The organism is Saccharopolyspora spinosa NRRL 18395, assembly GCF_000194155.1.
GTDB lineage: Bacteria > Actinomycetota > Actinomycetes > Mycobacteriales > Pseudonocardiaceae > Saccharopolyspora > Saccharopolyspora spinosa.
This window is the reverse complement of record NZ_GL877879.1, coordinates 446,634-559,586: the sequence shown is the minus strand read 5'-3', so window position 1 is coordinate 559,586 and position 112,953 is coordinate 446,634. Positions and strand designations below refer to the sequence as shown.

Annotated in this window: 104 protein-coding genes, 7 pseudogenes and 2 riboswitches (1 of these 113 cut by a window edge); of the genes and pseudogenes, 49 read left to right on the top strand and 62 right to left on the bottom strand. The window is 69.6% G+C overall.

Annotated elements, in window-relative coordinates:
• The 3 genes from SSPN_RS61730 to SSPN_RS0121740 all read right to left on the bottom strand — a co-directional run.
• Window positions 1–6 carry the start of an ATP-binding cassette domain-containing protein gene (locus SSPN_RS61730; RefSeq protein WP_010308749.1) on the bottom strand. Its footprint begins 111 nt before the window's first position, so only the first 6 of its 117 coding nucleotides appear in the window; its start codon is at window positions 4–6; its stop codon lies beyond the left edge, outside the window.
• 100 nt (window positions 7–106) lie between these two features.
• Window positions 107–454, bottom strand: coding sequence for an iron chelate uptake ABC transporter family permease subunit (locus tag SSPN_RS0121745; RefSeq protein ID WP_010308747.1), 348 nt, complete (start codon window positions 452–454; stop codon window positions 107–109).
• A gap of 89 nt (window positions 455–543) precedes the next feature.
• Window positions 544–840, bottom strand: a complete 297-nt coding sequence (locus SSPN_RS0121740) for a hypothetical protein (protein WP_143539463.1) — start codon at window positions 838–840, stop codon at window positions 544–546.
• 251 nt (window positions 841–1,091) lie between these two features.
• On the opposite strand from SSPN_RS0121740, the gene SSPN_RS0121735 reads away from it, so the two are divergent.
• Complete coding sequence (locus tag SSPN_RS0121735; protein WP_010308738.1) at window positions 1,092–1,721, top strand: superoxide dismutase; 630 nt, start codon at window positions 1,092–1,094, stop codon at window positions 1,719–1,721.
• A 271-nt stretch (window positions 1,722–1,992) separates the two neighbouring features.
• Here SSPN_RS0121735 and SSPN_RS0121730 read toward each other — a convergent pair whose 3' ends face one another.
• The 3 genes and pseudogenes from SSPN_RS0121730 to SSPN_RS51490 all read right to left on the bottom strand — a co-directional run.
• Window positions 1,993–3,240, bottom strand: coding sequence for an MFS transporter (locus tag SSPN_RS0121730; RefSeq protein WP_170121534.1), 1,248 nt, complete (start codon window positions 3,238–3,240; stop codon window positions 1,993–1,995).
• A 146-nt stretch (window positions 3,241–3,386) separates the two neighbouring features.
• On the bottom strand, window positions 3,387–3,821 hold the full coding sequence (locus SSPN_RS0121725) for a MarR family winged helix-turn-helix transcriptional regulator (RefSeq protein WP_010308729.1): 435 nt from the start codon (window positions 3,819–3,821) through the stop codon (window positions 3,387–3,389).
• A 276-nt stretch (window positions 3,822–4,097) separates the two neighbouring features.
• Window positions 4,098–5,250 (bottom strand): annotated as a pseudogene (locus SSPN_RS51490) (NCS2 family permease); the annotation flags it as partial.
• Window positions 5,251–5,316: 66 nt separating this feature from the next.
• On the opposite strand from SSPN_RS51490, the gene SSPN_RS0121715 reads away from it, so the two are divergent.
• The 5 genes from SSPN_RS0121715 to SSPN_RS49135 all read left to right on the top strand — a co-directional run bounded on the left by SSPN_RS0121715 (window position 5,317) and on the right by SSPN_RS49135 (window position 8,957).
• The gene (locus tag SSPN_RS0121715; RefSeq protein WP_010308726.1) at window positions 5,317–5,610 is read left to right on the top strand and encodes a DUF2530 domain-containing protein; all 294 of its coding nucleotides are present in this window, start codon (window positions 5,317–5,319) and stop codon (window positions 5,608–5,610) included.
• A gap of 103 nt (window positions 5,611–5,713) precedes the next feature.
• Window positions 5,714–6,508 carry an ESX secretion-associated protein EspG gene (locus tag SSPN_RS0121710; RefSeq protein ID WP_010308724.1) on the top strand — a complete coding sequence of 265 codons (795 nt, stop codon included), beginning with the start codon at window positions 5,714–5,716 and terminating at the stop codon, window positions 6,506–6,508.
• Window positions 6,509–6,661: 153 nt separating this feature from the next.
• The gene (locus tag SSPN_RS0121705; RefSeq protein WP_010308720.1) at window positions 6,662–7,075 is read left to right on the top strand and encodes a PE domain-containing protein; all 414 of its coding nucleotides are present in this window, start codon (window positions 6,662–6,664) and stop codon (window positions 7,073–7,075) included.
• A 12-nt stretch (window positions 7,076–7,087) separates the two neighbouring features.
• The gene (locus tag SSPN_RS0121700) at window positions 7,088–7,666 is read left to right on the top strand and encodes a DUF3558 domain-containing protein (protein WP_010308715.1); all 579 of its coding nucleotides are present in this window, start codon (window positions 7,088–7,090) and stop codon (window positions 7,664–7,666) included.
• Between the two features lie 46 nt (window positions 7,667–7,712).
• On the top strand, window positions 7,713–8,957 hold the full coding sequence (locus SSPN_RS49135; protein WP_143539462.1) for a hypothetical protein: 1,245 nt from the start codon (window positions 7,713–7,715) through the stop codon (window positions 8,955–8,957).
• Window positions 8,958–9,029: 72 nt separating this feature from the next.
• Here the strand turns inward: SSPN_RS49135 and SSPN_RS0121690 are convergent, their stop codons facing one another.
• The 4 genes from SSPN_RS0121690 to SSPN_RS0121675 all read right to left on the bottom strand — a co-directional run bounded on the left by SSPN_RS0121690 (window position 9,030) and on the right by SSPN_RS0121675 (window position 11,613).
• Window positions 9,030–10,466: an outer membrane protein assembly factor BamB family protein gene (locus SSPN_RS0121690; RefSeq protein ID WP_158309610.1), complete on the bottom strand. Its 1,437-nt coding sequence runs from the start codon at window positions 10,464–10,466 to the stop codon at window positions 9,030–9,032.
• Between the two features lie 115 nt (window positions 10,467–10,581).
• Window positions 10,582–10,821, bottom strand: coding sequence for a hypothetical protein (locus tag SSPN_RS44915; RefSeq protein WP_010308705.1), 240 nt, complete (start codon window positions 10,819–10,821; stop codon window positions 10,582–10,584).
• Between the two features lie 174 nt (window positions 10,822–10,995).
• Window positions 10,996–11,295 carry a hypothetical protein gene (locus SSPN_RS0121680; RefSeq protein WP_010308702.1) on the bottom strand — a complete coding sequence of 100 codons (300 nt, stop codon included), beginning with the start codon at window positions 11,293–11,295 and terminating at the stop codon, window positions 10,996–10,998.
• Window positions 11,296–11,400: 105 nt separating this feature from the next.
• Window positions 11,401–11,613: a hypothetical protein gene (locus SSPN_RS0121675; RefSeq protein ID WP_010308699.1), complete on the bottom strand. Its 213-nt coding sequence runs from the start codon at window positions 11,611–11,613 to the stop codon at window positions 11,401–11,403.
• Window positions 11,614–11,724: 111 nt separating this feature from the next.
• Between SSPN_RS0121675 and SSPN_RS0121670 the strand changes: the two genes are divergently transcribed.
• Window positions 11,725–12,576, top strand: coding sequence for a helix-turn-helix domain-containing protein (locus tag SSPN_RS0121670; RefSeq protein WP_029535591.1), 852 nt, complete (start codon window positions 11,725–11,727; stop codon window positions 12,574–12,576).
• The gene (locus SSPN_RS0121665; protein WP_337466350.1) at window positions 12,536–12,748 is read left to right on the top strand and encodes a DUF397 domain-containing protein; all 213 of its coding nucleotides are present in this window, start codon (window positions 12,536–12,538) and stop codon (window positions 12,746–12,748) included. Before SSPN_RS0121670 ends, SSPN_RS0121665 begins: the two co-directional genes overlap by 41 nt.
• A 5-nt stretch (window positions 12,749–12,753) precedes the next feature.
• Here the strand turns inward: SSPN_RS0121665 and SSPN_RS0121660 are convergent, their stop codons facing one another.
• Together SSPN_RS0121660 and SSPN_RS0121655 are read right to left on the bottom strand one after the other, a co-directional pair.
• Window positions 12,754–15,732 (bottom strand): sacsin N-terminal ATP-binding-like domain-containing protein, encoded by a 2,979-nt coding sequence (locus tag SSPN_RS0121660; protein ID WP_010308689.1) that lies wholly within the window; start codon window positions 15,730–15,732, stop codon window positions 12,754–12,756.
• Window positions 15,729–16,742, bottom strand: a complete 1,014-nt coding sequence (locus tag SSPN_RS0121655; RefSeq protein ID WP_237710682.1) for a DUF3027 domain-containing protein — start codon at window positions 16,740–16,742, stop codon at window positions 15,729–15,731. The genes SSPN_RS0121660 and SSPN_RS0121655 overlap by 4 nt, the downstream gene beginning before the upstream one ends.
• Between SSPN_RS0121655 and SSPN_RS0121650 the strand changes: the two genes are divergently transcribed.
• From SSPN_RS0121650 to SSPN_RS0121635, 4 genes are all read left to right on the top strand, one after another.
• The gene (locus SSPN_RS0121650; RefSeq protein ID WP_010308681.1) at window positions 16,671–17,489 is read left to right on the top strand and encodes a glutaminyl-peptide cyclotransferase; all 819 of its coding nucleotides are present in this window, start codon (window positions 16,671–16,673) and stop codon (window positions 17,487–17,489) included. The two genes, SSPN_RS0121655 and SSPN_RS0121650, sit on opposite strands and share 72 nt — an antisense overlap.
• 19 nt (window positions 17,490–17,508) lie before the next feature.
• Window positions 17,509–18,258, top strand: a complete 750-nt coding sequence (locus tag SSPN_RS0121645) for a hypothetical protein (RefSeq protein ID WP_010308677.1) — start codon at window positions 17,509–17,511, stop codon at window positions 18,256–18,258.
• Window positions 18,259–18,640: 382 nt separating this feature from the next.
• A complete protein-coding gene (locus SSPN_RS0121640; protein ID WP_010308673.1) occupies window positions 18,641–20,359 on the top strand; it encodes an MFS transporter in 1,719 nt (572 codons plus the stop codon).
• Between the two features lie 9 nt (window positions 20,360–20,368).
• The gene (locus tag SSPN_RS0121635; RefSeq protein ID WP_010308669.1) at window positions 20,369–20,845 is read left to right on the top strand and encodes a DUF2771 family protein; all 477 of its coding nucleotides are present in this window, start codon (window positions 20,369–20,371) and stop codon (window positions 20,843–20,845) included.
• 112 nt (window positions 20,846–20,957) lie between these two features.
• On the opposite strand, the gene SSPN_RS60095 is transcribed toward SSPN_RS0121635, so the two are convergent.
• From SSPN_RS60095 to SSPN_RS61725, 3 genes are all read right to left on the bottom strand, one after another.
• On the bottom strand, window positions 20,958–21,110 hold the full coding sequence (locus tag SSPN_RS60095; RefSeq protein ID WP_010308665.1) for a LuxR C-terminal-related transcriptional regulator: 153 nt from the start codon (window positions 21,108–21,110) through the stop codon (window positions 20,958–20,960).
• A 248-nt stretch (window positions 21,111–21,358) separates the two neighbouring features.
• Window positions 21,359–21,640, bottom strand: a complete 282-nt coding sequence (locus SSPN_RS0121625; RefSeq protein ID WP_010308661.1) for a serine hydrolase — start codon at window positions 21,638–21,640, stop codon at window positions 21,359–21,361.
• Window positions 21,641–21,731: 91 nt separating this feature from the next.
• The gene (locus SSPN_RS61725; protein ID WP_010308657.1) at window positions 21,732–22,124 is read right to left on the bottom strand and encodes a cold-shock protein; all 393 of its coding nucleotides are present in this window, start codon (window positions 22,122–22,124) and stop codon (window positions 21,732–21,734) included.
• Between the two features lie 268 nt (window positions 22,125–22,392).
• Here SSPN_RS61725 and SSPN_RS55140 point away from each other — a divergent pair, with 268 nt between their 5' ends.
• Window positions 22,393–22,572 (top strand): hypothetical protein, encoded by a 180-nt coding sequence (locus SSPN_RS55140; protein ID WP_237710680.1) that lies wholly within the window; start codon window positions 22,393–22,395, stop codon window positions 22,570–22,572.
• A gap of 92 nt (window positions 22,573–22,664) precedes the next feature.
• Here the strand turns inward: SSPN_RS55140 and SSPN_RS0121610 are convergent, their stop codons facing one another.
• A complete protein-coding gene (locus SSPN_RS0121610) occupies window positions 22,665–23,285 on the bottom strand; it encodes an HAD family hydrolase (protein ID WP_010308653.1) in 621 nt (206 codons plus the stop codon).
• Window positions 23,286–23,406: 121 nt separating this feature from the next.
• Here SSPN_RS0121610 and SSPN_RS0121605 point away from each other — a divergent pair, with 121 nt between their 5' ends.
• Window positions 23,407–24,381, top strand: coding sequence for a R2-like ligand-binding oxidase (locus tag SSPN_RS0121605; protein ID WP_010308649.1), 975 nt, complete (start codon window positions 23,407–23,409; stop codon window positions 24,379–24,381).
• Window positions 24,382–24,415: 34 nt separating this feature from the next.
• On the opposite strand, the gene SSPN_RS55135 is transcribed toward SSPN_RS0121605, so the two are convergent.
• On the bottom strand, window positions 24,416–24,871 hold the full coding sequence (locus SSPN_RS55135) for a nitronate monooxygenase family protein (protein WP_010308647.1): 456 nt from the start codon (window positions 24,869–24,871) through the stop codon (window positions 24,416–24,418).
• An 83-nt stretch (window positions 24,872–24,954) separates the two neighbouring features.
• Here SSPN_RS55135 and SSPN_RS0121595 point away from each other — a divergent pair, with 83 nt between their 5' ends.
• Together SSPN_RS0121595 and SSPN_RS0121590 are read left to right on the top strand one after the other, a co-directional pair.
• On the top strand, window positions 24,955–25,743 hold the full coding sequence (locus SSPN_RS0121595; RefSeq protein ID WP_029535589.1) for a PhzF family phenazine biosynthesis protein: 789 nt from the start codon (window positions 24,955–24,957) through the stop codon (window positions 25,741–25,743).
• A gap of 137 nt (window positions 25,744–25,880) precedes the next feature.
• The gene (locus tag SSPN_RS0121590) at window positions 25,881–26,282 is read left to right on the top strand and encodes a YccF domain-containing protein (RefSeq protein WP_010308641.1); all 402 of its coding nucleotides are present in this window, start codon (window positions 25,881–25,883) and stop codon (window positions 26,280–26,282) included.
• 132 nt (window positions 26,283–26,414) lie between these two features.
• Here the strand turns inward: SSPN_RS0121590 and SSPN_RS0121585 are convergent, their stop codons facing one another.
• Genes SSPN_RS0121585 through SSPN_RS0121565 form a run of 5 tightly spaced genes read right to left on the bottom strand, consistent with a single transcriptional unit; the run spans window position 26,415 to window position 30,262 of the window.
• Window positions 26,415–27,179 carry an HAD-IIA family hydrolase gene (locus SSPN_RS0121585; protein ID WP_010308639.1) on the bottom strand — a complete coding sequence of 255 codons (765 nt, stop codon included), beginning with the start codon at window positions 27,177–27,179 and terminating at the stop codon, window positions 26,415–26,417.
• A gap of 26 nt (window positions 27,180–27,205) precedes the next feature.
• Window positions 27,206–28,294 (bottom strand): sulfate/molybdate ABC transporter ATP-binding protein, encoded by a 1,089-nt coding sequence (locus tag SSPN_RS0121580; RefSeq protein ID WP_010308635.1) that lies wholly within the window; start codon window positions 28,292–28,294, stop codon window positions 27,206–27,208.
• Window positions 28,291–29,061, bottom strand: a complete 771-nt coding sequence (locus tag SSPN_RS0121575) for an ABC transporter permease (protein WP_010308632.1) — start codon at window positions 29,059–29,061, stop codon at window positions 28,291–28,293. The genes SSPN_RS0121580 and SSPN_RS0121575 overlap by 4 nt, the downstream gene beginning before the upstream one ends.
• A gap of 47 nt (window positions 29,062–29,108) precedes the next feature.
• Window positions 29,109–29,864 (bottom strand): molybdate ABC transporter substrate-binding protein, encoded by a 756-nt coding sequence (modA, locus tag SSPN_RS0121570; RefSeq protein WP_010308628.1) that lies wholly within the window; start codon window positions 29,862–29,864, stop codon window positions 29,109–29,111.
• Entirely contained in the window at window positions 29,861–30,262 is a 402-nt protein-coding gene (locus tag SSPN_RS0121565) for a TOBE domain-containing protein (protein ID WP_010308623.1), read from the bottom strand. Before SSPN_RS0121565 ends, modA begins: the two co-directional genes overlap by 4 nt.
• 181 nt (window positions 30,263–30,443) lie before the next feature.
• Here SSPN_RS0121565 and moaA point away from each other — a divergent pair, with 181 nt between their 5' ends.
• From moaA to SSPN_RS44905, 4 genes are all read left to right on the top strand, one after another.
• Window positions 30,444–31,502 carry a GTP 3',8-cyclase MoaA gene (moaA, locus tag SSPN_RS0121560; RefSeq protein ID WP_010308620.1) on the top strand — a complete coding sequence of 353 codons (1,059 nt, stop codon included), beginning with the start codon at window positions 30,444–30,446 and terminating at the stop codon, window positions 31,500–31,502.
• 4 nt (window positions 31,503–31,506) lie between these two features.
• Complete coding sequence (locus SSPN_RS0121555; protein WP_010308617.1) at window positions 31,507–31,824, top strand: MoaD/ThiS family protein; 318 nt, start codon at window positions 31,507–31,509, stop codon at window positions 31,822–31,824.
• A gap of 548 nt (window positions 31,825–32,372) precedes the next feature.
• Window positions 32,373–32,518: riboswitch (cyclic di-AMP (ydaO/yuaA leader) on the top strand.
• A gap of 1 nt (window position 32,519) precedes the next feature.
• On the top strand, window positions 32,520–33,152 hold the full coding sequence (locus SSPN_RS0121550) for a LysM peptidoglycan-binding domain-containing protein (protein WP_010308614.1): 633 nt from the start codon (window positions 32,520–32,522) through the stop codon (window positions 33,150–33,152).
• Window positions 33,153–33,347: 195 nt separating this feature from the next.
• Window positions 33,348–33,743 (top strand): TetR-like C-terminal domain-containing protein, encoded by a 396-nt coding sequence (locus SSPN_RS44905; protein WP_010308612.1) that lies wholly within the window; start codon window positions 33,348–33,350, stop codon window positions 33,741–33,743.
• On the opposite strand, the gene SSPN_RS0121540 is transcribed toward SSPN_RS44905, so the two are convergent.
• The 4 genes from SSPN_RS0121540 to SSPN_RS0121525 all read right to left on the bottom strand — a co-directional run bounded on the left by SSPN_RS0121540 (window position 33,730) and on the right by SSPN_RS0121525 (window position 37,471).
• The gene (locus SSPN_RS0121540; protein WP_029535586.1) at window positions 33,730–34,644 is read right to left on the bottom strand and encodes a molybdenum cofactor biosynthesis protein MoaE; all 915 of its coding nucleotides are present in this window, start codon (window positions 34,642–34,644) and stop codon (window positions 33,730–33,732) included. The genes SSPN_RS44905 and SSPN_RS0121540 overlap by 14 nt on opposite strands.
• Before the next feature lie 344 nt (window positions 34,645–34,988).
• Entirely contained in the window at window positions 34,989–35,468 is a 480-nt protein-coding gene (gene moaC, locus SSPN_RS0121535; protein WP_010308604.1) for a cyclic pyranopterin monophosphate synthase MoaC, read from the bottom strand.
• A gap of 131 nt (window positions 35,469–35,599) precedes the next feature.
• A complete protein-coding gene (locus SSPN_RS0121530) occupies window positions 35,600–37,054 on the bottom strand; it encodes an NAD-dependent malic enzyme (RefSeq protein ID WP_010308600.1) in 1,455 nt (484 codons plus the stop codon).
• Between the two features lie 213 nt (window positions 37,055–37,267).
• Complete coding sequence (locus SSPN_RS0121525; RefSeq protein ID WP_044574725.1) at window positions 37,268–37,471, bottom strand: hypothetical protein; 204 nt, start codon at window positions 37,469–37,471, stop codon at window positions 37,268–37,270.
• A gap of 350 nt (window positions 37,472–37,821) precedes the next feature.
• On the opposite strand from SSPN_RS0121525, the pseudogene SSPN_RS44900 reads away from it, so the two are divergent.
• Window positions 37,822–39,965 (top strand): annotated as a pseudogene (locus tag SSPN_RS44900) (helicase-associated domain-containing protein).
• A 190-nt stretch (window positions 39,966–40,155) separates the two neighbouring features.
• A pseudogene (locus SSPN_RS44890) lies at window positions 40,156–40,362 on the top strand (pyridoxamine 5'-phosphate oxidase family protein); the annotation flags it as partial.
• Window positions 40,363–41,054: 692 nt separating this feature from the next.
• Here SSPN_RS44890 and SSPN_RS0121510 read toward each other — a convergent pair.
• Genes SSPN_RS0121510 through SSPN_RS0121495 form a run of 4 tightly spaced genes read right to left on the bottom strand, consistent with a single transcriptional unit; the run spans window position 41,055 to window position 46,072 of the window.
• Window positions 41,055–41,651, bottom strand: coding sequence for a GTP-binding protein (locus tag SSPN_RS0121510; protein ID WP_010308583.1), 597 nt, complete (start codon window positions 41,649–41,651; stop codon window positions 41,055–41,057).
• Window positions 41,632–42,378, bottom strand: a complete 747-nt coding sequence (locus SSPN_RS0121505; RefSeq protein ID WP_010308580.1) for a DUF742 domain-containing protein — start codon at window positions 42,376–42,378, stop codon at window positions 41,632–41,634. The genes SSPN_RS0121510 and SSPN_RS0121505 overlap by 20 nt, the downstream gene beginning before the upstream one ends.
• Window positions 42,379–42,410: 32 nt before the next feature.
• The gene (locus SSPN_RS0121500) at window positions 42,411–42,818 is read right to left on the bottom strand and encodes a roadblock/LC7 domain-containing protein (protein ID WP_063713963.1); all 408 of its coding nucleotides are present in this window, start codon (window positions 42,816–42,818) and stop codon (window positions 42,411–42,413) included.
• Between the two features lie 20 nt (window positions 42,819–42,838).
• Window positions 42,839–46,072 (bottom strand): sensor histidine kinase, encoded by a 3,234-nt coding sequence (locus tag SSPN_RS0121495; RefSeq protein ID WP_237710679.1) that lies wholly within the window; start codon window positions 46,070–46,072, stop codon window positions 42,839–42,841.
• A 612-nt stretch (window positions 46,073–46,684) separates the two neighbouring features.
• Here SSPN_RS0121495 and SSPN_RS0121490 point away from each other — a divergent pair.
• The 5 genes and pseudogenes from SSPN_RS0121490 (at window position 46,685) to SSPN_RS0121470 (ending at window position 51,676) form a co-directional block, all read left to right on the top strand.
• Window positions 46,685–47,704: an ABC transporter substrate-binding protein gene (locus SSPN_RS0121490; RefSeq protein ID WP_010308574.1), complete on the top strand. Its 1,020-nt coding sequence runs from the start codon at window positions 46,685–46,687 to the stop codon at window positions 47,702–47,704.
• A gap of 487 nt (window positions 47,705–48,191) precedes the next feature.
• Complete coding sequence (locus tag SSPN_RS0121485) at window positions 48,192–49,205, top strand: ABC transporter substrate-binding protein (RefSeq protein WP_029535585.1); 1,014 nt, start codon at window positions 48,192–48,194, stop codon at window positions 49,203–49,205.
• Window positions 49,206–49,213: 8 nt separating this feature from the next.
• Complete coding sequence (locus SSPN_RS0121480) at window positions 49,214–49,981, top strand: ABC transporter permease (protein WP_029535584.1); 768 nt, start codon at window positions 49,214–49,216, stop codon at window positions 49,979–49,981.
• Window positions 49,978–50,791 (top strand): annotated as a pseudogene (locus tag SSPN_RS44885) (ABC transporter permease). Before SSPN_RS0121480 ends, SSPN_RS44885 begins: the two are co-directional and overlap by 4 nt.
• A 6-nt stretch (window positions 50,792–50,797) precedes the next feature.
• Window positions 50,798–51,676 carry an ABC transporter ATP-binding protein gene (locus SSPN_RS0121470; protein ID WP_010308566.1) on the top strand — a complete coding sequence of 293 codons (879 nt, stop codon included), beginning with the start codon at window positions 50,798–50,800 and terminating at the stop codon, window positions 51,674–51,676.
• A gap of 487 nt (window positions 51,677–52,163) precedes the next feature.
• On the opposite strand, the gene SSPN_RS62810 is transcribed toward SSPN_RS0121470, so the two are convergent.
• The 5 genes and pseudogenes from SSPN_RS62810 to SSPN_RS44880 all read right to left on the bottom strand — a co-directional run bounded on the left by SSPN_RS62810 (window position 52,164) and on the right by SSPN_RS44880 (window position 55,927).
• Window positions 52,164–52,316 (bottom strand): Scr1 family TA system antitoxin-like transcriptional regulator, encoded by a 153-nt coding sequence (locus SSPN_RS62810; RefSeq protein ID WP_394378865.1) that lies wholly within the window; start codon window positions 52,314–52,316, stop codon window positions 52,164–52,166.
• Window positions 52,317–52,527: 211 nt separating this feature from the next.
• Window positions 52,528–52,748 (bottom strand): annotated as a pseudogene (locus SSPN_RS51485) (dynamin family protein); the annotation flags it as partial.
• A 68-nt stretch (window positions 52,749–52,816) separates the two neighbouring features.
• Window positions 52,817–54,412: a benzoylformate decarboxylase gene (gene mdlC, locus SSPN_RS0121455; RefSeq protein WP_010308555.1), complete on the bottom strand. Its 1,596-nt coding sequence runs from the start codon at window positions 54,410–54,412 to the stop codon at window positions 52,817–52,819.
• Between the two features lie 95 nt (window positions 54,413–54,507).
• Window positions 54,508–55,029, bottom strand: a complete 522-nt coding sequence (locus SSPN_RS0121450) for an LppU/SCO3897 family protein (protein WP_010308551.1) — start codon at window positions 55,027–55,029, stop codon at window positions 54,508–54,510.
• A gap of 148 nt (window positions 55,030–55,177) precedes the next feature.
• The gene (locus SSPN_RS44880; RefSeq protein WP_010308547.1) at window positions 55,178–55,927 is read right to left on the bottom strand and encodes a hypothetical protein; all 750 of its coding nucleotides are present in this window, start codon (window positions 55,925–55,927) and stop codon (window positions 55,178–55,180) included.
• 367 nt (window positions 55,928–56,294) lie between these two features.
• Here SSPN_RS44880 and SSPN_RS0121440 point away from each other — a divergent pair, with 367 nt between their 5' ends.
• From SSPN_RS0121440 to SSPN_RS0121425, 4 genes are all read left to right on the top strand, one after another.
• A complete protein-coding gene (locus tag SSPN_RS0121440) occupies window positions 56,295–56,831 on the top strand; it encodes a sensor histidine kinase (protein ID WP_010308543.1) in 537 nt (178 codons plus the stop codon).
• Between the two features lie 151 nt (window positions 56,832–56,982).
• Window positions 56,983–58,644: a DNA repair helicase XPB gene (locus SSPN_RS0121435; protein WP_010308540.1), complete on the top strand. Its 1,662-nt coding sequence runs from the start codon at window positions 56,983–56,985 to the stop codon at window positions 58,642–58,644.
• A gap of 221 nt (window positions 58,645–58,865) precedes the next feature.
• Window positions 58,866–59,459, top strand: coding sequence for a suppressor of fused domain protein (locus SSPN_RS0121430; protein WP_010308536.1), 594 nt, complete (start codon window positions 58,866–58,868; stop codon window positions 59,457–59,459).
• Window positions 59,460–59,605: 146 nt separating this feature from the next.
• Window positions 59,606–60,595 (top strand): o-succinylbenzoate synthase, encoded by a 990-nt coding sequence (locus tag SSPN_RS0121425; protein WP_010308530.1) that lies wholly within the window; start codon window positions 59,606–59,608, stop codon window positions 60,593–60,595.
• A gap of 180 nt (window positions 60,596–60,775) precedes the next feature.
• On the opposite strand, the gene SSPN_RS0121420 is transcribed toward SSPN_RS0121425, so the two are convergent.
• From SSPN_RS0121420 to SSPN_RS0121390, 7 genes are all read right to left on the bottom strand, one after another.
• Window positions 60,776–61,567 carry an SRPBCC family protein gene (locus tag SSPN_RS0121420; protein ID WP_010308526.1) on the bottom strand — a complete coding sequence of 264 codons (792 nt, stop codon included), beginning with the start codon at window positions 61,565–61,567 and terminating at the stop codon, window positions 60,776–60,778.
• 299 nt (window positions 61,568–61,866) lie between these two features.
• Window positions 61,867–62,721 carry an FAD binding domain-containing protein gene (locus SSPN_RS0121415; protein ID WP_010308523.1) on the bottom strand — a complete coding sequence of 285 codons (855 nt, stop codon included), beginning with the start codon at window positions 62,719–62,721 and terminating at the stop codon, window positions 61,867–61,869.
• Window positions 62,718–65,150, bottom strand: coding sequence for a xanthine dehydrogenase family protein molybdopterin-binding subunit (locus SSPN_RS0121410; RefSeq protein ID WP_010308520.1), 2,433 nt, complete (start codon window positions 65,148–65,150; stop codon window positions 62,718–62,720). The genes SSPN_RS0121415 and SSPN_RS0121410 overlap by 4 nt, the downstream gene beginning before the upstream one ends.
• Window positions 65,147–65,728 carry a (2Fe-2S)-binding protein gene (locus SSPN_RS0121405; protein WP_010308517.1) on the bottom strand — a complete coding sequence of 194 codons (582 nt, stop codon included), beginning with the start codon at window positions 65,726–65,728 and terminating at the stop codon, window positions 65,147–65,149. The genes SSPN_RS0121410 and SSPN_RS0121405 overlap by 4 nt, the downstream gene beginning before the upstream one ends.
• 340 nt (window positions 65,729–66,068) lie before the next feature.
• On the bottom strand, window positions 66,069–67,187 hold the full coding sequence (locus SSPN_RS0121400) for an XdhC family protein (protein WP_010308514.1): 1,119 nt from the start codon (window positions 67,185–67,187) through the stop codon (window positions 66,069–66,071).
• Between the two features lie 176 nt (window positions 67,188–67,363).
• A complete protein-coding gene (locus tag SSPN_RS0121395; RefSeq protein ID WP_010308511.1) occupies window positions 67,364–68,515 on the bottom strand; it encodes a vWA domain-containing protein in 1,152 nt (383 codons plus the stop codon).
• A 59-nt stretch (window positions 68,516–68,574) separates the two neighbouring features.
• Complete coding sequence (locus SSPN_RS0121390; RefSeq protein ID WP_010308507.1) at window positions 68,575–69,462, bottom strand: AAA family ATPase; 888 nt, start codon at window positions 69,460–69,462, stop codon at window positions 68,575–68,577.
• Between the two features lie 504 nt (window positions 69,463–69,966).
• On the opposite strand from SSPN_RS0121390, the gene SSPN_RS0121380 reads away from it, so the two are divergent.
• Window positions 69,967–70,524 (top strand): suppressor of fused domain protein, encoded by a 558-nt coding sequence (locus tag SSPN_RS0121380; RefSeq protein ID WP_010308500.1) that lies wholly within the window; start codon window positions 69,967–69,969, stop codon window positions 70,522–70,524.
• Between the two features lie 334 nt (window positions 70,525–70,858).
• Window positions 70,859–71,107 (top strand): PspC domain-containing protein, encoded by a 249-nt coding sequence (locus tag SSPN_RS0121375; protein WP_010308497.1) that lies wholly within the window; start codon window positions 70,859–70,861, stop codon window positions 71,105–71,107.
• A gap of 87 nt (window positions 71,108–71,194) precedes the next feature.
• Here the strand turns inward: SSPN_RS0121375 and SSPN_RS0121370 are convergent, their stop codons facing one another.
• A complete protein-coding gene (locus SSPN_RS0121370; RefSeq protein WP_010308490.1) occupies window positions 71,195–73,192 on the bottom strand; it encodes a glycoside hydrolase family 84 protein in 1,998 nt (665 codons plus the stop codon).
• A 146-nt stretch (window positions 73,193–73,338) separates the two neighbouring features.
• Between SSPN_RS0121370 and SSPN_RS0121365 the strand changes: the two genes are divergently transcribed.
• On the top strand, window positions 73,339–74,004 hold the full coding sequence (locus tag SSPN_RS0121365; protein WP_010308487.1) for a hypothetical protein: 666 nt from the start codon (window positions 73,339–73,341) through the stop codon (window positions 74,002–74,004).
• On the opposite strand, the gene SSPN_RS0121360 is transcribed toward SSPN_RS0121365, so the two are convergent.
• The 5 genes from SSPN_RS0121360 to SSPN_RS0121340 form a co-directional block, all read right to left on the bottom strand.
• Entirely contained in the window at window positions 73,994–74,749 is a 756-nt protein-coding gene (locus SSPN_RS0121360; RefSeq protein WP_237710678.1) for a copper homeostasis protein CutC, read from the bottom strand. The two genes, SSPN_RS0121365 and SSPN_RS0121360, sit on opposite strands and share 11 nt — an antisense overlap.
• Before the next feature lie 114 nt (window positions 74,750–74,863).
• Entirely contained in the window at window positions 74,864–76,492 is a 1,629-nt protein-coding gene (gene groL, locus SSPN_RS0121355) for a chaperonin GroEL (RefSeq protein WP_010308482.1), read from the bottom strand.
• Between the two features lie 246 nt (window positions 76,493–76,738).
• Window positions 76,739–77,986 (bottom strand): serine/threonine-protein kinase, encoded by a 1,248-nt coding sequence (locus SSPN_RS0121350; protein ID WP_010308479.1) that lies wholly within the window; start codon window positions 77,984–77,986, stop codon window positions 76,739–76,741.
• Between the two features lie 225 nt (window positions 77,987–78,211).
• Complete coding sequence (locus SSPN_RS0121345) at window positions 78,212–78,415, bottom strand: cold-shock protein (protein ID WP_010308477.1); 204 nt, start codon at window positions 78,413–78,415, stop codon at window positions 78,212–78,214.
• Between the two features lie 222 nt (window positions 78,416–78,637).
• The gene (locus tag SSPN_RS0121340) at window positions 78,638–79,321 is read right to left on the bottom strand and encodes a TIGR00266 family protein (RefSeq protein ID WP_010308472.1); all 684 of its coding nucleotides are present in this window, start codon (window positions 79,319–79,321) and stop codon (window positions 78,638–78,640) included.
• Between the two features lie 310 nt (window positions 79,322–79,631).
• Here SSPN_RS0121340 and moeA point away from each other — a divergent pair, with 310 nt between their 5' ends.
• The 5 genes from moeA (at window position 79,632) to SSPN_RS0121315 (ending at window position 87,587) form a co-directional block, all read left to right on the top strand.
• Window positions 79,632–80,876 carry a molybdopterin molybdotransferase MoeA gene (gene moeA / locus SSPN_RS0121335; RefSeq protein ID WP_010308469.1) on the top strand — a complete coding sequence of 415 codons (1,245 nt, stop codon included), beginning with the start codon at window positions 79,632–79,634 and terminating at the stop codon, window positions 80,874–80,876.
• 101 nt (window positions 80,877–80,977) lie between these two features.
• A complete protein-coding gene (locus SSPN_RS0121330; protein WP_010308467.1) occupies window positions 80,978–82,948 on the top strand; it encodes a M48 family metallopeptidase in 1,971 nt (656 codons plus the stop codon).
• Between the two features lie 527 nt (window positions 82,949–83,475).
• Window positions 83,476–84,198, top strand: coding sequence for a phosphatidylserine decarboxylase (locus SSPN_RS0121325; protein WP_010308464.1), 723 nt, complete (start codon window positions 83,476–83,478; stop codon window positions 84,196–84,198).
• The gene (gene pssA / locus SSPN_RS0121320; protein WP_010308461.1) at window positions 84,195–85,136 is read left to right on the top strand and encodes a CDP-diacylglycerol--serine O-phosphatidyltransferase; all 942 of its coding nucleotides are present in this window, start codon (window positions 84,195–84,197) and stop codon (window positions 85,134–85,136) included. Before SSPN_RS0121325 ends, pssA begins: the two co-directional genes overlap by 4 nt.
• A 249-nt stretch (window positions 85,137–85,385) precedes the next feature.
• Window positions 85,386–87,587 (top strand): AAA family ATPase, encoded by a 2,202-nt coding sequence (locus tag SSPN_RS0121315; RefSeq protein ID WP_029535580.1) that lies wholly within the window; start codon window positions 85,386–85,388, stop codon window positions 87,585–87,587.
• A 57-nt stretch (window positions 87,588–87,644) separates the two neighbouring features.
• Here SSPN_RS0121315 and SSPN_RS0121310 read toward each other — a convergent pair whose 3' ends face one another.
• Window positions 87,645–88,274, bottom strand: coding sequence for a LytR C-terminal domain-containing protein (locus SSPN_RS0121310; RefSeq protein ID WP_010308455.1), 630 nt, complete (start codon window positions 88,272–88,274; stop codon window positions 87,645–87,647).
• Window positions 88,274–88,729 (bottom strand): DUF3263 domain-containing protein, encoded by a 456-nt coding sequence (locus SSPN_RS62805; protein WP_010308451.1) that lies wholly within the window; start codon window positions 88,727–88,729, stop codon window positions 88,274–88,276. The genes SSPN_RS0121310 and SSPN_RS62805 overlap by 1 nt, the downstream gene beginning before the upstream one ends.
• A gap of 170 nt (window positions 88,730–88,899) precedes the next feature.
• On the opposite strand from SSPN_RS62805, the gene SSPN_RS0121300 reads away from it, so the two are divergent.
• The 4 genes from SSPN_RS0121300 to SSPN_RS0121285 all read left to right on the top strand — a co-directional run bounded on the left by SSPN_RS0121300 (window position 88,900) and on the right by SSPN_RS0121285 (window position 95,101).
• Window positions 88,900–89,478, top strand: coding sequence for a peptide deformylase (locus SSPN_RS0121300; protein WP_010308446.1), 579 nt, complete (start codon window positions 88,900–88,902; stop codon window positions 89,476–89,478).
• 602 nt (window positions 89,479–90,080) lie between these two features.
• Window positions 90,081–91,730 (top strand): phosphomethylpyrimidine synthase ThiC, encoded by a 1,650-nt coding sequence (gene thiC / locus SSPN_RS0121295; RefSeq protein WP_044574719.1) that lies wholly within the window; start codon window positions 90,081–90,083, stop codon window positions 91,728–91,730.
• Window positions 91,731–92,076: 346 nt separating this feature from the next.
• Window positions 92,077–92,943, top strand: coding sequence for a bifunctional hydroxymethylpyrimidine kinase/phosphomethylpyrimidine kinase (gene thiD, locus SSPN_RS0121290; RefSeq protein WP_010308438.1), 867 nt, complete (start codon window positions 92,077–92,079; stop codon window positions 92,941–92,943).
• A 172-nt stretch (window positions 92,944–93,115) separates the two neighbouring features.
• The gene (locus SSPN_RS0121285) at window positions 93,116–95,101 is read left to right on the top strand and encodes an FUSC family protein (RefSeq protein WP_029535578.1); all 1,986 of its coding nucleotides are present in this window, start codon (window positions 93,116–93,118) and stop codon (window positions 95,099–95,101) included.
• 259 nt (window positions 95,102–95,360) lie between these two features.
• Here SSPN_RS0121285 and thiG read toward each other — a convergent pair whose 3' ends face one another.
• The 3 genes and pseudogenes from thiG to thiO form a co-directional block, all read right to left on the bottom strand.
• On the bottom strand, window positions 95,361–96,125 hold the full coding sequence (gene thiG, locus SSPN_RS0121280) for a thiazole synthase (protein WP_010308431.1): 765 nt from the start codon (window positions 96,123–96,125) through the stop codon (window positions 95,361–95,363).
• A 142-nt stretch (window positions 96,126–96,267) separates the two neighbouring features.
• Entirely contained in the window at window positions 96,268–96,468 is a 201-nt protein-coding gene (gene thiS / locus SSPN_RS0121275; protein ID WP_010308428.1) for a sulfur carrier protein ThiS, read from the bottom strand.
• Window positions 96,468–97,586 (bottom strand): annotated as a pseudogene (thiO, locus tag SSPN_RS0121270) (glycine oxidase ThiO); the annotation flags it as partial. The pseudogene thiO and the gene thiS, both read right to left, overlap by 1 nt.
• Window positions 97,574–97,679, bottom strand: a riboswitch (TPP riboswitch). Its footprint overlaps the pseudogene before it by 13 nt.
• Window positions 97,680–97,802: 123 nt before the next feature.
• Here thiO and thiE point away from each other — a divergent pair.
• On the top strand, window positions 97,803–98,474 hold the full coding sequence (thiE, locus tag SSPN_RS0121265) for a thiamine phosphate synthase (protein ID WP_029535577.1): 672 nt from the start codon (window positions 97,803–97,805) through the stop codon (window positions 98,472–98,474).
• Window positions 98,475–98,606: 132 nt separating this feature from the next.
• Here thiE and SSPN_RS0121260 read toward each other — a convergent pair whose 3' ends face one another.
• From SSPN_RS0121260 to SSPN_RS0121250, 3 genes are all read right to left on the bottom strand, one after another.
• Window positions 98,607–99,749, bottom strand: a complete 1,143-nt coding sequence (locus SSPN_RS0121260; protein ID WP_010308419.1) for a S1 family peptidase — start codon at window positions 99,747–99,749, stop codon at window positions 98,607–98,609.
• A 160-nt stretch (window positions 99,750–99,909) separates the two neighbouring features.
• Complete coding sequence (locus tag SSPN_RS0121255) at window positions 99,910–100,830, bottom strand: hypothetical protein (protein ID WP_010308414.1); 921 nt, start codon at window positions 100,828–100,830, stop codon at window positions 99,910–99,912.
• Between the two features lie 193 nt (window positions 100,831–101,023).
• On the bottom strand, window positions 101,024–101,779 hold the full coding sequence (locus tag SSPN_RS0121250; protein WP_010308410.1) for a GntR family transcriptional regulator: 756 nt from the start codon (window positions 101,777–101,779) through the stop codon (window positions 101,024–101,026).
• 307 nt (window positions 101,780–102,086) lie between these two features.
• On the opposite strand from SSPN_RS0121250, the gene SSPN_RS0121245 reads away from it, so the two are divergent.
• From SSPN_RS0121245 to SSPN_RS0121230, 4 genes are read left to right on the top strand one after another with little or no spacing between them, the layout of a single operon-like run.
• Window positions 102,087–103,355: an extracellular solute-binding protein gene (locus tag SSPN_RS0121245; protein WP_010308407.1), complete on the top strand. Its 1,269-nt coding sequence runs from the start codon at window positions 102,087–102,089 to the stop codon at window positions 103,353–103,355.
• Window positions 103,356–103,357: 2 nt separating this feature from the next.
• A complete protein-coding gene (locus SSPN_RS0121240; RefSeq protein ID WP_101376379.1) occupies window positions 103,358–104,323 on the top strand; it encodes a carbohydrate ABC transporter permease in 966 nt (321 codons plus the stop codon).
• A complete protein-coding gene (locus SSPN_RS0121235) occupies window positions 104,320–105,141 on the top strand; it encodes a carbohydrate ABC transporter permease (protein ID WP_010308401.1) in 822 nt (273 codons plus the stop codon). Before SSPN_RS0121240 ends, SSPN_RS0121235 begins: the two co-directional genes overlap by 4 nt.
• A gap of 60 nt (window positions 105,142–105,201) precedes the next feature.
• A complete protein-coding gene (locus SSPN_RS0121230; RefSeq protein WP_010308397.1) occupies window positions 105,202–106,251 on the top strand; it encodes an SIS domain-containing protein in 1,050 nt (349 codons plus the stop codon).
• Between the two features lie 439 nt (window positions 106,252–106,690).
• Here SSPN_RS0121230 and SSPN_RS51480 read toward each other — a convergent pair whose 3' ends face one another.
• Together SSPN_RS51480 and SSPN_RS0121220 are read right to left on the bottom strand one after the other, a co-directional pair.
• On the bottom strand, window positions 106,691–106,894 hold the full coding sequence (locus SSPN_RS51480) for an amidohydrolase family protein (protein WP_337466348.1): 204 nt from the start codon (window positions 106,892–106,894) through the stop codon (window positions 106,691–106,693).
• A gap of 252 nt (window positions 106,895–107,146) precedes the next feature.
• On the bottom strand, window positions 107,147–107,989 hold the full coding sequence (locus SSPN_RS0121220) for an amidohydrolase family protein (RefSeq protein WP_010308390.1): 843 nt from the start codon (window positions 107,987–107,989) through the stop codon (window positions 107,147–107,149).
• Between the two features lie 233 nt (window positions 107,990–108,222).
• Between SSPN_RS0121220 and SSPN_RS0121215 the strand changes: the two genes are divergently transcribed.
• On the top strand, window positions 108,223–109,185 hold the full coding sequence (locus SSPN_RS0121215; protein WP_010308386.1) for an N-acetylglucosamine kinase: 963 nt from the start codon (window positions 108,223–108,225) through the stop codon (window positions 109,183–109,185).
• A 505-nt stretch (window positions 109,186–109,690) separates the two neighbouring features.
• On the opposite strand, the gene dapA is transcribed toward SSPN_RS0121215, so the two are convergent.
• The 4 genes and pseudogenes from dapA to SSPN_RS0121190 form a co-directional block, all read right to left on the bottom strand.
• Window positions 109,691–110,563 carry a 4-hydroxy-tetrahydrodipicolinate synthase gene (gene dapA / locus SSPN_RS0121205; protein WP_237710677.1) on the bottom strand — a complete coding sequence of 291 codons (873 nt, stop codon included), beginning with the start codon at window positions 110,561–110,563 and terminating at the stop codon, window positions 109,691–109,693.
• A complete protein-coding gene (locus SSPN_RS0121200) occupies window positions 110,560–111,165 on the bottom strand; it encodes a DUF3159 domain-containing protein (RefSeq protein WP_044575253.1) in 606 nt (201 codons plus the stop codon). The genes dapA and SSPN_RS0121200 overlap by 4 nt, the downstream gene beginning before the upstream one ends.
• 344 nt (window positions 111,166–111,509) lie before the next feature.
• Complete coding sequence (locus SSPN_RS0121195; RefSeq protein ID WP_010308374.1) at window positions 111,510–112,241, bottom strand: ESX secretion-associated protein EspG; 732 nt, start codon at window positions 112,239–112,241, stop codon at window positions 111,510–111,512.
• 192 nt (window positions 112,242–112,433) lie between these two features.
• Window positions 112,434–112,953 (bottom strand): annotated as a pseudogene (locus SSPN_RS0121190) (hypothetical protein); the annotation flags it as partial.

Genomic DNA, 112,953 nt, shown 5'->3' with positions numbered 1-112,953 from the left:
GCCCACTAATTTAGCCCGAACACCTCGCCCTACCGGACCTCGATGTCCACATCGGACAGAATCGTCCGGCCGCCCAGCTCCACGCGCGCCCCGCGTACCCGCACGCTCATGCGACCCGCCGCTGCCGCCGCTCCCGTCTCTCCCGCCGCAACATGACCAGGAACAGCGGCCCGCCCACCAGTGCCGTGAGCACCCCCACCGGCAGTTCGGACGGCGCGATGACCAGCCGCGCCACCAGATCCGCCAGAACCAGGAACACCGCGCCAAACAACGCCGACACCAACAGCATCCGCCGCGCTTCGGCACCGACCAGGAAGGTCGCCGCGTCCGGCACCAGCAGCCCGGGGTCCTGCGTTGCGGTCCCGACCGGGATGGACACGCTGCTGGCCGACATCGCGATGTTCGGCGAGGTGCTGGGCTTACCGGAGAAGGCTCGGCGGGTCGCGGCCGACATCGAAGGCCGGGTACGCGCGGTCGAGCAACGACTGGCGGGCACTGCGCTGATGGACGTCTTCGTCTACGACTCCGGCGAGCAGGCCGCATTCACCTTGGGTGGCAACGGCGTCGGCAACTGGCCTCCAGCGTTTTCGGGCCTCGGCCGGTCGTGTCGTCGAAGGCGCTGGCGTAGCCGCCGACGACCAGGTCCGGCTCGGTTTCGAGGATGCGCTCGTGGGACGGGTACTGGTCGGCGAGCAGCGGCACGCCGTTGCCGGGACCGCCGGCGGTGGTCGTCCCGTTGAAATCGAAATCGCCATTACCCACGCGTGCCGGGTGGCGATTTCGCGCGACATCGCCGCTCCCCGTGGCGTGTCCAATCTGCGCGACGAGCAATCGGCGCATCGTGCCTTCCAGGGGCGAGCCGGCCTGCGGGAAGGCCGGGACCGCACGGGAAGCCGCGAGTTCCAGACCCCGACCGCAGACCACGGCGGTCGCTGGAGTCATCCAAAATGCTCCCGCACCGCAACGTTTTCGCAGATCACAGGGGTTTCTGGCGCAACTCGCCCGGCAGTTGAGATCAACACCCCCATCCAAGACTAATTGCCATAAGATGGCAGTAGCTAGACTCTGTCGACAGCGAAGGGAGATGCTCAATGGCGCAGTACGTGTTGCCGGAGTTGGACTACGACTACGCGGCGTTGGAGCCGGCGATCGCCGGTGAGATCAACGAGTTGCACCACAGCAAGCACCACGCGGCGTACGTCAAGGGCGCCAACGACACGGTGGAAAAGATCGCCGAGGCGCGGGAGAAGGGCGACTTCTCCTCCATCGTTGGGTTGGAGACCACGCTGGCGTTCAACCTGGCGGGGCACTCGCTGCACCTGGTGTGGTGGAAGATCCTCTCGCCCAACGGCGGGGACAAGCCGACCGGCGAGCTGGCGGCGGCCATCGACGAGGACTTCGGTTCCTTCGACAAGTTCCGCGCTCAGATGGAGGCGGTGTCGACCACGATCCAGGGCAACGGCTGGGGCGTGCTGGCCTGGGACCCGGTGGGTCAGCGGTTGATCACGCAGCAGCTGCGGGACCACCACGCGAACCTGTCGATCGCCACGACCCCGCTGCTGGCGTTCGACATCTGGGAGCACGCGTACTACCTGCAGTACCGCAACGTGAAGGCCGACTACGTCAAGCATCTGTGGAACGTGGTCAACTGGGACGAGGTCGCCGCGCGCTTCGCCGACGCCCGCGCCGGTTACAACGGCCTCCGTCTCCCCAACGCCTGACGAGCAGAACCACCGCGCCGACGTTTCTCGCTGGTCAGTAGCCGTGAGTCCGTTGAGCAGCCACAACTGCCCGAAAGACGCACGGCATCCAGGACTCGGTGGTGAGTGCTCCGACAAGCCCACCGCCGACGCTTCGGGGCCTTCCTCCGGGAGGGCCCCGAAGTCGTTTCCGCCCCGCAGACGATCGGGCCCCGGTCTCCCGAAGGAGGCCGGGGCCCGATCCGTTCCCGAACTGACTACCGCTCCCACCACGAAGCGGACGAGATTTAGGTTAGCCTAACCTCCGTGATCGGGCAACCCCTCCGTCCACCGAACCGGCACCGCGCCGACGCCATGCCAGCACTGCGGCCCCGCCGACCGCGGCGGCCAACGATGCCAGACCGCCCAGCAGGATCGGCCAGCGCGGCCCGAGCACCTCGGCGATCCACCCGGAAGCCAGCCCACCCAGCGGTTTTCCACCCAGGAACAGCAGCATGTACAGGCCCATTACCCGGCCGCGCATGGTGGGCTCCACGGCCAGCTGGACGGTCGAGTTCGCGCTGGTGGTGAACGTCATGACGGCGACCCCGACCGGGATCAGCGCCACCGCGAACAGCTCGTAGGTCGGCATCAGCGACGCCGCCGCCTCCAGAATGCCGAACACAGCGGCACCCAGCAGCATCAGCCTCAGCCGCGGCACCCCACGCCCACTTCGGCGGGCCGCCAGCGCCGCCCCGGTCAACGTCCCGATCGCGAGCATGGTGATCAGCAGGCCGTAGCCGTCGGCGTCCCGCTCGAAGGTGTTGCGCGCGACCACCGCGAACGTGCTCTCGAAGTTCATGCCGAAGGTGCCGAGGCAGAACACCAGCACCATCACCACGATCAGATCCGGACGCCCGCGCACGTAGCGCAGCCCGGCGCGCAGTTGGCCGCGTTCCTTCGGCGGCGGCCTGACCCGGTGCAGCGCCGCCTGATCCATCAGCGCCAGCCCGGCGACCACGGCGACCGAGCTCAACCCGTTGGCCAGGAACACCCAGCCGGTGCCGATCGCCGTGATCAGCACCCCGGCGATGGCCGGGCCGACGATGCGGGCCAGGTTGAAGGTCATCGAGTTCAGCGCGACCGCGTTGGTGAGCTGCGCTTGCCCGACCATCTCGACGACGAACGACTGCCGCACCGGCGCGTCCACCGCCGCGAAGCACCCCAGCACGAAGCACAGCACGAAGACGTGCCAGAGCTGCACGAGGCCGGTGACGTTGAGCAGCCCGAGCACCAGCCCGCACGCGCCGAGCGCGCTCTGGGTGCCGATGAGCATGCGCCGCTTGTCGAAGCGGTCCGCGATGACTCCGGCCCACAGTGTCAGCAGCAGCGTCGGGATGAACTGCAGGGCGACCGCCAAGCCGAGCGAGGCTGGGCTGCCGCCAGAGAGTTCCAGCACCAGCCAGTCCTGCGCGGCGCGCTGCATCCACGTGCCGGTCAGCGACACGACCTGACCGGAGGCGTAGTAGCGGTAGTTTCGCTCCCGCAGCGAGCGGAACATGCCGCCACCGGAGTCGGTGGAGGCAGTGGATCCGTCCGATGTGGACGACGATGTGAGGTTGCCCGGATCCTCGCTCGGGCCTGCTCCCGTGCGCGATGTGGATCGGTCAACCACGCTCGTGCTTACCGCCTCTCACTGACGTTCTGTCATCGGCTGGCCATTCGGTCGATGATCTCGGCCGCCTGGGACAGCACCCGGCGCTCCTCTTCGGACAGGTTTACGAGCTGCTGGTCCAGCCAGCGCTCCCGGACCGAAACCTCTTCGTCTATGCGGGCCCGACCGGCCTCAGTCAGCTCCACGATGGCCTGCCGACCGTCGGTCGGGTGGGCTCGACGGGCAACCAGCCCGGCGTCTTCCAGGGCGGCGATCACCCTGGTCATCGACGGCGGCTGGACGCCTTCCTTCGCTGCCAGCTCACCCGGCGTCATCGCGCCGGTCTTGTGCAGGCAGGACAGCGCAGACAGCTGGGACAGCGTGATCTTCGAGTCGGTGCTCTGCGCGCGCAGCCGCCGATTCAGGCGAACGACCGCGAGGCGCAGACGACTCGCCAGGGTGCGCTCTCGCTCCGCAATATCGGACACGTCGTTAGTCTACCAAACTATTTCGGGGAATCGGACAAACTGATCATGCAGATCAGTGGCCGCCCACAATAGCCAGGTCGCGCCCCCGAAACCTGGATCGCACCTCAATCGACGCACTACTCCGATCGGACCATCCTGGCGCTGCCGAAGTCCGGCGGGTTCCGCCTGGTCAGGAGGCGTGAGCACGTTGTGCTGCCATAGCGCAATGCCGCTTTGCTTGAGCGGCACAAAATGATCACGGGCGAAACGACGAGCGGAGCGGGCAGATGAGAGGCCGAAGAGCGCGCTGAACAGACCGGAGCAGAAGTAGAGCACGAACGCCGCCGAGACGACCCACATCAGCGGGTGCACGGTGCGGACGCGGCCGGTGAACACCTGCAGCAGCACGCAGCTGAGGAAGCCCACGCCGGAGCCGCCGCCTCCACCGGAATGACCTGGTAGAGCGGGGTAAAGAACATCGCCGCCAGGAACAGCGGGCCGGTGATCACGTTCGCCAGCCCCGTCCGCGTCCCCCTCCGCGATGCCGGACGCGGACTCCACGAACACGGTGTTGGAGCTAACTGAGCCGAAGCCGCCCGCGACCGCGCCGACGCCCTCAACGGCCAGCGCCTTGCCGATGCGTGGCAGGTTGCCGTCCTTGTCGGCGAGCCCACCTTCCTTGCCGAGGCCGGTCATGGTGCCCACGACGTCGAAGAAGTTCGCCAGCACCAGCGTGAACACCAGCATCGCGGCGGCCAGCGCGGGCAGCCGGGTCCACGCGCCGAAGGAGATGCCGCCGACCAGCGACAGGCCCGGCAGCCCGACGACCTGCCCCGGGATCGCCGGTCGGCCACGAGGCGATCGAACCGTCGATGCCCAGCCCGACCGGCACCGTCGTGTTGGCCGCGTCCGGAAGCCGCCGCACGAACCCGGAGTCGACCAGGCCGACGAACGTGATGAACACGCCGACACAGACCGCGATCGCGGCCTTGAGCTCGGTGGCACCGCGTTGAACACCGCTGTCCGGAAGCCGGTGGCGACCAGGATCAGGATGATGATGCCGTCTACCACCAGGCCCAGGCATGGGCCTCCGGCCACGTCGCCTGCGGCGCGATGGTCACCTCCAGCAGCGTGTTGCTGCCAAGCCGGCGGCGATCGCGAACGGGTAGTTGGCGACGAATCCGAACAGGATCGTCATCACACCCGCGACCAGCGCGGTAGTCGCCGCGACCTGCGAAAGCGGCAAGATGTTGCCGAGCACGTCGCGCTTGGCGCCAGCGTCCTCGGCGGAGTAGCTGCCGAGGATCAGCGGGTTGAGCACGATGATGTACGCGACCGTGACGAAGGTGACCACGCCGCCGCGAACTTCCCGCCCGACGCTGGACCCACCGTCGGTGATCTTGAAATACCTGGCCAGCAGCGACCTCTTGGAAGCGTCTTGATCCACCATCAGTACTTCCCGATCAACGCGCCTGCGCGCGCGTTTACTACCGGGAGTAACCTGCCTGACGTGGCAATGGACAGCGAATCCACCTCCTCCGCGCCGGGTCACCGGCCGGTCCCGCCGCTGCCGCGGAGGCTGGCGGACCCGACCCCGGTGGTGCTGTTCGGCACGACGCTGTGGTTCGCCGGGGCGGTCCTGTTCGGCATCCGCCACTGGGCCGACGGCGCCTCGGAGATCCAGTTCTGGACCTGCCTGGTCGGCGGGGCGCTCGGCATCATCGGCTACGGAGTGTTCCGCTGGCAGCGCTCGGCGGCGCGGCGCGGCTCCCGAGGAGCTTGGAAGGGCCTGTCCGGTCTCGACGGCTGAGCCTGCACGATTCCTGCTCCGTACGGTCCCGCGACCGGTTAGTCTGCACAGTCGTCACCAGATCCGACGCGCAACTCTGACCTAACGCGGGAGCGCAGTACCAGTGCCCAAGCTCGACGTCGACCGACTCGAATTCGCGATCCTGGCCGAACGCGCCGGACTCACCCGAATCCCGGTGATCGCGTCGTACAGCAACTACGGGACGACCGTCAAAGACATACCGCGCGAGTTCGACGCAGCCGAACAGCGGGTCCGCGACCGCGGCCTGATCAACCCGGGCGGCGTGAACGACCGGGTCATGGAACTGCTGGGCATCTACGCGCACACGACGGTCGAGTACGACCTGCGGTTCTCGTCCAAGAAGGAAACCGAGCTGCGGGCGGCGGTGTCCAAGGCGAACAAGACGGCGGTGCGCACGGTCGTCGACGGCGACCGGATCATCCTGGAGCCGGTGCACCCCAACGACCTGATCCCGGCCCTGGTGTCGGTGCTGCCGGAACACCCGCCGGCGCGGATCCGCCCGCCGCTGAGCGTCGACCTGGCGGAGATGCGCACGGCGATGACCGAGGTGCGCCGCCGCGGCGACGAGGACACGCAGGCGATCGAGCAGAGCCTGCGCGCCCGCGGCGTGAACGTGGCGAGCTTCCGCAAGATGACGCAGCTGCTGGACGGACCGCGCCTCGGCCTCGGTGAGATCGGCGTCACGATCTGGGACGACCGCCGCAAGGAACGCCGTGGAGACCAGACGCTCCGCATCATTGACCTGCAGCTCGGCCGCACGGCGGTCTACAACAGCGGAACGCAGCGGATGTTCGCGGGGGCGGACATGAGCACGTTCACGCGAGTGCTCGGCGAGCTGACGACGAAGACCCGGCGCGAAGCGGCGGCGGCCTGGTAGCGACGAAAGTCACTCCGCCAAACGGACCAATACAGCAACGAGTTGGGAACCGATCTCGTCCGAGGATCGTCACATCGGTGCACGGATGAGCAAAGACCTGGCAAGCTAAGCGCGACGTGTACCTGATTCAGGGGACAAAGGGGGTAGTGAGAGGTGTCATTCTTCGACGGGGTCGGCAACGCTGTCGTCACGGCGGGGCAGAAGGTTGCGCGGTCAGCGACGATCCACACGGCGATCAACTCAGGCGGCACCGCGAAGGCGGCGTCGTTCCAGGTCGACATCGAGCAGATTCCAGGGCTGATCACGGAGTACGAGAAGGCCCAGGACATGCTCGGCCGCATCCTGCGGAAGGCACAGGACCTTCAGAACGTTGTGCCGCCCGGAGACGACGAAGTCAGCGAGAGGCTCGCGAGCTCCCTGGGTGAGATGGCGGGGAACAACGAAGGCTGCCTTTCATGGGCCGTCAACGATGCTCGTGCCCGCATCCAGTCGCAGATCGACCAGCTGAAGGCTGCGCTGGGCACTTACCAGACCACTGACGAAAACGCGACCGCCCGCCAGGTTTAAGGAAGATCTCACGTGCTACGCCGCGCAACTGTCACCGCCATCTCCCTCCTCGCCGTGCTGGGGGCGGCGGCATGCTCTCCAGGCGGGTCGACTAACACGCCGAGCTCGGACACCGACGAGACCACCACAACCTCCCCGGCGGCCCCGAAGGTCGAGAACCCGAAGAACCTCAAATCAATCACCGACGCATGTCAACTGCTGACAGATCAGCAAGTCAAGAGCCTTGGTGGTGTCAAAGAGAGAAGGCCTCCAGAACAGAGCCCTAACGGCTATGGCGAGCCCAGCTGCGAATGGGCGAACGATGCCTTCACCGCAGCTGTCTCGATCAACACCAAGCACGGCGGCCTGGAAAAGGTCCTGAAGAACGCGGAGACGCGCAAGAGCTACAAGCTGACACAGCTTGACGGTTACCAAGGAGCGCGCGTCGACGAGCAGAGCGACCTGTGCCGGATCGAGCTAGCCATCGCCGACGACCAGTCGCTTGAGGTCAACTACTTTAAGAACGCTGGCGGCACGCCGGAAATGAACGATCCGTGCGGCTACGCGGAGAAAATCACCAGCGAGGCCCTGAAGAACGTTCCAGGCGCCTGATCGCGTCCGGACTACCACGACCAGTTTTCGAAAAGGGGGTGTGATCATGGTTTTACCGATCATCGTCGGCGGCTACCTGCTCACACGTGAATCGGACCGTGGTAACACGGACGAGATCATGAGCAAGGTGGGCTTCAACCACCCGGAGAAGTACAAGCAGATCCACGGCGGGAACGGAACGGAGGATCTTTCCCGCAAAGTGCTGGGGTGGAAGACCGAAATCGGTGGCCAGTTCACCGATGTCTACAACATCCTGGACACCGCCAATAACAAGGCCAAGCTCGCTTGGGAAGGTCAGGCCGCAGAGCAGCATGGCTCCACCCTGCAGCCGATGTCGCAGTTCATCGAAGACGCCAAGGGCGTTTCGGAATCGGTCGGTGTCTCAGCTGAGGACCAGGTCGACAACTTCAGCAGGGTCAAGAACAGCATGCCCGAGCCGGTGAAGGTCGATGCGACCGACAACCTGCTCGAGAAGGGCGGCGCTTGGCTGATTGGTGGCGAGACGGACCTGCAGAAGCAGGAGCGCGAAGCTACTGAGAAGGCTCAGGAAGCCAAGCAGCACTATGACAACTACAGCCAGAGCACCACGAACGTCTCACAGAACCTAGCGTTCTATCCGAAGGCCCCGGAGATGGCGTACGACCAGGGCGGGGACAGCACTGGTACGAACCCGACGATCGGCAGGATGCCGAACGGTTCCGGCATCCCCGGTGGCGGCGGCACGCCGGGCGGCGGCGGCGGTGGTGGTGGCAGCTGGGTCAGCGGGACCGGTGACAGCGGTCACAGCGGCAGCGGGAGCGGCAGCGGCAGCGGCAGCACGACTCCATCGCAGAGCAATTCGCAGTGGTCTTCCCCGCCTGTTCCCAATGGTCCCGGCGTGCCTGTGAACACTGGCCCCGGCATGGGTCCGAACACCGGCGGTCCCGGGTTCGGGATGGTGCCCGGTGGGCCCGGCCTCGGCGGCGGCTCCGGTACCGGCGCTGGTGCTGGTCGTGGTCTCGGCGCCGGCGGTGGCGCTGGCGGTTCCGGTCGTGGTGCGGGTCTGGGCGCTGGTGGTCGCGCCGGCCTCGGTGGTCTCGGCTCCGGCTCGGGTGCTGGCGGTGCCGGTGGCACTGCTGGCGCGGCCGGTCGTGGTGGCGCGGGCGGCATGGGCGCCGGTGCTGCTGGCCGCGGCCGGGGCAAGGAGGGCGAGGAAGACATGGAGCACGAGGACAAGTACTGGGTCGACACGGACGAGGCTTGGGAAGACCTGGGCCTGCCCAAGGTCGCCCCGCCGGTCTTCGGCGAGTGACCAACACCCGCTGAAGTCGAGAAGCAAACTGGCCGCACACCGAATTCGGTGCGCGGCCAGCGCTTTTCTCCGCTATCTAACGGCAAACACGAGCGGTGCCCCGAGCGTGCCCCCGCCTGTCCTCACTCCGTAAACCGTGCCGTTGCCCCAGTGCAGGTTGCAATTGACCGGAGAACTGACCTCAGACGGGAACAGACCGCTGATCGCTCTCGGACTGCCGCCGCTCAGCGGAATCTCGAACACTTGCGGCGGGTTCTCGTGAGTACCTGCGTTGATAGCGAGAATTCCGTTCGCGGTCGCTGCGAATGGCCGTCCGGCGATCTTCTTCCCTAGGGCGATGTCCCAGCGCTGCTGCCCGGTTTTCAGATCCACCGCGACGATCTTGTTCGTTTCCCGGTATGCATTGACCGAGGTGCTCCAAGTGGCCCCGACCAGCATTCCGTCAGTGACGATGATGGGGAATCGCATGCGTGCCCGGGTTTCCAGGTAGCTGTTGATCGGGTTGACGTCGAGCCGCCCGGCAGGAAGCTCCTGCGGGAACTCGGTCACCTTGCGCCCTATGTCGTCGAAGACGAGAAGGCTTCCAGGGACTTCGTCCTTGGTGCTCGGATCGACTGCTGCTATCGGCGGATCAGCCGAGATCACAGCAGGAAAGGTGTCCGCGTCGAGGCGGGTCCGCCCCTTTACCGCCCCAGTTGCTGTGTCGAGGAACAGCAGCTCGTGGTATTCCGGCTCGCCTATCGGGCAGTAGACCGGGAACACCGTCGTTCGCTCGCTGATGGCGGGGCCGGACAGATTGCAGTAGCTGCGCGGTTCCTGGTCATGCCGCCATACCTCCTTGCCATCAGCCAGATTCACCCCGAACACAATGTCGTGCAACGAGAACACAACCAGATCACCAACGATCTCCGGGTCGGTGAAATTCGTGGTGCCCCGGTTCTCAACGACCGGCAGGTCAAGCTGCCATTTGAAAACACCTGTCTTGACATCTACGACGGCAATCGTTGAGCATCCCGTCCCCCCGTATGTGGATTTGATGTACGGTCCAAAGGAGATCACCCCGAGGCCGTTCTTAACGTCGTGGCTCATTCCGCAGAACCGACTCAGCGGCGTCTTCTCCCCAGCACGCAGCGGCGGTTGGAAGTCCCATGCCTTCTCCCCGGTTTCAGCATTGAATGCGTACAAACGGTCTTCGTGCATAACCGCGATGATGCCGTCGGAAGCCCAGCTGTTGAGTGGCCTCTCGTCGATCAAGGTCGCCTGCTTCCAGAGCAGCGTCGCCGACGGCCGCTGGTCCTCGTCCCTAGGGCCGTATTTGGCGCGCAACGCCAACCAGCCGGTTACTCCGCCGCCGACCAGAACCACGACGAGCCCGACGATCAGGAACGGAACCCATATCCGGCGCTTCTTGGGCGGCATCGGCGCTGGTCCGGCCGGGTACTGCGGCGGGTACGGCTGCTGTGGATAGGGTTGTTGGCCCTGGTTTCCCGGCCAGCCTTGGTAACTCACTCGGACATGCTCCCCTCGCATGAACGTGCGCTCGCAGAACTCGGAGCACTCCCCCAACGGCCTGTGATCAGGCCGGAGGGCATTATGCAGGACCTCGATGTCGGAAAAGCGGCCTTCAGCCGAAGCTCATCGGACGGACCTCAATTCGTCCACTTCGGACCTCTGCCGCGCAGACGGAGCAGGTGGTGCGCTGGTCTCTGCCGCCGATGTCCTCGGGTGCCGTCATGACGCCGCACACCGCGATCAGCTCCGGCCCATCGCGCCGCGGGTCATCGTCGGGAATCACGTGGTTCTGGTAGCCGAAGGCGGCCCAGCGTCCGATCTTGACGTTCGACTCGTCTTTTGAATGCGTCATCGCGTCCTTCCCGAAGCACAGATGGTCGGTGACCGGGCGCGTGGGGAGGGGGCAATCGCGCCCGGTCACCGGGAAGGGCTGGTGCGGCGGAGTTCGGGGAGGACACCGCACCAGGCACCCTTGGGTGGTACAGCCGCTCAAGGGTGCCCCTCACCTCTCACCTGACGGTGTGAATCAGGTGCGGAGGTGGTGGCGTCCGGTCGGCTCCTCGCGGTCGCCGGGCTCGTCGGGGTCTGTGGTGGGGAATCCCGGTGGTATGTGGGGATGTTCTTGTTCCGCGCGGTGTTCTTCAGCCACGACACGGGTTTCGGCTTCGATGTCGGCTATGAGGTGCCAGACCGTGTAAGCGCCTTCGCCGCCTCCGGCGTGCTGGCCTGTTGAGAACGCGATGGTTCTTGCGGGTAGCTGGGTTGTGAGGATCGCGAGGATCAGCAGGTTGAACAGGACGAACGTGCTGAGCTGAATCCAGAACATCGGTGGTTCTCCTTCGGTTGGTCGAGGGGTGTCAATTTCGCGAGAAATTGGCGTTCATCCGGGGTGACGGTCAATTTCTCGCGAAATTGCGCCGTCCTCGGGTGGTCACAGGCGGGTGGTGAGGGTGTGCCAGCAGCGCATGCAGGTGTCTTTGCGGATCCAGTCCACTTCGGACCGATCGTGCAGCTCCGCTGCGTTCGCTTCCGTCCCGCAGAACGACTTCACCCGCTCGTCGCGCGGAGCTTTCGTTGCTGCGATGGGAAACGCGTGGCGACCACCCGTGACCGGGCGCCAGACGTAGGTCAAGTAGTCAGACATGGGATTCCTTTCTGTCTCTGCGCCGATAAGATCGGTTCAGCTGTCTCCGATCAAGGCGGTTCACCGTTATGTGTAATGGCGGAGTCTCAGGCCCTGAAATAGCGTGGACATATGACAACTGCACGTTCGCGCGGACTGGGTGCCGAGATTCGCAAGCTCCGAAAGGAAGCTGGCCTGCGACTAGAGGAACTGGCAGAGCAGTGTGATTGGTCAAGGGCAACCCTCGGCCGGATCGAGGTCGGGGCCAAGGTTCCTTCAGAAACTGAGATAGCAATCATCCTGGGAACACTCGGCGTCAAGGGGCGGGAGCGAACGCGCATCCTTGAACTCGCCGAGGACGCACACAAGCCGCACTGGTGGGAAGTGGGAAACCCAGGACTGCCACAGCAACTCGTGGCCCTGCTGGAGTTCGAGCGGAGCGCAACGAAGATCACCAACGTGTCGATTGGTCTTGTCCCGGGCTTGCTTCAGATCGCCGACTACACCCGGGCGATCATGGTCGCTGGCGGACTCAGGGACAGCGATGTCGAATCCAGGGTCTCGCTGCGCATGGGGCGACAGACTGTCCTAACTGGAAAGAAGCCAGCGGAGTTCCATGCGCTCATCGATGAGTCTGTCCTGCATCGTCCAGTCGGGGGTGCCGATGTGATGGCAGATCAACTCCGGCACATCGAGCGCATGGCGTGTCGGCCGCACATCAAAATCCAGATAGTCCCTTTCGATCTGGGTGCACACGTCGCCCTTAATGGCAACCAGTTGGTCATGGAGTTCCACCGCCAACGAACGGTCGTCCATCTGGAGCACCGGCGTGTTGGAGCGTTCCTGGACGCTCCAGCCGAGACTTCCCCATTCGTCGAGTCCGTGGCTAGTCTGACCAAAGCAGCGTTGAGCCCTTCCGAATCTGCCAAGCTCATCGCTACGTATGCGAAGAAGATGGAGGAGCGCCATGTCTCCGATCACTAACTGGCGGAAGTCGAGCTACAGCGGTGAAGAAAGCGACTGCGTCGAGGTCGGGATCAGTCCTGACCTGGTCGGGGTTCGGGACACTAAGGATCGGGACGGTGGGACTTTGGTGTTCGGGCAGCCGACCTGGGGGCGGTTCTTAGCCGCCGTGAAGGCTGAGCGGTTCCGTTGAGCCGCTCAGCGCAGGAGGGTTGCTGCTTCCGGGGCGGCTAGCAGGGCCGTCAGGGCGAACCTCTCGTGCCAGGCCCCCGATGCCCAGGCCAGGGCTCGGGCCAGGCCGTCCGGGGTTTGCTCCACGTGGAGCTTTCCCGTGCTTTCGACCCACCAGTGGACGCGCTGCTCTCCGGTCGAGGACCGGACTTTCAGCACGTCGTGGAGGGTCACTTCGCCCGTTGGCACGGTGATTCCGAGGAGTTCGCAGGCCGCCGGGACGCGCGCCACCTCCGGCCAGCGCTGGAGGCGGCCCGGGCCCACCACCTGCATCGTGTTCTCCTCGGACGCCAGCGGCAGGTCCAGGAGTTCCGCCAGCGCCTCCGCGTCAAACTGGTCCGGGCTGCCGCCCGCGATCACCAGCGGCGCTTCCAGCACGCCCAGCATCCACGGCTCGTCGAGCACCACCGCTCGCCCGGTGCTGACCACCGCACCCGACACCGAACGGACCATCTCCGGCGGGTCGAACTCGCCCGGATCCACGACGCCGCGCGCAACCGCGTCCGCCAGCGCTTGGTGCGCGCGCAACGCCGTTCCGGCGCGCACCGCGCGGTCCGGGTCACCGAGTCGTTCCAGCAGGTCTTCGGCGTCGTCGGCGTCCTCGATGACGAGTTTGCCGCGCACACCCGCGATCCGCAGGTGCTCGTCGTCGAGTTCGACATCGGGCACCGCGTCGTACAGGCCCGCGAGTTCTTCGGCCCCGGCGAGGCGCCAGTGTTTGGGCGGGTGTCCTTCGAGCAGCGCGTAGCGCGCGATCCACCAGGCCGAGTAGCTGTGCGGTTCGCGCAGTGCCCGCAGGGTGTCCGGGTTCCGCACCAGCAACCGGATAGCCGCCGGCCAGGCGTCGTCGGCGACCAGGTCGAGGTCGCGGATGCCCATGAACCTGGCGGGTGGCCAGTTCTCGGGCTGCGCGGCTTCCTGCTCCGCCCACCAGTGGTGCGAGTCGGGGAAGTCGTCGTCCGCTTCGGCGGGGTCTTCCTCGACGTGCACCGCGAAGCCGTCCAGCACGCCGATCGACCGCAGCAGGTCCGCTTGCCGGTCGGCCGCGAAGTCCTCGTCCAGCACCGCCAGCGGCGCGTCCTCGCCGACGTACTGGGGGTCGATGACGTCCAGCAGCGCCGCATCGGGCAGCAGGAGTTCGTCCGCCCGGCGGAAATCACCGTCCGCGTCGGGCAGCGCCAACGCGCCCAGCCAGTCGCGCGGCTGCGCGCTCGCGACCAGTCGCAACACCGCCTCCGCCAAGGGCTGCACGTCCGCCCCGGACCGCGCGTCGGTGACGCTGCTGCGCACCGCCTCCTCCAGAGACGGGGCGTCGAGCAGCTCCGCCGGGCCGGCCGGGTGCGCGCCGAGCTTCTCCAGCAGCGGATGCGTCGCTTCGGGGTGCGCGATGCGCAGACCTGAGATGTCCAGTGTGGACAGGAGCGCCGCCGGGTCCGGGTCCGTATTCCGGTGGCTCAGCAGGACATCCCGCACACCGGTGACCGTGCGACCGTCCGCCAGCGGCACCGGCAGCGCGGAGAATTCCTCGCGCGCCAAGGGATCCGCGCCTTCGATCGGGGTCAGCGCGTCGTAGAGGCTGTACCACCAGTGCGGCGGACGCTGCAGGCCGGTGACCGCTTCGACGATCTCCGCCGCGGCGAGCCGCCGGATCGCCAGCACGTGCAGCGACCTGCGGTGGTGGGCATCGGCCAGATCCGCCTTGAGTAGGCCGGGAATCACGTCTTTCAGCAGCTCAACGAGCTCCGGCGAGACGTATTCGAGGACCCGGGATTCCAGCGGTGCTACCAGATTCCCGTTGGCGGCGGGCAGCCATGCCGCGACGCGCAGCCGGTCGTTCACGCCCTGCCGCAGCTTGTCGTCCACATCGGACAGCGGAAAGCCCGGCAGCGGCACCAGCGCCGTGCGGTGCTCTGCGGCGATCTTGCCGACCAGCCCTGGATAGCACTCGGCGGCGAACGTCAACACCGCGTCCGTGGCGGCCGATGCCGACACCCGGCGCCGGTCCGGCTCCACCGGCACGCTCGCCAGCAGCCGCGCGGGCAGCGACAGCCGCTCTTCGGTCGGGGTCGGGGTGTGCAGCACGTCCTCGGCCAGCGGGATCGGCGTGCCGTACTCGTCCAGCGGAATCGCCCAGGTCACGTGCCACTCCGTGGCATGCCGGGCCTCGACGCCCAGACCGGCCAGCGCCATCTCGCTCAACTTGCCCGCCGCGCGGTGCACGAGCCACCGGTCGCTGCGCACCGGGCCGTGCACGACGAACCGGTCATCGGCTTCGTCGTCGCGCCGCCAGGTCTTCTCGCCGATCCGGATCTCGGTCAACCTGGGCAACGAGATCAGCAGATCGGGGACCTGGTCGGTCAACGCCGCCAGCAGCGCGTCCGCGTCCACCTCGGGGCGCAGCGGCAGCCGCACCTCGGTGTCGAAACCCGTCGGCGGCTCGTCGGCGATCGCCCACGGCAGCCGCAGGATCGGCACCACGCCCTCGCGCGCCGCCAACTCCTCGGCCGGGCCCGGCAGCTCCGCCGCCGCTTCCCTGGTCCGCTCCGCGGAAAACGCCACCCCGCCGGACGTCGACACGATCCGTGGTTCGTCGGACACGGCTAGCACCGCCGCGAACCCGACGCCGAACCGGCCGACCGACATGCCCTCGCGCTTGGCCGACGCGCGCAGCGAAGCCAGACCCGCCACGCCGTCCGCGGTCAGCGGCGCACCCGTGTTGGCCACCCGCAGCTCGCGGCCGACGAACTCGACCTGCAGCACACCACCGGTGCCCGCCGCGTCCGCCGCGTTCTGGGCCAACTCGACCAGCAGCCGGTCGCGGTAACCGCCGAGCCGGAGGTCCTCCTCGGCGTTGGCGTCCTCGCGGAACCTGGTCGGCGAAGCCTCCCAGGACTGCAGCACGGCCTGCCGGAGCTCGGCAACGCCGAAGGGGTCCGCTCCGCTCACCCGCGCGGCTCGAAGTCCAGGGTGGCGTCGTCGTAGACGACCTCGGCCACCGGCACCGTCGACGAGGTGTCCACCTCGACCTGGGAATGCGCGCCGCAACCGAACTCGACGCTGACCACGCGGCCGTCCGCGGGCGCGAGCTCGTTGGCACAGACGCCGAACGCACCGCCCATCGAACCCGCCAGCTTCAGGAAGAAACCGCAGGTACCGCAGGCACCGGGGGCCGACCGGGCGATCTCGGAGCGCGGCCCGAAGTCGCCGCTGTGCCAGCGGTCGGCGGCCTCCAGCCGCCCCTCCAGGCTCAGCACCCGCTTGCGGCCGAGACCCACCTCGTGGACGACCTCTTCCACTTCCGGGTCGTCGCTGGCCAGGTAGCCGGGCACCAGCCGCGGGTCGTCCACGGGGGTCGGCAGCAGGTCACCCGCGCCGAGGTCGCCCGGGCGCACCCGCTGGTTCCACGGCACCCAGTCCGGCGCGGTCAACGCGTCCGGACCCGGCAGCAGCACGACCTCGCTGACCGTCACCGGCTCGCCCGGCCCGACGCTGGCGACGGTGACCGCCCAGCGCCACCCGACGTAGCCCGGGTAGTTCGACTCGAAGTAGTGGGTGACCGCGTGCGGGCCCTCCGGCTCGACACCGACGTGCGCCCCGACCGGGGCGTAGACCTCGGTGTCCAGGGTCAGCACCGGCGAGCCGATCGGGTCGTCCCCGGGCCGCGCCTCGTCCTCCGCCGCAGCTCGGGCGACGTCCTCCGCAGCGGCGAGCTCCGGGTTCGGCGGCACGGGCGCAGGCAGCCCGGCGTCCTCGAACGGGGCACCCGCGCCTGGGCTGGTCATCGGAGCAGGCATAGGCGTCACATGCTCGATTGTGCCGTACGTGGTCGTCGCCGCCGTCGGCCGTGTCAGGCTTTCGGGGTGCGACTCCTCCTGACTCGTCGTGTGTTGTGCGGCTGGGTGCTCACCATCGGGCTGGGGCTGGTGGCGTGCGCGCCGCAGGTACCAGCGCAGCACGACGGCCAGGGCAACCGCGAGCAAACCGATCAGGGCGTTGGGCACGCGGGAAGCGTGCCACACCTTCGAGCGGAGGTGATTTCCGTGCTCCCGCACGACCGCTCCTCATTCACTCAGGGCCTCGAACTTGCCGCCGGCACCCTCTACGAAGGGACCGGCTTGCATGGCGAGTCGCTGCTACGCGCCACCGACCTTCCTACCGGCGAGGTGCACCGCGAAACCCGACTCGCGGCCGGACTCTTCGGTGAGGGCATCACCGTCACGGGAGACCGTATCTGGCAGCTCACCTGGCAGGAAGGGGTGGCGCTGGAGCGTGATCGGGAGTCGCTGGCGGAGCTGCGCCGCGTGGGGTACTCCGGCGAGGGCTGGGGCCTGTGCTTCGACGGGGCGCGGCTGGTGATGAGCGACGGCAGCGACCGGTTGACCTTCCGGGACCCGGTGACCTTCGCTCCGATCGGCGGTGTCGGCGTGCGGCTCGGCGGGTCCGCGGCCGACGAACTGAACGAGCTGGAGTGCGTCGGCGGGCAGGTCTGGGCGAACGTGTGGGGCAGCGACCAGATCCTGCGCATCGACCCGTCAAACGGGCAGGTGACCGCTGTGGCGGACGCGTCCGGGCTGCTGAGCCCCCGGCAGCGGGCGGGCACCGACGTGCTCAACGGCATCGCCGCCGTGCCCGGCACCGACGAGTTCCTGCTCACCGGGAAGTACTGGCCGTCGATTTTCCGAGTTCGCTTCGTACCAACGTGATCATTAGTACGGTCGGCGCATGGATGATCAAGAGGACTTGGTGGAGCCGCTGCACGTGCTCTGCGTGCTCGGCACCGGCATGAACTTCGACGCGGTCGAGCGAGTCGCCGGTGCCGTCGGCGGACCGCAGTTCTCGCTGGACCGGGAGTTCTCGGTGCAGGAGCACGATCCGCGGATGCCCGACGCGTTCGAGGCCTGCCTGGCTGGGTTGACCTTCACCGACGCCGACTGGGACGCGGTCGACGAGCACGATTCGGTCGCCTACGTGCTCGCGAAGGGCGGGCAGGAGCACGCTCCCTACATCTCCGAGCGGATGCTGGCCGTGGTTGCGGAGCTGTTCGAGCGCTTGGGCGCGACCGCCATCAAGAGCGAGAGCAGCGGTCTCGCGCACAGTCGGGAGACGTGGCTGGCGCTGGCCGAGGACGCCGCCAAGCCCGATGCGCTCCGCCGGGCCTGGGTGAAGCGGCCGATCCACAGCGGCGACGTGCTGCACAGCTGCGGCATGCACCTGCTCGGGGTGCCCGATGTGGAGTTGGAGACCGAGGGGCTGCTCGACGAGAGCCGGCTCGGCGAGTGGGTGGAGCTGATCGACGGCCTCGCGGGGTACCTGCTGACCGAGCCGCGGGCGGCGGAGATCCGGGACGGCGAGGGGTTCCGGCTCGCCGAGGACGCGCCGCGCTGGCTGCTGCACCAGCACGCGTGCGACCGCTACGACGACGAGGACATCTTCTTCAACCCCTACGGCTACTGGCGCCTGACCCCGGCCTGAGTTCTGCCTGCTCAGATGCCCGTGCGCTTTTTGGGACTGTGGAAGCCGTCGATTTTCAGGCACGGTCCCGCTGCGTGGCCGCAATTTCCTTTGAAATCGAAGGTCCGATTTCAAGTGAATTTGCGCCAGTGCACGGCGTCGGGCTGTATCCGCAGGTCACCGGCCGTGAGCGTGGTTGGGTGCTCGCTATGACTCCGAAAAGCACTGACGGGGCTCCGGAGTTGCTTTGGACCACCCGGACGGGGGTGGTTTTGGGGCGTTGATGTCGCTCGATGGTGTCCGGGTGTATCTGGCAGGCGGGTTCCGTCCTCTTTATCCGTGGGACCGCCGAAATCCGTCGGAGGCCCGATCGGCCGGAGGCGGGTGAGGCAGGATGAACGGTATGGGTTTGCGACGCCACGACCAGCGGTCGGACGCCTCGCGCGGCCGATCGGGCTGGGGCGCCGGGCAGCGCCGCAAGCGCGGTTGGTACGCCGAAGGCGGCCGGGAGGCCGAGCACGGCTCGGCGCAGCGTGCCGAGCCGAACCACGAGCAGCGCGCCGAGAACCGGTTCGAGGCGTCGTCGAGCAGGGACGACCGGCGGGGTTCCGGTGCGAGTTCCCGGCGGGGCGGGCGGCGGTACCCGTGGGAAGAGGATCCGGATTATGAGCACCCGCGCAGCAGCGCCCGGCGGCTGCCACCGCTGCCCGGAGACGACCCCGGCAGCACGGAAGACCCCGAACAGCCCGAACCGGAGAAGCCCCGCAGCACCGCGCCGCCCCGGAAGCTGACCGTCACCCGTGTTGCCGCGTGGCGCAGCCGGGACCTGACGCAACGCGCGATGCGGATGTTCTTCTCGCTCGCGCACGCCGACGGCGCCGACCGGTCCGGGCTCGCGAAGTTCACCTATGCCGTGATGGGCAACTACGCGGTGGACGCCGCGATGGCGGTCGCGCTGGCCAACACGCTTTTCTTCTCCGCCGCCACCGGCGAGAGCAAGGACAAGGTCGCGCTCTACCTGCTGATCACGGTCGCTCCGTTCGCGGTGATCGCCCCGGTGATCGGGCCGGCGCTGGACCGGCTGCAGCAGGGCCGCCGCATCGCGCTCGCCGCGTCCTTCGCGGTCCGGGTGCTGCTCGCGGCCGTGATGGCGCTGAACTTCAACAGCTGGTTGCTGTACCCGGCGGCGCTGGGCTGCATGGTGCTGTCGAAGTCCTTCGGCGTGCTCAAGGCGGCGATGACGCCGCGGGTGCTGCCGTCGCAGATCACGCTGACCAAAGCCAACTCCCGGCTGACCGCGTTCGGCATGGCCGCGGGCGGGATCTTCGGCGCGATCGCCTCCGGCTTCGCCTGGCTGCTGGGTTCCGAGGGCGCGCTGTGGTTCATGGCCGCGATGGCCGCCGGCGGCGTGTGGCTGTGCCTGCGGATTCCCGGCTGGGTGGAGCGCACCGAGGGCGAGGTCCCGACGTCGATCGGCTCCCACCCGCAGCAGGCCAAGAAGGTCCCGCTGAGCGGGCACGTGGTCGTGGCGCTGTGGGGCAACGGCGGCATCCGGGTGCTGACCGGGTTCTTGACGCTGTTCGCCGCGTTCGTGATCAAGCAGAGCACCCAGCACGAGCCGTTCATGCAGCTGGTTCTGCTCGGCCTGGTCGGCGGCGCGGCCGGGGTCGGCAGCTTCCTCGGCAACGGGCTGGGTTCGAAGATGCACTTCGGCAAGCCGGACCGGGTGATCATCGCCTGCCTGGGCAGCGCGCTGGCCGTCGCCGGGTGCGCGGCCGTGCTGGCCGGGCTGCCGCTCGCGGTGGTGGTCGGCCTGGTGGGTGCGACGGCGAGCGCGCTGGCGAAGGTCTGTCTGGACGCGGTGATCCAGCACGACATGCCGGAGGCCTCGCGGGCCTCGGCCTTCGGCCGGTCTGAGACGATCTTGCAGCTCAGCTGGGTCTTCGGCGGCGCGCTGGGCGTCCTGCTGCCACCGGTCTACTGGATCGGGTTCGTCGTCGTCTCCGCCGTGCTGGCGCTGGTGCTGGCGCAGACGATCGTCGCCGGGCGCGGCGGCACGCTGCTGCCCCGCATCCGGCGCCGGGCGGCACCGGCCACCGCACGATCGGGGACCAAGTCGTAGGCTCGGACCGTGCATCGTGGACTGAAGCCGCTGCTGGCGGTGGCGGGCATCGCGCTCGTCGCCGGTTGTGCCGCACCCAGCGAACCGCAGGTCACCTTCTACTCGCACGGGAACTCGGTGGCCGTCAACCCCGCCCAGCTCTGCGACGCGACGGGGCAGAACTGCGTGCAGCCGTCGGAGAACACCGTCGGCAACCTGCGGGTGCCGGACAACGATCCGCTGCAGATCTCGGTGCCCGGCGAGGTCGCCGCCACGCCGTGGCAGGTGGCGTTCATCTACCGCGGCACGAACGGCCAGGAGCTGGACGGCCGCAGCGCGGTCTTCCGCCCCAACGAGCGCCACGCCTACACGCTGCAGGTGCCGCCGGACGGCACCAGGCTGGAGCACGTGGAGGTCCAGCAGTTCTCGGCGGTGCTGACCCAGGGCACGGACGGCGGTGTCGACTTCGGCATCGGCGGCACCTGGATCCTGAACATCCACGAGTGACGGCGGCTTCAGCCGCCGACCAGCCCTGCCTCGTAGGCGGTGATCGCAGCCAGGACGCGATTGTTCGCGGACAGGCGCTGCAGGATCGCCCGGACGTGCGTCTTACGGTGCCTTAGGCCAGGAACAGCCGCTGCGCGACGTCCTGTTTGGACAGTCCCGCGCCGGCCAGCGCCAGCACCTCGCGTTCCCGCCGGGTCAGGGTCGCCACCCGGTCGCGGGCGGCGTTGCGCCGGGTGGCCCGGCCGCCGTGCATCTCCGCGATCACCCGTTGCGAGATCCGAGCGACAGGTACCCCGCGCCGTCGGCGACGGCGCGAACGCCGATGCGGTGTTCGCGCTCCGCCCGGGCGCATGGTCGTAGTTGACGTTGCAGTCCTCACAATGCGCGCCCGGCTCGGCGGCCAGCGAACCAGTGGTCAGCCGCGAGCCGTAGTCGGCGAGCGAGCCCGCGTCTTCCAGCGCGTTGATGTCGATCGTGCGGACGGAGAAACCGGAAGTCTGGTGAACGACTTGCTCACCGCCGCGACCCGCATCGGGGTGTCCGCGGTGATCGGCTGCCCTTGGAATCGTGGCCGTAACCGGCGGCGTGCACGACCCTGTCGTCCTTGGTGACCACGACCGAGAACCCGGGCACGCCGGTGGATTCGAGCGCGTCGGTCAGGTACTCGTCGATGGCGGGCGCAGTCGGCTCTGGCGCGGCGTGCGCCGTCGCCGGGCCGAGGGAGATCCCAAGCGCCACCGCGAGCGCGATGATCTTGGCTTTCTTGCAGGTGAATCTAGGAATCCGGACACCCATCGCCGGATCTGCCGACCGACCACGGCCACCCCTGCCGAAAGGCATGAAGAGGCCGGGCGCACCGCGATGCGCCCGGCCTCCGCGACGTTCGTCAGGTGCCCGGATCGAGCTCGCGGGCGACCGCCCGGACGACCTCACCGATGCGCTTGGCGACCTTGCGATCCGGGTAGCGACCGCGGCGCAGGTCGGGCTGGATCTTCAGCTCCAGGAGCTTGATCATGTCCTCGACCATGCCGTGGAGTTCGTCGGCGGAGCGGCGGTGCGCCTCCGCCACCGACGGCAGCGGGTCCAGCAGCTTCACCTTGAGCGCCTGCGGACCGCGGCGCCCCTGCGCCATGTCGAAGTCGACGCGCTGGCCGGTTTTGAGCGCATCCACGCCGGACGGCAGCGCGGAGGACCGCACGTAAACGTCCTCCCCACCGTCCTGGGTCAGGAAGCCGAAGCCTTTTTCCGCGTCGAACCACTTGACCCTGCCGGTAGGCACTGTCCTCACCGTTCCCTGTCGAATGCGCCGCCCCGGTCTCCGGGGCCTCCGTCGTCGTTGTCTGCTCCGCCGAGTGGGACCGAACGACCCCGGCACGACGAAAGCGCCCCGAATACGCCACGCAGTTGGGCGCGCCGGGACGCGTCACGCCAAGCGTACCGCGTAACCAGCCGATAACACCCGACCTTATTGACCAAGGCCCGCTGCGGCACCCGGTTCAGTCGTGAATACGCTGCTCAGCATGGCTAGTGCAAGGTCCAGGTCCGCAGTGCTCTTGGTATCGATGGTCCTGTTCGGGTTGGGCCTGCTGGCGATCGTCATGATCTTCGGGCTGGCCGCCGCCGGCTACCAGAACCTGCCGATCTGGCTGAACCTCGCCACCCTGCTGTGCCCGGCCGGCCTGATCTTCGGCGTGGTCGCAACCATCTTCCGCAACCGCAGGCGCTGAATCCGCCAAGCGAGACCACGCCCGGCACAGGGGTTCCACGCCCGCGATTTCGCGCGAAATCGCCTCCTACTCCTCCAGGCACCCCAGCACGATCAGGCGTGCTGCGCGAGCCACTCCGGGAACTCCGTCAGGTCGCGCAGCGCGACGTCGGCACCGGCCTCCACCAGCTCGTCGACGCCGTAGGGGCCGGTGGCCACGCCGACGGCGACCGCTCCCGCAGTCTTCGCGCCGACGATGTCGCCGAGGTGGTCGCCGACGTAGATCGTCGCGCCCTCCTCGCGCAGCACCTCACCCTTCGCCGCGGCGAATACATCGCCGGCGAGCAGGTCGACGTCCCAGCCGAACGCCTTGAGATGCAGGGCCGCGTTCGGCTCGAACTTCCCGGTTATCACCAACGTGCGCCCGCCGGCTTCGCGGACCGCATCCAGCGCCCGCGCGGCGCCCGGCATCGGCTCGGTCACCCCGACCACCACTGACGGGTAGATCTCGCGGAAGTGGTTAACCAGCCGCTCGACCATCGGCTCGTCGAAGCCGTATCCGCGCATCGCGTCGGCCAGCGGCGGCCCCAGGTGCGCGGCGAAGGCCTCGCCGTCCAGTGACAACGCGAACTCCGCGTTCAGTGCTTCGATGGCGCGCACCATGCCGGGGCGCGGGTCGATCAGGGTCATGTCCAGGTCGAAACCGACGGTCGGGGCACTGCGCTGTTCTGCCACGCGCCTCACCCTACGTACGAGCGGACTCGCCGCCCGGCTCCCAATCCCTTGACTCGAAACTGTGCAGTACCGAAAATCGTGTCGTAATATTTCTCACATTTCGGCGAGCTGGAGTCCTTCAATGATTAGCACCACCGCGCACCCCGCCCATCGCGAAGGTTTCCACTCCCTGCGGGCCAGCGGCCTGAACTGGGACTCGCTGCCGCTGCGCCTCTTCAACAAGGGCAACGCCAAGTTCTGGAACCCCGCCGACATCGACTTCAGCAAGGACACCGAGGACTGGCGGCGGCTCAACGAGGAAGAGCAGCGCAGCGTGGCCGGCCTCTGCGCTCAGTTCATCGCCGGCGAAGAAGCCGTAACCCAGGACCTCCAGCCGTTCGTGGCCGCGATGGCCGCCGAGGGCCGGTTCGGCGACGAGATGTACCTGACGCAGTTCGTGTTCGAAGAGGCCAAGCACACCCAGGTGTTCCGGCTGTGGCTGGACGCCATCGGACTCACCGAAGACCTGCACGGGCTCGTCGAGGAGAACCCCGGCTACCGCGAGATCTTCTACCGTGCGCTGCCCGAGTCGCTGCACGCGCTGCACGACGACCCCAGCCCGGAGAACCAGGTGCGCGCGTCGGTCACCTACAACCACGTCGTGGAGGGCACGCTGGCCCTGACCGGCTACTACGCCTGGCACAAGATCTGCGTCAGCCGCGGCATCCTGCCCGGCATGCAGGAGGTCATCCGGCGCATCGGCGACGACGAGCGCCGCCACATGGCGTGGGGCACGTTCACCTGCCGCCGCCACGTCGCCGCCGACGAGCGCAACTGGGACGTGGTGCAGGACCAGATGGGCCGGCTGCTGCCGCACGCCATCGCCCAGGTCCAGTGGAAGCCGGAGGACGCACCCGAGGTGCTGCCCTTCGAACTGGACATGGATGAACTCACGGCTTACGCCTCGGACCGCGCGACCCGCCGCCTCGGCGCGATCGCCAGCGCCCGCGGCGTGCCGCTGGCCCAGATCGACGTCGACGCCTCCCCGGAGCAACTGGAGGACCAGTTCGGCGCCGAAGACGCCGCCGAACTCGCCAAGCTCAAAGCCAAGGGCTGATTCCCGGACGGCAGCGCAACTTCTCGGCAGCTGCTCAGGGGTTGAGGCCGGTCAGCGCCCGAGTGGCTTCGGCCTCGATCTCGGCGACGATGTCGGCAGCGGGATGGGGCCTGCGCACCAGCGCAGCACCCTGCCTCGCGTGGAGGGCCATGCCTTCGGTGTTGCCTTGCACGCCGACCAGCGGAGCGAGGTCGGCGTAGCGGTGCACCTCCTGCCCGCCCAGCCAGGTGTCGAGGACGTCGTCCTCGCCGGGGCGTTCAGCACCAACAACAACATTGACACCAGCACTGCACCAAGCAGGTTGACCCCGACGGCGAACGCCACGGCGGGGGTGTGGCAAATCAAGTCCGGCAGCAACCGCCGGGTGTTTCGACCATCCTCGGGTCGACTGGCTCACCTTCGACTGCGTCAAGCTGGCCACGATGGACACATCGGGCACGAAGCTGTTCGCCTGCGCCACCGACGCCCCGCTGCTGCCGAGCTCACCCACGAGGAGCGGCGACCTGCCGTCGGGATTCCCTTAGCCGGGCAAGCGAGATGACGACGCCGCATGCGGTTGCATAGGGTTCAGAGGTGCGTGCCTTTGTCGTGGACTCCTTCACCGACAGCGCGTTCTCCGGAAATCCCGCCGGGGTCGTGCTGTTGGACGCCCCTGCCGAGGTCGAGTGGATGCAGGCGGTTGCCGCCGAGCTGCAGCACTCCGAGACCGCGTTCGCCGTGGTCGGCGGCCCGGGCGACGAGCCGAAACCGCTGCGCTGGTTCACCCCCATAACCGAGGTGCCGCTGTGCGGGCACGCCACCCTCGCCACCGCGCACGTGCTCGGCGGCGACCAGGTCTTCGACACCCGCAGCGGGGTGCTCACCTGCACCGCGCAGGCCGACGGCTGGATCGAGATGGACTTCCCCGTCGACCGCGCCGAGCCGGTGGAGCCGCCCGAGGCGCTGGCCGCCGGGCTGCCCGGCATCACCATCGAAGAGGCCGCGCAGGGCGAGACCAAGGTGCTCACGCTCGCCGCGTCCGCCGCCGAAGTCCGCGCGGTGCGGCCGGATTTCGAGGCGTTGGCGGAAATCGCGACGGGCGGGGTGATCGTCACCGCGCCCGGCGACCGGCCCGGCATCGACTTCGTCAGCCGCGTGTTCGCCCCGCAGGTCGGCATCCCGGAGGACCCGGTGACCGGTTCGGCGCACTGCCTGCTGGCGAACTGGTGGGCGGTGCAGCTCGGGCGCGACGAGCACGACACGACGTTCGTCGGCGAGCAGGCGTCCCGGCGTGGCGGCATCGTCCAGATGGCCCTGCGCGGGCACCGGGTCGGACTCCGAGGCCGGGCCGTCACGGTCCTACGCGGCGAACTCCTCGCCTGAACCGCACCGTTCCGCCTGGTCAAGGCCTAATGAACACTTTGGGCTGTCATAGGGGCTGTTTCCAGACTCGTCCTGCGTGGCGATGCGCGTAGCACCGGGGTCCGGCGGGGCGGGCGCCGGGCTGGCACCGTATAGGCATGCGGTTGTTGCTGAACATCATCTGGTTGGTGCTGTGCGGGTTCTGGATGGCGGTGGGCTACGCGTTCGCCGGGGTCCTGCTGGCGATCACGATCATCGGCATCCCGTTCGCCATCGCGTCCTTCCGGATGGCCAACTTCGCGCTGTGGCCGTTCGGCCGGCGGCTGGTGGACGAGCCGGCCTCGGGTGCGTTCGCCGCCATCGGCAACATCATCTGGCTGGTGCTGGCCGGCTGGTGGCTGGCGCTCGGGCACATCTTCACCGGCCTCGCCCTCTGCGTCACGATCATCGGCATCCCGCTGGGCATCGCGAACTTCAAGCTCGTACCCGTCTCGCTGATGCCGCTGGGCAAGCGCATCGTCGACGCCGACGATCCGTACGCGTTCATGCGCGTCCGGTGACGTCCGGCGCATTGGCATACCACCGACCACCCGGGCGCAGTGCCACGAACGTCAGCGGCGGACCGGCGGCTCGTGGATGCGGATGATCATGGACCGGGCGCCCGCGCCCGCCGGCCACGGGTGCCCGCCGCCTCAGGCCTCGAACGGGTCGAGGACGTGGCTGGTGAGGTCGGCAATCGAGTTGACCACCTTCGTCGGCCGGTACGGGAACAACTCCGCGGTGTTCTCGTTGGAGATCCCGGACAGCACCAGGATCGTCTGCAGACCCGACTCCAGCCCGGAGCGGACGTCGGTGTCCATCCGGTCCCCGATCATCAGGGTGTTCTCCGAGTGCACGCCCAGGTGGCGCAGCGCCGACCGCATCATCAGCGGGTTCGGCTTGCCCACGTAGTAGGGCGCGCGGCCGGTCACCCGCTCGATCAGCGCGGCGACGGCGCCGGTGGCGGGCAGCGTGCCCTCCCGGCTCGGCCCCTTCTCGTCGGGGTTGGTGGCGATGAACCGCGAGCCCGCCTCGACCAGCCGGATCGCCTTGGTGATCGCCTCGAAGCTGTAGGTGCGGGTCTCGCCGAGGATGACGTAGTCCGGATCGCGGTCGGTCAGCACGTAGCCGATGTTGTGCAGCGCCGTGGTCAGCCCCGACTCGCCGACCACGTAGGCCGTGCCGCCGGGCCGCTGCTTCTCCAGGAACTGCGCAGTCGCCAGCGCGGAGGTCCAGATCGCACCCTCGGGGACGTCGAGCCCGGTTCGCTGCAGGCGGGCGCGCAGGTCACGCGGGGTGTAGATCGAGTTGTTGGTGAAGACCATGAACGGGATGTCGTTGTCGCGCAGGGCCGCCAGGAAGGTGTCCGCGCCCGGCACCATGTGCTCCTCGTGCACGAGCACGCCGTCCATGTCCATCAGGTACGTCCAGGGGGATGGCTCAGTCACGCCCCCGATGATCCACCGGAGGTGGGGTGGATGGCTACTTCGGCGGCCTTCACCACGAACCAGACCTCGTCGTCCGGGGTGAGCCGCAGATCGGCGACGGCCGCTGGGGTCACGTCGGCGGCCAGCGAGCAGTTCCGCGCCACGCCGCGCACCCGCACGACGTCGCCGCGCGGTTCGAGCGCCGCCAACCGCACCGGGATCGCGTTGCGCGGGCTGCCGTTCGGTCGCTCGCGGTGCACGGCGACGGCCGACGGTGCGAACACCGCAGCGGCGGATTCGCCCTGCTCCAGCGCCTCGACGAGCCGGCCGCTGATCGCGCCGTCCCCGAACGAGATGCCGTCCGCCGCAGCCACCCCGGGCACCAGGTTGAGCCCGGCCACCCGCGCCGTGAAGGCCTCCTTCGGCCGGGCCAGCACCTCGCGGGTCGGGCCCTGCTCGACGACGCAGCCGTCGAGCAGCACAAGCAGCTGGTCGGCCAGCACGACCGCGTCCAGCACGTCGTGGGTGACCAACACGGTCGGTTTCTCCTGCCGGCGCAGCACTTGGTGCAGCAGCCCGCGCATGGCTGGGGCCGCGTCGACGTCGAGCGCCGCCAACGGCTCGTCGAGCAGCAGCAGCTGCGGGTTGGCCGCCAGCGCCCGGGCCAGCGCCACGCGCTGCGCCTGACCACCGGACAGCCGCCCGGGCTTGCGCGCCGCCAGGCCCGAAACGTCCACTTCGGACAGCCAGTGAACGGCGATTTCCCGGGCCTCCGCCTTGCGGACGCCGGCCGCGCGCGGGCCGAAAGCGACGTTTTCCAGGGCCGTCAGGTTCGGGAACAGCAGGGCGTTCTGCGCGAGCAGCCCGACGCCCCGGCGGTGCGTCGGCACGTTGATCCCGCGGTCGGTGTCCAGCCACGACGCGCCGTCCAGCTCGACCCGCCCGCGATGCGGCACCAGCTGCCCTGCCAGCACGGACAGCAGCGTGGACTTGCCCGCCCCGTTCGGCCCGAGCACGGCGAGGACCTCGCCCGGCGCCACCTCGAACTCCGCGCGCAGCGTGAAATCGGGGCGCCGGAACTCGATGTCGGCCCGCAATCCGCTCACAGCCGTCCTTCCACCGCCTTGGGTCGGGCCACCACGATGACCAGCAGCGCCACCACCACCAGCAGCAACGACATCGCCACCGCAGCGTCCACATCGGACTGGGCCGTGTTGTAGATGGCCAGGGGCAGGGTCCGGGTGGTGCCCTGCAAACTACCGGCGAAGGTGATCGTCGCGCCGAACTCCCCCAACGCCCGCGCGAAGGTCAGCACCAAGCTCGACCCGAGCGCGGGCAGCAGCAGCGGCACGGTGACCCGCCGGAACGTCAACCAGGGCCCGGCGCCGAGCGTCGCGGCGACCTCCTCGTAACGCCCGCCCGCGGTCCGCAGTGCGCCTTCCAGGCCGATCACGAGGAACGGCATCGCGACGAACGTCTGCGCCAGCACCACGGCCGCCGTCGTGTACGGCAGGCGAATGCCCACGGTGTCGAGCAGCTGCCCGAGCGGGCCGGTGCGCCCCAGCAGGTAAAGCAGCGCGAGGCCGCCGACGACCGGTGGAAGCACCAGCGGCAGCAGCACGAACGCCCGCACCACGCGCAGTCCGCGCATCCGGGACCGCGCCAGCACCAGCGCCAGCGGTCCGCCCAGCACGAGGGACAACCCGGTGGAGATCAGCCCGGTGATCACCGACAGCCACAGGGCGTCGAGCGCGGCGGGGCTGAGCAGCAGCGCCGGCAGGCGTGCCGGGTCGACGCGGGTCAGCAGCCCCAGGACCGGCAGGACCACGAGCGCCAGCGCGAGCACCGCCGGCACCCAAAGCACCACCGGCACCTGGGTCGGAAGGTCCGATTTCCATTGAAATTGCGGTGATCGTCTGGTCACGGAGTCCCGAAACCGTGCTGGCCGAGGACCTCGCGGCCGACCGGACCGCGCACGAACGCCATGAACTCCGCGGCCAGCTGCTTCTCCGGCGCGGCCCCGATCGTCGCGATCGGATAGGTGTTGACCGCCTGCTGCGCCTCCGGGAAGTCAACCGCCTGCGCCTGGGCCCCGGCCGCCTTCGCGTCGGTGACGTACACGAGCCCGGCATCCGCCTCCCCCGCAACGACCTTCTGCAGCACCGACTTCACGTCGTTCTCCTCGCTGGCCGGCGTCAGCTGCACGCCGGAAGCCTGCGCCACCTTCTGCGTGGCCGAGCCGCACGGCACCTGCGGCGCGCAGACCACGACGGTCCGGCCGGGCGCGGCGAGATCGGCGAGCGAGACGATGTGGGCCGGGTTGCCCGGCGGGACCACGATCGTCAGCTGGTTCGTCGCGAACGTCTCCGGCTGGCCAACCAGGTCGCGCACCTTGTCCATGTTCTTCGTGTCCGCCGAGGCGAAGACGTCCGCGGCGCGGCCCTGCTTGATCTGCTCGGCCAGCGTCGACGAGCCCTGGTAGTCGAACTGCACCCGCACATCGGGGTGCTGCTGCGTGAACCGCGTGCCAAGCTCGTCGAAGGACTCGGTGAGGGACGCCGCGGCGAGCACTGTCACCGTGCGCTGCGGCTGGGACTGCTGCCCGGCCTGCCCGCACCCGGCCAGCAGCACGAGCGCAACCAGCGCACCGACGATCATCCTGAGCTTCGCCATCATCCCTCTCCCGGTATTTCCACCACGACATTGGTCGATTTGACCACGGCAACCGCCAGCGCCCCGGGCACCAACCCGAGCTCGCGCACCGCCTCGGTGCTCATCAGCGAGACGATCCGGTGCGGGCCGCACTGCATCTCCACCTGCGACATGACCCGGTCCGAGACCACCTCGGTGACCAGCCCGACGAACCGGTTGCGCGCCGACCGGCCGATGCCGGAGGGATCCGGCGTCGAGCGCGCCTGGGCGCGGGCGAACTCGGCGAGCGCGGCGCCGTCGACGGTGCGCCGACCGGCGGAGTCCCGATCCGACGGCAGCTGCCCGCCCTCGATCCACCGGCGCACCGTGTCGTCGCTGACACCGAGCAGCCCGGCGGCCTCTGAAATCCGATAGTGCGGCACAGCCGGAACAATACTTCCGCAGATGCGGGAAAAACCAGGGAATATACCCGCCAATCAGGATCTTGCAACGGGTTTGTGCTTTCCGCGGAGTCGTCGGCTCCCCCGTCGAACCGCTAGGCGGATCCGCACAAAACCGCTGGCGCGATCGAAATACCCCGCCGCTACGCGCTAGGGTCGTGGGGTGACCGCGGTGGACCTGGGAATCCCGCTCGTGCGCCGCACGACCGACACGTCCGCGCGTCCGGACACGCCCCAGCTGGTGGACCGGTTCGGTCGCGTGGCCACCGATTTGCGCGTTTCCCTTATCGACAAATGCAACCTGCGCTGCACCTACTGCATGCCCGCCGAGGGCTTGCCGTGGTTGAAGCGCGCGGAGTTGCTCGACACCGACGAGATGAACCGGCTGATCCGCATCGCCGTCGAGGAACTCGGCGTCAACACGGTGCGCTTCACCGGTGGCGAACCGCTGCTGCGGCAGGACCTGGTGGACATCATCGCGGCGACCTCTGCCCTGCCCGGCCACCCGAAGACATCGCTGACCACCAACGGGATCAACCTCGGCGGCTACGCCGAACCGCTGGTGCGCGCCGGGCTGAACCGGGTCAACGTATCGCTGGACACCCTCGACCGAGACGTGTTCAAGCGACTCGCCCGTCGCGACCGCCTCGACGACGTGCTCGCCGGGCTCGCGGCGGCGAAGACGATGCGGCTGGAACCGGTCAAGGTCAACGCGGTGCTGATGCGCGGGATCAACGACCACGAGCCCTGCGATCTGCTGCGGTTCTGCATCGAGCGCGGCTACCAGCTGCGGTTCATCGAGCAGATGCCGCTGGACGCCCAGCACGACTGGGACCGCGAGCAGATGATCACCGCCGAGGAGATCCTGGACCGGCTCAGCGCCGAGTTCGACCTCGCCCCGGACGTCGCCGAGCGGGGCTCCGCCCCCGCTGAGCGCTGGCTGGTCGACGGCGGGCCAGCCACGGTCGGCGTGATCGCCTCGGTGACCAGGCCGTTCTGCTCGGCGTGCGACCGGACCCGGCTGACCGCCGACGGCCAGTTGCGCTCGTGCCTGTTCTCGACGACCGAGACGGACCTGCGCGGACCGATGCGCGCCGGGGCGGACGACACCGAACTGATCCGGTTGTGGCAGGAAACGATGTGGGCGAAAGCCGCAGGGCACGGCATGGACTCGGGCGAGTTCGCCCAGCCGGCCCGGCCGATGAGCGCTATCGGGGGTTGAGCGGATGACGGCGCTGCCGGACCAGGCCCGGACCGTCGCGGTGCAGGTGAGGTACTTCGCAGGTGCCCGCGCGGCCGCCGGAGTCCCAGAGGAGACGGTGCGCGTAGCGCGACCGGACGGTGCCGCGGTGACCGCTGCGGACGTCATCGCCGCCGCGGTGAACCTGCACGACGAGAATCTGTCGAAGGTGCTGCCGGCGTGCAGCTTCCTACTCGACGGCGTCGCCGTCCGAGACCGCACCGTCGAGGTCTCCGACGACGCGACGCTGGACGTCCTCCCACCGTTGACCCGCCCCTTCCGAGCCCTTCCGGACCGACACTGAATTACTGCGCGCGCGGGCGTGCGCGCGCACGCGAATACAACATGCGTCGGCGTGTCGTACACGCTCACCCGGGTGACATTTGGATATCGCTCCGGACCATGTCGATCTTGATTTTTGAGCCGCGTACTTCGGCAGCCTTACCAGTCCCTGATCTAGTGACATAGATCGCTACTCTGCGCGCCGATGCGAACCCTCCTCGCGATCATCTCGACGGTGTCTCGGCACGCCCGGGCGAGAGTAAACATGAGCCGACGGCGCGGTGAACCACTGCGACGAGCGGTATTTGGGGGAAGTAAAGAGGTGACCCACGACTCACTGTCGGTGATCGATATCGACCCGGAAACGACTTGATAACGACGCTCTGATCAGCACAAATACCCCGGATCGAAGCACCCACCCCCACTGTTACTGTGATCAGCGTCACATGATCTCAGGTTTCCGATCTCCGTGTTGGTTACGTAGTGTCGCTCCTCGGTCGGCCCCGAACCGATCAGCAAGGAGCGGAAGCCCGCAGCGCCGAACCCTGTCCAGCAGGCTTCCAGACCCCGAAACGAAGAACACCGGACAGGGACGGGGGACCCAACACCCGGGCTCCCCGAAGCCCTAGGGGTGAAGCCGGCTCCCCCGAGCCGGCCGGGCTGCCTCTCAGCCCGAACCCGACAGCTCACCTCGCAGGCGCGGCAGGAGAGAGGAACATGGCTCGCTACAACGGCAAGCACCGTAAGCCTTCGAATACCGGCCGCACCATCGCCCGCGTCGCCGTCGCCGGCGCTGTGGTCGCCACTCCGATCGCAATCGCAGCCCCAGCCAACGCGGCGTACGCCCCGAACTGGGACAGGCTTGCCCAGTGCGAGAGCAGCGGCAACTGGAGCATCAACACCGGCAACGGCTACTACGGCGGACTCCAGTTCAGCGCATCGACCTGGGCGGCCTTCGGCGGCACCAAGTACGCCGGCAGCGCCCACCAGGCGACCCGCGAGCAGCAGATCGCCGTCGCCGAGAAGGTCCTCGCCGCGCAGGGCCCCAACGCGTGGCCCGGCTGCACCGCCAAGCTCAACTGGACCACCGGCGGCACCCAGGTCAAGACCACCACGCCCGTCAAGACCACCACGCCGAAGCAGACCGAGACCAAGGTCAAGCCCCAGGCGACCACGCCCAAGCCGGCGGCGAAGATCAGCGGCGCGGACTACACGGTCGAGATCGGCGACACCCTGAGCGAGATCGGCGAGAAGTTCGGCGTCACCTTCCAGGAAATCGCCAACCGCAACTCGAACATCATCAGCAACCCGGACCTGATCTTCCCCGGTCAGCGGCTCGACATCAAATGATCTGGTCGACCGGCCCAGTCCGGTCGGCGAGGAGTACGTGTCGTATCCCCCGACACGGCACGTGCTCCGCACCTCTCGGAACCCCCACCGCGAACCCCCGGCGGCGGGGGTTCCGGCATTTCCCGGGGTTCCTCGCTCGGAAAGCAGACGATCTACCGCTGGTGGCCGTCGAAGGGCGCGGTCGTCTTCGACTCCGTGCTGGTGCTCAGCGAGCGGGAGGACGGCGAAGGGATCGTGAATCCGGACACCGGCGACGTCGAGGCGGACCTCAAGACCGTGCTGCGCGCGACGGCGGCCGAGTTCGCCGATCCCGAGTTCGAGGCGCCGATCCGGGCGCTCAACACCGAGATAATCAACGATCCGGAGCTGGCCGCGATCTACCGCGAGAAGATGGAAGCGCCGGTAACTGAGGCGAAGAAGGAGCGGCTGCGCAGCGCCCAACGCGCGGGCCAACTCGCGGCCGACACGGACCTGGACCTCGTCCTGGAGGTGCTGATCGAGGCGACGTTTTCGCTGTTCAGAAACCGTGCGTCCGCGCCTGCGCCGCGTATTGGTCAGGCGAGACCGGAATCCGCCATCACGGGCAGTTGACCCATTCTTCGGTGTTGTCGTCGAAGACCTGGCGCTTCCAGATCGGCAGGCGCCGCTTCACCTCGTCGACCAGCTCCGAGCAGGCGCTGAACGCCTGCTTGCGGTGTTCCGCCGCCACCGCGCACCCGAGCGCCACATGGCCGATCTTGAGCAGGCCGATGCGGTGCGACACCGCGATGGCGCGCACCCCATCGAAGCGCGCCGCGATGTCCTGCGCCACCTCGGCGATCACGTCGGACGCGCTGGGATGCCCGACGTATTCGAGCTCGCGCACGCCGCGCCCGCCGTCGTGGTCGCGGACCACCCCGCTGAAGGTCACCACTGCGCCTGCCGCGCTGCGCTCCACCGAGCGGGCCAGGTCCTCGACGTCGATCACCTGCTCGGTCACGTCGGCCCGCAGGACGTCCGCGACCACGCGGTTCGGCACCGCGTGGTCGCCGCCGTGCAGCTGGTCGACGGCGTGCTCCAGGACTCCGTCCAGCACGCCGAGCCCGTCCTTGACGCCGCCGCGCGAGCCCGGCAGGTTCACGATCAACGTCCGGCCGCTGACCCCGGCCAGCCCACGGGAGAGCACCGCCGTCGGGACCTCCGGCAAGCCTGCCGACCGGATCGCCTCGGCCAGCCCCGGGATCGGGTAGTCGAGCACCGCCGCCGTGACCTCGGGTGTGCGGTCGGTCGGGCTGATGCCGGTGCCGCCGGTGGTGATCACGACCTCCGCGCCGTCGGCGACCGCGCGGCGCAGCTCCTCCCCCACCGGTTCGCCGTCGGGCACCACGACGGGGGCGGGGGTCTCATAGCCGCGCCCGCGCAGCCATTCGACGATCACCGGACCGGTGCGGTCGGGGTACACGCCGGCCGCGGCGCGGTTGGACGCGGCGATCACTCGCGCTGTCCTCGTCATGGAGACCTCCTGTGTATTTCGCGCCCCGTCCGATTCGGCCGCCGCAGGGGCCATCCTCCGCGACCGACCGACACGGCCTCAACCCCGCCCGCTGGGCGGTACGCGGCACCGGTGCCGTTCCGCAATTTCAATGAAAATCAGACCTTCGATTTCCATGAGTCTTTTCATCCTGGTCGATCCGCCGACCGAAGCCTGAAGTGCCACGACGCGAGCATGCGCCGAAGCGGTCTTCCCGCGCGGACAGCCTGGGGTCTGATACCAGTCTGGGATCCCACAGCCGAGAAGACCGCTGAGCAACGCAAGAAGAGGTTGGAAAACGCTCAATGGAAATCGCGGATCCTGGATCAGGCGTCGCGGGTCCAGGTGCCGGTCTTGCCGCCTTCCTTGCGCTCCACCTGGACGGCGTCGAGCACGGCGGCCGGGTCGACGGCCTTGATCATGTCGTGCAGCGTCAGCCCCGCCCCGGTGACCGCGGTCAGCGCCTCCATCTCGACGCCGGTGCGATCGGTGGTCTTCACCGTCGCGGTGATCCGCACCTCGGCCTCGCCGAGCACGAACTCGACCTTGGCGCCGGAAATCGCGATCGGGTGGCACAGCGGGATCAGGTCCGGGGTCCGCTTCGCGGCCATGATCCCGGCGATCCGGGCGGTGGCGATCGCGTCGCCCTTCGGCAGCCCGTCGCGGCGCAGCAGGGCGATCACCTCGGCAGTCGTGCGCACCACGCCGCTGGCGACAGCGGTGCGGGCGGTGGCCTGCTTTCCGGAGACGTCGACCATGCGAGCCGCGCCCGCCTCGTCGACATGCGTGAGCTCGTCCTGCGCCATGCCCCGAGCCTAGACCTGCCGGGGATTGCCGAAATCACCGCGGCACGGCTTCCCAGGCTGAGCGTTCGGGCTGTTCACGGGGCCGTGAGTCTGGTCGCCACAGCTGCCCGAAAACTCACGACCCCGTTCGATCAGTACTCGGTGTCCTCGGCCATCGACCAGGGCAGGGAGGAGCCGCCCTGTGGGGCCGGGTCGCCCTCCTTCGACGCGATCGCGGCCTTCTTCACCGCTTCCGCGACCGCCGGGGCCACCGCGGAGTCGAACACGCTCGGCACGATGAACGACGCGTTGATCCGTTCCCCGTCCACGACGTCGGCGATCGCGTTCGACGCCGCCAGCATCATCTCGTCGGTGATCTTGTGCGCGTGCGCGTCCAGCAGACCGCGGAACACGCCCGGGAAGGCCAGCACGTTGTTGATCTGGTTCGGGTAGTCGCTGCGGCCGGTCGCCACGATGGTGGCGTGCTTCTGCGCCTCCAGCGGGTCGATCTCCGGGTCGGGGTTGGCCAGCGCGAACACGATCGCGTCGGAGTTCATGGACGCCACGTCGTCCGCGCTGAGCAGGTTCGGTGCGGACACGCCGATGAACACGTCCGCCTCGCGCACCGCGTCGGACAGCGTGCCGCTGCGGCCGTCCTTGTTGGTGGACGCCGCGATGGACTGCAGGTTCGGGTCGCTGTCGCCGCGACCGGCGTGGACGATGCCGTCGATGTCGACGGCGATGATGTCGGCCGGTTTCTTGTGCTGCAGCAGGCGGATGATGGCCGAACCGGCGGCGCCGACGCCGCACACCACGATGCGGCAGTCGGTGATGTCCTTGTTCACCACGCGCAGCGCGTTGCGCAGCGCGCCGAGCACCACGATCGCGGTGCCGTGCTGGTCGTCGTGGAAGACCGGGATGTTCAGCTTCTCCCGCAGCCGGGCCTCGATCTCGAAGCAGCGCGGGGCGGCGATGTCCTCCAGGTTGATGCCGCCGTAGACCGGGGCGAGCAACTCGACGGCGCGGATGATCTCCTCGGTGTCCTGGGTGTCCAGGCAGACCGGCCAGGCGTTGACGCCGGCGAACTTCTTGAACAGCGCGGCCTTGCCTTCCATGACCGGCAGCGCGGCCGCCGGGCCGATGTTGCCCAGCCCGAGCACGGCGGAACCGTCGGTGACCACCGCGACCGCGTTGCGCTTGATGGTCAGCCGGCGAGCGTCCTCGGGGTTGTCCGCGATCGCGGTGCACACCCGGGCCACGCCGGGGGTATACGCGCGGGAGAGATCGTCGCGGTTGTTGAGCGCGACCCGCGAGTTGACCTCGATCTTGCCGCCGAGGTGCACCAGGAAGGTCCGGTCGGAGATCTTGCGCACGCGGACACCGGGCAGCGCGCCGAGGACCTCGGCGAGGTCATTGGCGTGGTCGGCCGACAGCGCGTTGCAGGTGATGTCGACGACGATGCGGTCGGCGTGCGACTCGACGACGTCGAACGCCGTGATGACGCCGCCCGCACGACCGATCGCGCTCGTCAGGTCACCCGCAGCGGTCGTCGACGGCGGGGCCTCGACGCGAACGGTGATCGAATAACCCGGACCTGGAACCGGCATGGCACACCCCTGTCGAGCTGATCGGCAATGGACTTGGTGGGTGCGGTCCTCCGGCGGCCCGCAGGCCGCCGGAAGCAGATCGCCTATCCGGGATGCAAGCCCTTCGGGACTGCTAAGCGACCAGAACTTCACCCAGCACGAAAAAGCCTAAAACTTTCCCGACTGTGAGCGACGTCCGGTCCCGTTACCGACCGGTTCCCCTTGACAGGAGGGTCACTTGTTGATTCGGGTGACCGGGTGGACGTAGGGAACGGCGTCCTGCCCGAGCGGGAAGGCGGTATCCCCGAACGGCGACAACGCGCCCTGCTTGTCGGCCAGGATTTCGCTCACCGGGTGATCGCCGTCCGAGACCTTCGGCCAAGACGGGTCAATGCGGTCCTTTTTGGTCTTGCCGGCCACGTCGTTCCTCCTGTGCATTCCGGCTACGGTGCACTTCCAGTTTGCCGGATCCGAGCCCGGACCTCACCCAAGGGTGCGCAGCGCAACTAATGCCGCGTCGAGCAACGTTGATCAGGCATTGAGGGTGCGGCCGATGTCGCGCCAAATCGGCCTCCACGTGCGGGAGAGGTGCCGGTTTCGCGCGAAATCGGCACCTCTCCAAGGCCGCCCGGATGGTGGGTGGGCTGCGTGATGATCAACAGGCCGGTCGAGGTTCGCAGACCCGGCACCAGGACCGGCGCGCGGACCTCGGCCCGGTGCGATGCATCTCTCACCAGGCGGCGGAGGAGATAGTCGGCGCAGCGCAGCTGCTGGGTATCGTGGAGAGGATGTCATCACTGGCGGATTGGCTGCGGGCACGCAGCGACGAACAGCTCGTCGCCCTGCTGCGCGCGCGGCCCGACCTCGCGACGCCACCACCGGCCGACAACTCGGTGCTGGCGACGCGCGTCGGAGTGCGTTCGTCCGTCGCTCGGGCCTGCGAGGATCTCGATTCCTTCGCCCAAGCCACGCTCGAGGCGCTGGTGCTGCTCGACGCCGACGTCGCCCCGGTGCCGTTGGACGCCGTCGCCGGGCTGCTCGGCCACGACGTCACCGTCGAACGCGTCCGCCGATCGGTCACGCAGCTGCGCGACCTCGCGCTGGCCTGGGGCGAGGACGCCGAGCTATCGGTGTCCACGGCGGCGCGGGAGGCGCTCCCGACCTTCCCCGCCGGGCTCGGCTGCCCCGCCGAGCACCTCACCGAGGCGGCGGCGAAGGCCGCGCTGGCCGACCTCGACGAGGAGGAGCGGCGGTTGGTCGGCAAGCTCGCCGAAGGCGCGCCGATCGGCCGCACCAAGGACGCCGCCAAGCAGGTCCCGCTGGAGCAAGCGGCCAATCCGGTGCAACGGCTGCTCGCCAAGGGGCTGCTGCTGCGACGCGATGCCGAGACCGTCGAGCTGCCGCGCCAGCTCGCGTTGGCCGTGCGCGGCGACCACCCGATGGGCCCGGTGGAGCCCGAGGAGCCGATCCCGGACCTGACCAGCACCGGCCAGTCCAATGTGGACAACACTGGTGGCGGCGCGGCGCTGGAGCTGCTGCGGCACGTCGAAGAGCTGCTTGCCGCCTGGGGCGAGGAACCACCGGAGGTGCTGCGCTCCGGCGGCATCGGCGTGCGCGACCTGCGCCGCACCGCCAAGGCGATCGAGATCAACGAGAACCAGCTGGGCCTGCTCGTGGAGGTCGCGGTCGCGGCCAACCTCCTCGCCAACAGCGAGGGCTCGGAACCCCAGTGGGTGCCCACCATCCAGTCCGACACCTGGCTGGCCTCCCCGCCCGAGCAGCGCTGGGCGACCCTGGCCCAGGCCTGGCTCGACCTGCCCCGGCTGCCGGGCCTCATCGGCGCCCGCGACGAGAAGGACCGGCTGCTCAACCCGCTGTCCGAAGACCTGCGCCGACCGCTCGCGCCGAAAGACCGCCGCCGCATCCTCGACTACCTCGACGAACTGCCGGGCGGACACGGCGCCCGGCCGGACGACGTCGCCGCCGTACTCGGCTGGCGCGCCCCGCGTCGCGGCGGACGGCTGCGCGACGACCTAGTGCGCTGGACCCTCGCCGAGGCGACCGCGCTCGGCGTCGTCGCGCTGCACGCGCTGACCACCGCCGGACGCGTCCTGCTCGTCGACGGCGCGGCCGAAGCGGCCCGGCAACTCGCCGACGCACTCCCCGAACCACTGGACCACGTCCTAGTGCAGGCCGACCTCACCGTCGTCGCGCCGGGCCGCCTCGAACCCGACCTCACCATCGAGATGAAACTCGTCGCAGACGTCGAATCCGCAGGCAGCGCAACCGTCTACCGCATCAGCGAAGGCAGCATCCGACGCGCGCTCGACGCCGGCCACACCGCCGACGACCTGCACTCGCTGTTCCGCACCCGCTCCCGCACCCCGATCCCGCAGTCGCTGACCTACCTCATCGACGACGTCGCCCGCCGCCACGGCCGGCTCCGCGCGGGCACCGCCGCAGCCTTCCTACGCTGCGACGATCCGCTGCTGCTGGCCGAAATCCTCGCCAAACCCGAGAGCGAAGAACTCGAACTCCGCCGCATCGCCCCAACCGTCCTGATCAGCCCCCTGCCACTAGCCGACGTCGTCGCCGTACTCCGCGTCGCCGGATTCGCCCCAGTGGCCGAAGGCCCCGACGGCAACGTGCTCGACCTCCGGGAGAGCGGTCGGCGAGTGGGCGCGGCAGCGCCGTGAGCCCCGAGCGCGGGCGGCCGAGCGCCGAGGCGACGCTGCAGCTCCTGCGCGACGCGGCGCGGCAGCGCCGGAGCGTGTGGCTGGGGTTCGTCGACACGCACGGAGTGCGGAGCCAGCGCGTGGTGCGTCCGGTAAGCGTCGGCGGCGGAATCCTGCAGGGCTTCGACACCAGTAGCGAGGAGCTGGACAACTTCCCGCTGCACCGGATCATGTCCGTCGCACTCGTCGAGGACTGACCGCCCGGCATCCAGAATCTCCGGCCGCACCACGGTTTTCACCGCCACCGCAGGTCAGGCGCCGTGAGTCTTTTTGGCAGCTGTAGCACCCAAAAGACTCACGATCCCGTCATTAGCCGGCACCCGCCTCCAGCCCCAGAGCACCGTCACGCTGGTGTCGGCGCCGGCGTTGTGGAGTCGCAATCCTGGTAGTTGGGCCACGGCCGAGGGCATGGTGACGCTCACCGGCCCGGGAACCGATCCACACGGCCGCGAAGTCGAGGCGCTCGTGGACTACTACCGCATGGCCGCCGGGGAGCACCCGGACTGGGAGGAGTACCGGTCGGTGATGGTGTCCGACCGAAGGGTGCTGATAGCGATGGCGGTCGATCACGTGTACGGCGCCAACATCCGCTGAAGCCGCGCGACGCGTGAGCACTGGTTGAAGCGAACGGACCATCCGCGCCACCTACCGACACGAACAGGCCATTCGCCCCACACCCCCACACCAGGCTGAACGAAGCGAACGGACCATTCGCGCCACCTACCGACGCGAACAGGCCATCCGCCTCACACCAACAACCCCGGCACCCACACCAGGCTGAACGAAGCGAACGGACCATTCGCGCCACCTACCGACGCGAACAGGCCATCCGCCTCACACCAACAACCCCGGCACCCACACCAGGCTGAACGAAGCGAACGGACCATTCGCGCCACCTACCGACGCGAACAGGCCATCCGCCTCACACCAACAACCCCGGCACCCACACCAGGCTGAACGAAGCGAACGGACCATTCGCGCCACCTACCGACGCGAACAGGCCATCCGCCTCACACCAACAACCCCGGCACCCACACCAGGCTGAACGAAGCGAACGGACCATTCGCGCCACCTACCGACGCGAACAGGCCGTTCGCCCCACACCAGTTTCGAGGCAGCGCTGAAGCTCCCGCTGGGGCCCCAACGGGGCAGGAACCCTGCTTTCCCAGTTTTGCCGAGAAACGCAAGGCAGCGCTGAAATCCGGGGACTGGCCACTGTGGACCAGCTTGGCCGGGCCAGGCAGGGTGCAACCTGCACCGCTACGAAGGGGCCTGGAAATCCGGCCTCAAAGCGCCGTGGCCATGCGTTGGCGCATTGCGTGTTCCACCAGGGCGATCAGGGCCTGCTTGGTGGACTCGCGGTTCCGGGCGTCCACCGTGATCATCGGGACGGAGGCGGCGATGGTCAGCGCCTCGCGGATGTCCTCCTGGCGGTGGTTCAGCACGCCGTCGAAGGTGTTCACCGCGATGATGTACGGCAGGCCCCGGTCGTCGAAGAAGTCGATCGAGGCGAACGCGTCGGCCAGCCGCCGGGTGTCGACCAGCACCACCGCGCCGATCGCGCCGCGCACCAGGTCGTCCCACATGAACCAGAACCGGTGCTGGCCCGGGGTGCCGAACAGGTACAGGATCAGGTCCGAGTCCAGCGAGACCCGGCCGAAGTCCATCGCGACCGTGGTGGTGACCTTGCCCGGCGTCGCGCTGAGGTCGTCGACCCCGACGCTGGCCTCGGTCATGACCGCCTCGGTCGTCAACGGCACGATCTCGGACACTGAGCCGACGAAAGTCGTCTTCCCGACACCGAAACCACCGGCCACCACGATCTTCGTCGAGGTCTTCTGGCCGGCCGCATTCGATTGGGGATCAGAGCCTGCGAAGCCCACTGAGCACCCTTTCCAAGAACTCCGTGGACGGCCGACCACCGACGACCATGCCACTGTCGTGAATCAGAACCAGACCGGTGTCGGCCATGTCGCCGATCAACACCCGGACGACCCCCAGCGGGAGGCGCAGATGCGCAGCCACCTCGGCCACCGAGCGGGCCTCCAGGCACAGCTCGGAGATCGAGCGGTGCTCGGCCCTGGTCTGGGTCGCCTGCGAGCGACCGCGTTCGCTGGTGGTCACCAGCGTTTCGATAGCAAGATCATAATCGGTGCGGGTGCGCCCGCGCGTGCGGGCGTAGGGCCGCACCAGGGCACCGCCGTCGAGGTTGTCGGACTCCGGCTGGTCGACGCTGGGGATCGCCGGCATCGAGCCGGAGATCGACGGCATGGACTGGGAAATCGGCGACATCGGCTGCGAGATCGACGGCATCGACTGGGAAACCGACGACATCGACTGCGAGATCGACGGCATCGACACCGACGACGGGCCGCTGTCGTTCGGCCGGGGACCGGCGGCGACCTCGGGCACCGAGTTGTAGCTGGAGCCGAACAGGTCCGCGCCCGGGCCGCCGAACAACGCCCGGTCGTAGCCGCCCATCGACTCCGATCCGTGGCCGGCCGAACCGTCGTTGTCGACGAAGTCGTCCTGCCAGGACTCGGCGCTCAGCCGCCTGTTGTAGAGGCGGAAGAGATCTCCGTCCCAGCTGGGCTCGGAACCGGTGTTCATGGCGAACTCCCCTCAGCGTTCCCCAGCCGGACTCACCGACGCACCATGCCCTGCAGCTGCGCCCGCAGTTCCGGGGTGAGCTGTCGTCCGACCCGCTCCACCAGCAAGGTCATCTCGTAGGCGACCAAGCCGATGTCGGCATTCGGCGCGGCCAGCACCGCCAGGCAGGAACCGTCGCTGATGGACATCAGGAACAGGTAGCCCTGCTCCATCTCCACGACGGTCTGCGTGACCTCACCGGCTTCGAAGCAACGCGCGGCGCCTTGGGTGAGGCTGACCAGCCCGGAGGCCACCGCGGACAGTTGCTCGGCGCGGTCCCGCGGCAAACCCTGGGACCCGGCTAGCAGCAGGCCGTCGGCGGACACCACGACCGAGTGCGCCACGCCGGGGACGCGACGCACGAAGTCGGTGATCAGCCAGCTGAAGCTGTTGCTGCTCATCGGTTGCTGCACGGACCCGTTCACTCCTGCTCCTCGGGACGGCTCGGATTCGAGCGGGGTGGTTCGGTGGAAACCGGTTCGGCCTTGGAATGCCTCCCCCGTTTGACACCCTGCTGGAAGTTCGCCATCCGCCCGCGGACGGCGTCTGCCGAGCGGGTGGCGGCGGGCTTGCGGCGGGGGGGCTGCGGGGCGCGCGGGGCGGCCGAGCCGGGCACCAGGTTCGTCTTGGGCACGCGCTTGGGCAGACCGGCCGAGGTGGTCTCCTGGACCTGCTGGGTCTGCAGCAGGGCCTCGGCGGCCCGCCAGCCGTCGTCGGCCGCGCCCCAGCCGGGATCCGGTGTCGTGGTGCGCGGCACCTCGTCGACGACGGGTTCTTCCAGGATGCGCGGTTGTTCGGTCAGCCGCCTCGGCTCGATCAGCGCTTCGGTCGCCGCCGGGGTGGCCGGTGCGGCCCGGACATTGTCCACATCGGACTCGCGGAACCACTGCGAAAGCACGGCTTCGTAGATCGGCAGTCGTTGGGTCGGCGCATCGTCCATGTCCCAGGAGGCCCCCTCTGGCTCGTCGTCGGCGAACGCCGGCGGTTGGCCTTCGGTGCCCTCAACCGGGCCTTCCTCTTGCACCCGAGCTTCCGACGCCGGCTCCTGCCGGGTTCCGTTGTCCGCGGCGCCCTCGGAGTCCGCGGTGCCGAAGAGGCCACCGCCCGACCCGGATCCGTTCCGTCCAAAGCCGTTGTTTACGGGCTCTTCCAGCCCGGCCGGGAACTCCATCGAGGCGGTCTTCTCGGCCTCGAACGGGTTGTGGAAGAGGTCCGCCGACCCGACGGGTTCTCCTGGTGCCCCGCAGTGCCCGTCGAATTCGTCCGAGAACTGGTTCCCGGTGTTCTCCTCGCTCGGCCACTCCTCGGCGCGGACCTCATCGTCCGCAGGCGCCTTCGACGCATCCTCCCACTCCGGAACGTCTGTGGCGCCGAACGAATCGCCGTTGGAAACGGTCACCGAGTACTGGGTCGACAGCTCGGTGTCCTCGACTTCCGGTTCTTCCTGCTGGGGTTGCGGGTTGAACGCGGTGGCCTGCTCGATGCCGGCCAGCGACGGCAGCGGTGCGCGCTCGGTTGGCTGTTCGACGCCGCGGTCGGGGCTCGCGGCGGCGCGACCGCCGAACGCGGCGGCCAGGCCGAGGTGCGTGCCGGTCTCGCTGAACGCTTCGCGCCGTTCCTCGGCGAGCGCGGCGCGCGGCACGTCGGGCATCGGCCGCGGGCCGTCGGGCGTCAGCTGGACGACGAACTCGCCGGCCAGGTGCACCGTCGCGGTGACGCCGCCTTCCAGGTTGTCGTTGTTGTGCAGCTCGACCCGGATGTCGTGGCGCCGGGCCAGCTGCCCGACCACGAACAGGCCCATCCGGCGGGACACGGCGACGTCGATCTCCGGCGGCCGGGTGAGCCGGTCGTTGATCTCGTCGATCTCGCTGGCGTCGATGCCCACGCCGCGGTCCCGGATTTCGATGACGAGTTCCTGCCTGCGGTAGGCGGTTCGGACGGTGACCTCGGTGTCCGGGTTGGAGAAGACCGTCGCGTTCTCCAGCAGCTCGGCGACCAGGTGCACGAAGTCGTTGACGACCCGGCCCTGGATGGCCAGGTCGGGCGCGTCGACCACGGCGACCCGCGCGTATTGCTCCACTTCGGACACCGCCGCGCCGAGGACCTCGTTGAGCGGCACCGGCCGCATCATCCGGCGGGTCAGGTCGGTGCCGCCGAGGATCAGCAGGTTCTCGTTGTTCCGGCGCATGCGGGTGGCCAGGTGGTCCAGCTCGAACAGGCTGCTCAGCTGGTCCGGGTCCTGCTCGTCCTGCTCCAGCCGGTCGATGAGGGCCAGCTGCCGCTGCACCAGGGTCTGGCTGCGGCGCGCCAGGTTGACGAACAGGTCGTTGACGTTGTTGCGCAGCAGCGCCTGCTCGGCGGCCAGCCGCAGCGCCTGCTGGTGCACTGCGTCGAAGGTGCGGGCCACCTGCCCGATCTCTTCGCCGGAGTACACCGGCACGGGCTGCACCGTGATCTGGTTGGCGCTGCCCGGGTTCTCGTTGACCTTGCTGATCGCTTCCGGGAGGCTCTTCTGCGCGATTTCCAGAGCCCCGTAGCGGAGGGTGCGCAGCGGGCGGAGCATCGAGCGCGCGATGTAGGCCGCGACGCCGAAGGCGACCACCAGCAGCAGCAACAGCAGCGCGGAGTCGCGGATCAGCGACCACCAGGCGGAGTCGGCCAGTTCCTGTGCGTCGTCGTGGAAGTCGGTGAGCACCGATTCCTCCACCGAGCGGACCAGGTCGGTGCGCTTGCCCGACTGGGTGCCCCACTCGAGGGGGTTGATGCGCACCGCTTCCTTGCGGTCGGCCGCGATCAGCGCGGTCTGCTCGATCTGCTCCGAATCGTCCACCTCGGCGCCGGCGACGCGGGCCGCGAAGAGGGCGCGCTGCTCCGGCGTGGCGGCGTTCTCGAACTCCGCGAAAGCGGCTTCGTAGCGCGCGTTGGCGGCGCGGACCGCGTCGGCCTGCCCGGTGAGGAAACCGTTGAGCATCCCGGCGCTGAGCAGGATCGAGCGCTGCTGGGCGAGTTGTTCCTTGGCCCGGCCGAGCGCTTCGGCGGCCCGGGCGGTCTGGCTGACCTGCGTGTTGACCGCGGAGGTGGCGACCATCCGGTTGATCTGCAGCAGCTCTTCGAGCACCGAGTTGTAGGCGACCAGCGTCTGCGGGCCGGTGAAGCGGCTGTTGATGGTGGAGCGCAGGTCGCTGAGGCTGCCGAGGCGGTGGACCGCGCGCTCGTAGGCGTCGCGGACCTCCGGCGAGAAGCTCACGACCTGCTGGTCGAAGCCCTGCAGCTGCCGCACCGCCGCGTCGACCCGCTGGCCCTGCGCGACGTAGTCGGTGCCCGCGCTGCCGCCGTTGGCGGTGGTGAAGACGATCGCGAAGTCGCGTTCGCGCTGCAGCTCGTGGGTCAGGTTCGCGGCCTGCTCGCCGAGTTCGACCTGCTCGACGATGGTGTTCAGCCGCGACTGGGTGGCGAGGCCGTCGTAGACCCGGATTCCGCCGACACCGAGCGCGGCCAGGGTCGGGACGAGCAGGACGGCGGCCATCTTGTACCGGAGGCGCCAGTTGCGCAGCCACCACGTCTTGGACCGACCGGCAGCCGGTTCGGTGGCCGCGCCGGTTCCGGTAGCGGGGTCGTTGTTGAGCATCCCTGTTTCCTGCGCTGCGGCGGACATGTGCGACACCGCCACGGCTAGTTGCCTCTCCAGGCCGCGGCAGTGCTGATCATCGTGTTGGGAAGCCCGCGACCCGACGCGGCGGCGCCAGGTACCCACGAGCGGGTCGACGGTCCCACGACTCGCACCGCGCCCCCGCAGACCCTGACTCTGTCAGCCGGGCTTGCCATCACACTCCCTGGTCACAACGTGCATCCCCCGAAGCAGAGGCCAAGTCACCTCGACGGGCGAGACTATACTTAACTGGGCGTCACAAGTCAGGCCCCCAAGACGAGCGGTCACAACTCCATAAGGTGGTATGAACAACACTGGGCCATCCGTGTGACCTGTGCCTAGTTACAGCTAGTTGTCGGGTTTTGTTCAACGTTCTACAGTTCAGGGGCACCCGCACCCCGCCGCACCACGAAAGACGCAGAACTTCGCACAAGGGTTGAGGCGCCCCGGCGCGTGTGGCCGACGAGGGCCTTCCCCGCTCGTGGCTAAGTCCACCGTGCACCAACACATCTCCCGTATCGCTCGCGGGGTACACCCGCGCCGTCGGCACGGCTGCGCCATCGACACACGCCGCCGCAGCCCACCGTTCCACGTCGCACCCAATGCAAGGAGGAACAGATGAGCCCCGCCCTCGCTCACCGCTCCCTGCCCCGCAGGAGTCTGTTCAGGCTCGCAGGTGGTGCCGTCACCGCCGGTGCGCTGCTGGGCACGAGCGGCTGCGGGCTCCTCGGTGGCTCGCAGGCGGAAAGCGGCGGCAACGGCCAAGTGGAGAAGGCGAACCTGCGCGTCGGCGCGCTGCCGATCAACGACCTGGCCCCACTGCACCTGGCCGTCCGCAACGGCTACTTCCAGCAGGAGGGCCTGACCGTCGAGATCGTCAACGCCCCGGACGGCAGCGCCGCGCTGAACAGCACCATCGGTGGCGACTTCGACATCACCTACAGCAGCTACGTGCCGTTCTTCGCCGCCCAGGCCAGCGGTGCGGCGCAGCTGAAGATCGTCGCGGACTGCGCGGCGGCCGCGCCGAACACCACGGTGATCATGACCTCGCCGGGTTCCGGAGTGCGCACCCCGCAGAACCTCGAAGGCAAGACGATCGCCGTCAGTGGCCCCAACACCATCACCGAACTGCTGGTCAAGGCCACCCTGAACGCCTACGGCGTGAACTACTCCAAGGTGAAGCTCTCGCCGACCCCGTTCATCACCATGCCCGCCGCGCTGCAGCAGCGCCGGGTCGACGCCGCGATCGTCACCGAGCCGTTCCTCACCCTGGCCGCCCGCAACAGCGGTGCGGTGCCGGTGGTCGACACCGACACCGGACCGCTGGAGGACCTGCCGCTGACGGGCTACGGGGCGACCGCGAAGTTCTGCGAGGAGCACCCCAAGACCATCGCGGCGTTCCAGCGGGTGATGGACCGCGCCGTCGCCGAGGCGCAGGACCGCAGCAAGATCGAGCCGCTGCTGCCAGAATTCGCCAAGATCGACAAGGAGACTGCGGCGATCATCACGCTGCTGAAGTTCAACTCCCGGGCCGACGCAACCCGGTTGCAGCGGGTGCCGCGCCTGATGAAGGACTTCGGGTTCATCAACACCGACATCGACGTCGCGAGCATGATCGCGGCCCCGCCGCAGGCCTGACGTTCCCGCTGATCACGAGGCCGTGAGCGCCTACGCTACCATCCCCGGAGACTCGCGGTCCCGGTCGGGCATGACCCGAGGGCGTTGGTCCAGACGACATTCCGTTTCCTCGAATTGTCCAGCGGATTTCGACTCTCCGTCACAGTTCTGTTAGAACGTTGGTCCGCGTGGCGTGAATCACGCAGGTCATCCGTGGGACGAGTGGCAACGAGCTAATCACGCCTGGTTGTCGCGTGTGATCCGAGCTTCTACAGTTCGGGGGCACCAAACCCCCCGCCGCCGCACTGGGAGAAAAGACGCAGCGCCACCGAGTCCCCGCACCACCGGCCCGGAGTCGTTGCGCACTCCGCTAGTCCGCCCGGGTCAACACCGCGACGACGCCGTCCACCCGCAGGCACAACCCGCGACGGCCGCCATCGCCGACCCGCACTCCGCTCCCGGCGCACGGCACGACGGAAAACGCGCACCAGATGCCAGGAGGATCCACATGAGTCCCCTTCCCCGCGCCCTTCCCCGCCGGGATCTGTTGAAACTGGCCAGCGGGATGGTCACGGCAGGTGCCCTGATGGGCACCAGCGGTTGCGGACTCCTAGGCGGATCGGAGGACAAGCAGGGCGGCAACGCCCAGGTCGAGAAGGCGAACCTACGGATCGGCGGGCTGCCCACCAGCGAACTCGCACCGCTGCACCTGGCGGTGCAAAACGGCCACTTCAAGCGCGAGGGCCTCACCGTCGAGATCATCAACGCGCCAGACGGCGGCACCGCGCTGACCAGCACCATCGGCGGCGACTACGACATTACCTTCAGCAGCTACGTGCCCATCTTCGCCGCCCAGGCCAAGGGTGGCACCAAGCTGAAGATCGTCGCGGACTGCGCGTCGAGCACGCCGAACACCTGCATGATCATGGCTTCGCCGGGCGCCCGCGTGCACAGCCCGCAGGACCTCGCGGGGAAGAAGATCGCGATCAGCGGCGCCGGCACCATCTCCGAACTGATGGTGAAGGCCTCGATGAAGGCCAACAGCGTGGACTACAGCAAGGTCCAGTGGATGCCGCTCGGCTTCCCCAACATGCCCAACGCGCTGAAGGCCGACCAGGTCGACGCGGCGTTCGTCGTCGAACCGTTCCTGACGCTGTCCGCCCGCGACGCGGGCGCCATCCCGGTGGTGGACACCGCGACCGGTCCGCTGGAGGACCTGCCGCTGGGCGGCTACGTCTCGACCGCCAAGTTCGCCGACGAGAACCCCAAGACCGTGGCAGCTTTCCAGCGGGCCCTGGAGAGCGCGGTGGCCGAGGCCCAGGACCGCAGCAAGATCGAGCCGCTGCTGCCGCAATTCGCCAAGATCGACAAGGAGACCGCGGCGATCATCACCCTGCTGAAGATGAACTTCCGCGCCGACGCAACCCGCCTCGAGCGGATTCCGCGTCTGATGCGGGAATTCGGCTACATCCAGAACGACGTCGACGTGGCGAGCATGATCGTTGCTCCGCCGCAGAGCTGACTCGGGAAATGACCAAAACACTCCGGGGATTGGTCGGTCTGCTGGGCTTCCTCATCGTGTGGGAAGCCTTCAGCCGGTCAGGAATCGTCCCCCAGCAATACTTCCCACCACCGTCCACAGTGCTCGCCCAGTTCGTCGAACTGTTCGGCGACCGCTCCTTCCTGCTCGACCTGATCGCCACCGTGCTGGCGTGGGCGATCGCGCTGGGCATCTCGATCGCCATCGCGGTGCCCGCCGGGCTGCTGCTCGGCAGCGTCCGCTGGGTCCGGGTGGCCACCCGGGCGATCATCGAGTTCCTCCGGCCGATCCCTTCGGTGGCGCTGATCCCGCTGGCGATCGTCCTGGTCGGGGCGGGCCCGGAAACCAAGATCACACTCGCGGTGTACGCCTCGGTGTGGCCGATCCTGTTCAACACCATCTACGCGCTCGACGAGATCGACCCGGTCATGGTTGATACCGCGCGCTCCTTCGGGTTGGGCCGCGGTCGGGTGATGTTCACCGTGGCGCTGCCGAACGCGGCGCCGTTCGTGCTCACCGGCATCCGGATGTCCGCTGCGGTGGCGCTGATCCTGGTGGTCAGCACCGAGTTCCTGGCCGGCGGCGCCAGCGGCCTCGGCACCTTCGTGCTCGACGCGAGCACCGGCGCGGGCCGGATGGACCTGGTGCTGGCGGGCACGCTGGTCGCCGGGATCGTCGGCTACCTCATCAACGAGGCACTGGAACTGGTGCACAAGCGCGGCTTCCGGTGGAGCGCGGTCGATCGGGAGGCGGCATGATCAGGATGCGCGGATTCCTGCAGCGCTGGGCGGTCTTCATCATCGCGATCGTGGTGTGGGAACTGCTCACCCGCGTCGCGCAGAGCGCGTTCTTCCCGCCCCCGACGCAGATCGTCGGCACCGCGGTGGAGAAGTGGTTCAGCGGACCGGCTTCGTCGCTGTTCCTGACCGACGAGGCTTTCTCGGACATGCTGGCCAGCCTCGGACGGATCGCAGTGGGCTGGCTCATCGCGGTGGTGCTCGGCGTCGCGCTCGGCACCCTCCTCGGCCGGTCCCGCACCGCACTGGACTACTTCGGACCGCTGATGGCGTTCATGCGGGCCATCCCGCCGCCGGTGCTGGTGCCGGTCTTCCTGGTGCTGCTGGGCATCGGCGCGCAGATGCAGATCACCGTGATCGTCTTCGGCGTGATGTGGCCGATCCTGCTGAACAATCCTGCTGAACACCGTCGACGGCGTCCGCTCCGTGGACCAGGTCAAGGTGGACACCGTCCGGTCGTTCCGCATCCCCCGCTCGCACTGGGTGTTCGGGGTGGTGCTGCCCGCAGCGACGCCGAAGATCTTCGCCGGACTGCGGGTGAGCCTGTCGCTGGCGCTGGTGCTGATGGTCGTCTCCGAACTCGTCGGCTCCACCAACGGCATCGGCTACCGGCTGGTCTTCGACCAGCGGCAGTTCGACTTTCCCGCGATGTGGGCGGGCATCGTGCTGCTGGGCATCCTCGGATACGTCCTCAACACCCTGCTGCTCGTGGTGGAGCGCCGCGCGCTGAGCTGGCAACCGTCGCAGGCGCACCAAGTAGTCGGAGGCTGAATTCCAATGACCGAAACCAAGACCATGCTCGAAGTCTCCGGGCTCGGACACCGCTACGGCGGCGGCGGAGGTCACCAGGCCATCGCCGACCTGACGTTCCAGGTGCGCACCGGTGAACTGGCCTGCATTGTCGGCCCGTCCGGCTGCGGCAAGTCGACCATGCTGCGCTCCATCTCCGGGCTGATCAAGCCCACCGCCGGCGACGTCCGGCTGGGCGGCGCCCCCGTGAACGGCGTGCCGACCGACCTGGCCGTGGTGTTCCAGGACTACAGCCGATCGCTGTTCCCCTGGCTCTCGGTGCGGTCCAACGTCGAATTCCCGTTGCGCTCCAGGGGTTTGAGCAAGGCCGAGCGGCGCAGCCGGGCCGACGAGGTGCTGGAGTGGGTGGGGCTGGGCGCTGCCGCGAAGAAGTACCCGTGGCAGCTCTCCGGCGGCATGCAGCAGCGGGTGTCGATCGCCCGCGCGCTGGCCTGCCGGCCGTCGCTGCTGCTGATGGACGAGCCATTCGCCTCGGTGGACGCCCAGACCCGCTTCGAACTGGAGGACCTGCTGCTGCGGGTCCGCAAGCAGTTCGACAGCACGGTCCTGCTGGTCACCCACGACATCGACGAGAGCATCTACCTGGCGGACCGGGTGTTCGTGCTGTCGAAGTCCCCAGCGTCGATCGTGGCGGACCTGGAGATCCCGCTCGGCGACGAGCGGGATCAGATCACCACCCGCGAGTCGGAAACCTTCGTCCACCTCCGCAGCGAGGTGGCCCGCCTCCTCGACGTCCGCAGCGCCCAAGCCCCGGCGGCAGCAGCGGCGGAGACCATCGAGAAGTCCACAGTAGACGATACGACGAAGCAGTTGGCGGAAGCCGAGAAGGCCGACGCCCACAACTGACGCATTCCGGCTGAAGGGCACCTTTAACCGGCAAAGTCGACAACCGGCAATGTCGGCAACCGGCAATGTCGGCAACCGGCAAAGTCGGCCGGAGGTGCCCTTCACCACAAAGCACACCGCCGTACGCCACACAAACGCTCTTTGTCCTGACCACAGGGGATCTGCAGACCCTGCTTGGTCTAGCACACGGCCGGTGGTTGATCGGTATCTATTTGTGCGGTGAGAGCTTTACCCTGCGCTTCTGCTACACGGCTGCTACACAGTTGCTACCCGGAAGATCACAGACATGGACGCCCTAATCAACGAGAACTCCGACGCAAGGCCGCGCCGCTTGTAGCAAGCTGCCATCTTGACGATTTTGTCGAGCTGTTCTGCCATTAGCCGACCACTGCCCACCGCTCGGCCGAGACGGCTTCGTCGAGGATCGCTTCGTCTTCAACAGGGACCGGTTTGGTGAGAATCCCTTGGCGTACTTGTCGAATAGCGATCAGCTACTCAATGCGATCACTCGGCTCGACACCGAACGCCGACAGCAGAGCGCGAGAGAATGCTCCCGTATTTGCAGGAGGCCGGGGATACGCACATAGGCAACTGAATTGATGCGAACTGCCCGGCTCTCGGCGTCCGCGAGCCCGGTCAGTTGAACAGGAACCCCGCCGCCGAACTCCCACCAAACGGCTGGTCAAATTCGCGAACCATCCCCAAGAGCCGCTCACAGGTCTTCCCGGCAACCCTCCACCTGAACCACACCGTCGGGTGCCCCTCACCTCGAAAAAAATCACCTAGCCGGGTAACTCCGCCGCGTCGGCCCTTGACCGGTGACCGGGTGCCAACTCCACTTCCCGCGCGCCCGTCACCGGTAGCGCCACCGGGTTCAGCGCTGCTATCCCCAAGCCCGCCATCGGCATCGCCGCCGCGCGGCCGACGGCGAGCCCGCCGGAGACGCCCATGACCACCAGTAGCTTGTCCTCGGCGGTCGGCGGTCGCTTGTCCGGGGGCGCAGCGCGATCAGCGCCTGCAACCCGCGCGCGAACTGAGAGCGGATCACGTTGAGCTCCTCGGCGGAGAACACAACGAGTTCTCACACAGCCTCTACAGCGCCCAAACGCACTCACGGGGCCTGGCCCGGCGGAACACCGGTCAGTACAGGTAGCGCTGGCCCTGGTCGACCCTGACGTGCAGGAGGGTCGGTCCGGCATGGCCCGCGAACTCCTCCGCGAGGGCCGCGTCGAGCTCCGCCGGGGACTGGACCAGCTTGGCCCGGCAGCCCAGGCTGGTGGCCAGCGCGGCGAAGTCGATGCCACCGAGATCCACGCCGGGCAGCTTGCTGCCGCCCGCCGCCTCGCCCAGCACCGCCACCGCGGCGTACCGCGAGTTGTCCATGATCACGAACGTGACGGGCGCCTGCTCCCGGACCGCGGTCCACACCGACTGGATCCCATACATGCTGGAACCGTCGCCGATCAGCGCGACCGTGCGCCGTGTCGGGTCCGCCATCGCCACCCCGACGGCCGCGCCGATGCCGTAGCCGAGCGCGCCGGAGAACCCGGTGAAGAACCCGCCGTCGGTGGACCGGATCGGGAAGTGCTCGTGCAGGTCGTTGCGGTGGCTGGGGGTTTCCTCCACCACGGCCGCGTCTGCGGGCAGCGCCCCGGCGATCGTGTCGAAGACGTAGGCGGCGGTCATCGGCGTGGACGCGGCCGGTTTCGGCGGCCGCTGGTAGGTCGCCGGCGCGCTCCGCTGCTGCGCCTCGACCTTCTCGTTGACTTGCCGCACAGAGTGCGCCAGCGTGCCCAGCACGCCACGCCCCTCCCGGGCCCGGCCGAGCACCTGCGGGTCGTCGTGCACCAGGAAGAGCTCGGGCAGCTCGATTTCGCTCTCGCCGCGGTACACGTGGTAGGTGAACGCTGGCGCGCCCCACACCACGACGAGGTCGTGCCCGGCGAGCTCAGCGGTCAGCAACCGCTGCTCGGGCTGCAGGAAACCGGCGAACTGCGGGTGGTCCTCGGGGAACGAGCAGCGCGGCGACATCGGCGCCACGTAAACAGCCGCCTGCGCTTTCTCCGCCAGCTCGACGAGGTCCGCGACCACGCCGTCGGCGTCCACCGCCGGGCCGACGACGAACCCCGGGCGCTCGCAGCTCCGCAGCGCCTCGGCGAGGTCGGCGACGGCGGCCGGGTCCGGGGCGGAACCGGGGGTGCGCGGCCGGGCCGTCACCGGCACGCCGGGCTCGTCCCAGTCGTCGGCCGGGATCGACACGAAGACCGGGCCGTACGGCGGGGTCGTCGCCAGCTGGTAGGCGCGCACGAGGGCCGCCGGGACGTCCGCTGCGCGGGCCGGCTCGTAGCTCCACTTCACGTACGGCTTGGGGAAATCGGCGGCGTCGGTGGCACCGAGGAACGGCTCGTCGAACATCAGGGTGCGGGTCTGCTGCCCGGCCGTCACGATCATCGGCGTCCGGTTGCGGTACGCGGTGAAGATCGCGCCGAGCGCGTGCCCCACGCCGCCGGCGGAATGCAGGTTGACCAGCACCGGCTCCCGGCGGGACTGCGCGTAACCGTCGGCCATCGCGACGACCACGGACTCCTGGAGGCCGAGCACGTAGCGGAAATCGTCCGGCCACCCGGTCAGGAACGGCACCTCGGTCGTACCCGGGTTGCCGAACACCGTGGTCAGCCCGAGTTCCCGCATCAGACCCCGGGTGATGTCACGGACCGTGTGGTCCTCGCTGCGCATCGAAGCCCTCCCTCATCGTGCGAGCACCCCTGTTCACCTGCGGGGTTGCCCAGACACGACATCACATCGAGGGCAGCGGAACCAGATCGCGTTGGTCACTGAGCGGAAGGCGCGGTGCACACCGTTCGCGCCGGATCGGGGTAAATCGCGGTCCGGCTGGTCCCGGACGGGCAAACCGCCGGGCCGCCGGTGTTCGACGTCACCCCGGTGACCCGCTCGTTCGCGCCCGGTTCGTCGCAGGGCACCTTGGTCTCGATACCGCCCACCGGGACGCGCAGGCAGTCGCCGACCGCCACGTCCGGCACCAGGCACAACCGCACCCCGCTGGTGCGCCGGGTGTCCCGGCTCGTCGTCGCGTACTCCGGCGGGCACGCCGCCGAGCCCGCGGTGACCTTAGCGATCAGGAAGTCCGACTCGGCGCTGCCGCAGTCGACGCCCCGCCAGCTGGGCTCCGCGGTGTCGGCGTCCGTGATGGCCACGCAATCCCCGGCCTCGGGTTGATCAGCGCTGAAGGTGACGTACGCGACGATGGCGATGGCGATCCCGATGCCCAGCGCACCGATGTAGACGACGCTGCCGATCACCTTCCCCGCCCGGCTGCGCGGCGGATGGCTCATGGGTCCCTCCGGAAACGATCTAGGTCGCGCAAACCTAGTCGAGACGACGGGCCCGCCACGGCCGATCAGCGGAAATGGCCCTATTTAGCGGAAATTCGGGGTCGTGAGTGCAACCGGGCGCGGGGCCCGGTCGCGCACTCACAACCGCTCAGGCGCCCTGCACGTCGCCGAAGCAGACGGTGCGGTCCGCGAAGACGTAGTAGCCCTCGCCCTCCGCACAGGCGATCTTGGGGTCGGTGCTGTTGGCGACCTCGGTCACCTGGTCCTCTGCCGTGCGGCAGTCGATCTTCAGCGGCAGGACGTCGACGGAGTCGTTGAACGCCGTGATGCAGTCGCCCGCCTTGACGTCCAAGACGATGCAGTAGGTCTTGCTGCCGGTGACGTTGCTGTAGTTGTCCCCGCACACCGAGTGGTCGGTGCCGCGCTGGACGTCGACGATCTCGTAGTCCGAGTCCGCGGAACCGCAGGTCGCGGCGTTCATGTCGCCGCCCTTATCGCTGGGCAGGTCGATGCAGTTGCCGACCGCGAACTGGCTGCCGGAACTGGTGCTCGTGCTGGTGCTAGTGCTGCCGGTGTCGGTCGGGCTGCTGCTGGTCGTGCTGCCGGCGTTGTGGCTGGTGTTGCTGCCGCCGTTGCTGTTCACGACCACCAGGATGATCGTCACCACGATGCCGATGACCACCACCGCACCGGCGCCGACCAGGGCGACGATGAGCCCGGTGCGGCTCTTCTTCGGCGGCATTGGGGGCTGGTTGCCCGCGACGTGGCGCCAGAAGTCGTCCGACCCGTTCTGCGGCGGGTACTGGCCCGACGGGTACGACCCCGAGGGGTATTGGCCCGACTGCCCACCGTACGGTCCGGACTGCGCTCCGTACGGATCTTGCGGTGGATAACTCACTGCTCCTCCGGTTTTCTGTTCGCAACGAGCAACTTAGCCGAGACACCCACACCAACAGTGCCCGAACGGGTGATCGCGGCAATGGTGGAACACGCCGCGGAAGCACGCGATCACCGTTCGCAGCACGCCCGCGCTTCCGCGCCGGTTGCCCGGTGCTTTCCAAAGTTCTTCCCAGAAACGCAGCCGAGACTCGGCGACGTGCGATCGAAGCGGCGCAGGACACGGGCTGGCGACGCGCAGTGGTGGCCCCTGGCCCTGCTGGCGCTCAACGCGGCTGGGTCCTTTGGCTGGTGCTCGTGCACGTCGTGCTGATCACGGTCGGGTACGCCGAGCAGGACAGCAGCCCGATGACCGCCTCCGGTCCGATGTGGACGGTCTGGTCGCCGATGCCGACCGGCTCGCGACGATCCTCGAAGACCTGCTGCTGACGGCCGACCCACGCGGCGAGATGCCCCTGCGCCCGGTGGCGCTCACCGAGCTCGCCGAGCAGGCGGTGTCCGCCGCTCGCCCGGCAGCCGAGCGGCAGGGCGTTTCGGTGCGGCTCGAAGCGCCCGGCCCGATCGAGGTCATCGGCTTCGATGCGGGCCTGCTGCGCGCGCTGAATGCGCTGCTGGACAATGCGGTCCGGCACGCGCGGGCTGACGTGCGGGTGGTGCTCAGCACCGATGCGCGCTCTACGCTGGTCCAGGTGGTCGACGACGGGCCCGGCATCGACCCGGCGATCTTGCCGACGTTGTTCAAGCGGTTCGCCTCGGCGCCCGGGGGCACCGACCGCGGGACCCGGCGCTACGGCCTCGGGCTGGCGCTGGTCAGCGAGATCGCGGCACGGCACGGCGGGTCCGTCTCGGCCCGGCGCCCGGATGCCGGGGGAACCGCGCTGCGGTTGGTCCTGCCGGCCCGCTGAGCTCGCACCGCAACCGGCGAAGCACCCCGCTACCAATGCCGGAACGGGGGCGTCGCGGCGACGGTGGAATACTGGGTCCGGAGTCCGACAGTGTCCCGGCACCACTGATCACCTGCGAAGAAGCCGTCCGACCCGAGGGAGCTGCGCACCCGTGACCGACGGACCCCTGATCGTCCAGTCCGACAAGACCCTGCTGCTCGAGGTCGACCACGACCTCGCCGACGAGGCCCGTACCGGCATCGCACCGTTCGCGGAGCTGGAGCGCGCCCCGGAGCACGTGCACACCTACCGCATCACGCCGCTCGCGCTGTGGAACGCACGCGCCGCCGGACACGACGCGGAGCAGGTGGTGGACGGGCTGGTGCGCTACTCGCGCTACCCCGTGCCGCAGCCGCTGCTGGTGGACATCGTCGAAACGATGGGCCGCTTCGGCCGCCTCCAGCTGGCAAACGATCCGGCGCACGGCCTGGTGCTGAACTCGTTGGACCGCGCGGTGCTGGAAGAGATCCTGCGGAACAAGAAGATCACCCCGATGCTGGGCGCGCGCATCGACGACGACACCGTGGTCGTGCACCCCAGCGAACGCGGGCGGCTCAAGCAGCTGCTGCTGAAGGTCGGCTGGCCCGCCGAGGACCTGGCCGGTTACGTAGACGGCGAGGCGCACGCGATCACGCTGAAGCAGGACGGCTGGCAGCTGCGCGACTACCAGGCGCAGGCCGTGCAGTCGTTCTGGGCCGGCGGCTCGGGCGTCGTGGTGCTGCCCTGCGGCGCGGGCAAGACACTGGTCGGTGCGGCGGCGATGGCCGAGGCGCAGGCCACCACGTTGATCCTGGTCACCAACACCGTCGCCGGGCGGCAGTGGAAGCGGGAGCTGATCGAGCGGACGTCGCTGACCGACGACGAGATCGGCGAGTACTCCGGCGAGAAGAAGGAGATCCGGCCCGTCACCATCGCGACCTACCAGGTGATCACCCGCCGCTCCAAGGGCGAGTACAGGCACCTGGAGCTGTTCGACTCCCGAGACTGGGGGCTGGTGGTCTACGACGAGGTGCACCTGCTGCCCGCGCCGGTGTTCCGGATGACCGCCGACCTGCAGTCCCGGCGGCGTCTCGGGCTCACCGCGACCCTGGTCCGCGAGGACGGCCGGGAAGGCGACGTGTTCTCGCTGATCGGGCCCAAGCGCTACGACGCGCCGTGGAAGGACATCGAGGCGCAGGGCTGGATCGCGCCCGCCGAGTGCATCGAGGTCCGGGTGACGCTGACCGACAACGAGCGGCTGGAGTACGCGACGGCCGAGGCCGACGAGCGCTACAAGATGTGCTCCACGGCGCGCACCAAGGCCCCGGTGGTCAAGGCGATCCTGGACCGGCACCCGGGCGAGCCCGCCCTGGTCATCGGCGCGTACCTGGAGCAGCTGCACGAACTGGGCGAGGCGCTGGACGCGCCGATCGTGGAGGGTTCGACGAAGAACAAGGAGCGCGAGGAGCTGTTCGACGCCTTCCGGCGCGGCGAGATCAACCGGCTCGTGGTGTCGAAGGTGGCGAACTTCTCGATCGACCTACCGGAGGCCTCGGTCGCGGTGCAGGTGTCCGGGACGTTCGGGTCGCGGCAGGAGGAGGCGCAGCGGCTCGGTCGGCTGCTGCGGCCGAAGGCCAAGCGCAAGCAGGCGCACTTCTACTCGGTCGTCTCGCGGGACACCCTGGACACCGACTACGCGGCGCACCGGCAGCGGTTCCTCGCCGAGCAGGGCTACGCGTACCGGATCGTCGACGCCGACGACCTGCTCGGGCCCGCCATCCCGGACATCGGGTGACGACATTTGCGGACACACCCGGTCGGCTGTCATCCAAAAGTGTCCGAGTTGGGTCCTTGCAGCGGCTACCTTTGCGATGAACGCGCGCAACACCCGATGAGCTGCACAGGCTGGCCGACTCGGGTGCGGCGCCCGCAGGGCCCGGCCTGGGGGCGGGCGCGGGTTCGGGCGCCGGAATGAACACAAGGGGTGCGGGCGTCCCGCAAGACACTGGAGATCGGATGGCCACCGAGCAGGAACGTGCGGCACTGGGCGGAGCGCACCGGTTCGTCGGACTCGCGGAAAGCCTCGAACGCCACGCGGGGGTGCCGACCGGAGCCGAGCCCCCGAACGCGCACGGCACCAACCGCGGCTACGGGCTGGTGTTCTTCCACCTGGAGCAGTACCACCTGACCACGGTGATCAGCACCGGGCTGCGCTTCCAGCCGCTGGGCGCCGAACCCGCCCAGGAGCTCGCCTGCACGGTCTACACGGAGCAGGCCGAAGCCGCCCGGCACCTGGTCGACCTCACCGCCGAGGTGCTGGTGCAGCAGCGAACCCACCTGGTGCCGGACCAGATCGTGCCGAACGAGCAGCCGCTGCTGCCGGGCACCGAGTTCCACGGGGTGCTCGCCAGCGGCCACCCGCTGTTCCCGCCGGAGTTCACCAGGTTCACCGATCCGGACGGCGTGGAGCAGCTCCAGGTGTTCACGCTGCTACCGGTGACCCTCGGCGAGCTGAACTACATCCTGGACAACGGCGTCACCGCGCTGCGCCAACAGTGGGCGCGGTTCGAGGTGGACGTCTTCGACCTCGGCCGCCCCAGCGTGGTGTAGGACGACACGCCGACGGATGTGGACAACTTCTTCGATTTCAATGGAACTCGGATCTCTGATTTCCATTGAAATTGCGGCGTCAGCGGCGGGAGGTCGTTGCGCGCCCTTGACGCGCCGGGGCCGCGGTGGGCTGAAAGGATCGGGTCATGGCCCCTGCGACGATCGACTTGGCGGAGTTGGACGCGGTGCGGGTGTACGCGCTGCCGATGCGCAACAAGTTCCGGGGCGTCACGGTCCGGCGAGGAGTCCTGCTGAGCGGCCCGGCCGGGTGGGGCGAGTTCTGCCCGTTCGAGGACTACGACGACGCCCAGTCCGTGCCGTGGCTGCGGGCAGCGCTGGAGGCGTGCACCGAGGAATGGCCGGAGCCGGTGCGCGACCGCATCCCGGTCAACTGCACGGTGCCCGCCGTGCCGGCGGAGAAGGCCGCGGCGATCGTCGCGGCGTCCGGCTGCGGCACGGCGAAGGTCAAGATCGCCGAGCCCGGCCAGTCCCCCGGTGACGACGTCGAACGCGTCGCGGCGGTCCGCGACGCACTTGGCCCGGGCGGCGCGATCCGGGTCGACGCCAACGCCGCCTGGGACGTCGAAACGGCGATCACCCGCATCCGCGAGCTGGACAAGGCGGCCGGAGGCCTGGAGTACGCGGAACAACCGTGCCCGACGATCGACGAACTCGCCGTGGTCCGCCGCCGAGTGGACGTCCGGATCGCGGCCGACGAGAGCATCCGCCGCGCCGAGGATCCGCTGCGCGTGGCGGTCGCCGGAGCGGCCGACGTCGCGATCATCAAGGCCACGCCGCTGGGCGGCGTCCGCCGCGCGCTGCGCGTCGCCGAGGCCTGCGGCCTGCCCTGCGTCGTGTCCTCCGCAGTGGAGAGCAGCGTCGGCCTCGCCGCGCAGGTCGCCCTGGCGGGCTCGCTGCCCGAGCTCCCCTTCGCCTGCGGCCTCGGCACGGTGGCGCTGCTCGACGGCGACGTCGTCGCCGACTCGCTGCTGCCCGTGGACGGCCACCTGCCGGTGCTCCGCCGTCCGCCGGTGCCGGATCCTGCGCGGGTCGCGGCGGCTACGCCGCCCGCCGATGTGCAGCGGTACTGGCTCGACCGGCTCCGCCGGGTGCACGACCTTCTCGCGAAGCCGTGAATCCGCCGGCTGCCCGGCGGACTCACGGCCCCGAACGCGACTCCGCTTGGCCCGGCAACTCGAGCTTGCAGGCCTGGTGCGCGATCACGGCAGGGACGTCGTTGTCCCGAAAGGTCCAGTGGCAATCCGGGAGCCGATTCCGCGCGGAATCGGCTCCTCCCCGGGTGACGGCCGGGCGGGTCAGGCGCGGCGGCGCCGACGGCGCCGGATGATGCGGAACGCGAGGCCGAGGACCACGACGGCCACCGCGACCGGGGCCAGGCGCTTGAGGACCGGGGCTCCCGCCGTGCCGAGGAGGTCGATGGCCTCGTCCGCCGGCGCTGCTACGCCGGTCACCACCGCGTCCGCCTTGCGCGAGGGCTCCTCTTTAACGGCGCTGGCGAACGTGTCGTGGCTGCCCGCCGGGGTGACCCGCCAGCTCGCCTTGCCCGCCGCGACCTTCTCCTCGGCAGGCGCCGACGGCTCGGCCTTCTCCTCGCCGCCGGATGCCGGGGCCGCAGCCTCCTCGGTCGGCGCCTCCGCCGGTTCCTCCTCGGTGAGGCGCTTCGCGAGGTTCGCCGCGAACTGGTTCAGGATCTTGCCGCCGACCTCGGAAATCAGGCCGCGGCCGAGCTGCGCCGGCTTGCCGGTGACCTTCAGGTCGGTGTCGACCGTGACCGCAGTGGTGTCGCCTTCCGGCTGAAGGACAGCGGCTACCGTCGCGGCGGCGGTGCCGCTGCCGCGCGAGTCCTTGCCGCTGGCGTCGATGACCACCCGGCGGGTGGCCTCGTCGACCTCCTTGAAGGTGCCGGTGCCCTTGTAGAGCAGGGTGACCGGGCCGAGCTTGACCTTGACCGAGCCGGCGAACTCGTTGCCCTCGGCCTTGGTGAGCGTGGCGCCTGGCATGCACGGGGCGACCCGCTCCGGGTCGAGCAACGCCTTCCACGCCACTTCGACCGGCACCGGGACGCTGAACTGGTGCTGCATCTGCACTGGAGGGTCCTCCTGGTTCGACCGAGCTCGGCTCGAAAGAGCCGTCCTTCCTGAAGAAGCTGCCTCGAGAATCGCGCCGGACCTCAGGCGCCGCCGCCTCGGCTGCGACCCGAGCCATGCCCGGCCGCCTCCCTGGCCAGCGCGACCTCGTCACAATCCACTACCAGCTTCCCAGCCTGCGCGGCTGGTGCCTACCCCATTTGGATCATTGACGCACACGTACGACCTGCGAGACCGCCCGTGAGCCCTTCGAGTTGCCGGGGCGGCTCGAAAGGCTCACGGGCGGCTTCTCCCCGGGCCTAGCCGCCCGTCGCGGCGAGCACGGCGCGGCCGGTGAGGACCTCGGCGAGGTGCTCGCGGTAGTCGACGTCCGCGCTGGCGTCGGCCACCGGGCTGGTGCCCTCGGCGGCGTGCCGGGCCGCTGCCCGGATCGCGTCCGCCGTGGCGGGCTGACCGACCAGGGCCTGCTCGACGCCGCGGGCCCGGATCGGCGTCGGCCCCATGTTGGTCAGGCCGATGCGGGCCTCGGCGATCGTCCCAGCGGACACCCGCACCGCGGCTGCCACGCCGACGATCGACCAGGCCTGGGCGACGCGGTTGAACTTCTCGTAGTGCGCGCTCCACCCCGTCCACTTCGGCATCCGCACCTCGGCCAGCAGCTCGCCGGGTTCCAGCGCGGTGGTGAAGTAGTCGACGAAGAAGTCCGCCGCGGGCACGGTGCGCCGCCCGGACGGCCCGGCCAGCACCATTTCGGCGTCCAGCACCAGCGCTGGGGCCGGCAGGTCACCCGCCGGGTCGGCGTGCGCCAGCGAGCCGCCGAAGGTGCCGCGGTGGCGCACCTGCGGGTCGGCGACCGTGCGTGTTGTCAGCGCGAGCAGCTGCGCGTGCTGCTGCACCAGCGGATCGTGCATGACGTCGTGGTGCGTGGTCATCGCGCCGATGACCAGCGCGTCGCCTTCCTCGCGCACGCCGCGCAGGGCGGCGATGCGGCCGAGGTCGACGACCAGCTGCGGGTCGGCCAGCCGCATCCGCAGCACCGGCAGCAGGCTCTGCCCGCCCGCCAGCACCTTGGCGTCCTCCCCGGCCTCGGCGAGCGCGGCGACCGCTTCCTCCACTGTGGAGGGTGCGACGTAGTCGAACTGGGCGGGAATCACCGGTTACCTCCCTGGGCGTTCATCGAGCCGAGTCCACCGCCGGCTTCCGGCGCGGTGGCGCCGCTGCCGCGGGCACCGGTCACGGCCCGCCACACCCGCTGCGGCGAGCACGGCATCTCCACGTCGTTGACGCCCATCGGCCGCAGGGCGTCAACGACCGCGTTCACCACCGCCGGGGTCGAGGCGATGGTGCCCGCCTCGCCGACTCCCTTGACGCCCAGCGCGTTGGACGTCGCGCGGGTTTCGGTGCGATCGGTGACGAACTCCGGCAGGTCGGCGGCCGACGGGATCAGGTAGTCGGCCAACGTCCCGGTCGTCAGCGTGCCGGTCTCGTCGTAGACGGCCTCCTCGAACAGGGCCTGCGCGATGCCCTGCGCCAGCCCGCCGTGCACCTGGCCCTCCACGATCAGCGGGTTGACCACGGTGCCGATGTCGTCGACGCAGACGTACTTGCGGATCTTGACCTCTCCGGTCTCGGTGTCCACTTCGGTCGCGCACAGGTGGGTGCCGTGCGGGAAGGAGAAGTTCTCCGGGTCGAACGTCGCGTCGGCGTCCAGGTTCGGCTCCACCCCTTCCGGCAGGTCGTGCGCGGCGAACGCGGCGAGCGCCACCTCGGCGAGCGCGGTGCCGCGGTCGGTGCCGCGGACCCCGAACCGCCCCGAGGCGAACTCGACGTCGTCCTCGGCGCATTCCAGCAGGTGCGCCGCGATCTTCTTGGCCTTCTCGACGACCTTGTCGGCGGCGCTGACCACCGCCATGCCGCCGACGGCCAGCGACCGCGACCCGTAGGTGTCCATGCCCTTCGGCGAGACCTGCGTGTCGCCGTGCAGCACCTCGACGTCCTCGAACGCGACGCCGAGCCGGTCGGCCACGATCTGGCTCCACGCCGTCTCGTGCCCCTGCCCATGCGGCGAAGAGCCCGTGACGACCTCGACCTTCCCGGTCGGCAGCACCCGGATCGAGGCGTGCTCCCAACCGCCCGCGCCGTAGGACAGCGAGCCCAGTACCCGCGACGGCGCCAGCCCGCACATCTCGGTGAACGTCGAGATGCCGATGCCCAGCTGCACGGGATCGCCGGAGCGCCGCCGCTCCTCCTGCTCCTCGCGAAGCGCCTGGTAACCGAACAGCCCCACGGCCTTGTCGGTGGCGGCCTCGTAGTTTCCGGAGTCGTAGGTCAGCCCGGCGACCGTGTCGTACGGGAACTCGTCGTGCGCGATCCAGTTCTTGCGCCGCAGCTCCATCGGGTCCATGCCTAGTTCGGCGGCTAGCTCGTCCATCATCCGCTCGATGGCGAACGTCGCCTCCGGCCGGCCTGCGCCGCGGTAGGCGTCGGTCGGGGTCTTGTTGGTGAACACGTTTGTGCAGCTGAAGTGGTAGGCGGGGATCTTGTAGATCGAGTTGAACATGAACGCGCCGAGGATGGGGATGCCCGGCGTGACCAGCCGCAGGTAGGCGCCCATGTCGGCGAGCAGATCGACCTTCAGCCCGGTGATCCGGCCGTCCTTGGTCGCCGACATCGACAGCTTCTGGATCTGGTCGCGGCCGTGGTGCGCGGAAACCATCGTCTCGGAGCGGGACTCGGTCCACTTCACCGGCCGCCCGAGCTTGCCGGCCAGCACGAAGGCGATGACCTCCTCCGGCGTTACCTGCAGCTTGCCGCCGAACCCGCCGCCCACGTCCGGCGCGATGACCCGGATCTTCTGCTCCGGCACGCCGAGCGACATGGACAGCATCAGCCGCAGGATGTGCGGCACCTGGGTGGCCGACCACATGGTGATCTGCTCGCCGGTCGGGTCGACGACCACGGAGCGCGGCTCCATGAACGCCGGGATCAGCCGCTGCTGGCGGAAGGTCCGGTCGACGCGGACTTCCGCGCTGCTCAGCGCCTGCTCGACGTCGCCGCCGGTGCCTGCCTCGGCCGAGTCGAACGTCCAGGTCGCGTTGCGGTTGGTGCCCAGGTCGTCGTGCACCAGCGGCGAATCCGGCTCCAGCGCCGCTTTCATGTCGAGCACGACCGGCAGGTCCTCGTAGTCGATGTCGATGGCGTCCAGCGCGTCGCGCGCCTCGGCCGCGCTGCGCGCCGCCACCACGGCCACCGCTTCTCCGGCGAAGCACACTTCGTCCACGGCCAGCGGCGGTGCCGCCGGGGCCTTCATGTCCTCCGTGACCGGCCACGCGCACGGTAGGCTGCCCTGCTCGTCGGCGATGTCGCGGCCGGTGAAGACCGCCGAAACGCCGGGCATCCGCCGCGCCTCGTCGGTGTTGATCGACGTGATCCGGGCGTGCGCGACCGGGCTGCGCAGGATCGCCAGGTGCAGCGTGCCCATCGGGGTCAGGTTGTCGGTCCAGCGGGTGCGGCCGGTGATCAGCCGCGCGTCCTCTTTGCGCTTGCGGGCGCGCCCGAGCTCGGGTTCCAGGACCGATGTCATGACTGCCTACCTCCCGTCACCTTGGTCTCGACGTGCTCGTCAGCCGGCGTTCGGGGAACGGGGGCTCGTGACTGTGCTTCTCCGGGGGCGTGCTCCACCGCAGGACCGGCGCCCGACTGCATGCGCTGCGACGCGTCGCGGACCGCGCGGACGATGTTCTGGTATCCGGTGCAGCGGCAGAGGTTTCCCTCCATGCCTTCCCGGATCTGCTGGTCGTCGGGTTCGTGCACCTCGGCGAGCAGGTCCAGGGCCTGCATGATCATCCCGGGCGTGCAGAACCCGCACTGGAGGGCGTGGTTGTCGTGGAACGCCTGCTGCAAGGGGTGCAGCTGGCCGTCTTGGGCGAGCCCCTCGACGGTGGTGACGTCGTGCCCGTCGGCCTGCACGGCAAGCACCGAGCACGACTTCACGCTGTGGCCGTCCAGGTGGACGGTGCACGCGCCGCAGTTGCTTGTGTCGCAACCGACGACGGTGCCGACTTTGCCTAGCCGTTCGCGGAGGTATTGAACGAGCAGCATGCGCGGCTCGACCTCATCGGTGTATTTGGTGCCGTCGACGTTGACGGTGATGCGCGGCATTTGGGCGGCCTCCTCGGAGGAACTGGCCCGCGGTGCGCGGACGGTCGGGAACGGACTGCTCCGCCTGGGTGACGGGCGTCACTCCGGAAGCCTGCTACGTCGACCGATCGCGAGCAAGCGCGCTCCCGAGTGATGGTGCACAAGCCCCTCGACTTCGGAGAGTCGCATGCCGCGACGGCGGCCGCTGCGGGAGCCACGGCCACTGCCTCGCCCGGCGGCTCGGTCCGTAGGCAGTTTCCATGAAATCGAAGGTCCTATTTGCATGGAATTGCGGAAGTTGTCCACAGCCGTACGAGGTTGTCCACAGCCGTCGGGGTGTCGCGACGTCGAAGACGAATGCTCACGAGTGGTGGTGGATGGGCCCCTCTACATCGGAAAGCCGCACGCCGCGGCCGCCCCACCGCAGCGCGATCAGCTCGGCCGCGATGGACACCGCGGTCTCCTCCGGGGTCCGCGCGCCCAGGTCCAGGCCGATCGGCGAGGACAACTTGGCGAGCTCGTCCCCGGTCAGGCCCTGCTCGCGCAGCCGCCGCAGCCGGTCCTCGTGGGTGCGGCGGGAACCCATCGCCCCGACGTAGCCCAAGTTCTGCCGCAGCGCAGCCTCCAGCACCGGCACGTCGAACTTCGGGTCGTGGGTGAGCACCATGACCGCGCTCCGCTCGTCCAGGCGCCCGGCCTCCGCCTCGGCGGCCAGGTAGCGGTGCGGCCAGTCGACGACCACGTCGTCCACGCCGGGGAACCGGCTGTGCGTGGCGAACACCGGTCGCGCATCGCAGACCGTGACCCGGTAGCCGAGGAAGGCACCCATCCGGGCCATCGCGGCGGCGAAGTCGATCGCGCCGAACACCAGCATCCGCGGCGGCGGCTCGAAGGAGTTCACGAACACCCGCAGCCCTTCGCCGCGGCGCTGCCCTTCCGGGCCGTACTCGATGACGCCGCTGCGGCCGCTGGCCAGCATGCCGCGCGCATCGTCGACGACCGCGTCGTCTATCCGCGCCGATCCGAGGCTGCCGCTGGTGCGCCCGCGCCACACCAGCAGGTGCGACCCGACCTTGCTCTCGTCCGGGTGCTCCAGGACGGTCGTGACCGCGACCGGCTCCTCGGCCCGGACCGAGGCCGCGACGGAATCGAGCTCCGGGAAGGTCGCGCGGTCCACCCGCTCCACGAAGACGTCGAGGATCCCGCCGCAGGTCAGGCCGACGGCGAAGGCGTCGTCGTCGCTGACTCCGTAGCGCCGCAGGACCGGGTCGGCGCCTTCCAGCACGCCGGTGGCCTCCTCGTAGACCGCGCCCTCTACGCAGCCGCCGGAAACGCTTCCGACGGCCTCGCCACCGCTGGTCACCAGCATCGACGCCCCGGGCGGCCGTGGCGCCGACCGGAACGTCGCGACCACGGTGCCCAGCCCGACGGCCTCGCCCGCTTCCCACCGCTTGGTCAACTCGTCCAGCACGTCACGCACAGCACACCTCCGCTTCCTCAACGCCTTCCGGCGCAGCGCCAATTCCGCCGGAACGCAACCCAGGCGCGTCGCCGGTCTTGGGGGACAGGGCGAACGGCCTGTTCACTCCACCTATTGAGGCGAACGGTCCGTTCGCCCCACCGGGCCGTGCCGAAATGCGTGCCCCGACTACCCGGTCAGTTCTGCCCAAGTCCGACACTTCGCTCCCCCGGTGCCATCCCCGGCTGGGACAACCGGCGCACCCACGACCACACATCCTCCAGCGAACGCAGGCTGTGTCCCGCCACCATCCGGTCAACGTGCGGCATGGCCGCGACAATCCCGGACTGCACCGGCTGGTAACCGTCGTGCCCGGCGTGCGGGTTCGCCCAGATCACCGCCCGGGCCAACCGCCGCAACCGCCGCATCTGGTCACCCAGCTCGGCCGAGTCGCCGCGCTCCCAGCCATCGGAGAACAGCACGACGACCGAACCGCGCGCGATGCCCCGCTGCCCCCACCGGTCCAGGAACACCCGAAGCGTCTCGCCGAGCCTGGTGCCACCGGAGAAGTCCGGCACGGCACGGGAAGCCGCCAGCAGCGCGGCCTCCGGATCGCGCTGCCGGAGCTGCCGGCTAACCCGCGTCATCCGGGTGCCCAACGTGAAAACCTCGGTGCTGGCGGGCGAACGCCGAACCACGACGTGCGCGAACCGCATCAGCGCATCCGCATACGGGCTCATCGACCCCGAGACGTCGATCAGCAGCACCACCCGGCGCGGTCGCCGAGAACGCTTCCGGCGCTGCAACCGCAACGGCTCGCCACCGGAGCGCAGCAGCTCGCGGAGCGTCGCGCGCGGGCTGAGCGGGCCGCGCTTGCTGCGGCGATGCCGCAGCGCGGGGCGCGACGGCGGCTCCGGGCGCAGCACCGCGAGCATGCGCCGCAGGTGCTCGCGCTCCGCCGCACCGAGCTCCGCGAGGTCGCGACGGCGGAGCACCTCGGCTTCGCTGGCGGCAGCGGCAAGCGGCTTGTCCGCGTCGCCGTCCTGGTCGCCGCCATCAGCCGCGGAGAGCGCAGCGATCCGCGCCGGACGCGGCAGCGGACGGCCCGGCGACTCGGCGGGCAGCGCAGCGCCGCCGAACCAGCAGCCGAAGGCTGCGTCGTAGCGCGGAACGTCGTCCGGTTCGGAGCACAGCGTGAGGCGGCCGGCCCAGTAGAGCGCGGAGCGGTCGTCGAGGCCGACGTGCTCGGTGGCGGCGAGGAAGGCCTGGACGCGGGTGGGGCCGCAGGCCATCCCGGAGTGCCGCAGGGCGCGGGCGAACCCGACCAGGCCGGTCGCGGTGTGCTCCATCAGCCCCCTCCTGAACGTCCGTTTCGGTGGTCCGCGATTTCCTTGGAGATCGCGGGCGGTCAGGGCGCCACGATGCCTGCGGCGCGGACCCTTTCGGCGTCCTCCCGGTACTTCAGCACCGCGCCCAGCGTGGACGCGGCGATCTCGGTGTCCAGTTCGTTCTGGTCCAGCGCTTGCAGCGCCTGCGCCCAGTCCAGGGCCTCCGCCACCCCGGGCGGCTTCAGCAGCTCCATCTGCCGCATCCGCTGCACCGCGGCGGCCACCTGCTCCGCCAGCCGGGCCTCCAGACCCGGCAGGCGGCGTCGCAGGATAGCCACCTCCCGCTCCAGGTCCGGGTGCTCCAGCCAGTGGTAGAGGCAGCGGCGCTTCAGCGCGTCGTGCACTTCGCGCGTCCGGTTGGACGTCAGGATCACGATCGGCGGCTCCGGCGCCCGCACCACCCCGAACTCCGGAATGGTCACCGCGTATTCCGACAGCACCTCCAGCAGGAACGCCTCGAACTCGTCGTCGGCGCGGTCGATCTCGTCGACCAGCAGCACGCAGGGCGACTCCTGCAACGCGCGCAACAGCGGCCGCGCCAGCAGGAACCTCGGCGTGTACAGCGAAGATTCGGCGGCGTCGGCGTCCATCTCGCCCCCGGAAGCCGCCTCCAGGGTGCGCAGGTGCAACAGTTGGCGCGGGAAGTCCCAGTCGTAGAGCGCTTGCGCGGCGTCGATGCCCTCGTGGCACTGCAACCGGATCAGGTCCACCCCGAGCGCCGTGGCCAGCGCCTGCGCCAGCGCCGTCTTGCCGGTGCCGGGTTCGCCCTCACACAGCAGCGGGCGGCGCATCCGCATCGCCAGGAAGGCCGCCGTCGCAATGCCTTCGTCGGGCAGGTAACCAGTCTCGTCCAACGCCGTCGCGACCTCGGCCGGGGACTTCATGTCGAGCGCGCCATCCACCGCCATACCGCCGAGCGTATGCGAACAACCGCCACCTAGGCGATCATTCGATCATCCGGCAAGCAGGTCCCGGACCGCGTCGCCCACTGTGCCAACCTCCAAGGCGGGGATCGGCTCGCCGCGCACCAGGTACCGCCGGACCACGGCGTAGGGCAGGTCGATCACCGGAGCCGGACGCGGGACCGCCCGAGTTCGTCGGCCTTCCCGAGCCGCCGAGCCAGATCGGCCAGGGCCGTCTCCAGCCGCGCGTTGCCCGCCAGTCAAGCGTTCGCTGATCGACTCGCTGGCGAGCCCGCACGACGAACTGTGGCCGCACGAGGAGTGGCCCGCGATGCGGTTCGGCCGGCCGCTAGGCCGATCCGCTGGCGACCGCCGCACGATGCGGTGCTCGAGGACTGCCTCGACCGCGCCGAGCGGAAACCACCGGGACCGTGCGCACACCGGCCCGCTGGTCGTGTTGGGCGCGCTTGCGCGTTTCCGTAAGATCACGGGGGTTTCGGAGGTTGGTGCATGAGCCGGTTCAGCGGGTTCCCCGCGCACGTTGAGACGCACATCGGCCGGGTCCGCGGCGCCGACAGCCGGGACGCCAACGGCCGCGATCGCGGCTACTACCTCGTCTACTGCGACCACCCGGACGGCGCGCACGTCTCGGTGCTGACCAGCGGCCTGCGGACGCGCACCGCGGGCGCGCCGCTGCCGCAGGAGCTCGTGTGCACGTTGCAGGCGGACCAGGAGCTTTACGCGCGGCACCTGACCGGCGTGATCGCCGAGCTGCTGGTGGAGAGCAACAGCCGGGTCGGCTACGGCGCGCTCATCATGAACGACCGGATCCTGTTGCCGGACACGGAGATCTGCGGCGCGCTCGCCGCACCCCACCCCTACCTCGGCGACTCGTTCGACGTCCTGCTGAGCGAAGTCGGCGAACCGGTGCTCCAGCTGATCACGCTGGTCCCGATCGCCAGGGACGAGGCGCAGCTGGTGGCCCGCTACGGCCGGGACGCGCTGTACGACCGCTGGGAGCAGGAGAGCTCCAACCTCCTGGACATTCACCGCCCCTCCGCCGCCTGAACTGAACAAACCTGTTCCAGGCCCGTTTTGCGTGGCGGTACGGGTAGCGGAACCTCAGACGCCGCCCGCACCCCCCGGGATCCCGACTCGTGCACGGCCCCCGCAGCACTGGGGCTGGCCCCGCCAGACGACGCCTGAGATCCACAACGGCGCAAGCTGGACCAAGTGGCTGGCACCGCTTCGAAGCAACGGACCCGTGAGCAATTTTGGGCGCTGCAGCAACGAAAAAACGCGGGTTCCCACCTGATTCTCAGGGGTCGGCCATCAACGAATCCGGGTCGGGTCGGGGTTGTACCCCGAGGCTTTTCGCGCCCCCGCAGCGCAGGCTTGGGACATGACCGAGAACATCTCCTCCATCGGCAGCAGCCAGGCCACCGACGACAGAACCGCCGAGCGGCCGACGTGGAAGTTCCGGCGGAGCCGGGATGACGCCATGATCGCCGGCGTCTGCAGCGGCATCGCCAAGGACCTCCGCGTCGACGCCGTGCTCCTCCGTGTCCTGCTGGTCGCCGCCACCCTGCTCGGCTTCGGCGCCGGGATCGTGATCTACCTGGTCTGCTGGGTGCTCGTCCCCCAGGAATGACCGGTATCCCACATCCCGACCACCAGTTTCAATTGAAACTGCGATCACCGGGGTGAGGCCCGCAGTTTCATTTGAAACTGCGCGACGTCACCGGATGCCGGGCGCCTGTTCGACGAACTCGTCCAGGACGCCGTCGCCGACCAGGGCCTGCCCCTGGGGGCGGACCTCGCCGGGCGGGGTGCGGATCTGCTTGGCCCGATCCGCGAACTGCCGCGCCGCGGTGAAGTGCTCGAAGGTGCGCCCCTCGTCGCCGTCCGCCCGCGCCTGCAGACCGTCCATCGTGGCAACCAGCGCGTCGCCCCAGAGTTCGGTGGCCGTCAGCCATTGCTTCACGTCGCCGGCGAAGTCCGCCGGCGCGCCCTTCCCGATCTGCTCCGGGGCGTCCGCGATCGCCTGCGCGTAGCCGCGCAGCTCCCGCACCGCGCCCGCGCGATCACCGCGCTCCCAGCCGGCGCGGAACTCCTCGATCCGCCGCGCCAACTCCGGCGCCTGCGGCAGCCACGGCCGGCCGCTGGGCAGCGGCGCCATGTGCTCCAGGTCGAAGAACACCATCAGCGCGTCGACGGTCGCCGGGTCGGCGACCAGCCCGGCCTGCCCGGCCGCCCGCTTCCCCGCCAGGTACTCGGCCGCCGCCCGCCAAGCCCGCTGCGGGTCGAAAGCCGCGTCGTTCCAAGCGAAATCGGCCGCGCCGAGCACCACGACCTTGCTCGCCGCAGCCAGGTTCATCGGGTTGGACACGCCGCCGACGAGCTGCCCGCTCAAGCCCGGCTCCCGCTTGTCGTACGGGCCGAGCAGCACTCGCCCGACGGAGCCGTCGAAGTCGTTGACCGGGTAGTTGTCCCACAGGAAGAGCTTGCGCCCCCAGACCTTCTCGGCTTGCCGCGCATCGGAAACGGTGATCTGGCGCGGGATCACGCCGTCGCCGGTCCACATCACCAACACCCGCGGGTCGAGCGCCGAGCGGATCGCGGTCTTGTACGCCGAGTCCTCCACGTCGGAGTACTCGGTCGGCACGAACTGCAACGGTGCCACACCCGGATGCGCGTCGACGAATTCGCGCTGCACGCGGTTGAGCAGATCCACCTGCGCCTTCCCGGCCGCGCCCTCGGACGGCTGGCCGTACTTCGCCTGGTCGCCCGGGCAGTTCCAGCGGGTGTAGGTGATGTCGTCCAGCGGCACGGAGAAGTCGCGGACGCCCTCGTCGTACACCGCTTGCAGCTTCGCCAGCAGCGCGCGGAAGTCCGCGTCGTCGCTGTAGCAGATGGAGGTGCCCGGCGAGAGGGCGAAGGTGAACTTCACGTGGTGCGCCTGGGCCTGCCGGATCAGCTCTTGCACCTGGGCGAGCTCGTCCGCCGGGTACGGCTCGCGCCACTTCTCCCGGTGGTACGGGTCGTCCTTGGGCGCGTAGATGTAGGTGTTCATCTTGACGTCGCCGTAGAAGGCCAACTGGTCCATGCGCTCGGCGTGCGTCCAAGGTGGACCGTAGAAGCCTTCGACGGTGCCGCGCAGCGGCATCGACGGGTGGTCCACGATGCCGACCCCGGAGATCCGGCCCGGCGAGGCGATCTGGCGCAGCGTCTGCACGCCGTAGTAGGCGCCAGCCGCGTCGGACGCGCCGATGAACAGGATCGGGCGGTTGCCGCCTCGCCCGGCGAGCACGTAGCCCTCGGGCGGCAGCGGCGCGGGTGCGGCGTAGCCCAGCTCCTGCAGGCCCTTGACCACCGACGGCGAGTTCCGGTCGCCGATGCGGATGCTCAGGACGCTGTCGTCGGCGGGCGCGCCGGGCTCGCGCACCGTCACCCCGCTCGCCCCGGCGAGCGTCAGCACCTGGACCGCGAGGTCGCGGGTGGGCTGGTCGACGAGCGGATCGACGACCACTTCGACTGTGCCCCGCACCGGGATGTCGTCGCCGAGCCGCTTCATCTCCTGCGGCTGCGGCGTGACCTGCGGCAGGCCGGTCGCGGGTAGCGACTGCGGCGGTGGCTCGGTCGTAGGCGGCGCCTGCGGCGTGTTCGTGCAACCCGCCAGCATCGCGCTCGTGAGCGCCACGACCAGCGCCGACCACCGGACCTTTCGACCGAGCATGTCCCCTACCTCACCTGGACTCCCACCGACCTCAAGGACATCACACGCCGATTACGCCCGCCTACGCACCCGAAACTAGACACCCCGAAATCATTCGTGCTAGAAATGATTTAGTTATCGAACAATACCTGAGGGCGGAGATCGCCATGAACACCCAACAGTCCCCATCCCGGCAGGTCGGCCCGCCACTGCTGATCGTCGGCATCGTCTTCGTCGCGCTGTTCCTGGCCGGACTGGTCATCTCGACCGCGATGGCGGGCGGCGCGACCTACCCGAGCCCCTTCGAAGCGCCAGAGGTCGTCGAGCGCTACCTGACGGCGCACGGCGGGGCGGCGGCGGTCGCCGGGTTCTTCCAGCTCGCCTCGGCCTTCCCGCTGCTGGTGTTCACCGCGACTGCGGTGCACCGCCTGCGCGCCACCGGCGCGTCCGTGCCCGGCACCTACATCGCGTTGGTGGGCGGCGTGCTCAGCGCCGGATTCACGATTCTCAGCGGGCTGTTCCAGTGGGCCGTCTCCCGGCCGGTCGTGCTGAGCAGTCCCGACGCGATGCACCTGGCCCACCAGGTGTCCTTCGGCCTCGGCGGACCGGCCTACGCGGCATCCTTCGGCCTGCTGGCGGCCGGGCTCTCGGTGCCGGTGCTCATCATGCGGCGCGGGCCGCGCTGGGTCGGCTGGCTTGGCCTGGCCGTCGCCGCCGTCGGCATGCTGTCCACGCTGACGCTGATCGTCCCGGCCTTCGCATACCTGATCCCGCTGACCCGGTTCCCCGGTTTCATCTGGCTGATCGCGATGGCCGCGACGCTCAGGCGGTAAGCTCCCGCCAGCTCCGCACCCGATCCGCCCGCACCGACCCGTCGGCGCGGGCACCGGTGCCGATGTGGAAGGCGCGCGCCCCGGCGGCCCGCAGGTCGGCGACGTGCTCCTGGCGCAGACCGCCGCCGACGAGCAGCGTCACGCCGTCGATGTCCTGCCGTGCGGCGAGTTCGCGCAGGTCGGCAAGGCCCTCGTCGACCCCGCCGGGGGCGCCGGCGGTGAGCACGGTGTCCGGGCCGAGCGACACCGCGTGGTCCCAGGCCAGCCGGTACTGGGCGGAGTGGTCGACCGCGCGGTGGAAGGTCCACGGGCAGCCGTCGAGTTCTGCGACGACGTCGCGGGTCGCGCCGACGTCGACCTGGTCGTAGTCGTCGAGGAACCCGAGCACGAACTCCTGCGCCCCGGCCGCGCGCAGGTCTCCGACCCGCCGCCGCAAGGCGTCGACGTCGGCGGCGAAGCCGGGCTGATCGCGCGCCATGACCCGAACCGGCAGATCCGTCGCCGCGAGCACGCTGCGCACGGTGGCCGGATCCGGCGTGAGGCCGTCGGCGGCCAGCTCCCGCACCAGCTCCAGCCGGTCGGCGCCGCCCTGCTGAGCGGCCTCGGCCTCGGCGGCGTCGAGCACGATCACTTCCAGCAAAGCACCCACACCGGCACCGTAGCCGGACGGCGGAAGGACTGCGACGCCCACCTGTTTCCACTGGTCCGGGGCCATGAGTCCGGTACTGGGGATCGCAATTTCCATTGAAATCGAAGGTCCAATTTCAATGGAAATTGCGTGGGACGGAGACCGGATGGCGACGACCGAAGGGCCGCCCCCAGCGGGGACGGCCCTTCGAAAATGCGGCAGCAGCGTGGATCAGAAGTCCATGCCGCCCATGCCACCGGTCGGGTCCGGAGCGCCGGCCTTCTCCTTCTCCGGCTTGTCCGCGACCACGGCTTCGGTGGTCAGGAACAGCGCGGCGATGGAAGCGGCGTTCTGCAGCGCCGAGCGGGTGACCTTGGCCGGGTCGAGGACGCCGGCCTGGACCAGGTCCTCGTACTCGCCGGTCGCGGCGTTGAGGCCGTGGCCGGAGGTGAGGCCCTTGACCTTCTCCGCGACGACGCCGCCCTCGAGGCCGGCGTTGACGGCGATCTGCTTCAGCGGAGCCTCGACGGCGATCTTCACGCTGTTGGCGCCGGTCGCCTCGTCACCGGTCAGGTTGAGGCCCTCGAAAGCAGCCTGCGCGGCCTGCAGCAGCGCGACGCCGCCACCGGCGACGATGCCCTCCTCGACCGCGGCCTTGGCGTTGCGGACCGCGTCCTCGATGCGGTGCTTGCGCTCCTTGAGCTCGACCTCGGTCGCCGCACCGGCCTTGATGACGGCCACGCCGCCGGCCAGCTTGGCCAGCCGCTCCTGCAGCTTCTCGCGGTCGTAGTCGGAGTCCGAGCGCTCGATCTCGGCGCGGATCTCGTTGACCCGACCGGCGATCTGCTCGTCGTCGCCAGCACCCTCGACGATGGTGGTCTCGTCCTTGGTGACGACGATCTTGCGGGCGCGGCCCAGCAGGTTCAGGTCCGCGTTCTCCAGCTTGAGGCCGACCTCTTCGCTGATGACCTGGCCACCGGTCAGGATCGCCATGTCCTGCAGCATCGCCTTGCGGCGGTCACCGAAGCCGGGAGCCTTGACGGCGACCGACTTGAAGGTGCCGCGGATCTTGTTGACGACCAGGGTGGCCAGGGCCTCGCCCTCGACGTCCTCGGAGATGATCAGCAGCGGCTTGTTGGCCTGCATGACCTTCTCCAGCAGCGGGAGCAGGTCCTTGACGTTGGCGACCTTGGAGCTCAGCAGCAGGATGTACGGGTCCTCCAGGACCGCCTCCATCCGCTCCGAGTCGGTCACGAAGTAGGGCGAGATGTAGCCCTTGTCGAAGCGCATGCCCTCGGTGAGCTCCAGCTCCAGGCCGAAGGTGTTGCTCTCCTCGACGGTGATGACGCCTTCCTTGCCGACCTTGTCCATCGCCTCGGCGATCAGCTCGCCGATCTGACGGTCGCCGGCCGAGATCGCGGCGGTGGCGGCGATCTGGTCCTTGGTCTCGATCTCCTTGGCGTTCTTGAGCAGCTGCTCGGCGATCGCCTCGGTGGCCTTCTCGATGCCCCGCTTCAGGGCGATCGGGTTGGCGCCGGCCGCGACGTTGCGCAGACCCTCGCGCACCAGCGCCTGGGCCAGCACGGTGGCGGTGGTAGTGCCGTCACCCGCGACGTCGTCGGTCTTCTTCGCGACCTCCTTGACCAGCTCGGCCCCGATCTTCTCCCACGGGTCCTCGAGCTCGATCTCCTTGGCGATGGAGACGCCGTCGTTGGTGATGGTCGGCGCGCCCCACTTTTTCTCGAGCACGACGTTGCGGCCCTTCGGCCCGAGCGTCACCTTGACGGCGTCAGCGAGGATGTTCATGCCGCGCTCAAGACCGCGGCGGGCGTCCTCGTCGAACGCGATCATCTTGGCCATTGCGGTGTGGTCCTCCACCTGTCTGGACGCCGCGGTGGTGGGTTTGCGCACCCCACGGCAGGACTCGTGCTCGGCCAGGCTCGGTGCCCGCGACGGACGACCGTGCGGCGGCGCCGTCTGGTGGCACCGCCGGAGACGGCCTCACCGTCCCGACCTGGCACTCAACCTTGCTGAGTGCCAATACCGTGTTTAGCACTCTCGCCAGTCGAGTGCAAGCGCCGTAACCGATGCGGCGGAGCGCGACCGTCAGCGAGTCGGGACCGAAGTCGGCAGGTGGTTGTTGTTGTACGGGGAGGTTTCCGACGTCGTCGATTCCGTGCCGCTGCCGCTGGAACCGCCGATGGAGTTGGCCATCACAACGAAGATGACCACGATGACCACCAGCGCGACACCGGCGAGCACCGGCACGATCCACTTCGCCGAACCGCCCGACTTGGTCGCGAACGCCGTCGAACCGGCCGGGATCGGCGGGCGCAGCCGAACCGGGTCGTTGCCCGGCGGCGGCAGCGGGCGCGGCGGCTGCTGGTACTGCCGGTAGCCGTGCGGCGGGCCGGGAGGCGCGGGCGGGCCGTACTGGACCGGCTGCGGGCCGGACATCGGAGCCACCGGGGCCATCGGAGCCACCGGAGCCGCCTGGCGGGACGGTGGCGGCGTGTCCCCCGCCGCCGGACCGAGCGCGGCGCGGGCCGCCGCGACGAGCTCCTTGCAGTTGCCGAAGCGCTTGTCGGGGCTCTTCGACATGCCGCCGCGCAGCACCTCGTCGATGCCGCCGGGCAGCACCACCAGCGCGGTCGCGGGCGGCGGCTCGGCGCCCAGGTGCCCCTGGATGACCTCCTGCACCTGCCCCTGGAACGGCGGCCGCCCCGTCAGGCAGGCGAACAGCATGCAGCTCAGCGCGTACTGGTCGGTGCGGCCATCCACCGGCTCGCCGCGCAGGTGCTCGGGGGCCGCGTAGGTCGGCGAGCCCAGGAAGTCGCCGCTGGCGGTGCGGTGCCCGGTCGCGCCACGCCGGGTGAGCCCGAAATCGGCCAGGTAGACGTGCTCGTGGACGGATTCGCGCGAGGTCACCAGCACGTTGGCCGGCTTCAGGTCGAGGTGCACCAGGCCGCGCTCGTGCAGCATGTCCAGCGCCTCGGCGACCTGGGAGAGCAGCTCCAAGGCGCGCTTGGGCGAGATCGGCCCGTCCTTGATCAGGGTGGCCAGGTCGGACCCGTCGACCAGCCGCATCGCGATGTAGAGCATGCCGTCGACCTCGCCGAAGTCGTACAGCGGCACGATGTTCGCGTGGTCGATGGCGGAAGTGTTGCGCGCCTCGTCGACGAACCGCTCGCGGAACTCCGCGTCACCGGTAATGTGCTCGCCCATGACCTTGAGCGCGACCTTGCGGCCCAGACGGGTATCGGTGGCGCGGTACATCACGCTCATCCCGCCGCGGCCGAGCACTCCGTCGATCTTGTAGTGGCCGAGGCGCTGCCCGGTGAGGTCTTTCGACACGCGCAGCAGCCTAACGTTTCGAGATCACGCCCGTCTTTCGGTTCGGCAACACCGTCTCGGGTTCGCCCACACCGTGACTAGTTCGATTCCGGACCGCCGAACGCGCCACGGCCCGGCCCCCACCCAGAGGAACCGGGCCGTGCGCATGACGTTCTTTTGTGAAGTGGCGGGAGCCGATCGCGGTGCGGGCTCGGCTCGCACGCCGCGCGGCCGGGCCCCATTTCCTCAGACCTTGCGGACTCCGTCTGCTTGGGTGCGGCCGTCACGTCCCGCTCTCACTTCGAATTCCACCCGATCGCCTTCGGAAAGGGTTCGGAAACCAGCCATGTTGATCGCGGAGTAATGGACGAACACATCAGATCCACCGTCCGTTGCGATGAATCCGTAGCCCTTCTCCGAGTTGAACCATTTGACCGTGCCGACCGCCACGGCGTCCTCCTCATGAAAAGTGATGCACGACGCGGCAAGCGTCGCTGGAGCAACGGCCACGCTACCCCAGAAATTGGGCCTCGTCGCGGGTTCGGCAATGCGACTTTTCCGTTAAACGATGGGCCGAACGGGTGTCATCGGCGGCCACGTTCAGTTATCGGAGTGAAAACGACCTCGCGAATTCCTCCGAATGAACGAGTCCATTTGCGCTCTTGGCGAAATTCAGGAACGAGCGCCTAGTCCATTCGACTGCAACCAGGTGACGAGTCCTCGGGGATTGCGAGTTTGGGTCAACACCTGGCCGGGCCCCGCGAAATCGAACACCAGACCTTCACCGCTCTTGAGCGACTGCACCACGCCCTGGTTCATCTGCCGCAATCGGCTCTGCACCGTATCGGCGTAGGCCACCACGTGGCCGGTGTCGATCGTGACGTACTCGCCGGGCTGCAGCGTCACCACGTCCAGCGCGCCGTAGCAGGACACCACCACCGGGCCCTGGCCGACGACGTGCGTCATGAAGCCGCCTTCGCCGCCGAAGAGGTTCTGGAAGCCGCCCCATTGCGTTTCCAGCTGCACGGTGCTCGCGGAGGCGAGCCAGCAGCCCTTGGTCACGCACCAGCCGACCCGGCCGTCGAGCTCCAGCACGTTCAGGTCGCCGGGCAGGTTCGGCGCCACGTCCACCCAGCCGCCCTGCTGCGGGGCCGTGTAGGTCGACACGAAGAACGACTCGCCGCCGAGCGCCGCGCGGGCCAGCGACTTAAGGAAGCCGCCCTGTGCGCGAGCCTCGACGGTCACGCCGTAGCTGGTGGCGAGCATCGCGCCGGATTCGACCTGCGCCGGTTCGCCCGGGGCGAGCAGCAGCCGGGCCACCCCGAACGACGGCGTGTGACGGGTGCGAACCTGCACGGCAACCTCCTGTCTCTGGCATCGCACGGGCCGGAAGCGCGCCAGCTCGGGCTGGCCACCCACCGTCGGGCAAGCGATGCCAGCCGCTTTCCACCACGCGAGCGAGGTGAGCTGCGGGTTCCCAGACGTCTTCTCGCAAGGGAGCCCCGACGTGGCGCACCGGACATGAGTCGGGAATCCCGGAGTCGAGAAGGCGTCTGAAGTTCCGCTGCGAGACCACCTACGCAGAACGACCCACGCTCTCCCCGAGAGTCTGCCACGCACGATCATTGCGACGATTCGCACGCCGGTAGGGACAGCAGGGGTGTCGATGACCGATGATCTGGGCGTGTCGCACGGAACCGGAACCCCCGCCCTGACCGCGGTCGCCGACCACCAGTCGAAGATCGCCGCCTTGCTCGCCCCGACCCCGGTGGCGGCGAAACCGCTGGCGGACTGCCTGGGCCTGGCCCTCGCCGCGGACCTGGCCGCACCGATCTCGCTGCCGCCGTTCGACAACTCCGCGATGGACGGCTACGCCATCCGCTCCGTCGACCTGGCCGGTGCGACCCCGGAGCAGCCGGTGCGGCTGCCGGTCCACGAGGACATCCCGGCGGGCCGGGTCGACGCGCCGCCGCTGCAGCCCGGCACCGCGCACCGGATCATGACCGGCGCCCAGATGCCGCCGGGCGCGGACGCGGTGATCCCGGTGGAACGCACCGATGGCGGAATCGAGCAGGTGCGGGCGTTTGCCTCGGTGCAGCCGGGGGCGCACGTGCGGCGCGCGGGCGAGGACGTCTCGGTCGGCGCCACGGTGCTCACGGCTGGCACGACGCTGGCGCCCGCGCAGCTGGGTGTCGCGGCGGCCCTTGGGGTTTCGGAGCTGCCCGTGCACCGGCCGGTCCGGGTGCTGTTGCTGTCCACCGGTTCGGAGCTGGTCGCCCCCGGGACCGAGCTGCAGCCGGGGCAGATCTACGAATCCAACGGCTTGATGCTGGCCGCCGCGGTGCGCGAAGCGGGCGGCGAGGCGACGCTGCTGCGGTTCGTCCCGGACGACGTCGACGCCTTCCACGCCGCGCTCGCCCCGCACCTGGCCACCACTGATCTGCTGATCACCTCCGGCGGTGTCAGCGCCGGGGCCTACGAGGTCGTCAAGGACGCGCTCACCGGGACCGGCGTCGAGTTCACCAAGGTCGCGATGCAGCCCGGGATGCCGCAGGGCTGCGGCCGCTACCGCGGCGGCGTGGCCGTGGTGACGCTGCCGGGCAACCCGGTCAGCGCGATGGTTTCGTTCGAGGTCTTCGTGCGGCCCGCGCTGCGCGCCGCGGCGGGGCACCACGTCACCCGCCGTCCGGCGCGGCAGGCGACGCTCGTCGAACCGCTGTCCGCGCCGGCCGGCAAGCGGCAGTACCGCAGGGGCCGGTTCGACCCGGCCACCGGCACCGTCACACTGCAGGGCGCGCCCGGCTCGCACCTGCTGGCGGGCCTGGCCAAGGCGAACTGCCTGCTGGAGGTCCCCGAGGACGTGACCGAACTCGCCGCGGAGTCCACAGTGGACGTGACGCTGCTGGATTGAGCGGGAACGCGGCGAGCCCGAAGATCACCTTGTTGACGGATCGCCGTGCTTTCCCCGAGACTGCACCACCATCCCGACCCACCCCTCCGGAGTGCTGCACCGTGCGTGGCCCCTGGCGCGCCGCCCTGGCGCTGGCGTTGCACATTGGATTCTTCCTCGCGCCGATCGCGCTGGTCCTCGGACTGCTCGCGATCGCGGCGCTCACCTTCCGATACGACCAGGGCGGCGGGGCGAAGGCCGCGCTCGCTGCGGTCGCGGTCGGCGCGATCTTCGCGATCGGCCTGCGCGCCGTGCTGCGCAACCGGGTGCGGCCGCGCGGCGTCCAGCTGGACCGGACCGAGCAGCCGCAGCTGTGGCGAATGGCGGAGTCGATCGCCGCCGCCGCCGACGCCCCGGTGCCCGACGAAATCCGCATCACCTCCGAGCCGAACGCGACCATCCGCGAGGACACCGCGCTGCTCGGCCTGCGCACCCGCACCCGGTACCTGGAGCTCGGGCTGCCGCTGCTGGCCGCGCTCAACGCCAGCGAGCTGCGGGCCGTGGTGGCGCACGAGCTCGGCCGGTTGACCGGCCGAAACCGGCTGACCGTGACGGCCTACCGCGCGTCGGCTAGCGTCGAGCGCACCGTCGCGGGCCTCACCGGCGGCCCAGCCAAGTGGCTGTTCACCCGCTACGCCCGGCTGTTCACCGCGATCGCCGCCACCACCACCGGCCACGACCTGGAGCTGGCCGCCGACGCCATCGCGGTCCGGGAAGGCGGCACCCGCACGGCCGTCACCGCGCTGCGCAAGGCGATCGCCATCGAGATCGGCTGGCAGGAGTACGCCGACGACTACCTCAGCATGGCCAAGTCGGTCGGCCACGCGCCGGACGTTCTGCTGGGCTTCCGGTCTTTCATGGAGCACCCGGCGCGCAAGCCGCAGCTCGCCGAGCGCGTCAAGCAGGCCATCGCTGAGGGGGCCGACGGCAGCCGTACGCGCCCGCCCGCGCGCAAGCGCATCGAGGCGATGAAGCGGATCAAGGTGGGCAACAAGGAGCTCGACGACCGGCCCGCGTTCGCCATGCTGCGCAACCCGCGCAAGAGCGTGCCCGAGCTCGAAGACCGCCTGATGGTCGAAGGCCTCAAGCGGCGGCTCGCGTGGCCGGAACTGGCCCGGCTGGCCGGCGCCGCGCACGTCGCCGAGCGGGCCGCGCTGCTGAGCTCCGCCGCGGCGCAGAGCGGCCTGCCGGTGGAGCCGACGATCGTCGGCATCCTGCCCGCCATACACCGCGGCCAGGGCCACGACCTGATCAACCCGGTGCTCAACCCGGGCCTTTGCCCGGAACGCATCGACGAGGCGGCGGTCGACACGCTGACCGAACTGCTCGGCTGCGCCGTCGTGGACGCGCTGATCTGCGCCCGGCGGGCGCACCACGAACTGGACTGGGGCGGCCCGTCGACGGTGCGGCTGGCCAACGGGCAGCCGCTGGACCCCGATCGGCTGGTCCGCCCGGCGGTCGCCGACCCCCGGCTGATCCCGGGGCTGCACCGGGCGCTGGTCGACCTCAAGGTTCCGCTGACCCACGCGCGCCGACCCGCCGCGGAGCCCGAGCCGGCGCTGGCCGGGATCGTCAGCCCGGTGCAGTGCGCCGACCGCAACTACGACCTGCTGGTGACCGACCGGGGCCTGGTGCTGCTGCCCAGTTCGGCCAGCACCACGAAGCGCCTGCTGGCGGGCACCCTCGCCCGGTTCCGCAAGGCCGAGCAGGAGCAGCTCGCCGAGCTGGCCGCGACGCCGATCGGCGAACTCCGGGAGCAGCCCGGCGCGCAGTGGGTGGACAGCCGGGACGTGGCCAGCGCCCGACTGGACCAGGACCGCGCCGGCTGGACCCTGTCGCTGGAGCTGTACCTCGACGAGTACGCGGTGTCCGAACTGGACGACGCCGGCGTGCGCGACGGCGAGGACGGCATGTCCGAGCTTAAGCTGCGCAGCACCGCCGACGGCGTGGAGCACGGCGACCCGTACCGGGGCCTCGGCGAGTTGATGGGGGCGCGGATGAACCTCGACGAACCGGCCTACGCGGATGAGTGAAATTGTCCGAACCTCGATAACTCTGCGTCATGTAACGGTCGGCTCAGGTCCTCCAAAAGCGGCTACGGACTTTTTGTGAACTCAATTACACTAGAAACTGCGTTACGAACCGTCGATCAAATACATCTCCAAGACGTCCGCATGAACCCACTCCATGCTTGCCGGTGGGGCGGACACGCCGAGGACCGTGCGCCGTCGGGGGGTGCACGGACCCGCACCGGGGAGGCCGTTCGACGTCTACGGGGAGACGTCGGACGGTCTCCCCGCCGTTTGCGCGACGTCCGCGGTCCCCAACGCCCTCCTCACCCGAGTGGGTGACATGGGCGTCGTCTTGGCGGTAGCATCCCCGGATCGGGTAAACGCTGGTCAGCAAGGCAGTTCTTGATCAACTGCGCCCCCTGGCGTCGGTTGACCCGAGGCGTCCGCGATGCTGTACCGACGACGGCACCGGTCGGCACCCCGTTCGCTCGGGGACACCCGGCCGAACCGCCGCACCATGACCGCCGACGCAGGGGCGTAACACCTCGATGAGCACCGCGAAAGAACCGAAGAAGAACCCGCTGGCGCACCTCGCCGCGCTGGCCCGCGACACCATCCCGCCGATGCACCCGGCAGGCCGCCCGTTCGTGCTCGGCGCCGCCATCGCGACCCTCCTGCTGCGCCGCCGGTGGCGCCCGGCGGGCGTGCTCGGCGGCATCGTCACCGCGTGGTGCGCGTGGTTCTTCCGCGAGCCCGCCCGCACCACGCCCAGCCGCGAGGGGCTCGCCGTCGCCCCCGCCGACGGCACGATCTCGCACATCGAGCCCGCGGTGCCCCCGGCCGAGCTCGGCCTCGGCGACGAGCCGATGACCCGCATCAGCGCCTTCCTCACGATCTTCGACGTGCACGTCCAGCGGATCCCGCTGAGCGGCAAGATCGAGACCATCGCCTACCGGCCCGGCAAGTTCCTCTCCGCCGACCTGGACAAGGCGAGCGAGGACAACGAGCGCAACTCGATGGTCATCCGCGCCGACGACGGCACCCAGGTCGCGGTGGTGCAGATCGCCGGCCTCGTCGCCCGGCGCATCGTCTGCTCCGTCTCCGAAGGAGACGTGCTACAGGCCGGCAACACCTACGGCCTGATCCGCTTCGGCTCCCGGGTGGACCTCTACGTGCCCACCGGCAGCCGGATCCTGGTTGAGCCCGGCCAGCGCACCATCGGCGGGGAGACCGCCCTCGCCGAGCTATCGCGGGGGAAGCGCGCCTCATGAGCATGCACACCGCGCCCGGGGTCCGGTTGCTGCCCAACGCGATCACCGTGCTAGCGATGTGCGCCGGGCTGTCTGCGGTCCAGTTCGCGCTCAACGGCCAGCTCAAGGGCGCGATCGCGGCCGTCGCGGTCGCGGCCGTGCTCGACGGCCTGGACGGGCGGATCGCCCGGCTGCTCGACGCCACCTCCAAGATGGGTGCCGAACTCGACTCGCTGTCCGACGCGATGTCGTTCGGAGTCGCCCCGGCGTTGACGCTGTACGCGTGGCAGCTGCAGGACAACCGGGCCGGCTGGATCGTCGCGCTGATCTTCGCGGTGTGCATGGTGCTTCGCCTGGCGCGGTTCAACACCCTGCTCGACGACACCGACCAGCCCCCTTACGCCAAGGAGTTCTTCGTCGGGGTGCCCGCCCCGGCCGCCGGGCTGCTCGTGCTGCTGCCACTCGTCCTGACCGCACACTTCGACTACCCGGGTTGGTGGGCGAACCAGAACGTGGTGATGGTCTGGATGGTGCTGATCGCGGCGCTGATGGTCAGCCGCGTTCCGACGCTGTCGCTGAAGACCGTCAAGGTGCCGCCACGGGCCGCCGCGCCGCTGCTGGTGCTGGTGGCGCTGCTGGCGGCGGCGATCATCATGTTCCCGCTGATCTCGCTGGCCATCGCTATGGTGCTCTACCTGCTGCACGTGCCCTACGCGGTCTACCGGCACAACTGGCTGGCCAAGCACCCAGAGGCGTGGGGCGCACCGCCGAGGGAGCGCCGCGCGATCCGGCGGCGCACCCAGCGGAGGCTCGGCCTGCGGCCGCCGCTGCGGCGACGCGTAGCGGGAGCCGCAAGGCGGGTGCGGCTGGCGCGCCGGCACAGCCACCCGGACGGCCCGCGGCGGAGCTGGCGCAGCCTTGAGTTGCGGCGCAGCCGCAACGACGGCGCCCCGCGCTAACGGGCACCGAACCCCGTTGTACCGGGGTTCCCGCAATTTGAATGGAAATCGGACCTCCGATTTCCATTCAAATTGCGGAAGTTGTCCACAGACATCCGGGGTTGTCCACAGGCATCGGTGTGTCGGGTTCCCGACACACCGGTGGTCCGCAGTTTCAATTGAAACTGCGGACCCCACCGCCAGCCCGGAACTGCTCGTCGAAGGCGGAAGGCACCGGTGCCGGGGTGGTGGCGCGGTTAAGCTCGCGGCGTGCCGTCGATAACGTTGACCGCCCGCCTCTCCCCGTCCGCGAAGGACACCCGGCGCGGGGTCGTGCGTCTGCACCCCGAGGTGCTCGACGCCCTGGGGTTGCGGCCGTGGAACGCCGTCCAGCTGACCGGTGCTCGGGTCACCGTCGCGCTGGCCGCTGCAGCCGAGGTCGGCAGTCCAACCGGGATCCTGCTGCTCGACGACGTGGCGTTGATGAACCTCGGCCTCACCGAAGGCTCCGAGGTCGGCGTCTCGCCCGTGCAGGTCGCGGCGGCGAAACGGGTGAGCATCGCGGGCTCGCGGCTGGCCCGCGCCACCGTCTCCCCCGAGACGGTGCGGCTGGCGTTGACCGGCAAGGTCTTCGGCACCGGCGACGCGGTGTCGCTGCTGCCGCAGGACGTCGCGCCGGCGACCACCGCGAACGCCGGCGAGGTGCGCCGGAAGCTCTCCACCGCCATCGGCATGACCTGGACCAACGAGCTGATCACCATCGCCGCCACCGAACCGCCCGGCGCGGTGGCCGTGCAACCGTCCACAGTGGTCGAATGGCGGGACGGCGCGACGCCGGGGACCACCCCGGCCCCGCAAGCCGTACCGCGGCCCGAACCGGCACCGGTCGAGCCGACCGAGCCGGTGGTCCTGGTCGCCGACCTCGTCGGCTCCCGCGACACAGCGAAGCGCCTCACCGAATGGCTACGACTGGCCTTCGAACGGCCCGAGCTGCTGCGCCGCCTCGGTGCCGAACCGCACCTCGGCGTGCTGCTCAGCGGCCCGGCCGGGGTCGGCAAGGCCACCCTCGCCCGCGCCGTGACGAGCTCGATCGGCGCGGACCTCGTCGAATTAGCCGCGCCCAGCGTCGCCGCGCTCGAACCGCGCGCCGCCGCCCAACGCCTGCAGGACGCGATCAACCGCGCCACCACCTCGGAGGGCGACTGCGTGCTGCTGCTGACGGACGTCGAGAGCCTCCTGCCGGGCACCGGGCCGCCGCCGCTGGCCACCGTGGCGCTCGACGCGATCCGCGGCGCGATCGGCACCGACCGGCTCGCCGTGGTCGTCACCAGCTCGCAGCCGCAGGCGATCGACCCCAGGCTGCGCGAACCCGGCCTAGTGGACCGGGAGCTCACCCTCGGCCTCCCCGACGACGCCACCCGCGCGGACCTGCTGCGGGTGCTGCTCCGCAACGCGCCGCTGGCCGACGACGTGCGGCTCGCCGAGGTCGCCGAGCGCGCCCCGGGATTCGTCGTCGCCGACTTGGTCGCGCTGTGCCGGGAAGCCGCCGTCGGCGCCGCGCTGCGGCACCAGGACGACGCCGCGGATCCCCGCATCCGGCAACAGGACCTGCTGGACGCGCTGTCGTCGGTCCGGCCGATCTCGATGTCCACATCGGACAACCTGCAGACCGGCGGGCTGACGCTGGACGACGTCGGCGACATGGCCGAGGTGAAGCAGTCCCTCACCGAGACGGTGCTCTGGCCGTTGCAGTACCCGGACTCGTTCACCCGGCTCGGCGTCGAGCCGCCGCGCGGCGTGCTGCTGTACGGGCCGCCGGGCTGCGGCAAAACGTTCCTGGTGCGGGCCCTGGCAGGCAGCGGGCGGCTGAACGTGCTCGCGGTCAAGGGCGCCGAGCTGATGGACAAGTGGGTCGGCGAGTCCGAGCGAGCGGTCCGCGAGCTGTTCCTGCGAGCCGCGAACGCCGCGCCGACGCTGGTGTTCCTCGACGAGGTGGACGCGCTGGCTCCCCGCCGCGGCCAGTCCTCGGACTCCGGGGTGGCGGACCGGGTGGTCGCCGCGCTGCTGACCGAACTCGACGGCGTGGAGCCGATGCGCGACGTGGTCGTCCTCGGCGCCACGAACCGCCCGGAGCTGGTCGACCCGGCCCTGCTGCGCCCGGGCCGGCTGGAGCGCCTCGTCTACGTCCCGCCGCCGGACGCGGCAGCCCGCGAGGCGATCTTGGGATCCGCGGCGAAGAACACGCCGCTGTCGTCCGATGTGGACCTGGCCGCCCTCGCCGAAGAACTCGGCGGCTACTCCGCCGCCGACTGCGCGGCACTGATCCGCGAAGCGGCCCTGACTGCGATGCGCGAATCCCTTTCCGCAGCGGAGGTTTCCGCAGACCATCTCGCCGCGGCCCGCAAGGCGGTCCGCCCCTCGCTCGACCCGGCCCAGCTCGCGTCCCTGGAGGCTTACGCCCAGCAGAGGTGAAGGGCGGCTGCTACCGACGTAGTTGGTAGCAGCCGCCCTTCACCTCGAACGGGACCGTCACTTGGTGTTGGTGTGGCCCTTGTAGTCGTTGGTGATGATGGCGATCAAGCCCGGCGTGGCGTCCTGGATGCCTTCGAAGCGGGGCTCCGCGCGCGCTCCGAAGCGGACCGCCATCTCCTTTGCCTGCTGCTCCTCGACGGTCCCGGGCCGGAAGTAGATCGTCGTGGTGGGGATCAGGCCAGCCGAGTAGTTGCCGACCTCCGGCACCTCGTAACCGGAGCTCCGGAAGTCCTCCGCGGCTCGGTGCGCCAATCCGCTGATCGTGCTGTTGTTGTAGACCCGCACCAGGATCTTGGTCGTCGGGTGGCCGGAACCAACGGGAGCGTCCTGGTTCTGCGTGCCCTGCGGCGGCGCGGGCGGCGGGCTGTCCTGTGTGGCCGGTGGCGGCGCGACCCGCGACGTGGCGGGCGGCACCACTGCGGACTCGGCGGGCGGGTTCTGGCTCAGCGACATGACCGGCGGGTTGTTGCCCGGTTCCGGGGGCAGCGGCTGGGCGGAATTCGACGCGCCGCCGCCGGAAACCAGCGTGACGATGCCGACGACGCCCGCGATCGCACCGACCCCGATCAGACCGAAGCCGATGATCTTGGCCTTGGCGGGTCCGGTGGACGGTTCCCCTGAAGTCATCAGTGCAACTCGATTCCCAGTCGTTGGGCGGCTCGTGCGCGCTGCCTACCCGCCCTTGCCTTGCGCAGCCTCTTGATCAGCATAGGGTCTTCCTGCGCGGCGGCCGGACTGTCCAGCAACGCGTTCAGCAATTGGTAGTACCGCGACGCGGACATGTCGAACAGCTCGCGGATCGCGCGCTCCTTCTTCACACTCTCGCGCTTCCACCACTGCGACTCGAAGGCCAGGATGCCCCGCGCCCGATCGTTGAGTTCGTCGTCCGGCGCTGGTGGTTGGGGCGGCACCGGCTGGGGCGGCGGTTCCACGATCCGCTCGATCGGCTGGGTGATCGGCTCGGCGAGTCGCAATCGCCGACCGGGTGCCGGATCAGATGTTGCCTGCCGTTGTTGCAGGCGCGCCAGCTGTTCGCACTGACGGGCGATCTCCCGCGCGGTCAGCATTTGGGCGGCGTCCATCTGGCTCCTCGCCTCGCGATTCGGGACTTCCCGCGTTCGCAGGAATCACACGACTGTGATTCCCCCTCAATTACACCATGCCCGGATTCGCGACGGGAGCGGATCACACTGCGAGCAACGCGCGAGAGCACCCCGGCGCAACAGGCGCCGGAAGCGCTAAAGTCCCGCTCATGGCTGTTCACCCGATCTGCGTCGTCGGCGACCCAGTGCTGCACAACCCCACCCGTCCGGTGGAGCGGTTCGACGACGAGCTGCGCGCCCTCGTCGACGACATGTTCGAGACGATGGCCGCCGCCAACGGGGTCGGGCTGGCGGCCAACCAGATCGGCATCGACCTGCGGTTGTTCGTCTACGACTGCCCCGACGACGAGGGCGTCCAGCACCGCGGCGTGGTGGTCAACCCCGAGCTGACGACCTCCGAGATCCCGCAGAGCATGCCCGACCCGGACGACGACTGGGAGGGCTGCCTGTCGGTCCCCGGCGAGTCCTACCCGACCGGCCGGGCGAGCTCGGCGAAGGTCACCGGGTCCGATGTGGACGGAAAGCCGATCGAGATCGAGGGGACCGGTTTCTTCGCCCGCTGCCTGCAGCACGAGACCGACCACCTGGACGGCCACCTCTACCTGGAACGCCTAGTCGGCCGCCACGCCCGCGCGGCGAAGAAGATGTTGCGGCGCAACGGCTGGGGCATTCCCGGCCTGACCTGGGATCCGGCCGAACACGGCGACCCCTTCGCCGATGACGACTGATCCGAATTCCTTGGTACTGAGCATCAGATTGAATGGCAGGAAGTTCGACAACCTTGCCGAAAGGCGCGCGTCAGAGCTCTTGATAGCTCCCGGATTGCGGGTCGGAGTACAACGAAATCTATGGCCCCTCAGCCCAGAAAGCGGTCGATCAACAAATAGAGCGGCACGCCGCCAAGCGCGTATTTTTGAGTTTCGTTTCTCGATCAGTGCGTGCGTTGCTCCGCGACGTGATCTCGACGGCGAGCAGCACCTGATCCGCAACTTACTGGATCACCCGGAGCCCCTGCGCCCAACGCCTCACGCGGGACGACGGCAAGATCGGGCACATAGGTCTCGCCGGTCGCCGGAACGACCACCCCCTGCGCGGGTGTCAACTCCCACTCAACGTTGCGATCGCCCTGGTCAACGAGCCTAACGGCGACCCGCGCTGCCGTCATCGGAGTGAACGGGGGTTGGCAGGTTCGACGGGTCCGGCTAGCCTCGGGCCGCGACAAACCAAAACCGCGGGAGCTCGCACCAAAAGCGGGCTGAGAGGGCGGCTGGAGAACTCCGGGGCCGCCGACCGCACGAACCTGACCGGGTAATGCCGGCGTAGGGAGTGGATGGCAGTGGCCGACGTGCGTCCGAACGCGTCCGAGAACGGAACCCAGATCACCACCGGGCCGATCAGCGGCTCGCGGAAGGTGTTCCGGAACACCGAATCCGGCCTGCAAGTGCCATTCCGCTGCATCGAGCTGACCAACGGCGAGCACCTCGACGTGTACGACACCTCCGGGCCGTATACCGACGAGAACGCCAACATTGACGTCCACAGTGGACTTCAGCGGATGCGGGCGGAGTGGACAGACGGCCGGGAGCACCGGACCCAGCTCGGCTGGGCCAGGGCCGGCGTCATCACTCGGGAGATGGAGTACATCGCGACCCGCGAAGGCGTCCCGGCGGAACTGGTCCGGGACGAGGTGGCCAGCGGCCGGGCGGTGATCCCCGCCAATCGCTGCCACCCGGAGAGCGAGCCGATGATCATCGGCAAGAAGTTCCTGGTGAAGGTCAACGCCAACATCGGCAACTCCGCGGTGACCTCCTCCGTCGAGGAGGAGGTGGAGAAGATGGTGTGGGCCACCAGGTGGGGCGCCGACACCGTCATGGACCTGTCCACCGGCAAGCGGATCCACGAGACCCGCGAGCGGATCCTGCGCAACTCGCCGGTGCCGATCGGCACCGTGCCGATCTACCAGGCGCTGGAGAAGGTCAACGGCGATCCGGCCGAGCTGACCTGGGAGATCTACCGCGACACCGTCATCGAGCAGTGCGAGCAGGGCGTGGACTACATGACCGTGCACGCCGGAGTGCTGCTGCGCTACGTGCCGCTGACCGCGAACCGGGTCACCGGCATCGTGTCCCGGGGCGGCTCGATCATGGCCGCGTGGTGCCTCGCGCACCACCGGGAGAGCTTCCTGTACACGCACTTCAGCGAGCTCTGCGAGATCCTGCGCGACTACGACGTCACGTTCTCCCTCGGTGACGGCCTGCGGCCCGGCTCCATCGCGGACGCCAACGACCGCGCGCAGTTCAGCGAACTGGAAACCCTCGGCGAACTCACCCACATCGCCCGGGAACACGACGTGCAGGTGATGATCGAGGGTCCGGGGCACGTCCCGATGCACAAGATCGTCGAGAACGTGCGGCTGGAAGAGGAGCTGTGCGGCGAGGCGCCGTTCTACACGCTCGGGCCGCTGACCACCGACATCGCCCCCGCCTACGACCACATCACCTCCGGCATCGGCGCGGCGATGATCGCCCAGGCGGGCACCGCGATGCTCTGCTACGTCACCCCGAAGGAGCACCTGGGGCTGCCCAACCGCGACGATGTGAAGACCGGCGTGATCACCTACAAGATCGCCGCACACGCCGCCGACCTGGCCAAGGGCCACCCGCGCGCGCAGGAGCGGGACGACGCGCTGTCCACGGCGCGGTTCGAGTTCCGCTGGACGGACCAGTTCAACCTGTCGCTGGACCCGGACACCGCGCGCGAGTTCCACGACGAGACGCTGCCCGCCGAACCGGCCAAGACGGCGCACTTCTGCTCGATGTGCGGGCCGAAGTTCTGCTCGATGAAGATCACCCAGGACGTCCGCAGGTTCGCCGAGGAGCGCGGCCTGACGAGCGTCGAGGCGATCGAAGCTGGCATGCAGAAGAAGTCCGAGGAGTTCGCGGGCGCCGGCGGCAAGGTCTATCTCCCGCTCGCCGACTAGATCCGCGACCGTGTTCCAGCCTCGCCCTGCGTGTCGATGCAGGTAGCGGAACCTCAGACGCCGCCTGGACTCCGGGATCCCCGATTCGTGTATGACCAAATACGCGGCTTCGGGGCTGTCCTCGCCAGGCGACGTCTGAGAACCCGCGGCGGTGTAAGTGTCGTAGGTCCGCTAAGCGCCTCGGGCGCATCAAGAAGAAAAAAACTGGGAGGCTGTTTCCACAGGTCATTGGCCGCGAGTGCTTTTGGGCGCCATAGCGTCTGCAAGCACTCACGGTGGCTGGCCTGCGGAAACATTGCCTCGCACCCCGGAAGATCGGTAGGAGCCGGGCCGTAACATGAGGTGGATGCACGAGATCTCGGCCGGGCACGAAGCTCGGCCCGCGAACGACACCGCACCTCCAACCGCGTTGACCATCGCCGGATCGGATTCCGGCGGCAGCGCCGGGATGCACGCGGACCTGCGCACCTTCTTCGCCTGCGGCGTGCACGGCACGACCGCGGTCACCGCGGTGACCGTGCAGAACACCGTCGGCGTCACCGGCCTGGTGGAGATCCCGCCGGAGACCGTCGCCGCACAGGTCGACGCGGTCGCTTCGGACATCGGTGTGGACGCGGCAAAGACCGGGGTGCTCGCCTCGGCCGCCACCATCGAGGCCGTGCTGGACGCCTGCGACAAGCACGGCATCGGCCGCGAAGGCCGCACGCCGTTCGTCGTGGACCCGGTCGCGGCCTCCCGCAGCGGCGAGCCGCTGCTGCGCCCGGACGCGTTGGATGCCTTGCGGTATAAGGCTTTTCCGCGCGCCACGCTGGTCACGCCGAACCTCGACGAGGTCCGGCTGCTGACCGGGATCGACGCCCACACCCGCGCGGACCTGCTGGACGCCGCCAAGGCCATCTTCGACTTCGGCCCGCAGTGGGTGCTGGTGAAGAGCGGTCACCTGGCCAACGACCCGGAGTGCGTCGACGTGCTCTTCGACGGTAATGAGGCGATCCCGCTGCCCGGCCCCCGCTACGCGACGGTGCACACCCACGGCGCGGGCGACGTGTTCGCCTCGGCGATCACGGCCGCTTTGGCGAAGGGCGCCTCGATGCCGGACGCGGTGCGCAGCGGCAAGCGGTTCGTCACCCGCAGCGTCTCGCACGCGTACCCGCTCGGGGCCGGGGTGGGCCCGGTGTCGACGTTCTGGCGCGTCAGTCCCCGCTCCTTCTGAAACCCCCAACCGTCCCCCTAATAGAGTGATTTTTCTCCCGAATATGTAACCCGAATGGCGTGCCCCATCGACACAATGGTTGAGAAGCGCGTATTTCCCGAGACTGCGGGACATCAGCGGTTGCGGTCTGCTGCGCGCTGCGCGCACGACGACGACAGGGGTTTGCAACAGCGTGGCTAAATCGGTGTGGACACGAGTGCGGGGACTGCTGGCCACCGAGGCAGGAGCACCGGACCCCCGACAGCGCCAGTACGCCGTGCTGGTGCTCGTCGCCGTGGTGGCCGGTACCGCCACCGGATGGATCTTCGACCTGCAGACCCCGGCGCTGATCGCCGGGTTGACCGCGGTGCTGGCACTGGTCGCCACCGGCGGTCAGTCGCTGCGCTCCGACGTGCGCCGGTTCGTCTGGTTCACCCCGGCGCTGGTGCTCGTGATGACCGTCGGTCCGCTGCTGGTGAACATCCCGGTGCTGGCCGGGCTCGCGGTGGCGCTGGTGGTCTTCGGCAGCGGCATGCTGCCCGCGCTGGGCGAGCACTACCGCATCGGCGGGCAGACCTTCGCCGCCGCGACGCTGGTGTCCACCACCACCGGGATCGGCTCCGACCAGCCGGTGCTGGTGCTGCTGGCCTCGACCGCCGCCGGCGCGCTGTTCGCGCTGGTGCTGCGGGTGATCATCGGCCTCGGCGACCCGACCAGGGCGACTCGCGTGGCGGTCGCCCGGACGCTGCTCGAACCCGGGCCGGGCGTGGTCGAATCGGCCGCCGCCGCGTGGCGCGCCGACGGTTCGGCCACCTGGCTCGGCCAGGTGCTGGCCGGCGCGGCTCGCTTCCGCGCGGCGCGCGAAACCCTGCTCGCGCTGGCCCAGCAGAGCGACCGGGCGGAAGCCGCCCGCCTGGAGCAGATCATCGCGGAGGCCGACCAGGTCGCCGCCGAGCTCGCCCGTGCGGTGCGCTCCCGCGCCTGCACCGGACTCCCGGCCGCGGCTCGCCGCGACCCGGCGCAGGCCGTGGTCGCCCGCGGCGGACGGCAGGACCTGCCGGACGCCGTCCAGGGCCTCAACCAGGGGCTGGACCGGATCCGCGCCGCGGTAATGCGCCGCGTCGAGACCCCGCTGCCGCCGCCGGCTCCCGGCGCGCGCCGGGAGCGGGTCATGGGCGCGGTCCGCGCGCACCTCTCGTTCCGCTCTTCGCTGTTCCGGCACGCGCTGCGCTGCACCCTCGCGGTCGCCTTCGGCATGGTGATCGTCCTGCTGCTGCGCGACCCCTCGGCGTCCAGCCTGCTGCTCGCGCTGTACGTGGTGCTGCAGCCGGCGGCGCGGGACAGCATGACCGGCGCGTTGGAGCGGACCGGCGGCGCGGTGCTCGGCGTGACCGGGCTGGCCGTGCTGATCACCCTGCTGCCGGGCGCGTTCCTGCTGGTGCCGCTGGTGATCGGCGGCATGCTGCTGAACATGACGCGGCTGCGCGCGGACTACCAGGCGCTGCTCGGCTGCCTGATCGTGGTGACCGTCGTCGACCAGGCGATGCGGCTGGACCGACCGCTGGTGAACGTGGGCATCAGCTTCGCGGCGAACACCGCGGTCGGTGCGGCCATCGCGCTGAGCGTCGGCTACGTCAGCTACCTGGTCCTGCCCAGCAGCATCCTGCCGGACGTGCGCGGCGCGGTGCGGTCCACGGTGTGGGCGGTGTCCGAGCTGCTGCGCAGCGTGCGAGCGGCCGGGCAGGGCGTCGACCTGCCCGTGGCGCTGCAGGCGGCGAACGTGCTGGCGTTGCGGCGCACCCAGGACCTGCTGGGCATGCCGGCAATGCTCGACGGGACCGGTGAAGAGACCGACGACGACCGCGCGACGCGTGCGGCGGCCATCGCGCTCGACGCGTTGCGGCAGGACGTCGCGACACTCGCGTTCCGGCCGGAGGCCGAGCAGGCGGTCGCGGTTCCGGCGCTGCGCGCGGTGGACGACCTGCTGGGCGGCAAGCCGACGGCGAAGATCCCGGACGTGCCGGCGGGCAGCGCCCCGGCGACGGAGCTGCTGGCGAGCTCGCTGGTGGAGAACGCCCTGCACGCCCGCCAGGCGATCGACCGGACCTTCGGCTACGACAGCCCGTGGAAGAGCTACACGATCAGCTTCGTCCGCCCCGAACGCCTCCACATCCGCTGACCCGGGACCGAACCCGGGTCGTGCGTGTGGTGGTGCCTGAACCCCGCGCGCGACGTCGCCCCCCTGCGGTGGCTGCTGGCGGTCGGCGTCGGCGCGGCGATCATGATCGCCGACTTGGCGCGTTGGGACCTGCTGCTGTGGCCACCGTTCTTCCTGCTCTGCGGGTGTGCTGGACGCTGGCCGGCTGACGGCTCGGCCGGGACCGCCCAGCCTCCGGCCGGAACCGGTGAGCCGGTCCCTGCCGGTCAGCGCCCTCCGCTCACTCCAGGGGACGGCCGGGACTGGAGGCCTGGGCCCAGAAGCGCTTGGGGATTCGGCCCGCCAGGGACGCCAGGCGGCCTCCCTCGACTGCCGCTCGCATCGCCGCCGCCATGCGCTCCGGATCCTGGGCGCGGGTAACCGCCGTGGCCAGGAGGACCGCGGAGCAGCCGAGCTCCATCGCCAGCGCCGCGTCCGAGGCCGTGCCGATGCCCGCGTCCAGCACGATCGGCACCGACGCGCGGGAGACGATCATCTCGATGTTGTGCGGGTTCCGGATGCCCAGGCCAGTGCCGATCGGCGAACCGAGCGGCATCACCGCCGCGCAGCCGACCTCCTCCAGCTTCAGCGCAAGCACCGGGTCGTCGTTGGTGTAGGCGAGCACCACGAAGCCCTGGTCGACCAGCTGTTCCGCGGCGTCGAGCAGCTCCACCGGGTCGGGCAGCAGGGTGTCCTCGTCGGCGACGACCTCCAGTTTGACCCAGTTCGTCTCCAGCGCCTCCCGCGCCAGCTGCGCGGTCAGCACGGCCTCAGCCGCCGTCCGGCAGCCCGCCGTGTTCGGCAGTGCTTCGATGCCGAGCTTGCGCAGCAGGTCGAGCACCCCGGTGCCGCCACCGGCGTCTGCGCGGCGCATCGCCACGGTCGTCAGCTCGGTTCCGGACGCGATCAGCGCGCGCTCCAGGACCGCGAGGTTCGTCGCCCCTCCGGTCCCGGTGATCAGTCGCGAACCGAACTCGCGGCCGGCGATCACCAACGGGTCGTCCATAACTCTCCTAACGACGGGTCCGGGTGGCGCGGGTACCGATGCCCCGGTTCGATGCGCTTCCGCTGCCCCGCAAAGGGTTTGTTCGGGCTGGACCGCAACCTTTCGGGTTGGAAGCCCCTCCTCCGGGTGGGGCGGAGCCACGTCACCCTCCTTGCACTGCGGTGAGGACCTCGATGGTCGCATCGAGGCTCAGCGTGGTGTCCGGCCACACGGCACGCGGCACGACCGTCCCATCCAGCGCCACGGCCACGCCCCGGTCGGGCACCCCGAATTCCTGCAGCACCGCCGCGAGCGTTGCGTCGGCGGCTACCTGCCGGGTCTCCCCGTTGATCATGACGTGCACTACTGTCCTCCCCATCGGCTCGGATCGGCGGCCTTGATCTCGGTGGCGGGCTCCTCGCCGTGCAGCAGCGCGAGCACCGCCTCGCCGGTGACCGGGGCGAGCAGGAAGCCGCCGCGGTGGTGCCCGGTGGCCGCCAGCACACCGGGTTCCAGCCAGCCGAGCACCGGCAGGTTGTCATCGGTGCTCGGGCGCAACCCGGCCGCGGCCTCGACGAGCTTGTACTCGGCGATGCCAGGCAGCAGCCGCTCGGCGTCGGCGATCAGGTCTCGCACCCCGCCCACGGTGACCTCGGTGTCGAACCCGACCTCGTACTGGGTGGCACCGAGCACCAGCCCGCCGTCGTCGCGCGGCACCAGGTAGGTCTGTCGGCCGCGCACCGGACCGCGGATCGTGCGGCTGGGCGGCGGCAGCGCCGTGGTCCGCGCGCGCAGACGGAGGATTTCGCCCTTCACCGGCCGGATCCGGTCCTTCAGCACGGGGTGCAGCGCGCCCGAGTGGACGCCCGCCGCGATCACCACGACATCGCAGTCCACAGTGGAATCTTCGAGCTCCACCGCACCGGGCCGGACCCGCTTCGCGTTCGCCGCGACGAAATCTACTCCCGCCGCAGCGGCGGCCGCGCGCAGCGCAGCCAGCGCGAGGCGGTTGTCGACCGCGAGGTCACCCGGCACCTCAAGCCCACCGCGCACCGCCGGTCCCAGGGACGGCTCCAGGCGTCGCACCTCCCGGCTGGTCAGGCGCGTGACGGTGCGGCCGAGCCGGGCGAGGTAGTCGACGAGGCTGTCCAGCTCGGCCCGGTCAGCGCTGTCCACGCCGACGACCAGGGTTCCCTCGCGGCGCAATCCCGAAGGCAGGCCGGAGGCTCGACCGAGTTCGTCGGCGAACGCCGGCCACAGCCGCAGCGACGCCTCGCCCAGTTCCAGCAGTTCCTCTTCGCCGGGCCACGCCTCGGCGATCGGCGCCAGCATCCCGCCAGCCACGTTGGAAGCCCCGGACGCCGGTTCGGCGTCGACGAGCTGCACCCGGTGTCCCACGGCGGCTGCGCGCCAGGCCACGGACATGCCGATCACGCCGCCTCCGACAACGACGACGTGTTTCTTCCGTTCTTCAGACACTCCACGCTCCCTGCGCCGGCATGACCCGGATCAGGTTCGACGGTCGGGGCCAACGCCCCCTCTCAGCCCGGTACCCGGACTCCCGTGCTCACCGAGAACCACCGTACCGGGCGAGGATTGCGACGTCAGGAGCGACGTCGAGCAATTTTCACGATGCCCGGGGCGTGAGCGCCGAAAGCGCGTCCGGCGACCGCGCCGCAGGGGGCTACCCTGTGGAACATGCCTGGATTGGACGGCTTCGGCATCCGCGCCCGCCTCGCCGAGTCGCGGCTGTACCTGTGCACCGACGCGCGCACCGAGCGCGGTGATCTCGCGGAGTTCGCGGACGCCGCCTTGGCCGGCGGGGTCGACATCATCCAGCTGCGGGACAAGCATCCGAACGGCGCTCCGCTGGAGGCCCGCCACGAGCTGGCGGCGCTGGAGGTGCTGGCCGCCGCCTGCGTGCGGCACGGCGCGCTGCTTGCCGTGAACGACCGCGCGGACGTGGCGATGGCCGCCGAGGCCGACGTCCTGCACCTCGGGCAGGACGACCTGCCGGTGGAGATCGCCCGGCGCATCGTCGGCGAGCACGTCGCGATCGGCCGGTCCACGCACGACGTGGTGCAGGCCGATGCCGCGGCCACCGAACCCGGCGTGGACTACTTCTGCACCGGTCCGGTGTGGACGACCCCGACCAAGCCGGGGCGTCAGGCGGCCGGGCTCGGCCTGGTGGAGCACGCCGCGGAGCACCGCGGGCACGGTCGGCCGTGGTTCGCGATCGGCGGCATCGGCCCGGAAAACCTCGACGAGGCCCGCAAGGCCGGGGCGGAGCGGATCGTCGTGGTCCGCGCGATCACCGAGGCCGAGGACCCCCGGGCGGCGGCCCGCGAACTCCGCGACCGCCTCGGCTGACATCCGCCGATCACCCGGTCCGCACCCGACGACCACCCGTCACCCACGTCGTCGAACCACGGTTTCAATTGAAACGTGACACCAAGGACATGACGCGGCCCCCGGCTGCTCGCCGGGGGCCGGTCGGGGGAGTTACTGGGTGAGCAAGCTCAGGCCGTAGGCCTGGAGGATCTCGTTCACCGGCTGGAAGTAGGTCGTGCCGCCGGAGGAGCAGTTGCCCGAACCGCCGGAGGTCACGCCCTGGGCCTGGTCGCCGGACAGCCACGAACCACCGGAGTCACCGGGCTCGGCACAGACGTCGGTGCGGGTCAGGCCGGTCACGGTACCCTGCGGGTACCGCACGGTCTGGTTCTTGGCCTGCACCGAACCGCAGTGCCAGCCCGTGGTGGAACCGGAGCGGCAGATGGACGCGCCCACGGCGGACTCGGTGGAGCCGGCCACGCTGACGTTGCTGCCGTTGTACTGGTTCACCAGCGGCTGCGGGGTCTCGCCAGCGCCGACCCGGACCCAGCCGTAGTCGTTGTCCGGGAACGACGAGCCCTCGAACTGGCCGGTGGGCTGCGACGTGGTTTCGCCCTCGTTGCCGCAATGCCCGGCGGTCACGAAGCCGCCCTGCACCGAGAACCCGACCGAGCAGCGGGCGCTGCCGATGTAGTAGGCGTTGCCACCGATGACGTCGGCCAAGGTGCGCGGGTCCTCCGTCGACTCCACGACCCGCACCGCGTCCACGAGAACGCCGGTGGACCGCACGAACTGCGCCGCCTGAACGACGCTGCCCGGCCTGGTGGTGATGACGACGGAGTTCGCGCGGCTGTCGGCGTACCAGCCGGAAACCGGCTTGGGGGCTGCGGCGCTGCGGAGGTTCAGGCCCTCGACGACCCCGTTGAGCTCCTCGATGGAGTAGTCGACCAGCGTGGGCTCGGCACCGGCCGCCCGCACCGCATCGAAGGCCGCCGAGTCGGTGACGCCGACGACGAGCTTGCCGCTCGCCGGGTCGAAGTAGGCCCCGCCGAAGGTGCCGCCCAGCGAGGTGCGGAGCTGCTGCTCCGCACGGTTGGCGTCGGCTTCCTGGTCGAGCCGCTGGAGGGCCTGGTCCCGGTTGAGGCCCAGGTCGCGCTGCATCGCGTCGAGCAGGGTCGCCGGTTCGCTCGCGGGCGGCGCGGTTTCGGTGGCGGTGGCGGTGGCGGTGGCGGTGGCTGGCATGGTCAGCGCGGCCACCGTCCCCGCCGCCAACATCACGGTCCCGGCCACCCGGGCCGCGAGTCTGCGCTTCATCCGATGTCTCCCTCTTCGTGAGCTGGATCTCAGAGCCCCAGTCGCCGATCCAGTATCAGAGGGGTTCACCAGTCCCACATCTCCCTTTTGCCCCATATCGCCCAAAACGCCCCTTGTGCAACTCGATCGAGTTGCACAAGGGGCGCCTGACCTGGGGTTTTTATCGCCCAGAAGTGGACTGCTGCAGCTCCCCCGTCCTAGCGGCGGGGTCGCGCGGGTCGACGACGCCCGATGCCGGCGCCTGGCTCGGCTGCTCGGTCGAGGTCGGAGCCTGCGTCGGCTGCTGGGTGGGTGCCGGGGCCTCCGCGGAGGGGTGCTCCGCCGGCTGTTGGGTGGGTTTCACCTCCGTCGACGGCTGTGGCTGCTCGCTCGGGGTCTCCTGCGGCTTGGCCGGCTTGGCCGGGGTGCTGGGCGTTGGCTGCGGATCGCGGTGCAGCACCTGGCCGAGCGTCGTTCCGCCGTCGCCGCCGGAGAGCGGTTTGCCGGTCACACCTTCGACGCCGGTGACGATCAGCATGCTCAGCACGAAAGCCGCCGCGCAGCTAGCGGCCACCACGACCCACCGGGTCCGGAGCCTGCGCCGATCGGGGCTCGGCCCCGTCTCGACGACCTCGGTCGCCGGCTCCGTTCCGGACCAGCTCAGCATGCGGGTCGCGGCGTCGACGTCGATCTTCGCCGTGCGGTCCTCGTCCACCACCGTTTCCCCGCCCGGCCAGTGCATATCGGGCGTCAGGTAGACGTGCCGCGTCGCCTCGACCTTCTCGCCCTCCTTAGACACGAAGCGCGCGACGGTGGTCCGCTTGAGCCGCTTCTCCGAGGCCTTCGCGGCGGCGGTCACCGCCTTCTCCTTCGCGCTGTCGAATGACCGCTGGTAGAACGCCCCGCCCACGGTGATGACCACGCTCGTCAGCGCGGCGCCGAGCATCGTGCCCGCCACCCCGAGCCGGGATCCCAGGAAGGCGGCGGTCACCGAGGCCAGCGCCGCTCCCGCGACCTGGGTCGGTGCCAAGTCGATCTTCCTCTTGGGCTTCTCCCCCTCGGCCGATTCCTGCTCGCCGGACTCATCTTTCTGCCTGACCATTGCTCCCACGCTCTTGATGCACTCTCTCCAGAACGTTCTAACGCGGGAGTACAAGCGGTTTCTCCATAACGTTGCCGAACCGTGAGGACTCCCACTTACGCGTAACGCCGCGACCCGCCACGACGAAGGGCACCCCGACCGGGACACCCTTCAAGCGGACAAAACACAGTTTTAGCGCAAAACCGGCACCAACTCAGCTGGGTGGGTTGAGCCTCGCGACGAACTTGTAGCGGTCGCCGCGGTAGATCGACCGCACCCATTCCACCGGGTGCCCCTCGGTGTCGAACGAGTGCCGGGACAGCAGCAGCATCGGCAGGCCGACGTCGGAGCCAAGCAGCTCGGCCTCCTCCGGGCTGGCGAGTGCGGTCTCTATCGTCTCCTCGGCGTGCCCGAGCTCGACGTCGAAGTTCTCGCGCAGCACCTGGTAGAGGGAGCCGCCGGATTCCAGCCGGCCGGTCAGCCCGCGGAACCGGGCCAGCGGCAGGTGGGTGGTCTCGATGGCCATCGGCTCGCCGTCGGCCAACCGCAGCCGGCGCAGCCGCAGCACGGTCGAGCTCGGCTTGGTCCCGAGCAGCGCGGCCAGCTCCTCCGCGGCCGGTTCCTCGACGACCTCCAGCAGGCGCGAGGTGGGCTGGCGCCCCTGGGCGCGCATGTCCTCGGTGTAGCTGCTCAGCTGCAGCCGCTGAGCGACCTTCGGTTTGGCCGCGAAGGTGCCCTTGCCCTGCACCCGCAGCAGCCGCCCTTCCACGGTCAGCTCGGCGAGCGCCTGGCGCACCGTCGTGCGCGAGACGTCGAACTCGGCGGCCAGCGAGCGCTCGGTAGGAATCGGCGCACCGGGCGGCAGGGATCGGAGCATGTCCAGCAGGTGTTGCTTGAGCCCCCAGTATTTCGGTTCGCGTTGTGCGCGTCCGGGCGAGTCTGTGCCACCGGACACGGACGTTTCGAGCATCGTTCCTCCTACCGCAACCTTGCCGCCGTCGTTGCGCTCCCCGAGGCGTCGAGTCGCCGGCTTGCCGAGTCCTAATACCTCAGCATGCCCGAAAGTCGGCCGCGCGAGCGTCGCGGACTGCAGGGTTGCCGTCGCGATGCACGAGCGCCCAAAGCTCAAGCCAGCCTGATGCGTGCATGAACAGTAGCGCCGAAAAGTCTTGACATTGAGTGCCCTGGACCACAATCTTCATCACATTGGTCTACACCAAAGTGGGCGGGTGCCCGGCACCCGCGGCTCCGCGCTGGCGCGGAGGAAGGGGCGAACGTTGAAGACCTGGAGAGCGCTCGCAGCGGCAGCCGCGCTGTCGTTGGCACTCGCCGGCTGCGGCGGCGGTGCTAGCGAGAGCGACAACAAGCTGACCGTCTGGTTGATGGACGGCTCGGCGCCCGACGTGCTGATCGACGAGCTCAAGAAGGAGTTCGAGCAGACCCACCCTGGCATGAAGGTCGACTACCAGATCCAGCAGTGGAACGGCATCCAGGACCGCCTGACCACCGCGCTGACCAGCAACGACCCGCCGGACGTGATCGAGCTCGGGAACAGCCAGACCGCGCAGTTCTCCTCCGAGGGCACACTGCTGGACCTCACGGCCGACGCCGAGGGCATGCACAAGTCGCAGTGGGTGCCGGCGCTGGCCGAGTCCGGCGCGTGGGAGGGCAAGCAGTACGCCGTGCCGTTCTACGCCGCCAACCGCGTCTTCGTCTACAACAAGGAGCTGTTCCAGCAGGCCGGCATCACCCAGCCGCCCACCAACCGCGACGAGTTGCTCGCCACGATCACCAAGCTCGAACAGAAGCACGGCGCGGACCCCGACTTCCAGTCGCTCTACCTGCCAGGCCAGTCCTGGTACGCGTTGCTGTCGTTCATCTGGGACTCCGGCGGCGACCTCGCCGTCCGCGACGGCGCCAACTACAAGGGCGCCCTGGACACCGCCGAAGCCCGCGAGGGCGTCGAGTTTTACCAACAGCTGGTCAAGACCTCGGCGACGTCCGCCCCGGCCGACACCGACGAGGCCGAGCCGCAGCAGGCCGAGGTGTACGCCAAGGGCAAGGTCGCGATGATGATCGCGCTGCCCTGGGAGGTGCAGACGGCGGCGAAGACGAACCCGCAGATCGCCGAGCTCTCCGGCGCCTTCCCGATCCCGTCGAAGCACCCCGGCAAGACCGCCCCGGTGTTCCTCGGCGGCTCCACCCTGGCGATCCCGGCGGGCAGCGCCGACGCCGCGGCCGCCAAGGACTGGCTGAAGCTGTTGACCAGCCAGAAGTACCAGACCGAAATCGCGGACAGTGGTGTCGTGCCGGGCGCCTCGCAGGACACCAGCTCGCTGGAGAAGAGCCCGGTCAGCGCGGCTATGGCCGACGCGTCGAGGGACGGCAAGGTGCCGCCGGCGGTCCCGCAGTGGGCGGCCATCGAGTCCGGGCAGAACCCGTTGAAGGACATGATGACGGCGGTGCTGACCGGCCAGAAGTCGGTCGTCGACGCCACGATGGAGGCGAACGACAAGATCACCAAGGCGCTGGCGGGCAAGAACTGACCATGACGGCCACGCATACCCGCCCGGCGCCGGGCACTGCGGGTTCGCCCGTGGTGCCCGGCGCCCGGCGCCGCCCGCGAGCCCGGGAAGCGATGCCGTACCTGCTGCTCGCCCCCGCGGTGCTCGCCCTGATCATCCTGCTCGGCTGGCCCGCGGTGAACGTCGTCGTGACCAGCTTCCGCAAGCTCGACCTCGGCGAGCTCACCCGCGGCGAGTTCACCTGGATCGGCTTCGACAACTACGCCCAGATCCTCGCCAACCCCGAGTTCTGGACCGTCACGGCCCGGACCGTGGTGTTCACCGCGTGCATCGTGGCGGCCACGGTGGCCGGCGCCCTGCTGCTGGCGTTGCTGATGAAGCACGTGCCGGCGGTCCCGAGGGTGGTGCTGCAGGTCAGCCTGCTGCTGGCCTGGGCAATGCCCCAACTGGCCGCGACCACGGTATTCCAGTGGATCTTCGACCAGCAGTACGGGATCTTGAACAAAACGCTGGTGCTGCTCGGTTTCGACACCTTCGCCGGGAACTCCTGGTTCTCCAGCGGCACCAGCACGCTGACCGTGGTGGGCATCCTGATCGTCTGGCAGGCCGTGCCGTTCGTGGCGATGACGCTGTACGCCGCGCTGCTCGGGGTGCCCAAGGACCTCTACGAATCGGCCGGGATCGACGGCGCGGGCGGCTGGCAGACGTTCACCTCGATCACCTGGCCGCACCTCAAGCCGGTGCTGATGATCGTGACATTCCTGTCGATCCTGTGGGACTTCAAGGTGTTCTCGCAGGTGTGGGCGATGCGCGAGGGCGGCCCGGACGGCGGGAGCACCACGCTGCCGGTCATGCAGTACCTCGAAGGCATCGCGGGCAAGCACTTCGGCGTGGCCGCCGCGGTCAGCGTGCTGATGGTGCTCGTGCTCGTTGTCGTCTGCGCCCAGTACCTGCGGCTGCTGCTGCGCTCTCAGGAGGTGGAGCTGTGAGGGCCCGCCGGATCGGGTTGTCGGTGCTGGCCGTGGCCATCGCGCTGGTGTTCGTGTTCCCGACATACTGGATGTTCGCCAGCTCGCTCAAGCCACGCGGCGAGGTGTTGTCGACGTCCTACGACCTGGTGCCGGCCTCGGTCACGCTGCAGAACTACGCGACCGCGCTGCTGGGCTCGGACTTCCTCCGCTACCTGGGCAACAGCCTGCTGGTCACGCTCACCGCGGTGGCGTGCTCGCTGGTCGCGGGCACGTTGGCGGCGTTGGCGATGAGCCGGTTCCGGTTCCGCGGGCGCAAGGGCTTCCTGATGCTCGTGCTGATCGCGCAGATGGTGCCGTTCGAGGCGCTGATGGTGCCGATGTTCCTGTTCATGCGGGATCTGGGGCTGCTGAACAAGCTGCCCTCGCTGATCCTCGTCTACTGGATCACGACGCTCCCGTTCACCATCTGGTCGCTGCGCGGGTTCATCGACGGAATCCCGATGGACCTGGAGGAGGCCGCGATGGTGGACGGCTGCGGCCGGGCCGAGGCGTTCCGGCGGGTCACCCTGCCGCTGCTGGGGCCGGGCCTGGTGGCCACCTCGGTGTTCGCGTTCATCACGGCCTGGAACGAGTTCCTGTACGCGCTGATCTTCATGCGCTCCGAGGACCTCCAGACGCTGCCGGTGTTCCTGAAGACCTTCCAGAACGCGTTCGGCACGGACTGGGGCGCGACGATGGCCTCGGCCACCCTGTTCACGCTGCCGGTCCTGGTGTTCTTCCTGGCTGTACAGCGCAAGATGGTGTCGGGCGTCACGGCGGGCGCAGTGAAGGGCTAGCGGCGCCTCGCGCCTGACGATCCACCCCAAGTAGGATTGGTCTAGACCTCAACGGAAGGGATGGGCCTGATGACTGCCACCCCCGGTCAGCACATGACCGACGAGATCTCCCAGCAGCCCGCAATCTTCGCCGACCTGCTGGCGGGCCGGGAGGCGATCGCCGAGGTCGCCGAGATGATCGCGGAGCGCCGACCGCGCTTCGCGCTGCTGGCCGCGCGCGGCTCCAGCGACCACGCCGCGCTCTACGCGAAGTACCTGATCGAAGTCCTGCTCGAACTGCCCGTCGGGCTGGCATCGCCGTCGACAACCACGCTCTACGGGGCACAACCGAACCTGACCGACGTGCTGCTGGTGTCGGTCAGCCAGAGCGGCGGATCCCCCGACCTGCTTGAAGTCACCGAGTCCGGCCGCAAACGCGGCGCGCTGACGGTCGCGGTCACCAACACCGCGGACTCGCCGCTGAACTCCGCCGCAGAGCTGTCGGTGGACATCCGGGCGGGCCGCGAGCAGGCCGTGGCCGCGACCAAGACGTACAGCGCGACGTTGCTCGCCCTGTACCTGCTCGTCGACGCGGTCCGAGGCGGGACCGGCGGGCACGCGGAGCCGATCCCCGAGCTGGCCGCGACCGCCCTGGACGCCAGCCAGAAGGTGGTGGACGACGCGGTGCGCCGGTACCGCTTCGCGGAGCGGATGGTCACCACCGGCCGCGGCTTCTCGCTGGCCACCGCCTCCGAAGCGGCGCTGAAGCTTGCCGAGACCAGCTACCTATCGGCCCGCGCCTACAGCGGCGCTGACCTGCTGCACGGCCCGGTCGCGGCGGTCGACGAGGACACCGCGGTGCTCGCGTTGTGCAGCAAGGGGCGGGGCGGCGACGCGATGCGAGAGGTGCTCGACGTGGTCCACGAACGCGGCGCGGACGTCTGCGCCATCGGCTCGGCGGCCTCGGACGTGCGCGCCTCGCACCGCATCCCGGTGCCGGACTGCGCCGAGGAGCTGGCACCGGTACTGGAGGTCCTGCCAGCCCAGCAGCTCGCCCTCGGGCTGGCGCTGGCCCGCGGCTCCGACCCCGACAACCCGCGAGGCCTGAAGAAGGTCACCCGCACCCGGTGACAGTTGCGGGAGGAGGAAGCGAACGCCCCGCTCACCCCACCTATCGACACCAACAGTCCGTTCGCCCCAAACCCAACGGCCCGACACACACTACCCAGCACACAGCGATCTCGAAGCGAACGGACTGTTCACCCCGCCTATCGACGCGAACGGTCCGTTCGCGCCAAACCCCACAACCCAACACACCCCACCCAACACACAACGATTCCGAAGCGAACGGACTATTCACCCCCACCTATCGACGCGAACGGTCCGTTCGCGCCAAACCCAACGGCCCGACACACGCTGCCCAGCACACAGCAATGTCGAAGCGAACGGACTATTCACAGTAAAAGCCCGCCTCACCGAGGGGGCGGGGTGAGACGGGCATCGCCAGGCTACGCCGAACGGAGCAGGCCGCAAACCCCGGGGGCGCGGCATTCGGCAGAGTCGAAAGTCCCTAAATGTCGTATACCTCGCGGGCCGTGGCGTCGAACACCGCCGACCGCTGCCGGTCGCCGAGGCCCGCAGTCAGCTGCCGGGCCAAGTCCACGACCTGCCCGTAATCGGCAGCCAGCAGGCACACCGGCCAATCGGAGCCGAACATCAGCCGCCCCGGCCCGACGCGAACGGTCCGTTCGCCCCAAACCCAACGGCCCGACACGCTACCCAGCACACAGCAATGTCGAAGCGAACGGACTATTCACCCCGCCTATCGACGCGAACGGTCCGTTCGCGCCAAACCCAACGGCTCTCAGCGCGGCGGCGGGCCTGCGGGCCGGCGGGCCTTTTCGCTGCGGGGCGAGTAAAAGCCCGCCTCACCGAGGGGGCGGGGTGAGACGGGCATCGCCAGGCTACGCCGAACGGAGCAGGCCGCAAACCCCGGGGGCGCGGCATTCGGCAGAGTCGAAAGTCCCTAAATGTCGTATACCTCGCGGGCCGTGGCGTCGAACACCGCCGACCGCTGCCGGTCGCCGAGGCCCGCAGTCAGCTGCCGGGCCAAGTCCACGACCTGCCCGTAATCGGCAGCCAGCAGGCACACCGGCCAATCGGAGCCGAACATCAGCCGCCCCGGCCCGAACGCCTCCAGCACCACGTCCGCGTAGGGCGCCAGCCTCACTGGATCAGGTTGCCGGGCCCAGTCGTCCTCGGTGACCAGACCGGACAGCTTGCACACCACGTTGGGGAACGCGGCCAGCGCCCGGATCCGGCTCGCCCACGGCTCCAGCTCGCCGGTGGCCACCGGCGGCTTCGCGCAGTGGTCGAGCACGAAGGTCAGCTGCGGGAACTGGCCGACCGCCTTGATCGCGGCCGGCAGCTGGTGCACGCGGACCAGCAGTTCGTACACCAGCCCGGCGTCCTCGACCGCCGCCAGCCCGTTGAGCACGTCCGGGCGGATCAGCCAGTCCGGGTCGGATTCGTTCTCGACCTGGTGCTGGATGCCCTTCAGCCAGCCGCCGGAGGGGTGGGCCTGCAGGCGACCGATCTGCTCGCGGGCGTCCCGGGCGGTCAGGTCGACCCAGCCGACCACCGCCGCGATGCGGTCCACGCTGTCGGCCAGCACCAGCATCTCGGGCGTCTCGTTCGGGTCGGCGGCGGTCTGCACCAGGATCATGGCGTCCACTGCGGAGCCCTTGAGCGCCGCCTGCAGGTCGGCTGGCCGGAAGTCGCGACGCAGCGGCTCCATCTCGGCGCCGACGATCCACGGCTGGTCCCGGACGTCGAGGTCCCACAGGTGGTGGTGGGTGTCGACGGTCATCGAGCTCCCCCGCAACGGCCCGCGTTTCCGGCAGCTACCGCACCCGAACCATCCAAACAGGACAGCCCGGGGCGTGACCCGGCAAGGTCGTCCATTTCCAGCTCCCCGACTGATCAAGCAACGCCTCGATGTATAGCCGCTCGCCACTCCAGACGCCAGGGCTTTGCGGGAACGGTCGTGACCGGTCTGGTCGTGCCCACACCATTCCCGGTCGCGGCGGGTAGAAAGAGCGCATGCACGGCGACGAAACGGCCCTCGTACTGGGCTTGGACATCGGCGGCACCAACAGCCGGGCCCTGGTAAGCGACCTGTCGGGGCGGGTGCTGGGCCGCGGCGAAGCGGCCGGCGGCAACCCGAACTCGCACCCGGCCGACCAAGCGGTGCGGCAGATCGCCAACGCCGCGCGGTCCGCGCTCGCCGAGATCGATCCGGCGGCGGTGCGCAACTGCGTGATCGGCATGGCCGGGGTCAGCAAGATGGTTGATCCGGAGTTCAGCGCGCTGTTCGACCACGCGTGGTCCCGGCTCGGCCTGCTCTGCCCCAGGCGAGCGATCAGCGACTGCGAGGTGGCCTTCGCGGCGGGCACGCCGGAACCCGGCGGAACGGTGCTGATCGCGGGTACGGGGGCCATCGCGGCCCGGATCGAGCAGCACCGGATCGTCGCGACCATCGGCGGCCACGGCTGGCTGCTCGGCGACGAGGGGTCGGCGTTCTGGCTGGGCCGCGAAGCGGTGCGAGCAGCGCTGCGAGCGCTGGACCGCGACGAACCGCTGCACGGGCTCACGGCAGCCGTGCGCGATCGACTCCTGCCCACCGCACCGGATGCACCGGCGGCGCAGCGGAAGCAGCTGATCAGCACGGTGAACGCGGCCCCGCCGATCCGCTTGGCGGAGCTCGCACCGCTGGTCACGGCGGCTGCGGACGAAACGGCGGCCGACATCGTCCTGCGCGCCGCCCGCGTCCTGGCCGACACCGCTGCGGCCACCCGCGCCCACGGCGAAACCAGGACGATCGTGCTGGCTGGCGGCCTGGTGGCACCCGGTAACCCGGTCCGCGAGGCCCTGCGCGGCACGCTGTCGAAGCGCGGCTTCCAGGACCAGCGCACCGCAGGCCCCGGTGAAGCCGGCGCGGCCTGGCTGGCGGCTCTGGATCTCACCGCGGACCCGGAATCCCTCCATGAACGTCTGCTCGGCTGAGCACCGGAGGCGGCTTCCCGCGAGCGCTGCGCGCAGGTCGCCGTCTCCCGCATGACCTGTTGCGCTGCGGCCTCGTCAGTTCCCGTCGGCCAGCTGCCAGAGGTGCACAGCCATCCGGTCCGCGCGCGACCAGCTCGGCGTCACCGCGCTGCACCAGCAGCGCGCGCCCGGGCCAGCGCAGCACTTCAGGAGCGTCTGCGGACGCCGGATCCAGCGGTGCGGCGGCGGTGGCGACAACGGTGGCGACAGTTGAGCGACGAGCACGTAATCCCCGGCGTGGGGCAGGAACCTGAGCACGTTCACCCTACGGCCGGCGTTCTGCGCGCTTGAGCGTCAACGACCGGGGAAAGCGCCTGCCGGGGGGCGGTTCGGTACTGCGGCGTCCAGAACCGGCGGCATCCTGCTGATCCGCTGGAGCGGCTTTCTCGATCTCCCCGCCGCGCTGCGCTGATCAGCCGGACCGCGGGTCTTCGGGCGGCCCCGGCTCAGAAGACCCGCGGGGCCATCACAACCCGACTTCCTGCAAGCCCTTGCGGATGACGGCCAGTTCCGACTCGTCCGCGTCGACCAGCGGGAGGCGCAGGCCGCCGACCCGGTGGCCGATCAGGTTCAGCGCCGCCTTGACCGGGATCGGGTTGGTCGTCACCGACAACGCCGCGTACAGCGGCTTCAGCGCGGCGTCGATCTCCGCGCGGTGCTCCGGCTCGTCGACCATCCGCCGCATCTGCGGGCCCACCAGGTGGCTGGCCACGAGGATGCCGCCGAGACCCCCGAGGTCGAGGGCCGTCGCGAAGCCGTCGTCGTTGCCCGCGTACAGGCCGAGGCCGTCGATCTGGGCGAGCGCGGCGTTGTCCGCCTGCTTGACGTAGTCGATGTGCTCGACCTGGGCGAGCTCGGCGAGCAGGTCGTGCGGCAGCGACAGGCCGATCCGGGACGGCACGTTGTAGAGCACTACCGGCTTGTCCGTGGCCCGAGCGATCTCGGTGAAGTGCCGGACCAGGCCGCGCCGGTTCGGGCGGTTGTAGTAAGGGGTCACCGAGAGCACCGCGTCGGCACCGAGCTCGGTCGCCCGCTCCGTCATCTCGCAGGCGTGCACGGTGTTGTTCGACCCGGTCGAGGCGATCACCGTGGCACCCGCCGGGCGTTCCGCGCAGGCCAGCTCGATGAGCCGCAGGTGTTCCTCGTCGGTGAGCGTGGGCGCCTCGCCGGTCGTCCCGCAGACCACGATGCCGTCGGAGCCGTGGTCGATCAGGTGGCGGAAGAGGGCGAGGAAGGCGGATTCGTCGACGCGCATCTCGTCGTCGAACGGGGTGACTATCGCGGTGATCACGCTGCCGAGAGACATGACCGCATTCTGCTCCTCGAGCCGCGCGGTCACGACCGCGGATGCCGCAGCCCGGGGTGCTCCGGCGGCAGCGACCGCCGCACCACCCACCAGCTCGCCGCCACGCAGACCGCCACCAGCGGCCAGGTCAGCACGACCTGCGCGATGGTCAGCGCACCGGTGGCGCCCAGCAGCCACAGCGGGATGAACACGACCAGCCGCACCACGTACTGCCCGACCCAGACCCAGCTCGCCCGGCTGTAGGCGCGCAACAGCACCGGATCGCGGCGCCACCGCCGGGCCTGGCCGAGCGCCGCGCCGACGACCACGCCGAGCAGTGGCCAGCGGATCACGATGCTGATCATCCAGACGAGCGCGCTGAGGACGTTGGACGCCAGCCGGGGCAGGAAGAAGTCCGCGGCGTCGCCGGTGTACAGCGCGATCAGGGCACCGACCAGGACCGCGAGCAGGCTGATCAGCACCGCCAGCGGTCGGGCGCCCCGGTGCAGTCGCCAGCCCGCGATCAGCGCGCCCACCACAACGGCCGCGCCGCCGCCGATGGCGATCGACTCGCCACCGAGGAACCACCCGAGGCCGAACGCGATCGGCGGCAGGCTCGCGTCGACCGCGCTGCCGCGGCCGCCGAGCAGCCGCATGAACGAGTCGCGGTCGTCGCGGTCCGTTGCGATCTCCACCTGCCGGTCCTGGGTCACGGAACCCAGCCTGCCCTAACCAGGGCCCCGCTCGCACCCACCCGTGGTGCGCACCTCGCCCGGTTCCGGAATTTCCCCTGCTCGTCGGAGCGGCTCACGCCTGCGGCGGGCTCAGAGCCCGAGGCGCGTGCGGACAATGCTGGCCTTGCGATGCACCGGGACATGCTGGGACGTTCCTCCTGGCGATCTTGGTGCCCCCGGAAAGGCTGTGGAGAACTTCGGACGGCTGTGGAGAACTTCCGCAATTTCAATTGAAATTGCGGGGAACATACTGCCGTCTTAGGCGGTCAGTGCTGGCGGGCGCGGTCGAGGAGGGCCGCTAGCTGGCTGGCGATGCGGGGCTTGTCCGCCGGGCGGCAGGTGACGACGTCCTGGCCGTCGGCGCGCTCGCCCTGCAGGACGTAGCGACCCCGGTCGTTGTCGAACCAGATCAGGTTCGGGATCCGGCCGCGCGGGCCGCCCCGGCGGGCGCCGCCGACCACGAAGTGCCCGAGCCGGTACTTCTGCGCCGACGTGATCGCGCGCAGCTCGGCCAGCCCGTCGATGTCGGCATCGGTCGGGCGGCCGTGGCTGCGGTCGGCCACCGCGCGCACCTCACCGCCACCGCCGGGCGGCGCGTCGGGCAGCAGGTCGGCGCACACCCTCGGCAGGGTGTCCGGGGCGAGGAAGCTCATCCGCAACCCCCTGCCGTCGAGCACACCGACCACGCCGACCTCACCCGTCGCCACGACCCGCGCGGCGAGCCGCTGACCGGCGCGCACGTCGAGCAGCCCGGCGGCCGCGATCGACACCTCGGAGCTGCACAGCAGATACAGCGCGTCCTCGACCTCGGGCTCCGGCCGGCCGTTGCGAGCCAGGCCGGTCGACTCCAGCTCCTGCCACACCTGAGCGACCAGCCGGTTGCGGTCCTCCGCCTCGCCCATTCGCGGGAGATCGAACGGGTACTGGCGCACGGTGAGGTTCAGCTGCTCACCGAGCATGTCGACGGCGCTGATCGACAGGGTGATCGTCTCTACCATCACAGCTCATTTCGAGTCGGGGTGCGCCGACCGGCACCCCGGTCAGCGCGCCAACCGGGGCACCGGCCGGGCCCGCAAAGATCAGTCCCGCGAACGGCTGGAGCCACTCGCGGCCTGCACCGACGCGGGGTCGCACCGGGCGAAGACCCCCGAGGTTCCCGCACCGCTGCGCATGCCACTTCGAAGCAGTCCTCAGAAGTCCCGGAAGCTCGACGGGGCCTCGCCCAGCACCGGCGGGGCCACCAGCCGACCGCCGCTGTCTTCCTCTTCGAAGAGTTCGTCGGCCTCGATCAGGAACTGCGGAACCGCCCCGCTACCGCTCTCCCCCGGCTTGTAGTCGGAGCCGACGCGCAGGTCTTCGTCCTCCCGCCGTTCCTCCTTGAAGTCGTCGGCCGACCAGGTCATGTTCCGGCCGTAACCGGACCGCCCCGACGGCGACGCACCCCAGGTACCCGACGACCCCATCGGCCCGAACCCGCCGTCGGCGCGTTGCGCGAGCCTCGGCGCCCGCGCCGGTCGTGGCACCGGCCGGTCCGCCGGGGGCTGCTGTTCCGGTGAGCGCAGTGGTTCCTGGCGCGGCGGTGCCAGCGGGGCAGGCGATGGCCCGGCGTTGACCGGCATCGGACCGCTCCGCGGGCCGTCCGGCCGCGCGGGCGGCGGACCGACCCGGCGCCCGGCCTGCGGCATGGGTCCGCTCGGCGGCCCCTCGGGC

What these genes read in the sequence shown, in the direction of transcription:
- SSPN_RS0121745 (WP_010308747.1), bottom strand. Translation starts at nt 454, where the DNA reads ATGTCGGCCGCGACCCGCCGAGCCTTCTCCGGTAAGCCCAGCACCTCG.
- SSPN_RS0121740 (WP_143539463.1), bottom strand. Translation starts at nt 840, where the DNA reads ATGCGCCGATTGCTCGTCGCGCAGATTGGACACGCCACGGGGAGCGGC.
- SSPN_RS0121735 (WP_010308738.1), top strand. Translation starts at nt 1,092, where the DNA reads ATGGCGCAGTACGTGTTGCCGGAGTTGGACTACGACTACGCGGCGTTG.
- SSPN_RS0121730 (WP_170121534.1), bottom strand. Translation starts at nt 3,240, where the DNA reads ATGTTCCGCTCGCTGCGGGAGCGAAACTACCGCTACTACGCCTCCGGT.
- SSPN_RS0121715 (WP_010308726.1), top strand. Translation starts at nt 5,317, where the DNA reads ATGGACAGCGAATCCACCTCCTCCGCGCCGGGTCACCGGCCGGTCCCG.
- SSPN_RS49135 (WP_143539462.1), top strand. Translation starts at nt 7,713, where the DNA reads ATGGTTTTACCGATCATCGTCGGCGGCTACCTGCTCACACGTGAATCG.
- SSPN_RS44915 (WP_010308705.1), bottom strand. Translation starts at nt 10,821, where the DNA reads ATGACGCATTCAAAAGACGAGTCGAACGTCAAGATCGGACGCTGGGCC.
- SSPN_RS0121680 (WP_010308702.1), bottom strand. Translation starts at nt 11,295, where the DNA reads ATGTTCTGGATTCAGCTCAGCACGTTCGTCCTGTTCAACCTGCTGATC.
- SSPN_RS0121675 (WP_010308699.1), bottom strand. Translation starts at nt 11,613, where the DNA reads ATGTCTGACTACTTGACCTACGTCTGGCGCCCGGTCACGGGTGGTCGC.
- SSPN_RS0121670 (WP_029535591.1), top strand. Translation starts at nt 11,725, where the DNA reads ATGACAACTGCACGTTCGCGCGGACTGGGTGCCGAGATTCGCAAGCTC.
- SSPN_RS0121665 (WP_337466350.1), top strand. Translation starts at nt 12,536, where the DNA reads ATGCGAAGAAGATGGAGGAGCGCCATGTCTCCGATCACTAACTGGCGG.
- SSPN_RS0121645 (WP_010308677.1), top strand. Translation starts at nt 17,509, where the DNA reads ATGGATGATCAAGAGGACTTGGTGGAGCCGCTGCACGTGCTCTGCGTG.
- SSPN_RS0121640 (WP_010308673.1), top strand. Translation starts at nt 18,641, where the DNA reads ATGGGTTTGCGACGCCACGACCAGCGGTCGGACGCCTCGCGCGGCCGA.
- SSPN_RS0121625 (WP_010308661.1), bottom strand. Translation starts at nt 21,640, where the DNA reads ATGGGTGTCCGGATTCCTAGATTCACCTGCAAGAAAGCCAAGATCATC.
- SSPN_RS0121605 (WP_010308649.1), top strand. Translation starts at nt 23,407, where the DNA reads ATGATTAGCACCACCGCGCACCCCGCCCATCGCGAAGGTTTCCACTCC.
- SSPN_RS0121590 (WP_010308641.1), top strand. Translation starts at nt 25,881, where the DNA reads ATGCGGTTGTTGCTGAACATCATCTGGTTGGTGCTGTGCGGGTTCTGG.
- SSPN_RS0121585 (WP_010308639.1), bottom strand. Translation starts at nt 27,179, where the DNA reads ATGGACATGGACGGCGTGCTCGTGCACGAGGAGCACATGGTGCCGGGC.
- modA (WP_010308628.1), bottom strand. Translation starts at nt 29,864, where the DNA reads ATGATGGCGAAGCTCAGGATGATCGTCGGTGCGCTGGTTGCGCTCGTG.
- SSPN_RS0121555 (WP_010308617.1), top strand. Translation starts at nt 31,507, where the DNA reads ATGACGGCGCTGCCGGACCAGGCCCGGACCGTCGCGGTGCAGGTGAGG.
- SSPN_RS0121550 (WP_010308614.1), top strand. Translation starts at nt 32,520, where the DNA reads ATGGCTCGCTACAACGGCAAGCACCGTAAGCCTTCGAATACCGGCCGC.
- SSPN_RS0121540 (WP_029535586.1), bottom strand. Translation starts at nt 34,644, where the DNA reads ATGACGAGGACAGCGCGAGTGATCGCCGCGTCCAACCGCGCCGCGGCC.
- moaC (WP_010308604.1), bottom strand. Translation starts at nt 35,468, where the DNA reads ATGGCGCAGGACGAGCTCACGCATGTCGACGAGGCGGGCGCGGCTCGC.
- SSPN_RS0121530 (WP_010308600.1), bottom strand. Translation starts at nt 37,054, where the DNA reads ATGCCGGTTCCAGGTCCGGGTTATTCGATCACCGTTCGCGTCGAGGCC.
- SSPN_RS0121525 (WP_044574725.1), bottom strand. Translation starts at nt 37,471, where the DNA reads ATGCACAGGAGGAACGACGTGGCCGGCAAGACCAAAAAGGACCGCATT.
- SSPN_RS0121505 (WP_010308580.1), bottom strand. Translation starts at nt 42,378, where the DNA reads ATGAACACCGGTTCCGAGCCCAGCTGGGACGGAGATCTCTTCCGCCTC.
- SSPN_RS0121500 (WP_063713963.1), bottom strand. Translation starts at nt 42,818, where the DNA reads ATGAGCAGCAACAGCTTCAGCTGGCTGATCACCGACTTCGTGCGTCGC.
- SSPN_RS0121495 (WP_237710679.1), bottom strand. Translation starts at nt 46,072, where the DNA reads ATGTCCGCCGCAGCGCAGGAAACAGGGATGCTCAACAACGACCCCGCT.
- SSPN_RS0121490 (WP_010308574.1), top strand. Translation starts at nt 46,685, where the DNA reads ATGAGCCCCGCCCTCGCTCACCGCTCCCTGCCCCGCAGGAGTCTGTTC.
- SSPN_RS0121485 (WP_029535585.1), top strand. Translation starts at nt 48,192, where the DNA reads ATGAGTCCCCTTCCCCGCGCCCTTCCCCGCCGGGATCTGTTGAAACTG.
- SSPN_RS0121480 (WP_029535584.1), top strand. Translation starts at nt 49,214, where the DNA reads ATGACCAAAACACTCCGGGGATTGGTCGGTCTGCTGGGCTTCCTCATC.
- SSPN_RS0121470 (WP_010308566.1), top strand. Translation starts at nt 50,798, where the DNA reads ATGACCGAAACCAAGACCATGCTCGAAGTCTCCGGGCTCGGACACCGC.
- mdlC (WP_010308555.1), bottom strand. Translation starts at nt 54,412, where the DNA reads ATGCGCAGCGAGGACCACACGGTCCGTGACATCACCCGGGGTCTGATG.
- SSPN_RS0121450 (WP_010308551.1), bottom strand. Translation starts at nt 55,029, where the DNA reads ATGAGCCATCCGCCGCGCAGCCGGGCGGGGAAGGTGATCGGCAGCGTC.
- SSPN_RS0121430 (WP_010308536.1), top strand. Translation starts at nt 58,866, where the DNA reads ATGGCCACCGAGCAGGAACGTGCGGCACTGGGCGGAGCGCACCGGTTC.
- SSPN_RS0121425 (WP_010308530.1), top strand. Translation starts at nt 59,606, where the DNA reads ATGGCCCCTGCGACGATCGACTTGGCGGAGTTGGACGCGGTGCGGGTG.
- SSPN_RS0121410 (WP_010308520.1), bottom strand. Translation starts at nt 65,150, where the DNA reads ATGACATCGGTCCTGGAACCCGAGCTCGGGCGCGCCCGCAAGCGCAAA.
- SSPN_RS0121405 (WP_010308517.1), bottom strand. Translation starts at nt 65,728, where the DNA reads ATGCCGCGCATCACCGTCAACGTCGACGGCACCAAATACACCGATGAG.
- SSPN_RS0121395 (WP_010308511.1), bottom strand. Translation starts at nt 68,515, where the DNA reads ATGGAGCACACCGCGACCGGCCTGGTCGGGTTCGCCCGCGCCCTGCGG.
- SSPN_RS0121390 (WP_010308507.1), bottom strand. Translation starts at nt 69,462, where the DNA reads ATGGCGGTGGATGGCGCGCTCGACATGAAGTCCCCGGCCGAGGTCGCG.
- SSPN_RS0121380 (WP_010308500.1), top strand. Translation starts at nt 69,967, where the DNA reads ATGAGCCGGTTCAGCGGGTTCCCCGCGCACGTTGAGACGCACATCGGC.
- SSPN_RS0121375 (WP_010308497.1), top strand. Translation starts at nt 70,859, where the DNA reads ATGACCGAGAACATCTCCTCCATCGGCAGCAGCCAGGCCACCGACGAC.
- SSPN_RS0121370 (WP_010308490.1), bottom strand. Translation starts at nt 73,192, where the DNA reads ATGCTCGGTCGAAAGGTCCGGTGGTCGGCGCTGGTCGTGGCGCTCACG.
- SSPN_RS0121365 (WP_010308487.1), top strand. Translation starts at nt 73,339, where the DNA reads ATGAACACCCAACAGTCCCCATCCCGGCAGGTCGGCCCGCCACTGCTG.
- SSPN_RS0121360 (WP_237710678.1), bottom strand. Translation starts at nt 74,749, where the DNA reads ATGGAAATTGCGATCCCCAGTACCGGACTCATGGCCCCGGACCAGTGG.
- groL (WP_010308482.1), bottom strand. Translation starts at nt 76,492, where the DNA reads ATGGCCAAGATGATCGCGTTCGACGAGGACGCCCGCCGCGGTCTTGAG.
- moeA (WP_010308469.1), top strand. Translation starts at nt 79,632, where the DNA reads ATGACCGATGATCTGGGCGTGTCGCACGGAACCGGAACCCCCGCCCTG.
- SSPN_RS0121325 (WP_010308464.1), top strand. Translation starts at nt 83,476, where the DNA reads ATGAGCACCGCGAAAGAACCGAAGAAGAACCCGCTGGCGCACCTCGCC.
- pssA (WP_010308461.1), top strand. Translation starts at nt 84,195, where the DNA reads ATGAGCATGCACACCGCGCCCGGGGTCCGGTTGCTGCCCAACGCGATC.
- SSPN_RS0121310 (WP_010308455.1), bottom strand. Translation starts at nt 88,274, where the DNA reads ATGACTTCAGGGGAACCGTCCACCGGACCCGCCAAGGCCAAGATCATC.
- SSPN_RS62805 (WP_010308451.1), bottom strand. Translation starts at nt 88,729, where the DNA reads ATGGACGCCGCCCAAATGCTGACCGCGCGGGAGATCGCCCGTCAGTGC.
- SSPN_RS0121300 (WP_010308446.1), top strand. Translation starts at nt 88,900, where the DNA reads ATGGCTGTTCACCCGATCTGCGTCGTCGGCGACCCAGTGCTGCACAAC.
- thiC (WP_044574719.1), top strand. Translation starts at nt 90,081, where the DNA reads ATGGCAGTGGCCGACGTGCGTCCGAACGCGTCCGAGAACGGAACCCAG.
- thiD (WP_010308438.1), top strand. Translation starts at nt 92,077, where the DNA reads ATGCACGAGATCTCGGCCGGGCACGAAGCTCGGCCCGCGAACGACACC.
- thiG (WP_010308431.1), bottom strand. Translation starts at nt 96,125, where the DNA reads ATGGACGACCCGTTGGTGATCGCCGGCCGCGAGTTCGGTTCGCGACTG.
- thiE (WP_029535577.1), top strand. Translation starts at nt 97,803, where the DNA reads ATGCCTGGATTGGACGGCTTCGGCATCCGCGCCCGCCTCGCCGAGTCG.
- SSPN_RS0121260 (WP_010308419.1), bottom strand. Translation starts at nt 99,749, where the DNA reads ATGAAGCGCAGACTCGCGGCCCGGGTGGCCGGGACCGTGATGTTGGCG.
- SSPN_RS0121255 (WP_010308414.1), bottom strand. Translation starts at nt 100,830, where the DNA reads ATGGTCAGGCAGAAAGATGAGTCCGGCGAGCAGGAATCGGCCGAGGGG.
- SSPN_RS0121250 (WP_010308410.1), bottom strand. Translation starts at nt 101,779, where the DNA reads ATGCTCGAAACGTCCGTGTCCGGTGGCACAGACTCGCCCGGACGCGCA.
- SSPN_RS0121240 (WP_101376379.1), top strand. Translation starts at nt 103,358, where the DNA reads ATGACGGCCACGCATACCCGCCCGGCGCCGGGCACTGCGGGTTCGCCC.
- SSPN_RS0121230 (WP_010308397.1), top strand. Translation starts at nt 105,202, where the DNA reads ATGGGCCTGATGACTGCCACCCCCGGTCAGCACATGACCGACGAGATC.
- SSPN_RS0121220 (WP_010308390.1), bottom strand. Translation starts at nt 107,989, where the DNA reads ATGACCGTCGACACCCACCACCACCTGTGGGACCTCGACGTCCGGGAC.
- SSPN_RS0121215 (WP_010308386.1), top strand. Translation starts at nt 108,223, where the DNA reads ATGCACGGCGACGAAACGGCCCTCGTACTGGGCTTGGACATCGGCGGC.
- SSPN_RS0121200 (WP_044575253.1), bottom strand. Translation starts at nt 111,165, where the DNA reads ATGCGGCTGCTCGGCGGCCGCGGCAGCGCGGTCGACGCGAGCCTGCCG.
- SSPN_RS0121195 (WP_010308374.1), bottom strand. Translation starts at nt 112,241, where the DNA reads ATGGTAGAGACGATCACCCTGTCGATCAGCGCCGTCGACATGCTCGGT.